Consider the following 115,343-nt stretch of genomic DNA (forward strand, 5'->3'; position numbering starts at 1 on the left):
TTAATCTTCTTTTAGAAGGTTAATTCCATAGACTTCATTAAAAGCCTCAATCACCTTTTCAGACTCTTTTCTGCGTATGGCGAGATGGAAGACGCAGTCCATTTCCATTTTTTGCTCGATAATAGTCACCTTGTAATCATTAATTAAACGCATCGCTTTATTGAGTAAGGGATATTCAAATTGTACAGAAAAAGGAATATCAATTGTTTTCTTTACAATACGAGCATTCTCAAGTGCGAGTTGTGCACCCGTTCTATAAGCATTGATTAGACCGCCTACACCTAATTTTGTTCCACCAAAATATCTTACAACCACTACAAGTACATTTGTAACATCAAAAGATTGGAGCTGTCCATAAATAGGAGCACCCGCACTGTTAGAAGGCTCGCCATCGTCATTTGCTCGGTATTGTTCGTATTCCTTACCTAACACATACGCATAGCACCAGTGTCTGGCTTGGTAGTGCTGCTTTTTTAAGGCATCTATATGTTCCTTGACTTCTTCCTCTGTGGTAACGGGGAATGCATAGCCAAAGAATTTGCTATTGCGATCCTTGAAGAGAGTCTCTTCAGAAGGTGATAAAATGGTGTTATAAGTGTCTTTTTGTTCGATATTATAATTGTTTAGATACGCTTTCGCGAAAGCGTAATCACACTACTTTTTACTCTTTTTCACATGTTTCAACACTAAGAAGTTCTGAGCATTGGGTTCAAAACCTGAAATGGTCTTCTGTGTAAATCGCACCACTTCGTCATAATAAAGCGGAATGATAGGGGATTGCTCTATAATAAGAGAGTCCATTTTTATATAGTACTGTTTGCGCTCATTAATATCTATAATACTTAAGCTTTTCTCGTAAAGACTGTCAAATGTGGCACTTTTGAAGTGTGTGTAGTTAGGTCCGTTAGGAGTGAAGTTTTTACTGTAAAATAAACTCAAGTAGTTTTCGGCATCTGGATAATCTGCAATCCAACTAGCGCGGAAAGCGTCTAGCTCACCACTACTTTTCATCTGGCGTAGGGTAGATGGAGGCATCACATCAATTTGTACATCCAGTCCTACTTTTTGTAACTCTCGCTGTATGTACTCGCATATATCAAGGTACTGACTGTTTGTACCTATCGTGAGTTGTGGTGACTGATCTCCAGTTTGTGCAGTGTACTGAGCTACAAGTTCTTTAGCAAGTGTAGGATTGTAACTATAACCATCTATGTCGTTAAAACCTGGCAACCCCTTCGGGATAAAACCGTTTACTGCAGGTTTTCCTATCCCATTACGTAAATAGGTGATCATTTTTTCACGATCAAAACCGTAGTTCACTGCCTTGCGTAATAAAGTAGATTGCACTTCTGGAGTGTTACTATCTAGATAGAAACCTATATACTCCGTGTTTAGCCAAGGCACTTTTTCAAAATTCACTTGATCTTGATATTTTTCTCGTAGTTGTCCAGAGGCAGTGAGTATCTCGTCTTTATAAGAAGGATCAAGACTATTTAAAAAATCTATATTACCTTGAGCAAACTGTAAAAATTCGCTTTGCTTGTCTGGCAAAAATGTAATGGCAACCGCCTCTAGGTAAGGAAGACTATTTCCAGCAGCATCTTTCTCATAATATAATTCGTTTTTACGAAGTACAAGTTTTACACCTTCTTCCCAACGTTTAAATTTAAACGGACCAGTACCTATAGGGTTTGACCTAAATTCGTTTCCATAAAAAGTAGTCACTTCCTTAGGTACAACAGAGCAGTATCTCATGCTAAGCAATCCTAAATATGCTGGAAAAGGCTGCTTTAATTGTACTGTAAAAGTACTGTCATTGTCTGCCTTATAATGTTCCACATTACTAAGTACCCAACTTCCAGGTGATGCGATAGCTGGATCTGTAAGTCTATCAAAGGAATATACAAAGTCACTTGCAACCACATTCCTTGTGCTATCTACAGTATTAAAAGCTTCATGTTTATGAAACTTTACATCATCACGTAGCGTGAAAGAGTAGGTGAGGGCATCTTCAGAAATAGACCAAGACTTAGCAATATCTGGCTGCACATTAAGATCATTGTCTAATTGTACAAGTCCATTAAATAATTGATTTACCGGCCAGATAATAGGCGGATTACGAGCAAAAGCAGGATCTAATGTTGAAATCTGGTATTGCTCGTTGTATCTAAACACTTCATGATCTCGCTCTGTGCTTTTACTGTTTGAGCAGCCTACTGTACACAGACTTAAAAGCACGACAGCGAGCCATATAGCTGCTGTCCATGTGCTAGATTTTCTCAAAAAGATATTGTTATGATACAATAGGGAAGTGCTTCAATGGTGATTTTAAATACTTCGTTTTATTTCTCCCATTCTGTATGGAAGATTCCCTCGCGGTCTAATCTTTCGTAAGTATGCGATCCAAAATAATCTCGTTGTGCTTGGATAAGATTAAGTGGTAATCTCGTAGAAGTATAAGCGTCAAAATAAGTTAACGAGTTTGATACTCCAGGAAGCGGGATTCCATTAATAGCTCCGTAAGCAACAAGTTCTCTAGCCGAGTCCACAGTGCTTTGTATTTTTTTAATAAATGATGGAGATAACAATAGATTAGGTAGCTCCGTATCTTCTGTAAAAGCATCTGTGATATCTGAAAGGAGCTTTGCTCTTATGATACATCCAGCTCTCCATATTTTTGCAATTACTGCAATATCGAGGTCATATCCATATTCCTTAGATGCGTCTGCTAGCTGATGCAAACCTTGAGCATAAGTAATAATGTAAGAGAAGTAAAGCGCTTCTTCTGTAAGTTTAGTCAGCTTTTCTTTATCCATTGTTGCCACTTCTGGACGATCGTACAGAGAGTCTGCAATGGTGCGCTCATCTTTAAGTGCAGAGATTTCTCTCATACTCACAGCAATATCAATAGAAGGTACGGGAATACCAAGATCCATCGCATTTTGCGAAGTCCATTTTCCTGTTCCTTTTTGCTTTGCTTTATCGAGAATTTGGTCTACAAGGTCGCTACTAGTAAGGGTATCTTTTTCGGCAAAAATTTCTGATGTAATCTCTACTAAGAAGGATTGTAAGCGCCCTTCATTCCATGATTTATAGGTTTCGTGCAGCTCTTGATTAGATAAGTTACCTGCTTTTTTAAGCACGTCGTATATCTCAGAAGTGAGTTGCATGAGTCCGTACTCAATACCGTTATGCACCATTTTCACATAGTTTCCAGCAGATTTAGGTCCTAAGTAAGCAACACAAGGTTCTCCGTTATATTTGGCAGATACTGCTTCAAAAATTGGTTGTACCGCTGCATATCCAGGTTTTGATCCTCCAGGCATGATGCTAGGTCCTATACGTGCGCCTTTTGCTCCTCCAGAAACTCCTGCTCCAAAAAAGTGAATTCCTTTTTCAGATAAGTAAGCTTCTCTTCGGTCTGTATCGGTAAAGAAAGAGTTTCCTCCGTCTATGATGATATCTCCTTTATCTAAGTGTGGTAGTAAACTTTCTATGACGATGTCTACTACTTTACCTGCGGGTACTAGTAGCATGATTTTACGTGGGGATGATAACGCTTTCGCGAAAGCGGATACATCTACCGTCGCATCTACGCGTTTTGGGTCACCGCCTTCTTCTATAAGTGCTTGCACTTTTTCTGGGTCAAGATCATTGCCCATCGCGCTAAAGCCATTATCGGCTACATTTAATATAAAGTTGCGTCCCATTACGCCCAGTCCAACCAAGCCAAAATCGTAAGAATTTTTCATAAGTAAAGTTTCATTCCCCACAAATATGCTCAGAAAAGCAGCTCAAAATTATCAGTGGGCATTGCTCTTCAAAAATAGTGGAAAAATAATTGTTTTTGTGAGTAAGTGGTAGGGAAGTCGGTTGGGAATGGACGAAAGTTTCAATACTTTTGAAGCACCTTAAATAAGTTATTCATATGCGCAAGACAGAGAATCAGTTATTAGTCATTTTTGGCGCCTCGGGTGACCTCACTGCTCGAAAATTAGTTCCTGCTCTATATAAATTATATAAAGATAAACACTTACCTAAGCATTTTGCTGTACTTGGTGTGGCGCGTAGTTTTATGACCGATGAGGAGTTTAGAAAACGCGTAGCGCTAGAAAGCAAATATCTAGACGATAGTGAGGAGTTTATAGCCGCATTTTCTGAGAAGTTATTTTATGAAGATCTTCATAAAAAATACGATGTAGATTACCGTGAGCTTAATGAGCGTATACAAGATATCAATACCACATACCAGTGTGATAATAATATCATCTTCTATTTATCTACACCGCCTAGTTTATTTGAAGCCATAGCAAAGAATCTTACAGCAAAAGGACTTAATGATGAGCGTCTAGGTTGGAAACGACTTATAGTAGAAAAACCTTTTGGCTACAGTCTTGAGACTGCAAAGTCACTTAACGAGGGATTACACAGATATTTTAAAGAATCGCAGATTTATAGAATAGATCATTACTTAGGTAAAGAGACTGTTCAAAATATACTTGTCACCCGATTTGCAAATAGCATTTTTGAACCTTTATGGAATCGTGATTACATAGACCACGTTGAGATTACAAATGCAGAGAGTGGAGGCGTAGAGTCTCGTGGTGGTTACTATGATAAATCTGGAGCATTGCGAGATATGTTTCAAAGTCACTTATTACAGCTTGTTGCATTAATAGTAATGGAACCACCATTAAGTGCAGATCCAGAGGAAATACGTAACGAAAAATTAAAAGCACTCAAGTCATTACGATTAATGACAGACCCAGAGGTGCTTGATAAAAATACGATACGCGGACAGTATTTAAGTAGTGAGATAGATGGTGAGCGTGTAAATAGCTATCGTGAGGAAGAAGATGTAGATCCAGATAGTATTACAGAAACTTATGCTGCGGTTAAGTTTTTTGTAGATAACTGGCGTTGGGCAGATGTTCCTTTTTATGTGCGTACGGCAAAACGTATGCCTACTAAGGTTACAGAAGTTGTGATACACTTCAAATCACCACACCACCAGATCTTTAAAAACTCAGACATTAATAAAGATAATAAACTCATCATACGTATTCAACCTGATGAGGGTATCTTAGTAAAGTTTGGTGTGAAAGTGCCAGGACAAGGATTTAAGGTAGAACGTGGTAATCTTGATTTTTACTACTCTAGCTTAGGTGATACAGATATTATGGAGGCTTACGAACGTCTATTGCTTGATGCAATGCAAGGTGATGCTACTTTATATTCTCGTGCAGACGAGGTAGAAGCTGCGTGGAGATTTACAGATCCTATACTAGAATATTGGACAAGTCGTGATGTAAAGATGTATGGTTATGCAGCAGGAGTCTGGGGACCAGAATTTGCAGATGATCTCATAGAAGGTCGTGGCGGCTGGCGTAATCCAGGAGCACATCTAGCAGATGATCCAGGATACTGTGTGATAGAATAACAATATTGAGTTTAAACCATATTAACTAGCTTCTGCAGTTGCAGTTATAGAATAGAAAACAATGACACTACATATATCAAAAACAAAGCAAGAAGTAGCTCAAGATTTTGCTACTTATTTAATGGAAGCTGCAAGCGGTAAAGAACGTTTTACTGTAGCGCTATCTGGAGGAAGCACTCCTAAAATTGTTTTTGACTTACTTGCAGAGAAGCATAAAGATGCAGACTGGTCTAAGTTCCAGTTTTATTGGGGTGATGAGCGTTGTGTTGCTCCTACAGATGAGCAAAGCAATTACAAAATGACTGTCGATCATTTGTTTTCAAAAATCAATATCCCTGCGGAAAATATACACCGCATCCTTGGTGAAAATAATCCAGAAGCAGAAGCTATACGCTATGCAGAGGTTTTAGAAAGTACGCTCGCTTCAGAAAATGAGGTGCCTCAATTTGATTTAGTCATATTAGGTATGGGAGACGATGGTCATACTGCATCTATATTTCCTCATGAGATAGAGTTGTGGGACTCATCAAACTGGTGCGAAGTCGCTACACATCCAGAATCTGGACAACAACGCGTGAGTATTACGGGCGATATTATCAATAATGCGCAAGCCGTAGCATTTCTAGTTACTGGAGCTTCAAAAGAAGAAAAGGTAGTCACTATCATTAATCAAGAAGAAGATTTCAGAGATTATCCAGCAAGTCTTGTTTCACCACTCTCTGGAGAACTTCATTGGTTTATGGACGAAGATGCAGCAAGTGGTTTAGATCAATAAATTTACTCTTAAAAAATAATATGTTGTCGTAATTTATATCTTATGAAAGTAGCTAGTTGTATTGTCTTTTTTCTTTTTGCGATAACAATACACGCTCAAGATGTAATTACAGGAACACTACTAGCTACACAAGACAGTCTTGCCATCGAGAATGCTTCTGTCTATTTTAATAATACCACAATTGGCGCTATATCTAATGCGCAAGGAGATTTCAAAATCACTAGAGATAATGCGATACAAACCGAACTTATTATAAGTGTTTTAGGTTTTGAGACGCTTATTATCCCTCACAATCAACTAGGCTCTTTAGGAACGCTTTACCTCAAGGAAAGTATCGATTCACTAGATGAGGTAATATTAGATGATGATACCTGGTCAAGAGAACGTAAAATGAGAGCTTTTAAAAAGCACTTTATAGGTTCTGTGTTAAATACGAAGGATGTCAAGATTCTTAATGAGAAAGATATTCGGTTGAGATATAGTGCTACTAACGGGATGCTATATGCAGACAGCAATGCGCCTATTAGGATTAGAAATAAAAACTTAGGGTATCTCGTATCTTATGATCTCATGGACTTTGAGGTTACTTATGAGAAAAGTCTCAACGGATTTAACATGGCAAGAAAGTCCTTTTTTGTGGGCACTGTGTTTTTTGAAAATATTAAAGAAAAAACGAGCCGTAAGATTTTAAAAAATAGAACTGCAGAATATAAAGGCTCACTACTTCACTTTCTAAGAGCGCTACGTGATCATAAATTGGTAGAAGAAATGTATAGAGTTTTTCTAGGCAAATATGAGACTGCTCCATATGCGCCTTTTAAAATAATTGCTACAGATAAAGGACATGAAGTAACCCTTCTTGAAGATGATATCCAGATTCTTTATAACCAAGATGAGCAATCTAAACTAGAGGCTACAGCTTCGTTTTTTATTGATTCATTCGGAAATCATAGTCCTGTTGATGTTTTGTATACAGGAGGCGCGATGGCAGCACGTAAGGTAGGAGCAATGCTACCTCTCACGTTTGAACTAGCAGAAGAATAGTATGCTAATTTTTCATCTTTTCGCTTAGATTATTTTTTTAAAATTACGCTTTCGCGAAAGCGTACTAATCTTCACACAGCACCACTTAATATAGTATTTTTGCAATCTTAAATTTATATTATGATTGCAGTAGATAACCTTGCCGTTGAGTTTAGCGGAGACACACTTTTTGCAGATGTTTCTTTCTCTATTAATGAGAATGATAAAATTGCCCTCATGGGTAAAAACGGAGCTGGTAAGTCTACCATGATGAAAATTATCGCAGGAGCGCTAAAACCTACTCGCGGTAATGTGCGAACTCCTAAGGATGCAGTCATAGCATACTTACCACAGCACTTACTCACAGATGATGATTGTACGGTAATGGAGGAGGCTTCTAAGGCTTTTTCTACTGTTTTTACAATGAAGGAGGAGATGGCTCGCCTTAACAAGGAGCTTGAAACTCGCACAGATTATGAGTCTAAGGAATATATGGACATCATCACTAAGGTGACAGATCTTGGCGAGAAGTTCTATGCGATTGAGGAGGTAAATTATGAAGAGGAAGTTGAGAAAGCGTTAAAAGGACTTGGGTTTAAACGTGAGGATTTTACAAGACCTACGAGCGAATTTTCTGGAGGATGGCGCATGCGTATTGAGCTAGCCAAAATCTTACTACAAAAACCAGATCTTATCTTACTGGATGAGCCTACAAACCACGTAGATATAGAGTCTGTGATATGGTTAGAGGATTTCTTGTTGAATAAGGCAAAGGCTGTCGTTGTGATTTCTCACGATAAGGCGTTTATTGATAATATTACAAATCGTACGATAGAGGTGACGATGGGACGCATTTACGATTATAAAGCAAATTACTCGCACTATCTTGAGCTACGTTCAGATCGTCGTACACATCAAATCAAAGCCTACCAAGAGCAGCAAAAATTTATTGCAGATAACCAAGCCTTTATAGATCGTTTTAAAGGAACCTATAGTAAGACCAACCAAGTTTCTTCTCGTGAGCGTATGCTAGAAAAGCTTACCATCATTGAGATTGATGAGGTAGATAACTCAGCACTAGCATTGAGATTTCCACCAGCGCCTAGGTCTGGAGATTTTCCTGTAAAAGTGAAAGATCTTACTAAGAAGTATGACGATCATACGGTCTTTAGTAGTGCAAATATGGATATCGCTCGAGGCGAAAAAGTGAGCTTTGTAGGTAGAAACGGCGAGGGAAAATCGACGATGATTAAAGCCATTCTTGGTGAAATCGAGGTAGAAGGTGCTTGCGAACTAGGACATAACGTAAAAGTGGGTTATTTCGCCCAAAATCAGGCTGCTTTATTAGATCCAGATCTTACCGTTTTCCAAACGGTAGATGAGGTTGCCAAAGGCGATATGCGCACGCAGATTAAAAATATATTAGGTCGCTTTATGTTTTCTGGAGATAATCTAGATAAAAAGGTAAGTGTACTTTCTGGAGGAGAAAAAACACGACTAGCAATGGTGAAGTTGCTTCTTGATCCAGTAAACTTATTAATACTGGATGAGCCTACAAACCACTTAGATATAAAGTCTAAAGATGTCTTGAAAGAAGCACTACAAACCTTTGATGGAACACTTATCCTTGTTTCTCACGATCGTGATTTCTTACAAGGACTATCTAAAAAGGTATTTGAATTTAAGGAGAAGCGAGTTATTGAACACTTTGAAAGCATAGACGATTTCTTAAAAAGAAACCGTATTGAAAATCTTAAGGAAATAGATTTAATGAAGTCTTAAGTCACTCTAGGCAACGAGCGACTTAAGACCTGATTTTAATACATCGTATTTGGGTTTGCAGATGTTTTTGGAATTTGCTGGATAGCATCCCAGTGTTCTACGATTTTTCCGTTGGTGTCGAATCTAAAAAAGTCCATCGTGATGTATTGATCATCGTCTGGCCATATTTGATGCGTGTGTAAGGAAACAAGGTCACCCTCGGCAATGGCGCGTACAAAGTTGATTGACTTTTCTGGATACTCAGCCTGCATTCTTTCAAAGTAAGAGATGAATCCTTCAGTTCCATTTTCGACGTCGGGATTGTGCTGTATATATTCATCACCTACGTATAAAGAAACCGCCTCTCGCGGATTTCCCTCATATGCCATTTTGTAAAAAGCAATGGCGTTCTCTTTCATGGTATCTGTTCTAGACATACTTTTCATTTTAATTAAACTGCTTTCCATCATTTACTTCTACCCAATATCCATCTGGATCTTGGAAGTAGAGTTGGCGTACTTTATCTGGACGTGTTGAAATTTGGTTAGCACTTCCTGGCCAGTCGTTGTAGTTGAGGTTTCGTTTTTCTATGCTTTCGCGAAAGCGGTCAAAATCACCTACGGCAAGGGCAATATGTACACCTTTAGGTATTTTCTTATCTAGGCTATCTACTTCAATGATATGTAATTCTTGTGAAGTCCCTAGTCTAAACCATCTTATATGCGGCTGCTCTGTACCATCCTTAATTTCTTTCAAACCAAAGATTTCTTGATAAAAAGCGACACTTTGATCTAAATCTGCAACGTTTATGGCATAATGATCTATCGCAACTCGAAATCCAGATACTGATTCTGAATTAGCGGGTGCTGTGCTTGTTTTTTCTACACATGAGAAAAAACATAACGCAGTAACTGTTAGAGCTACTACGTTTATAAATAATTTATTAGTCATCATTATTTCCCTTGGTTTACTGGCGGTGGACCTGCTGGTACAATCGCTTCGTATACGGCATCACCTTTACGTTCCTTATATTCTGCTTTAACTTCTTTTACTAGCGTAGGATCTTCAAAAAGATCAAGCATCGTCATGCTCATTGCTTTACTGGCATATGTCATTCCTTTGTGACCAATAGACATCCCGCCACAAGCCACGACAGCCCATGAGTGCCATGGGGTATCCTTAGGAGCAGTGGTAACACCAAGGTTAATGTTTGCTACATTCCAACTCACATCTCCCACATCTGTACTACCGCCGCCTGGATTTTCTCTAGTCGCTTCAAGTGGTTTGATAGCACTATCCATACCTACCTGAGGCTTTCCAGTTACTTCTTGAATTTTTTTACCAAAGGCAATTTCTTCTGGCGTATAATTTATAGGCCCTAGAAGCTCAAGATTGTTTTGCATTACTGCTCCACCAGTTCTATTGACGAGTACTTCATAAATCCCAGAAATAAGAGATACTTTATAATCTACATCTGCAAGGATGGCGGCGCCTTCTACCATTTCTTGTAAGCGCTCATACACAGGCATCATTCCTTTACGTTCAGTGTCGCGCACGCGCATCCAGAGACGCGAGTAATCTGGAACTACATTCACCACTTGACCACCATCTTGTATGTGGTAGTGCATTCGTACGGTAGGTTTTACGTGCTCACGATAATAGTTTACACCTGTTGTATAAAGTTCAAGCGCATCAGAGGCAGAGCGTCCATTCCATGGGTCTGCGCTGGCGTGTGCTGCTTGACCAAAAAATTCTATTTTAAAATCTACAAGCGCAAGAGAGCTTTGTACATCTGCTTTCATTTCTGCTGCTGGATGCCAAGAAATATTTACATCTACATCATCCCAGAGACCTTCACGCACCATCCATATTTTCCCAAAGAACTTTTCTTCAGATGGTGTTCCCATAAATTTTACGGTTCCTTTAATTTTTCCGGCTTCTATTTGTTCTTTTATGGCAATGGCAGCACCTAAACTCGCTGCGCCAAACATATTATGACCACAGCCATGACCAGGCTCGCCTTCATTGAGCGGATTCTTTGTTGGCTCTGTCTTTTGAGAAAGTCCTGGCAGTGCATCAAATTCTCCCAAAACACTAATTACAGGGCTTCCAGATCCATATGTAGCGACAAAAGCCGTAGGCATTCCTGCAACGCCGCGATCTACTTTAAATCCATTTTTCTCGGCATAGCTAGCAAGAATTTCAGCCGACTGGGTTTCTTCAAAAGCAGTCTCGGCGATAGACCATATTTCATCAGAAATGCGAATGAGTTCTTTTTCATGTTTTTCAACAGAGGCGATTACCGCTTGTTTGTTTTTTGATAGTTTTTGAGCAGAGACGCTTAGCGTGATCATACTCAAAACGTAGAGGAGTGTCAATTTTTTCATTAAAGTCTAACATTTTGGTTGGTAGCTTCTAAGATACACAAAATCAAAACTCCAGAAAATGATATCGTTACGATAGGTTGCTGCTTATCACTCCATACCATAATAATGCAGCCCACGCCCAGCATATAAGGGCATATATCACTCTGAGAATATGTACAGAGTTTATCGTATTGCGCAGAAAGTGCCACGCAAGCCCAGCCCAGATAAAGCCAAAAGACCAAAACATCCCAACACCTATAGTTGCTGGCCATACCCAATCGCCTGTCCAATCATTAAGGGTGGGATAGGAGGTAAATAAGAATGAAACGGGATAATACAGTAACGCACCTAAAATTCCCATACTAAAGAGTCCCATAGGAAGTATTGCGATAAAAGCAATAATAGAGAATCGAGTAGTGTATGATAAGGACTTCCAAAAGGTAATTATGGATGATAGCATGGTTGATTGTTAGCTAATAATATATGAAAAGTACGCTTTCGCGAAAGAATAATGAAAGAGGATTGTGAGTAAAACACTTTGTTGTCTTGGGGTAATTGAACTCGTGAAGTAATTCTTTGTAATCTTAAAAATATAGATTGAGATAGCTAAAACCATCTTCTTAATAAGGTTGAAGTAAATTTATTTTTCTTAATTATTTTTGCTACTAATATTTAATAGTACTGAAATTTTCTTGATCTCTTATTTTTAACTTTATTGTCAGAATACTCAATAATTTCTACCCAGTTACCAAAATCATCATATTTTAGAGTGCGTTTTCCAGTTATTATATTGTCAGAGTTTCGATATATAACCTCAATCAAATTGCCTCTAGTATCATAATTGTAGACTCGTTGTATAATTGTTTTATTATTGACATCTAGTTCGGAAAAAGTAGTTTTTTGTCTATTTGAATTGTACTCGTAAGTGTAATTATCCTTCAAGTCTCCAGTATTAGAGTAGTATTTCTTCTTTATTAAGTCACTATTATCATTGTATGTAAATAAAACTTTGTTTTTATAGTTTCCTTGGAGAAACCTCTTTTCTTCAGCAAATAAGCCATTTACATTGTAAGTTAAAAGTCGCTTTAAGATTGATTTCCCAAATTTATTATAATTGAGATGCTCAACTAATCTATTGTCTTTATCATACTTATAAACTGTTTTTCGTTCAACTTCCATCTTTTTATCATATGAAATGACTTCTATATTATTGCCAGTGTCATCGTAATTTTGCTTTATCATATTTTTTAACTCACCTTCTTTATCATATGTATGTTTTTCAGTCTGCTTATTTTGAATATTGTAGGAGTATTTAATTTCTGAATAAATAGTTGAATCATTATTGAAACTACTTTCACTTATTATATTTCCATTTTTATTATACTCAAATTTTTTAAAACCAGCTAGTTTTCCATTCTTATCAAATCTTTTCAATTCTTGAGGTTGATTATTTTGATTAAATTTTATCTCTACGGTTATATTTTGCTTAAATACATTTCCATTTGATAGTGTATTGTAATTAATATCAGAATGGTATAAAGTTTTTATACTACCATTTAGATTTTCTTCATTCAGAGTAGTAAGATTAATTGGAGTTTGAGAATAATTAATATGAATAGAAAAAAATGCAAAAAAAAGTAAGGATAAAATTGATTTCATAATTTGATTATAATATTGCGCAATAGTCGGTCACATAAAGTAAGTATTCCACCCACTAGCTACAGGGTTTACTGTTTTACTCTAATGTCTAGTCTTATTTATTCGACCTAAATATACAATGAATTTGCATAGAGAGCGTAGCGCTTAAAAAGGCGCTTGCAACAAATACGCTTTCGCGAAAGCGAAAAGAGTGCTATACGATACCGCCATTTGTGTATAGCACTTGGCTAGACACCCATTTTGAGTCATCGCTTACCATAAAGAGAACCGCTTTTGCGATATCTTCTGGTTGTGCAAGTCTATTAAACGGAGATTTGCTTTTAAGTTGCTCTATAAAGTCGGCAGATTTGCCTTCTAGAAACAAATCTGTTTCTGTAGGGCCAGGAGCAATACAGTTTACAGAAATACCGCGTCCTATTTCTTGACTTACCACGCGCGTCATTTGCTCAACAGCAGCCTTGGTTGCTGAGTAAATAGCGTAGCTAGGAAGCATCATTTTTGTAGTGCTGGATGAAAAATTAAGGATAGTTCCGTTATCTGAAAGGTCATGGTATGCGCGTTGCATGGTATTAAAAACACCTCTCACATTTACATCAAATTGTGATGTAAAATCATCTTGCTCGATGTCTTGAAACGGCTTGTTTTTCATGATACCCGCACAATTGATAAGCACATCTACTTTGCCGTAATGAGCAATCGTTTTATCAAATAATTCTTGTACATCTTCTGGCTTGCTTACGTCTGCTTTTATAGCAATCGCATCACCACCGTTTTCTGTTATGGTTTCTAATGTTTCAGAAGCCTCTTTATCGCTTGACGCATAATTAATGACCACTTTCGCACCATGTGCTGCAAGTAGTTTTGCTGTCGCACTGCCTATCCCTTTTGACGAACCTGTGATGAGTATTACTTTATCTAGTGAGTTATTCATGATCAACGGTTTTAAGTTTATAGGTATTAAGAAGTTGGTACACAGCAATTATAAGCAAAGCTATGGCAATATATACGAGCATCATTTTAGGCTCAGGGCGTATTAAATACTCTGTGAGTAGTCCACCTAGCATCGTTCCGGTTAGAAGTAAATAACCCAAAATATGTGCAACCTCTGTTTTTCTTTTAAGCGTAAGCGAGAGTATAAGGAGGATGGCTGTGATTAACTCTACAACTCCCGTCACGTATCGCGCGATGTTGTTTGGGATTCCTATGACTTCATTAAAATTAGAAAAACCTTTAACGCTTTGCTCAAGACCTATCAGTTTTGGTAATGCAAAATAACCGATGGCTAGTATGGTTATAATCGTGAGTATATTTGCTATGGTTGTTGTTTTCATAATAATTTTTAAAACAAATCTCCAGTAAGTACGAGACGTGTCAAAAGTAATTATGTGTTCTTTGTGAAAATTTTGGCAGCGTTGTTAAACCTACTTTATTTTGTAAGGTTTTTGAATTTTACTACCTGTGTAGTTACGCTTTCGCGAAAGCGTACTAAGCAACCGCCTCTTTATACGTCTTTAAACAACGCTCTCTAGCTTCTTTGTGATCTACCATTTTCTCAGGATACTTATCTGTGTCATGCTCTGGAATCCACTTTGAGATGTATTCTTTTTGCTTGTCAAATTTATCTACCTGCGTCATAGGATTAAATATGCGGAAGTAAGGTGCTGCATCCACTCCAGAACCTGCTGCCCACTGCCAGTTTCCTACGTTTGAACTCATGTCGTAATCCAATAATTTTTCGGCAAAATAGGTTTCTCCCCATCGCCAGTCTATAAGTAAGTGCTTACACAAAAAGCTCGCCACCAGCATACGCACTCTGTTGTGCATGTATCCCGTAGTGTTTAGCTCGCGCATACCAGCATCTACTAGTAGATAACCAGTCTCGCCATTCTTCCACTTCTCAAATTCTTCTTCGTTATTACGCCAGTCTATACGGTCATATTTTGATCTGAAGGCTTTATCCTTTGTATGTGGGAAGTGATACAGAATTTGCATAAAAAACTCCCTCCATATGAGTTCGCTCCAGAAAATCTCATTGGTTTCTGCGATGGCTTTTTTCATCATTTTACGGACACTTACCGTCCCAAAACGCAAGTGCGGCCCTAAATGTGAGGTGCCATCTTGTGCAGGAAAGTTGCGTGTATCTTCGTAATTCTGGATAAGAGTAGGAGTAACGTCATACTCAGGAACCTCAATAGATGATTTTTCAAACCCCATGTCTGATAAACTCAGATTAGGCAGGCGACTGTGTTCTATAAGATTGTTGAGATGTTGAGAGGTGTAATGTATGGTAAGATCTTTATCTGCATCAAAGCGTTCTTTCCACTTATTCTTAAATGGTGTGTAGACTACGTATGGATCGCCATCGCCTTTAACCACCTCGTCTTTTTCAAAAATCACTTGATCTTTGAAGGTTTTGAATTCAATATCATTTTCTTCTAGCAATGATGTAATCGCCTCATCTCTCTCTTTTGCATACGGTTCATAATCACGATTTGTAAAAACCGTAGCAATCTCATAATCTTTACTGAGCTGTGTAAATACCTTTTCTGGCGTATCGTAATACATGGCTAGCGAACTATCATGCTCATCTTGCAAGGTGCTGCGCATTTTTTGTAGCGTTTCAAAAATGAACGTAACACGAGCATCATCTTTTGGTAATTTATCGAGAATTTCTTTATCAAATATGAATATAGGAAGCACCGGGAAGTCACCTTTTAGTGCTTCAAGAAATCCTACGTTATCATCTAATCGTAAATCACGACGAAACCAAAAAATATTTACTTTATTACTGCTCATAGTTGTTGCATAAGAAAGCTCAAAGATACTAATCGCGTCTTTGAGCCTTGTGATAATGAGTTGCACGCTCCTGCGAAAGCGTACCACCCATAATTATAAATGTAGGGGTTTAATTTACGTTAAGCGTACTCATTCCTCCATCTACGCCAATCACTTGCCCAGTGATCCAAGAGCTCTCATCGCCTAATAAAAAGGCTGCAATGTTTGCAATATCTTGGCTAGTACCTACGCGTTTAAGCGGGTGACGAGCGTCCATCATTTCTTTTTTCTTGTCATTGCTCAATAGTCTTTTGGCAAGAGGAGTATCTGTAAGCGATGGAGCAATCACGTTTACTCTAAGCTTAGGAGCATACTCGGCTGCTAGTGCTTTTGCAAAACCTTCGATAGCGCCTTTTGCAGCAGCTACACTCGTGTGGAAAGGCATACCTACCTTAACTGCTACGGTACTGAAGAATACTAGACTCGCTTGCTCAGACTTCTTTAAGTGCTCCATAACTTGGTGCACCACTTTAATCATGCTCAAAAAGTTAATCTCTAGGTCTTCTCTAAAAGTATCTACACCTAGCATTTTAAAAGGCTTAAGGTTGATAGTCCCAGGACAGAATACAAAACCATCGATATGATCTGGCAGCTGGCTCAAATCTAGTTCGTCCTTTTCTGTATCATACTCGATGTAATTTACATCAAGATTTCCAAGATTTTCATTAGTACGCGATGCTACGTATACAGTGTGATCGTGGTGTAATTTGCTGGCTATTTCAAATCCAATTCCGTGACTTCCTCCTATTAAAAGTATGTTTTTTCCCATAGTGTTATATGTTATTGTGGTGATGCAGTTATGCGATTATATCTTGTTTTAAAGTTGTTGTTTCTGTAGGAGCTTTATAAACTCCAAATTTTTCTTCTAGCGCTTTCTTTCTATATTCAAAAATTTCATCAAGCTTAGGCTGTACTAGATAGGGATGTGCTAGTCTACCTAAGAATCCTGCAGGTACGGCATAGTCTACAATATCTTCCATCTCTACACCTCCCGGTATTGCTTTGATAAAGTGTTTGTGGTGCCATAATGCGTATGGACCATATTTTTGCTCATCTACAAAGTACTCTCCTTCCTTGACACTTATAATTTCTGTCACCCATTTCATTTTAATATTAGAAATAGGAGTCACTGTATATTGTATAAGCTGTCCTGCATACACAGGTCTATCTGCACCAGATAAGATATTAAAGTTCATATACGATGGCGTGATGGTACCTAGGTTACGAGCGTTTGATAAGAAATTCCAAGCTTCCTCCACCGTGATGGGAACATTTTGCTTGGTATGTATTTGATAGATTTTCATAGTCGCTTTATTGAGAGTTTAAAAATACAATCAAAATGTTTAATTACAAGTACCAAAAGGTTAAACAAAAATTAAATTAAAATAATATATCATTTTGACGCATTACTATATGAGTACCTTATTTAAAGAGTAAAGCAGACAGAAGCATCAAGAGTAGCGGCACACACTAAATACATATTATGGAAAGAAACGGTTTTAAGCCATTTAAGAGAATGCGCTTATATTAAGATTTTGTTAACACTTACCCCTTTAGAACGCCTTATTTTTGTGAGAGACTTTTTCGCGAAAGCGTAAAAAATCACATTAACTAAAAAAACAACAACAATGAAAAAATTACTTTTTGTAGCTTTCTTAGGTCTTATGACTGCGGGCGTTACTGCACAAATTGACACACCAGCACCTAGCCCAGCGGCCAAAGTGATGCAAGTAGTAGGTCTTACAGATGTTACATTAGAATACTCACGCCCAGCAATGAAAGGACGTACCATTATGGGAGATCTAGTGCCTTATGGTGCAATGTGGCGTACGGGAGCAAATGCAAATACTACGGTAAGCTTTTCTACTCCAGTAACCGTAGGAGGGAAGGAACTTAAAGCAGGTTCTTATGCTGTATTTACTAAGCCTACGCAAGATGCATGGGAAGTATATTTTTATAATGATACAAGCAACTGGGGAACTCCAGCAACTTGGGATGATAGTAAAGTAGCAGCTACGTTTACAGCAAAAGTACAAATGAGTAACATGGTTGCAGAGTCATTTACTATGGGAATCAACCATATTACTAACGAGGGTGCACACTTAACAATGCAGTGGGATAAAACATATGTTGCAGTACCTTTTAATGTACCAGCAAACGAGACGGTAATGGCGCAGATTGATAAAATCATGGCTGGACCAGGAGTAAATGATTATTATGCTGCTGCAGTATATCTTTCAAGCACTGGTCAATCTCTAGAAAAGGCAAATACGTACATGGAGAAAGCAATGTCTATGACTAAGGAGCCAAAATTCTGGCAACTACGCCAGCAGTCTTTATTACTTGCAAAAGTAGGTAACAAGAAAGGTGCTATCAAAGCTGCACAAGCATCTCTAGAAGGAGCAAAGGAAGCAAAGAATCAAGATTATGTAAAAATGAACATGGACTCTCTTAAAGAATGGGGAGCAATGTAAGTTGTACTTTTTCGCTTTCGCGAAAACAGGAAAGCCCTCACTAGAGGGCTTTTTTTATGGAAAATTAGTACTTGTCGTTATGATGAGTTTATACAAAAAAAGGAGTCTTGTTTATGTTTTAAACTACTGCTCATATTTGTATCTTTGAATAACTTTTAAAAATAAATTATGAGTTCATACGATGTAGCCATTATAGGCTCTGGTCCTGGAGGATATGTTGCAGCAATACGCTGTGCACAACTAGGAATGAAAACTGCAATTATAGAAAAATATAGTACACTAGGAGGAACTTGCTTAAACGTAGGTTGTATTCCTTCTAAGGCACTTTTAGACTCTTCTCACCACTACGAAGACGCCATAAAACATTTTGAAGATCACGGAATAGATGTAGGTGAAGTAAGCCTCAATCTTGAGAAAATGATCTCGCGTAAGCAAGGCGTTGTAGATACTACTACAAAGGGTATCGAGTTCTTGATGGGTAAAAATAACATAGACGTTTATCAAGGAGTAGGATCTTTTAAAGATGCTACGCACATCAATATTGCTGGTGAAAAGAACGAAACTATTGAGGCAAAAAACACCATTATTGCCACAGGTTCTAAGCCTAGTACATTACCTTTTATCACTCTAGATAAAGAGCGTATCATTACTTCTACAGAGGCGTTAAAACTTCCAGAAGTACCTAAGCACTTAGTTGTAATAGGTGGAGGAGTAATAGGTCTTGAGCTTGGTCAAGTATACAAGCGTCTAGGTGCAGAGGTAACCGTAGTAGAGTATATGGATCGCATCATCCCTACTATGGATGGCGCGCAAAGTAAAGAACTACTTAAGGTCTTCAAGAAGCAAAAAATGAAATTTGCACTTTCTCATGGTGTTACTGCTGTAGAGAGAAATGGAGATGAGGTAACTGTAAAAGCGACAGATAAGAAAGGTCAAGAAGTTGAGTTTAAGGCAGACTACGTGCTTGTAGCTGTAGGACGTCATGCGTATACAGATGGTCTTAATCTTGATGCTGTAGGTATCAAGACAGATGAGAGAGGGAAAGTTGAGGTAAACGAGCACTTGCAAACTAATGTGTCAAACATTTATGCAATAGGTGACGTGATTAAAGGAGCAATGCTCGCTCACAAAGCTGAGGAAGAAGGAACACTCGTTGCCGAAATCATGGCAGGTCAAAAACCTCATATTGATTATAACTTAATCCCAGGTGTTGTATACACATGGCCAGAAGTTGCCTCTGTGGGTAAAACCGAAGAACAACTTAAAGAGGCAGGTGTTGAGTACAAGTCTGGTCAGTTCCCTATGCGTGCACTAGGACGTAGCCGCGCGAGTGGTGATACCGACGGATTTGTAAAAATCCTTGCAGATAAAACTACAGATGAGGTACTAGGTGTACACATGGTAGGAGCTCGTGTAGCAGATCTTATTGCTGAAGGTGTAACCGCAATGGAATTTCGTGCAAGTGCAGAAGATATTGCACGTATGAGCCACGCACACCCTACGTATGCAGAAGCTGTAAAAGAAGCAGCACTCGCTGCTACGGCAGACAGAGCGTTACACGTGTAATCATAATAACATATTATAGAGTACTAAAAAACCTGCTAGTGATAGCAGGTTTTTTTGGTTTATAGTAATATTAGAGTTGCTCAATTAGCTTCTTAATTCGAATAAATTGTTCGTCCTTTTCTAAGGGGTTTATCTTATTAAATGAGAGTTGTGAAATATTTTCATTCAAAACTTTAATTTTTTGAAGCATAGGCTCTATATACTTCATGAAGTGATTGAAATGTTGCTCAATATCCGAATAAGTAGATGCCAATTTGTAACCAGGTTTTCCTGAATGACTGATAATAAATAGTCCTTCATATCTTAAATCTCTGATAAGTAATCTTAATTTGTCGTCATTTATTGTTCTTGAAAAATTTTTTAAGTAATTAGTTAATTCATAACTAGGTACAAGTCTTTCAGAATCTATTTTTGAATTTGTATATAGATACTCTAATAATCTTCTTTTTAAAGCATCTTCACTTTTTTCAGAAGTTTCTAAATAGTTTTTCAATGACTCTAAATTTAGTTTACTTATCTCTTTACTTAAAGTTTTGGTTTCTTTAGTTTCATTATTTGATATCTGTGGATAAGGGAAATAGCTAACAGACATTCTCGTGTGTAAAATCTCATAAATCTTATCACTTTTTGGAGAGTAATTACTTGAACAGAATAACCTTCCTAAGGAACCAGCAATTATATCTGCAAATTGGACTAAGTTTTCATCAGTTCTATCATCGGAAAGTTCAAATGTGCGATCAGGATTAAACAAATCCCTTTGAATACTTTCTTTGTCTATAAAATTTATTAATTCTTTTCTAAAGCTTTCAAATCCGAGCTTATCTAAATGTATATTGAAGGAATCATACATCAAATTATATTTTTCAATCAAGACTTTTTGAAAATACTTATAAAATGTTTTCTTGTATCGCAAACCTCCCGATTCTTTTTCTAATTTCTGTTTGTCGATTACAAGAACATCAATTGTAAAATCTAAATTCTCAATTAGATAATTGAGGATATCTAATCTCTTTTGAAAATATTTATTATCTCCTAGATTTTTAGATTTAATGTTAGGTCCTAGTCTAAACTTTTTACAAATATCAGCCCTTAGAAGTCTTGCATGGTCAATACTTGATTCAGGTATTATAACTGAGGCATAAACGAAGTGACTAAATGTACCTTTTTTAGAAAGATTTAAATGAGAATTTCCAAATTCATCAATAAAGATTTTTGCTTTTTCCAATAGTCTACTTTTATTAGTTTAATTAAAAAAACTTGTATTTTTTTCTTTAAATATACAACCAGAAACGCCTATTAAGCTTAATGTAAGTTGCTTACTTACCAAGTGTTATCAACACGCAAAACGATTTTTTGGTAAACCCCAATTTTCAAGTATTTTGAACGCCAAACGAGATTTAAAATAAGGTCGTTTTGTATTTTTGCACCTCTTAAAAATGAACACTTATGTGGTACAGACGCCTTCTTAAAATATCCATTATATTTCTATACTTAATTATCATTGCAGGAGCGGTGGTACGTATGACGGGAAGTGGTATGGGATGTCCAGACTGGCCGCAGTGTTTTGGGTATCTGGTACCACCTACAGAGGAGAGCGAGCTGCGATGGGAGCCTAACCATCTGTATGAAGATGGACAAGTAATCATACTAGAGGAATCATTGCGTATTGCTCCTACAGATTTTACTTCTGGAGATTCTTATAACGAAGCAAACTGGGAGACGTATGAGAAGCATGATTATGCTAGTTTTAATGTGTGGCATACGTGGATAGAGTATATAAACAGGCTTGTAACTGCACTTGCAGGAATCCCTATGTTACTCATGGTTATCCTGGCTTTCTGGTATTGGAAAGGTAATAAATGGCTCATTTTTGCCACGTTCATGGTGTTACCTCTCATGCTTTTTCAAGCGTGGCTTGGTAAACAAGTGGTAGATTCAAATTTACTTCCTGTTAAGATTACCATTCACATGATAGCGGCGTTATTTATTGTAGCCTTATTGTTATTCTTATGGTGGAAATCTCAGATAAAGGAAGGTGTACAGGATACGCTTTCGCGAAAGCGTATTTATGACCCACGCTTTAAAAACTTAATAGTCATAGCAAGTTTACTCACACTTGTGCAGATAGCCCTAGGAACGCAAGTGCGTCAATATGTAGATGAGCGCGTTGCTCAAGTAGGCTATGAGGCCAAAAGCTTATGGCTGGATCCTGCAACTATATGGTTTTATGTGCATAGATCTTTTTCTATCCTTGTGACGCTATTGAATCTTTATATTTTCTGGCGCAACAGAAGCTTATTTTTAGGTCATACTAAGTTGCTTAACTGGGTGCTTATTTTTATAGGTCTTGAGGTAGTAACTGGGATTGCTATGTACTACATAGATTTTCCATTTGGTACGCAACCTTTACACCTTGTAGTGTCGTCATTATTGTTTGGCGCACAATTCTACGTATTGTTAGAAAGTTTCCCAAAAAGGGAAGCCCTCTCTCCTGCGTAGTTGTTTAAAACCAATTATCTTTACCATCTTAAAATTTTTACAATGATTTACCGTTTTAGAGCAATTCTAGACACAGAAGAAGACGTTTTTCGCGATCTTGAAATTGAAGCAACAGATACTTTAGAAGATTTACATAATGCTATAAATCAGTCTTTTGGATTTGATGGAGCAGAGGTTGCCGCTTTTTACTTAAGTGATGAAACCTGGATGCAAGGCGAGGAGTTTGCACAATTTGATATGGGAGAAGGTGAGAGCCAGCTACGTATTATGAATGAGACTTCGCTAGATGGTCTTTTAGGAGAACATCAGACACGTCTTATCTATGTGTATGATTTTTTAAATATGTGGCGTTTTCTAGTAGAACTGGCTGAAATTACAGAGCCAGAAGATGGCATGACGTATCCTAACTTGATGTATGTACAAGGCCAAGTACCAGATCAAGCGCCAGAGTTTGAAATGGAAGATCAGGAGCTAGGAGCAGAGGACGACGATGAAGATGAGTTTAATGACGACTATAACATCGACGATTTTGACGATCTTAGTTTTGATGAAAACTGGAACTAGTTTGCTTTAAATTTTACGTAGTACCTTGAGCCTGCTATTGCAAGCTCATAATTAACAACCTATACCTACAAATGATAAACTTATACAGCGCCCAGATAGAATCACTTTCCATTCACCGTATTGGAAATAAAGGTAAAGCAGAAGGGCTTTTTGTATCTCAAGATCCATATCCATTAAGTGACGAACTTACACCACTTATTAAGGAGTTTTTCTTTAAGCCTTTTCGTGAGAAAGAGGAGAATTATTATAAATTCTTCCATGAGCAAGACATAGAGTTTAACACGCTTTTTAGTCTAGCCAAGAAAATCTTTGATAACCCAAGTGGTACACACTTACTTTCTGAAGATATCGCAAAGCATCTTTATGCACAAAGTGATCACCCGCATATCAAACCAGGAGAGTTATACATTGTACACTTAGATGGTGTGCAGATTGATAATATTAAAACAGATGCGATAGGAATCTTTAAGAGCGAACTTAAACAGGATTTCTTACAGTTTCGCGAAAGCGGGACAAACCTAGAGATGATTCTTGAGCAAGGGATTAATCTCAATAAACTAGATAAAGGGTGTTTGATTTTTAATCATAAAGAAGAGGAGGGGTATAAAGTACTCTCTGTAGATTCTAACCGCTATGATACGAAATACTGGCTAGAGAATTTCTTAGGAGTTGAGATTTTTGAAGATGAGACTTTCTACACTAAAAAGTACTTGAAGTTCTGTCAAGACTTTGCAAAAGACGTTGTATTACCTGCAGAGGATAAGAAGGAGGAAGTTCTTTTTATGAACCGTGCGGTAAATCACTTTGCAAAGAACGATACCTTTGACGAGTCTGCTTTTATGAATGAGGTGATTGAAAATCCAGATTTAATACCTGAGTTTAGAAACTATAAAACAGAGCAATCTCCAAAATATAAAATAGAGGATCTTACCGATTTTTCTATAAGCAACAAAGCAGTAACAGCACAGCGTAAGAAGATCAAGAGTGTTATTAATCTTGATACTAATATCCAGATAAAACTAGATTTTATCAATGGAGAAAGCGCAGAAAAGTTTGTTGAAAAAGGATGGGATGAAGAAAAACAGATGTACTATTACTTAGTGTACTTTAATAAAGAACAGAAATAGTAATAACCAGTTCTGATATAAAAAAAAGCGTAGCACACAGTGCTACGCTTTTTTTATGTCGCTAGTTTTTGAAGCGTTATATATCTTTTATAATTCTCTTTAAACTGATGTCTTCATAGTTACGTTTTACAAATTCTAAGGCTGCTCTCAGTATAGCTCCCATATTTGCTGCACGTCTAAATTTCATATCGTTTGTAAAGTCATAAATATCTGCTCTCAATTGCTTGACATGGTCGCGTGGTGAGATATTATCAGTTGCCATTACTCTCAGTAATCTTGTGAGTCGCTTTTTACCATTTATGATTCGCTTTGCTAGTAAAGCTCTTTCTTCATTGCGATATTGCTCGATGGAACGGTTGTCTAGACGCTTTGCAACAAGCCTAACAAGTTTTATATTTTCTTTAAAAATTGCTGGTTGGTAGACTTTAAAATTACCTTCATAACACTGCTGGTCAAAATCTATCGCGCGTATTTTATAACGCACTAGATCAAAATCGTGTGTAGGTATAATTACAAAATTATATGATCTCATGTCTCCTAAGAGCGTGATCATGCAACGTTCATTAAACTTTACAAACTCCTTTGCTATTTGGGCAAGCCCTAGGTCATCACACTCCTTAAGATGCTCATTTATAAATTCGTCACCAGGAATACCGGCAATATGTTCTTCAATAAGAGTGTTTTTATGAACTAAGAAATTAATCCTATTAGGAGAAAGTATGTGTTCTAGTTCTAGCCCATAAATTCTACTTGCATCTGCCTGTTTTACATAAAAGTATACATAGTTATTATTGTACACATTTAATACTTTGATGCGAAAAGGCTTAGAGTTTCCAAAGGTGCAGTAGTCTATGCCGGCTATTTTTAAATAGTCAAAAATATTCTCATTACCATCAGAGTGAAGTTGGGTATATATACTTTTGAGATTATATTCAATTTCATTTTGTTCAAACTCGGGATAGTACACGCGTATCCATAGCGTGTCATTATCTTCCTTGTCATAAACAGTTATACCACCAGAAAAGCGTAAAAGATCTTCATAAGAAATAGAAACCTTAGTAGTCCTTCCGTAATTGTCTAAATAAGCAAGGAGCTTCTCATTTACAGGGAAAGAAGGTTTCTTCTTTGACATTAACTTTTTCTCCATAGGGGTGTATGCTTTTTAGTAAAGATACTAAAGGCTTGTAACAAATACCGGAGACAGACGTCTTGTAAACACTAGCAATCAAAAAACAACCAAGATATTGGAAACTATTTTAACAATTAACAATCTCACGAAGCATTACGGCCATGTGAAGGCGGTAAATGATCTCTCGTTTACGATAGAAAAAGGAAACGTGTACGGAATTCTAGGACCTAACGGAAGTGGTAAATCTACAACCTTAGGAATGGTTCTCAATGTGGTAAATCCCACGGCAGGAACTTTTCACTGGTTTGACGGAACAGACACTACACACAATGCCTTAAAGAAAGTAGGAGCAATTATAGAGCGTCCTAATTTTTACCCATACATGACAGCGGCACAAAATCTTGCTTTAGTTTGTAAGATTAAAGATGTCTCACCAGATAAAATTCAAGAAAAACTTACTATCGTAGGTTTGCTAGATCGTATGCACAGCAAGTTCAGTACGTATTCCCTTGGGATGAAACAGCGTCTTGCTATTGCTTCTGCATTGCTTAATGATCCAGAGATTTTAATTCTTGACGAACCTACTAATGGTTTAGATCCTCAAGGAATACACCAGATAAGAGAGATTATAAAAAACATTGCAGCAGGGGGAACTACCATTCTCTTAGCTTCTCACTTACTAGACGAGGTAGAAAAAGTGTGTACGCATGTCGTGATCTTACGTAAAGGAGTAAAACTTTATGCTGGACGAGTAGATGCCATGAATGCAAGTCACGGATTTTTTGAGCTACGTTCTGACAATCTTGCGCTATTAAAAACGTATTTAGAGAGTCATTCAGACTTTGGAGAAGTAAGTATTAAAGATGATCTTCTCACGGGATTCTTAACAAATCCGCTTGACGCGAAAACGTTAAATACTCAACTACACCAGCAAGGGATTGTACTTACGCACCTAGTGAAACGTAAAGAAAGCCTTGAAGAGCAATTCCTTGAATTAACTAAAAACTAACCAACCAGATGTTACGACTACTTACCATAGAATATCATAAACTCAAGCACAGTAAAACGTCTCGAGTACTCATAATTGGCTATTTCATTTTACTCTCGGCAATAGCATTGCTCGCTTCTATAAAGTTTAATCTTTTTGGAGCCGAGTTTAGACTAGCAGATCAGGGTATTTTTAATTTTCCTTACATCTGGCATTTTAATACCTACGTTGCGGCAATACTTAAGTTCTTTCTTGCCGTGGTGATTGTCTCCATGACGGCAAATGAATATAGTAATAGAACACTCAAGCAAAACCTCATAGATGGATTAAGCAAGAAGGAGTTTATACTCTCTAAGTTTCTTACAGTTGTTGTGTTTTCGGCAGTGTCTACCATATTTGTAGCAGTAATGAGTCTTATTTTAGGCTTTGCATTTTCAGATTTTACAGAGGCATCTATCGTTTTCTCTGATATGGAGTACTTACTAGCATTTTTCATCAAGCTAGTTGCATTCTTTTCATTTTGTCTCTTTTTAGGGATACTTATAAAGCGTTCGGCTTTTGCATTAGGATTTTTATTGATGTGGTATTTCTTTGAAGGCGTAGTGCAATTAGTGTGCTTGTTCTTTCAAGAGAAGTATGACATGGAAGGTTTACGCAGTAATGTAACGCAGTTCTTACCGCTAGAGTCTATGAGTAATCTTATAGAACAACCTATTACAAGATTAAACGTAGTACAGTCTGCAGCAAATCAAATTCAGGCAGATGTGCTTTCAGATTACACGGTATATTTCCACGAGATTGCCATTGTATCTGTATGGATATTCATATTTATTTATGCGAGTCTTGCCTTACTTAAGAAGAGAGATTTATAAGATTTCGCTTTCGCGAAAGCGTACATACACCAAAGCGCTCACATCATCGTGAGTGCTTTTTTATGTGTTATAGTTTCATTATTGAGACTTAGTATAGTTCTGAAAATTCTATCCCAAAAGAAGATTGCTGATTATTTATTGTGTGACCAAATTCTAAAAAGAGGCAATACCCACAAATGATATACTTTTAAGCCGATAATACGCTCTAAAGTACTGTCAATCTTTAAAAAAGAGGTATTTTCGCGTTTATAGCTATGACTTTTAAAGACCTCAATCTCGATAAATTTTTGTGGAATGCCCTAGACGATATGGGATTCACTCAACCTACTCCTATACAGGTGGATGCACTCGCTCCAGTTATGTCTGGTGGAGATGTGGTTGGGATTGCACAAACTGGTACGGGTAAAACCTACGCGTACTTACTTCCTATACTTAGAACACTACCATATTCTCGCCAAGAGAATCCGCGTGTGCTTATCCTTGTCCCTACAAGAGAATTAGTGCTGCAAGTGGTAAGTGAGCTAGAAAAGCTTACAACGTACATTGATGTGCGCGTTGCTGGTGTATATGGAGGTGCAAATATTAATACTCAAAAAGCACTTATTGCTCAAGGGCAAGATATTGTGGTTGCTACTCCAGGAAGGCTTTATGACCTTGCGGTGAGTAGAGTATTACAACTCAAGAGTATCCAGAAAGTGGTGATTGATGAGGTAGATGTGATGCTAGATCTAGGTTTTAGACCACAGCTCATGAATATTTTTGATATTCTACCTAAGCGTCGCCAGCATATCATGTTTAGTGCAACGATGACAGAAGATGTAGATGCACTTATAAAAGATTACTTTAGCGCGCCTCAATTTATTAAGGTTGCAAAAAGTGGTACACCGCTAGAAAATATTACACAGATAGGTTATAAAATGCCTAACTTTTATACGAAAGTAAACTTCCTATTAGAAGAACTTGCTTTTTCAAATAAGTATCATAAGGTGCTGTTATTTGTACGTGATAAACGTATGGCAGACAGGCTTTATTCAAAATTAGAAGAGGCTTTTCCGGGTGATGTAGATCTTATACACTCAAATAAAACGCAAAACTACCGTATCAATAGTATTAAATCCTTTGCAAAAGGGAAGGTACGTATGATGGTAGCTACAGATGTAATGGCACGTGGTCTTGATATAGATGATATTACACATGTAATCAACATCAACACGCCACGTTTTCCAGAAAATTACCTGCACAGAATAGGTCGTACAGGTCGTGCTCAAAAAGAAGGAGTTTCTATTGTTTTTAGTACTCCAGAAGAGGATGAATACCTAGCAGAGATAGAAGCATTAATGGGAGTAAAGGTTGCTATTCAACCACTGCCAGAAGATGTTGCGATTTCTAAAGAACTAACTCCAGAGGAACGCCCAGAAGCAAAAGAAATTTTTAATCCGCATCGATGGAATAAAAATGATGACGATGCTCCAGGGCCTGCTTTTCATGATAAAAGTGAAAAGAACTCTAAGGTTAATTTAGGAGGTGCTTATAGAAGGGAAATAGCCCAAAAATATAAGAAACCTAAGACTAGGGGAGATAAGAACTACAACAAAAGAAATAAACGTAAATAAGTAAAGAAATGTGTCGACTACTACAGATGTTAGGGATCTGTCTAGCCGTACTACTATTAAACTCCTGTTTTGATAATAGTAAGTATGATCCAGAACCATATGTAAGATCTTTGGAGATCATAAAATTATCAGAGCAAGATTACATACACATATCTTATCTTAAAGATAGTTATGGTGGTTATATTCCTTGTAATGGTTACATACGTGTAGAAGGAAACGAAGCTTTTATTTTTGACACACCTCTTAATGATATGCTTTCTGAGCAGCTTATCACATTTGTACAAGAAGACTTAAAGGCAACTATAAAAGGGGTGCAAGTGAGTCACTCCCATAAAGATGGTGCTGGTGGTATTAACGCTTTCGCGAAAGCAAAAATCCCCACCTACTCTTCTGCCAAAACAGCAGTATTACTAGCCAAAGATTCTCTAGTTATAAGTAATACTTTCTCACAAAAAGACAGCATGCAAATAGCCGAAAGTTTTGTTGTAATGGAGTATCTAGGACCTGCTCACAGTGATGATAATTCTATTGCATACATACGAGCATCAGATATTTTATTAGGTGGTTGTATGATCAAGCCGCTAGATGGAACAAAAGGAAATCTTGCAGATGCAAATCTTGATGAGTGGTCAAATACAGTAACAAGGTTACAAAGCCATTATCCAAAAGTAGAGCAAGTGATTCCAGGGCATGGTGGTAGAGGAGATAAAGAGTTACTTGACTATACAATTGGAATGTTCCAGAAAAGTAGTGAAGTAATCGGCGATAACGAAGAGATAGTTGAAGTCGCTACAAATTAAAAATATAAATCATCACCAGCTTTTGAGGTGATTATCTAATAAATTATGGAAGACAATAAAAAAGTAGCAGGTATTGCACCAATAGCAGTAGAGCTAGAAGAAGGAAAGAAATATTCATGGTGTACTTGTGGTCACTCTGAGAAGCAACCTTTTTGCGACGGAGGACATAAAGGAGCAGAAAGTACGCCTAGCTTACGTTTTGAAGCAGAAAAGACAGGAACAGCATACTTATGTAACTGTAAGATGACAAAGAATCCTCCATACTGTGATGGAAGTCACAAGACGTGTGAAATAGGATAAACTTAACTCACTGTCATTAAAAAGCCCTTAGTGTATCTACGATATGCTAAGGGCTTTTTAGTTGGATGAAGACGTTCTCTATTTAATGAGTTTTATATCTTTTGCTTTTTTGATCATAAAAGCAATGGCAGCTTCCTTTTCGTTTGGGATTTCACCTTCTAAGATTGCCTCTTTAATTGCTTCCTTAAGTATCCCTATCTCACGACCTGGCTTAAGATGAAAAGCTTCCATGATTTCCTCTCCAGAAACTGGCGGCTGAAAGTTGCGCACGTGGTCACGCTCTTCAACCTCTTTCATTTTCTCACGTACTACTTTAAAATTGTTGTGGTACCTCTTAAAGCGTTTTGGGTTCTTTGTGGTGATGTCTGCTTCACATAGCGTCATGAGATCTTCAATGTGATCTCCTGCGTCAAAAATGAGCCTTCTTACAGCGCTATCTGTCACATGATCTTCTGAGATAACGATAGGTCGCGAACTCATAAGTACCATTTTTTGGACAAATTTCATTTTGTCATTTAATGGCATTTTGAGACGCTTAAATAATTTGTAGACCATTTTTGAGCCTACAAACTCGTGCCCATGAAAGGTCCAGCCTACTTTTTTTGAAAACTTCTTTGTTGGCGCTTTACCTATGTCATGTAACAATGCAGCCCAACGTAGCCAGAGATCATCGGTATGTTCTGAGATGTTATCTACTACTTCTAGGGTGTGGTAAAAGTTGTCTTTATGTTTTTGTCCCTCTATCTCATCAATACCTTTTAAAGCCATAAGCTCCGGTAAGATATATGGGAGTAGTCCTGTTTTTTCTAGCAATAAAAAACCTTTAGAAGGAGTAGGGCTCAACATTATTTTATTAAGCTCATCTACAATGCGCTCGTTTGTAATAATCTTAATGCGCTCTGCATTTCTAGTTATAGACTCTAGCGACGTGCGCTCAATCATGAAGTCTAGCTGTGAAGCAAAACGGATTGCACGCATCATACGAAGTGGGTCGTCACTGTATGTGATATCTGGATCTAAGGGTGTTCTTATAATCTTACGCTCAAGATCGCTTATTCCGTCAAAGGGATCAATCACATCGCCATAACCGTTATCATTGAGTTTAATAGCTAGTGCGTTTATAGTAAAGTCACGACGGTTTTGGTCATCTTCTAGTGTACCATCTTCTACTACGGGATTACGACTGTCTGTAGCATAAGATTCTTTACGGGCACCTACAAACTCAATATCCATATTACCAGAACGTAACATAGCAGTACCGTATGTTTTAAATACTTGTACTTTAGGTTTGTTTGGTAAAATTTGCGATACTTTACGAGCAAGTGCAATACCACTACCTACAGCTACAACGTCAATATCTTTTACTTCTTTATTACGTTTTAAAAGGTAATCACGTACAAATCCACCTATAACGTAGGTTTCTAGTTCAAGTGCATCTGCGGCATTAGAAATGGTGTTAAAGATAGGAAGGGAGAGTGCGTTCTTTAGATTCATTACTAGAATTTAAATAGAGGTAAAGGTGTGGTTTTGGCACATTTTCGCGAAGGCGAGATCATGCCAAGCATATTTTTATAAAAATAGAGATAGGCTTACTTAATTAAAAGTAGGTACTTAAATGAATTATTCTCTAATGATGGTTACTTTACCATCTTCTGTAAGTTTTATAATTGCGCTAGGTTTAGTTGATGTGCGATCACGATCTAAATTCACTACATAATCTACACCGTCTATAATTTCTTGAGAAATCTCACTAAAACTTTGAGGAGTAGGCTTTCCAGTTACATTTGCGCTTGTAGAAACGATAGGTTTTCTAAACTTTTTAAGTAAAAAGTTACAAAACTGATTACGACATACTCTAAAGGCAGTGCTGTTATCTGGTGCAATCACGTTAGTAGCCACGCGTATAGGGTCATCATAGATGATTGTGGTAGGCTTTGCGGCATATTTAAGTATGTCATATGCTACTTCAGGAATATTTTCAATATACTGGTTAAGCATTTTAAAATCACTTACAAGACAGATAAGAGATTTACTCTCTGCGCGCTTTTTAAGTGCATATACTTTATCTACGGCATCTGGGTTTGTAGCATCACAACCTATTCCCCATACAGTATCTGTAGGGTAAAGAATAAGGCCACCTCTTTTTAAAACGGCTAGTGCTGCGTCGTGTTCTTGTTTCATCAAATAAATTTAACTGCAAAAATAACCTATTCTTTTTTTATTAGTATACTCTAAGGCACTTTGTAAAGGGAAGGATAGCAATTTTATATATTTGCGGGATATAATGTATTGATGTTTTATAGTAAGCGACTGTAATCGTAAGAGCGACTTCTTATGAATTTCTAACGCAACGACATTAAATACCATCTTAACTAACTCATATCTGTGAACATAGTTTTCTCAAAAAAATTTAAGGGTGATACAGAAGCAATCAAGCAGTGTATCACAGATTTTGATACTTCGGGTAAAAAGTTTGATGAGCGCAAGCGCAATTCTTTAAAGCTTTTTGAAGTAGGAGGAAGGATGATTAATGTGAAGTCTTTTAAGGTTCCTAATCTTGTTAATAGAATAGCTTACAAATATCTACGTAGCTCAAAAGCAGCGAGATCTTTTGAGTATGCTCATAAGCTTTTAGAAAACGGAATTCTTACACCACAACCCATTGCTTATTTTGAAGAAGAAGGAGTGTTATTTGGGCAAAGTTTTTATGTGAGCAATCATCTCAACTATGATCTCACTTATAGAGAGCTATGTGAAGCATCTCCTTACTTAGGGAATAAAGATATACTAAGTGCTTTTGCAAGGTTTACGTATAGTTTACATGAAAAGGGAATACACTTTCTTGATCACTCTCTAGGTAATACGCTCATTGTTATCACAGATAAAGGCTATGATTTTTACTTGGTCGATCTTAATAGGATGAAATTTGGACCTATGGATTTTGAGACACGTATGAATAATTTTGCACGTTTATCTCCACGTCCAGAGGATATTGCAGTAATGGCTGGTGCTTATGCAGCAGAGAGTGGTGATAATGAGAAAAAAGTATTTGATGCCATGCTAGCAGCGGTACAAAACTTCCAAGAAGCATTTTATAAAAAGAAACGACTTAAAAAGCGTTTAAAATTCTGGAAACGCTAGTGACACGCAAATCCTTCTGTGTAAAGAAGGCATATAGTCACAACACTTTGCTAATAGCGGAGTAACTAATTAAATAAGCCCTACCTTCGCGCTTTAAGGAAGTGACTACATATAGGTCATTTCACAAAACCTTTATATGTCATTTAAATCTTTAGGGCTCTCTGATGCCCTGCTCAAAGCTGTGAGCGAAAAAGGCTATACAACGCCATCACCTATTCAACAAAAAGCAATTCCAGTAGTACTTCAAGGCAAAGATGTTCTTGCAAGTGCACAAACCGGAACAGGAAAAACTGCAGGATTCACATTGCCTATGATCCATAGGCTCATAAATAACCCAAGACAAGGACGCCGTAAGATAAGAGCACTTGTGCTTACGCCTACAAGAGAACTTGCTGCACAAATACAAGAGAATGTATTAGAGTACAGTAAGTACGTAGATATCAAATCTATGGTCATCTTTGGAGGAGTAAACCAAAATCCACAAGTACGCACCTTACGTCAAGGTGTAGATATTCTAGTTGCCACTCCTGGTAGACTACTAGATTTACAGAACCAAGGTTTATTAAGCCTTTCTGATGTAGAGTTTCTAGTACTTGATGAAGCAGACCGTATGCTTGATATGGGCTTTATACACGATATTAAAAAAGTATTGAAAATGGTTCCGGCGAAAAGGCAGAACCTCCTTTTTAGTGCAACCTTTAATACAGACATTAAGAAGTTTGCTAGTAGCATCCTTACTAATCCTGTATTAGTAGAAGCAACACCAGAAAACACTACTGCAGAGAAAGTAGATCAAAAATCTTATAGAGTAGATAAGTCTCGTAAAACAGAAATGCTTATCAAATTTATAAGAGAAGGAAACTGGGATCAAGTACTTGTATTTACAAGAACAAAGCACGGTGCAAATAGACTTTCTGAAAAACTTGAAAAAGACGGAATCTCATCTGCAGCAATACACGGTAATAAAACTCAAAACGCAAGAGTGAAAGCACTTGCTGGTTTTAAGAGTGGGAAAGTACGCGTACTTGTAGCAACAGATATCGCAGCTCGTGGCCTTGATATTCCATTATTACCTTATGTAATTAACTATGAGCTTCCTAATGTGCCAGAAGATTATGTACACCGTATAGGTCGTACTGGTAGGGCAGGAGCAAGTGGTCAAGCAATATCACTAGTAGGTGTAGATGAGGTAGAATACGTAAGAGGAATAGAAAAACTCTTAGGAGAAAAGCTACATAGCGAAGTGCTAGAAGGTTTTCAGCCAACTGACACCCTTGCGCAAATCAAAAAAGAAGCTGCCGAAAATAAAGCAAGACACCAGCAAGGACGTCGTAACTCACGTAATGGTGGAGCACGAGGGAAAAGTACTGGAGGAAGTAAAAGTTCTGATAGTAGAAACAAAAACTCAAGAAGACGTTAATTGTATTCTTCAATAATTATGAAACCTCTTATCTATATGGATAAGGGGTTTTTTTATGCTTTCGCGAAAGCGTATGTTAAGTAAACTTTATTATCCTTAAACTTATTTAGAATAATTAAAGATAAGGTTGTCTCTTTTTCAACTACGTATTATTTTTGCCGCATAATACAAACAACCATATTATGAAGATTCTTCGATATTTTTTGATCATTGCACTTATAGCGCTCGTAGTTATTCAATTTATTAGACCAGATAAGCAAGAAGGTAATTATCTCGCTATCGATGCATTTGAAACAGAAACTAATATGCCTGCAGAGGTAAGAGCGATATTCAGCAACAATTGTTATGATTGTCATAGTGGTGTAACCACATATCCTTGGTATGCAGATATAGCACCTTTATCTTATTGGGTTAATGATCACATTGAAGATGGTAAAAGACATTTTGATGTAGAAGAGTGGAATAACTATTCCCTTAAGAAAAAAGACCATAAACTAGATGAGCTTATAGAAGAAGTAGAAGAGGGGGAAATGCCTTTAAAATCATATACACTGCTTCATGGAGAGTTATCTGACGAAGAAAAAGAGCTTTTAGAAAATTGGGCAAAAGCAACTCGAACCCAGATACAGAGCGAGATGATGGTGCAGTAAAACTAGCAAAAATCAATTTTAACACATTCTTATTCTTATTTATTCTAAATAAGCTTGCGAGAACGAGAAATGACTATTATTTTTGCCGTCGTAAACAAATTCACTATTTATATTAAGTCTAAATAAAAATGAAAAACTTCTTACCAATAGCATTAGCAATTACGACAATCGCCTTTACATCTTGTGAAGATGACGATAGCCCAGTAATCGAACAAGAAATTGAAGTAGTTGCACCAGCAACTTATTCTTTTGAAAGAAATGGAGAAAGCTCTGTAAGCTTCTCAGGACAAACAACACGCATCGCAATGGCACAAGAAATTGTGAGCGAGATGAGTGATTTTGATAATGCATCTATAGCATCATTAACAAACATGTTTGCAAATGAGAACAACCCTTTTGAGGATGCAGATTTAAATGCGTCTGACAAGAGTGTAAAAAGTAAAGTAGCTGCATCTACAGATTACTTTTCTACAAATGCAGCAGCCTCTGCTGAAATCAAAGCATATATAGAGTCACACTTCACAACACAAATAAATGAAGTATTTCCAGCTCAAAATACACAAGCTTCTATAGGTGTTGCTGGTCAAATAGCAGATGGAGAAAGCACTCGCTACGTTGCAGCAAATGGTTTTGAATATAACCAAGTAGTTGCAAAGAGTCTTATAGGGTCACTTATGGTAGATCAAATGCTTAACAATTACTTAGGTACAAACGTACTAGACGCTGATACTAACGTAGCAGATAATGATACAGATGTACTTGTAGAAGGAGCAGTTTATACAGACATGGAGCACAAGTGGGATGAGGCTTTCGGTTACCTTTTTGGTAACAGTGCAGATCCAGCAAATGCAAATGCTACTATAGGTACAGATGATTTCTTTTTAAACAGATATTTAGGTCGTGTAGAAGGAGATGAAGATTTTGCAGGTATTGCTCAAGATGTATTTGATGCTTTTAAACTAGGTCGTGCAGCAATCGTTGCAAAGGATTACGAATTAAGAGATGAGCAAGCAGAAATCTTAAGAACAAAAATCTCTGAGGTAGTAGGGATTCGTGCAGTTTATTACCTACAACAAGGTAAAAATGCTATAGAGGCAGGTAATTTTGGAACTGCATTTCATGATCTATCAGAAGGTTTTGGATTTGTGTATAGTTTACAATTTACACGTAACCCTGATACAGATGCACCATACTTATCTAGAGAAGAAGTACAAGGAATCGTAAGCCAACTTACAGCTGGTAACGGACTTTGGGAAGTTACACCAGCAACCCTTGATTTGATATCAACTACGATAACAGATCGTTTTGACTTCACATTAGAGCAGGCAGGAAGCTAATAAGAAATAACACCTATTAACAGGGAGCCCATTGGCTCCCTTTTGGTGGTAAAAAGAAGAATTAACTATGAAAAAGATTTTTGGAATTATAGCAATTGCTTTGTTCTTTTATGCATGTGGTAGTGATGATACAACCATTACAACAGACGATAGTGGAACAGATAACACAGGTAACTTTGATCGTAGCGCGATGCTTACTAACTGGGCAGATAATATTATTGTGCCAGGTTATGTAGACTTTAGTGCAAAGGTAAATACGTTAGAAAGCGCAACAGCAGCATTTACTGCAGATGCTAGTGATCTTACCGTAGTGCGTGCCGCATGGTTAGACGCTTACAAAACATGGCAACGAGTTTCTATGTTTGAAATAGGCCCAGCCGAAACGGTGAACCTACGTCTTAATGTAAATATTTACCCAGCAAATGTTACTACCATAGAGAGTAACATTGATAACGGTTCTTATGATTTCGGACTTTCATCTAACCGCTCTGCCAAAGGTTTTCCAGCAATCGATTACTTATTATACGGTCTAGGAGCAGACGAGACTGCGATTCTTGCAGTTTATAATGGAACAGAAGGAGCTGCTTACAAGCAATATCTTAATGATGTTGTTGCAGATATGAAGCAACTTACAGCTTCAGTATTAAGTGAGTGGCAAGGTTCTTACAGAGCTGCATTTATAGAGAACGATGGAGCTTCGGCGACAGCGTCTACAGATCGTTTTGTAAATGATTACATATTCTATTACGAGAAGTTTTTACGTGCTGGTAAAATGGGAATTCCTGGAGGCGTATTTTCTGGTAATGTAGAAGTTGGCAATCTAGAAGCACTGTATGCAGGTAACCTTTCTAAAGATTTATTCTTAGTAGGTCTAGATGCAACTCAAGATTTCTTTAATGGAACAGCTTATAATACTAGCGCTCAAGGCGAAAGCTTATCATCATACCTAGATGAGCTTAACGCTATTGAAGGTGATATATTTTTAAGTTCGATTATTAATAATCAGTTTGATGTTGCACGTGCTTCTGTAACGGCTTTAGGTAGTTTTGAAAGCGAACTTTCTCAAAATCCTCCTTCTACATTCTTAGAGTCTTATAATGAAGTACAACGTCTTGTACCACTTCTTAAAGTAGATATGGTAAGCGCGATGAGCATTAGTATTGATTTTGCAGATGCAGACGGAGATTAGATCTTAGATGATACAGCAAGTCAAAAGATATTTAAATACACAAAGAGAGGCCGCACCACTAGCGGTCTTTCGTGTGTCTTTTGGGTTGCTCATGCTAGCCAGTATCATCAGATTCTGGAGTTACGGGTGGATTGAAAAATTTTACATTACGCCATCCTTCCATTTTACATTTTATGGTTTTGAGTGGGTGCGTCCTTTCGGGAATTATACCTACTTATTATTTGCGATATGTGCGTTAAGTACGATCATGATAACCATAGGTTATAAATACCGTTTGGCCATCATTGTCTTCTTTTTAAGTTTCACGTATATAGAGCTCATGGATAAAACCATGTATCTCAATCACTACTACTTCATCAGCATGCTTAGTTTCCTGATGATTTTCATACCAGCTGGCTCTTATTTTTCGATTGATGCATTACAGCTTTCGCGAAAGCGTACCATCACACCCATCCAGTTTGTGCCTCGCTGGACAATTGATAGTATCAAACTACTGCTGGGAATAGTGTACGTTTATGCTGGCCTAGCAAAACTTAATAGCGACTGGCTTGTAAAGGCTATGCCGCTCAAAATCTGGTTACCTTCTAAATTTGATATTCCGTTTATAGGCGATTTGTTGGGTCAAGAATGGGTGCATTATGCCTTTAGTTGGTTTGGAGCGGGATATGATTTATTTATTCCATTTTTTCTGCTCTGGCGCAAGTCGAGACCTTACGCATTTGTCATGGTTATTATTTTCCATGTACTAACACGAGTGCTATTTCCTATCGGGATGTTTCCGTATGTGATGATAGTGAGCGCGTTGATTTTCTTTGATGCAGGTTTTCATAAAAAGATTATTTACGCTTTCGCCAAAGCGGTAAAATACCCACAACAGTTATTAGAAACTACAGAGCGTTTTACACCTAAAAATCCTAATCTAGCAAAGACTTCTGTAGTCATTGTTGTAGTATTTTTTGTAATCCAACTACTCTTGCCATGGCGCTACCTAGCATATCCTGGGGAGTTATTCTGGACAGAAGAGGGTTACAGATTCTCATGGAGAGTGATGCTTATGGAGAAATCTGGCTATGCACAATTCAAAATAGTAGACGGTGTGAGCGGAAAGCGATTTTATGTAGATAACACAGATTTCTTAACGCCACTGCAAGAAAAGCAAATGAGTTTCCAGCCAGACTTTATTTTAGAATATGCTCACTATCTTCGCGACCATTTTGAGGGGCAAGGTCATCAAGAGGTAGAAGTCTACGTTGAGTCTTATGTTGCTCTCAATGGAAGGTTAAGTACCGCTTATGTTGATCCTAAAGTGGATCTCGCGCAAATAGAAGATTCTTTTGCTCATAAAAATTGGATTATACCATTTACAGATGAAATTAAAGGTTTATAGTACGTTATTATTGATTTTATGTGGGCTGTCTACGAGTGCACAATTTACATTTTCAGGTAAAGTAACAGACGCCACAGGTGCTGGTATTCCTGAGGTTGAGGTCTATGTGCGCCAGGCAAATATGGTAGTTACCACAAATGCTTCTGGGGCTTTTTCATTTGAGAATGTGCCATCTGGAAACTATGCTGTAGTTGTTTTTGGCTTTGCTTATGAGCTTGTAGAAGATCAAATTAATATTACAAGCAATGTCACTAAGAATTATACACTTCAAGAGCTAGGAGAATCACTTTCTGAAGTGGTGCTTACTAGTCGTCGCGAGAAGATTTTTGCTTTACGCTCACTTAAAAAAGTAGAGGGAACAGCAATTTATGCTGGTAAAAAGAGTGAAGTGGTACTTGTAGACCAACTTACGGCAAACCTAGCAGCAAATGCACCTAGACAGATTTATAGCCAAGTGGTAGGGCTCAATATTTACGAGAATGGAGATGCTGGATTGCAACTCAATATTGGAGGAAGAGGGTTAGATCCTAATCGTTCTGCCAATTTTAATATTAGACAGAATAACTATGATATAAGTGCAGACGTTCTTGGATATCCAGAGAGTTACTATACGCCACCGGCAGAGGCTCTTAAAGAAATTCAAGTAGTACGTGGTGCTGCGTCATTGCAATACGGGACACAGTTTGGCGGATTGATAAATTTTAAATTTAGAGAGCCAGTAAAAGACAAGAAAATCGAATTGATATCGAGACAGACTGCAGGTTCTTATGGGTTACTTACTTCCTTTAATAGTCTAAGTGGTACGGTGGGGAAATTCAGTTATTATACCTACTTCAATTACAAAGAAGGAGATGGATGGAGGCCAAATTCTCAGTTTAATAGCCGTAATTACTTTGCGCACGCAGCATACCAGCTTAGTGAGAATACTAAAATAACAGGAGAATTGACCCTGTTTAATTATTTAGCAAAGCAGGCTGGAGGTCTTACAGATGCTCAATTTATAGAGGATCCTAACTTTAGTAATCGTGATCGCAATTGGTTTGATGTAGACTGGAAAGTATATTCTTTACGCCTTGATCACGCCTTTAGTAATAAAACAGATTTTAGTTTAAATGTGTTTGGACTAGACGCACAACGTAGTGCAGTAGGTTTTAGAACCAATAGAGTATCACAGCCAGATGATCTAGAAGAACCTAGAGAACTTCTTGTAGATAGCTTTACAAACTGGGGTGCAGAAGCACGCTTGCTTACGAGATATAAGATAGGAGATAAGGATGCCGTTTTCTTGATAGGAAGTAAATATTATGATGCAAGTAACAGTCAGCAGCAAGGACCTGGAACTACGGCTACAGATGCAGATTTTAGTTTTGCTACAGAGCAGTTTCCTAATTATGATCGTCAATCTGAATTTGATTTTCCTAATAGAAATCTAGCTATTTTTGGAGAAAACATCTTTAATGTTACAGACAGACTTTCTATAACTCCAGGTTTTAGATACGAGCAAATCAAAACAGAGAGTGCAGGTTCTTTTAATAATGTAGTGGTTGACCTAGCGGGTAATTTACTTGTAAATGAGGATATAGCAGATAATAGAGTTTTTGACCGTGATTTTTTACTGTTAGGTGCAGGCGTAACATATGATCTATCTCCAGCAGTTGAATTGTACGGGAATTTTAGCCAGAATTATCGTTCTGTTACATTTAATGATATTAGAATTACAAATCCATCATTTGTAGTTGATGAAAATATAACTGATGAGGAGGGATTTACCGTCGACTTAGGTGCTAGAGGACGTATTGATAATAAATTTGCTTACGATTTTAGTTTATTTGGTGTGCGATATGATGATCGCTTAGGGGAAGTACTTTTTGAAGATACAGATAATAGTATAAAGAGACGTCGTGGTAACATAGGAGATGCATTTATTTACGGCTTAGAATTTTTTACCGATTGGAATATAAAAAACACATTTTTTGAAGACCAATCAGATTATAAACTTAAGCTCTTTACAAACCTAGCGCTTACAAGCTCAGAATATTTAAGCTCTGATGCAAATGGTGTAGAGGGTAATGAAGTAGAGTTTATTCCAGATGTAAACTTTAAAACTGGGGTAAATTTTGGATATAAAAACTTCACAGGAAGTGTGCAGTACACATATCTTACAGAGCAATTTACAGATGCGTCAAATGCTCCACAAGATGTAAATGACAATCAGCGTGGTATAGAGGGAACAATACCTTCATACGGAGTACTAGATATTTCGGCGGCATATACTTGGAAGCGTTTTAAATTAGAGGCTGGATTAAATAACGCACTAGATGAGTCTTACTTCACGAGACGCGCTACAGGATATCCTGGCCCTGGGATTATACCAGCAGAACCGGTTACTTTTTATACGACGTTACAGATTAAGTTGTAATTATTCGTTAAGTAGTCTTAACGGGGATTGTGAACTTTAAATAAGGGACTATTTTTTGGCTTCAGCTAGAGGGTGCTCATTGTATAATATAGGTTGCAGTTCTTAAATATGATTTTTGACTCGCAAGGTTTACATATTATCTGTATTTTTGCACGCAATTAATTGTTAGCGTGGATTTATAGTTTATTCGCTTTCGCGAAAGCGTAATAATCCACTCTCACTTCTTAAAACAATAATTGCGATGACTGCACACGAGAATAAAATCTTAGGAGAAGGACTTACGTACGATGACGTACTATTAGTACCAGCATTTTCTGAAGTACTTCCAAGAGAGGTTAGTATACAATCAAAATTTACCCGAAACATCACACTTAATGTGCCTATTGTCTCTGCGGCAATGGACACAGTGACAGAAAGCCGTATGGCAATTGCTATAGCGCAAGAGGGTGGAATAGGCGTGTTGCATAAAAATATGACTATCGAGGAGCAAGCTATTAAAGTGCGCAAAGTAAAGCGTGCCGAAAGTGGAATGATTATCGATCCAGTTACATTACCTCTTGAATCAAATGTAGGCGATGCAAAAGCAGCCATGAAGGAGCATAGCATCGGAGGTATTCCTATTGTTGACGATGCCGGGAAATTGATAGGTATCGTGACCAACAGAGATTTACGTTTTGAGAAAAACAATGATCGTCCGGTAAGCGAAGTAATGACTTCAGAAAACCTTGTTACAGCTGCCGAAGGAACGTCACTACAACAAGCGGAGGAAATTCTTCAAAATCATAAAATTGAAAAGCTACCTGTAGTAACAGATAGCAATACACTTATAGGTCTCATCACTTTTAGAGACATCACAAAACTTACCTTAAAGCCTAATGCTAATAAAGATGTCTATGGTAGACTGCGTGTTGCAGCTGCGATAGGTGTAACTGGAGATGCTGTTGAGCGTGCAGGTGCATTAGTAAAAGCGGGAGTAGATGCTATTGTTATAGATACTGCTCACGGTCATACTAAAGGCGTGGTGGAAGTGCTTAAGGCAGTCAAAAAAGAATATCCTACACTAGATTGTGTAGTAGGGAACATTGCTACTGGAGCTGCTGCAAAGTACTTAGTAGAAGCTGGAGCAGATGCAGTTAAAGTTGGTATTGGTCCAGGATCTATATGTACTACGCGTGTAGTGGCAGGTGTTGGTTTTCCACAATTTAGCGCAGTACTTGAATGTGCAGCCGCTATCAAAGGATCTGGAGTACCAGTGATTGCAGATGGTGGAATACGTTACACAGGTGATATCCCTAAAGCAATTGCTGCAGGTGCAGATTGTGTGATGCTAGGATCATTACTTGCAGGAACTAAAGAATCTCCAGGAGAGACTATCATCTATGAAGGGCGTAAGTTTAAATCATACCGTGGTATGGGTTCTGTAGAAGCAATGAAACAAGGATCTAAAGATCGTTACTTCCAGGATGTAGAAGACGATATTAAAAAACTAGTCCCAGAAGGGATTGTAGGTCGCGTACCATATAAAGGCGAACTTAATGAGAGTATCCACCAGTTTGTAGGTGGTCTTAGAGCTGGAATGGGGTATTGTGGAGCTGGAAGTGTAGATGCACTAAAGGAAAATGGACAATTTGTAAAAATCACGGCTAGTGGTATTAATGAAAGCCATCCACATGATGTAACAATCACAAAAGAAGCACCTAATTACTCTAGATAAATAGGCCGCTTTCTACAAAGCAAAACTTAAATTACAAAAGGCAATCCAGCTTAGGATTGCCTTTTGTTTTGATTAAATAAACGGGTCAAGTGTCTTAAAGTCTCCTTAAAATCTTGTACTTTTACACCCCGTAAACGAACTACAGAAAAACCTTCAATGGCATCTACAAAATACATCTTCGTAACGGGCGGAGTTTCTTCTTCTCTAGGTAAAGGTATCATCGCTGCATCGCTAGCTAAATTACTTCAAGCCAGAGGCTACAGAGTTACTATCCAAAAATTAGATCCTTATATAAATATTGATCCAGGTACTTTAAATCCTTATGAGCACGGTGAGTGTTATGTAACAGATGACGGTGCAGAGACAGATCTTGACCTAGGTCACTATGAACGTTTTCTTAACGTTCCTACATCACAAGCAAATAATGTCACTACAGGCCGTATCTACCAAAGCGTTATCGATAAAGAACGTCGAGGAGAATTCCTTGGTAAAACGGTTCAAGTAATTCCTCACATTACAAATGAAATCAAGGAGCGTATCCAGATTTTAGGTAAAAGTGGAGATTATGATATTGTTATTACAGAAATAGGTGGAACCGTAGGTGATATTGAATCACTTCCATATATAGAAAGTATAAGACAACTTAAGTGGGAGCTAGGAAAGCAAAATTCACTAGTTATTCACTTAACACTTATTCCTTTCCTTGCGGCAGCAGGAGAGCTTAAGACTAAACCTACGCAACATAGTGTAAAAACACTTATGGAAAGTGGTATCATGGCAGACATCTTAGTATGTCGTACAGAGCATGAACTAGGGTATGAGCTTAAAGCAAAACTTGCTCGTTTCTGTAATGTAGAGCAAGAAGCAGTGATAGAGTCTAGAGATGCAAGTACTATTTATGATGTACCTAATCTTATGCTAGAAGAAGGACTTGATGTTATCTCACTTAAGAAACTAGACCTTCCTGATACAACACAACCAGAGCTTACTGGATGGAATGAATTTCTTGCAAAACATAAGAACCCAAAATCTACAGTTACTATTGGATTGATAGGGAAGTATGTGGAGTTACAAGATTCTTATAAATCTATACTTGAATCGTTCATTCATGCAGGTGCAGAAAATGAGGTGAAAGTAAAGATAGAAAGTATACATAGTGAGCATATTACTCCAGACGTCATCAAAAATAAAATAGCAAAACTTGATGGTGTTCTTGTGGCACCAGGTTTTGGAGAACGTGGCATTGAGGGTAAAATCAAAGCGGTACAGTATGCTAGAGAACATAAAATTCCATTTTTAGGAATCTGTCTTGGTATGCAAATGGCAGTGATAGAATATGGTAGAAATGTTTGTGGTCTTGAAAAAGCAAACTCTACAGAGATGGATGCAAATACTCCGCATCCAGTTATTGGTTTAATGGACGAGCAAAAAAACATCACAGAGATGGGAGGTACCATGCGTTTGGGAGCTTGGGCTTGTAAACTTGAGCCTAACAGTATCGTGAGTGATGTTTACGGTGAAGAAGTTATTATGGAGCGCCACCGTCATAGATATGAATTTAACGATGTATACCGCGAGCAGCTTGAAAAAGCTGGCATGAAAATCACGGGGACAAATCCAGACACTGGACTTGTAGAAATTATAGAATTAGAAGATCACCCATGGTTTGTGGGAGTGCAATATCACCCAGAATATAAGAGTACTGTATCAAATCCACATCCGTTATTTGTGGCATTTGTAAGAGCAGCTGTAAGTTATGCTCAAGATAGTACGCGTGCCACTATGTCATAAATTATAATAATGGAGGCAGAATTGCTTTGAGAAAATCACGCTTTCGCGAAAGCGTAATAAAAACACTACCTAAATACAATTGATGAAAAAGAACTTCGACACAAATTCTCTTATCGGAATGCTCCTTATGGGAGGGATTCTAGTATGGATTATCTATTTTAATAAGCCTACTCCTGAAGAAATAGAAGCACAAAAAGCAGCACAAACAGAACAACTTCAAGAAACCGAAGAAGATGTTGCTTCACTACCAGTAATGGATGCTACGCCTGCAATTGCGACAGACTCTTTAAGTAATGTAGCATTACAAAATAGATTAGGAAGATTTGCTTACTCTGGTTCGCTACCATCTGCAAAGGAAGGAGCAACCACTACAATTGCAAATGATGTATTGGAGCTTAAAGTAAGTAATAAAGGAGGTTATATCACAGAAGTAAAGCTGCTTAAACACAGTACTTTTGACTCAATTCCGGTATACCTTATTAAGGATGGTAATAGCCAATTTAATGTAAGCTTTAGTACGGCAGATAATCGTAATCTTAATACAAAGGATTTATTTTTTGAGCCTACTTTATCAAAAAATGGTGGGAATGATGTCCTGTCTATGAAACTTAAGGTGTCTCCAAGTGAATACTTAGAGTATCGTTATGAGCTTAAAGAAGGAGATTATATGATGGATTTTGGAATGAAGTCTCAAGGACTTTCTTCTCGTTTAAATACGTCTAACCCTATGCGCATGCAGTGGGATTTTAAAGGAATGCGTCACGCACGTAGCCAGTCTTACGAAAACAGATACACACGTCTTACATACAAATATGAAGAAGATAAGACAGATAAGTTATCTCCAGCAGGAGATGACGATGAGATAGAAGAAGATCTTGTATGGATGAATTATCGCCAGCACTTCTTTAGCTCAATGCTTATTTCTGAGACTCCATTTAAAGAAGCAAGATTATCATCTACCGATTTATATAAGGAGGCAGATGACAGAGATGAGGCAACTATTTTTACAAAAGAATACAAGTCTGATGTATTGCTAGAAGCAAAAAATGGAGAGATAGACTACGCCATGCAGATGTACTATGGTCCTACAGATTATACTATTCTAAAGTCTTATGATCAAGGCCTAGATGAAGCAATGCCATTAGGATGGGGAATCTTTGGGTTCTTGAACAAATACTTAGTAATTCCGTTTTTTGCATTTTTAACTGGATTCTTACCAGCGGGAATTGCAATTATCGTAATGACTATTTCAATCAAGTTATTGTTGTCTCCAGTACAGTACAAGCAATATACTTCTCAGGCTAAGATGAAAATCTTAAAACCAGAGATTGCAGCAATTTCAGAGAAGCATAAGGACAATGCAATGAAGAAGCAGCAGGAAACAATGGCGCTTTATAGCAAAGCAGGGGCAAGTCCTGCCGCAGGTTGTTTACCGGCTTTATTACAGATTCCTGTGTTTTATGCGCTATTTACGTTCTTCCCATCTGCTTTTGATTTAAGAGGAAAGAGCTTCTTATGGGCAGATGATTTATCTAGCTATGATGAGATTGCAAAGCTTCCGTTTGAAATTCCTTTTTATGGAGATCACGTGAGTTTATTCCCAATACTTGCAGCAGTTACTATTTTCTTCTCAATGAGATTAACTACAGGTAACCAGCAAATGCAACAGCCTACGCAAGAAGGAATGCCAGATATGAGTAAAATGATGAAGTACATGATGTATTTCTCTCCACTACTTATGCTTGTTTTCTTTAACCAGTATGCAAGTGGATTGAGTTTGTATTACTTCATATCAAACCTTCTTACGATTGGTATTATTTTGGTAATCAAAAACTTCATCATCGATGAAGAGAAGATAAAAGCAAAAATCGAAGTGAAGAAAGCTAAGCCTAAAAAGCAAGGTAAATTTGCTAAGAAAATGCAACAGATGATGGAGCAGGCAGAGCAACAACAAAAAGGAAAGAAATAATACACTTTAGTATTACTACTTCATAATTACTTAGAAATCCCGTCTTTATTGAGACGGGATTTCTTGTTTTTATAGATTAGTTGTTTGTGTTTGTATCACGTTTTCGCGAAAGCATAAAGAAAATTCTTATTCTCATTGTAACAAAAGGAATGCTGCTTCGTCTTCCTTATAACTAACCAATTAATCGATGGACCAACATACGTTCATAAAACTTGTAACTCCTTTTAAGGATAAAGTGTACCGCGTTGCAAAGCGGTTACTCGTATCTGACGATGAAGCTCAAGATGCTACGCAGGAAGTACTACTGCGTTTATGGACAAAGAGGTCCGACATAAAAAAATATCGAAGTGTTGAAGCATTTGCGATGACGATGACAAAAAATTATTGCTATGATAAGCTTAAGGCAAAAGGAAGCAATAATCTTAAAATCGTTCATAACAATTATGAAGATCACTCAGGAAATACAAGTAAGCATATAGAGGTTGCAGATGAGGTAGCTTGGGTTTTTAAACTCATGGAAGATTTACCAGAGCAGCAAAGACTTATTGTACAAATGAGAGATGTAGAGCAAATGGATAACGCAGAGATTGCTGTGATACTCGAGATGAATGAAACTGCTGTAAGAGTAGCTTTATCTAGAGCTCGCAAAAAACTAAGAGAAGAATTGATTAAAAAACGAAACTATGGAATCTCATAATATAGAGAAGCTACTAGATGGTTACTTTGAAGGAGCAACTACGCTTAAGGAAGAGCAGGAGTTAAGAGCTTATTTTACAAGTGATCATGTGGCGCCACACTTGGAAGAATATACTAGCATGTTTACAGCATTTAGTGTTGCTTCTAAGGAAACATATGATGCACCAATAGTGCTACCTCAAAAACAACGGTCAACATCTCTTTACAGATTTGCAGCCAGTGCTGCTGCAGCAGTGATTGTGGGGTTAGTATTATGGACGCAAAGTACTCAAGTAGATGCTAGTATTTCTACTAACTATGAGAATGAAGAACTAGCCATCTTAAAAACAAAACAAGCACTTGGGATGATGTCCCAAATGATTAATCAAAGTACGACACAGCTGGAGGTGGTACAAGAATTTGATAAGGCATCCAGCACTTTATTTAAATAAAAATTCAAATTAAAAATATTATGAAAAAGTCAATAATGTTAGTGGCATTTGCCCTCGTAACCTTAGTAAGTTACGCACAGAGTCCTTTTGATAAATACGAGGATGTAAAAGGAGTTACTTCTATAGTAATGAATCAAAAGATGTTCAAGCTGCTTAGTAAAGTAGATCTCAACTCATCTGACCCAGAAATGCAAAAGTATATCAACCTTGTAGATAATCTTGAGAATGTAAAGATGTACACAAGTGCAAATACAGGAGTAATGGATCAGATGAGCGGTACGATGAAGAGCTACATTACAAGTAGCAATCTTCAAGAATTAATGAGAGTAAAAGACGATGGTAAAAATGTAAAATTTTACTACAAAGAAGGAAGTAGTGAAGATTATGTAAAAGAATTTGTGATGTTCTTAAGCGGAGATATGGAAGGTGAGAAACGTGCTGTATTCTTTCAAGTAACAGGAAACATTGATCTCAAGCAAATCTCAAAACTTGCACAAGATTTAGACTTTAAAGGTAGTGATGCTCTTAAAGAAGTAGGTAACGCAAAAAAATCGTAAGATGAACACATTTATAAAAGTAACCATCACTGCAGTGCTAGCTGTTGTTACACTAGCCAGTTGTAGTAATAAGCAGTCTTTGCAAGAATATTATGTAGATAATCAAGAGAATGGTGATTTCATTCTTGTAGATGTACCTACAAGCCTACTTGGTAAGAATGTAGAAGCATTAACAGAAGAGCAACAAAAGGTTTTTAAGACCGTGCGTAAGATCAATCTTATGGCATATCAAACAAAATCTGGAGACACTGCAGCCATGCAGATAGAGCGTGATAAAGTAAAAGATATCCTTACCTCAGATGATTATGAAGAGCTTATGAAAGCTTCTGGAGATATGGGCCAAATGCGCCTTTATTTCAAGGGAGAAGAAGAGGCTATCGATGAAGTAATTTTCTTTGGTGCAGATGAGAATAAAGGTTTCGTTCTAGCTCGTCTATTAGGTAATGATATGAATATAGGAGATATGATGCGTATGGCAGAATCGCTTAACAAGAGCGATATAGACGTATCTCAATTTGGCAGTATTATGGAAGTTTTTGAAAATCAGTAATGATCAAAAAATGTTGAACGCATGAGTCCTATTTGGCGATAGGCTTTCCATATATAAAGAGCATCCCTTGGGGTGCTCTTTTTTTGTTTGGAGCATATTGGTCGCTATGTAACCGCACACTATGTTTCCCGCTTTCTGTTGCAATTCCTCGCGCCGGCTGCGCCAGGCAGCTGTGGGATTTTCACGGCAATCGGGACTAGCTTGGAGGGTGTTGTGTGTCTCTACCATATTCAGCCAGATGATATTAGCTATTTTGATATTTGGATTTAATTTTTTGAGCTAAACACGTATCTTAGACAACCTTAACAGCAATCCATGAAAAAATATCTAATTCTCACCGTTACCTTGCTTGTCGCAAGCTCTGCTTTCGCACAATTTTTAGAAACAAAAAAAGACCTCGTTACAGAAAAGGGTTTCTTTACCCTTCATTATGATGAAAGCGAGGATAAGGTATATGTCGAAGTAGATAAGCTGGATGAGGAGTTTTTATATGTTCACTCTCTTCGCACAGGTTTAGGAAGTAATGATATTGGGATAGATAGAGGACAACTAGGAGGAACTGCGGTTGTAAAGTTTCAAAAGGCAGGTAATAAATTATTATTAGTCCAGCCTAATTTAAAATACCGAGCAAATACCTATAACGCCTTAGAGCGTAAATCTATAGAAGAAGCATTTGCAAAGTCGGTGCTATTTGGGTTTCCTATTAAGGAAACAAAAGGAGGGAAGTACCTCATTGATTTCACACCATTTTTACTAGAAGACACTCATGGAGTGGCTGCTAGATTAAAGCGAAGTAAAGAAGGAGCCTATAAATTAGATAAGACTAGAAGCGCTATGTATATGGAGCGCACAAAAGTATTTCCAGAAAATACAGAGTTTGAAGCGCTACTTACGTTTAAGGGAACTCCTACTGGCAGAAACATAAGAAGTGTAGCTCCAGATGCGAGTGCACTTACTGTGGTGCAACATTACTCATTTGTAAAATTACCAGATGATAATTATACACCTAGACGTTTTGATCCAAGAGCTGGAAATATCTCAACTACATATCTAGATTATGCAACACCTATACAAGAGCCTATTGTAAAGCGTTATGCAAACCGTCACCGTTTAGAAAAGAAAAACCCAACGGCAGCAGTAAGTGAGGCGGTAGAGCCTATCATATATTATCTAGACCCAGGTACTCCAGAACCTGTTCGTTCTGCATTATTAGAAGGAGCCAGCTGGTGGAATCAAGCCTATGAAGCTGCTGGTTTTAAAGATGCTTTTCAAGTAAAAATGTTACCCGAAAATGCAGATCCTATGGACGTGCGATATAACGTGATACAATGGGTACATCGCAGTACAAGAGGGTGGAGTTATGGAGCAAGCGTTACAGATCCACGTACGGGTGAGATTATCAAAGGTCATGTAAGTTTAGGGAGTCTGCGTATTCGTCAGGATTTCCTTATTGCTCAAGCCCTCATGAATAAACCTTTTGCCGAAAGAGATGATAATTATAAGCCTATGCTAGAAATGGCGCTAGCTAGAATACGCCAGCTAAGTGCTCACGAAGTAGGGCATACCATAGGTTTTGCTCATAACTTTGCTGCTAGCACAGAAAATAGAGCAAGTGTGATGGATTATCCTCATCCTACGCTTACATGGGCTGGTGATGAAGTAGACTTTTCTAATGCCTATGCCACTGGAATAGGAGCTTGGGATAAAGTAACAGTTAACTACAGCTACGGAGTGGCTCCTCAAGGAACATCAGAAGAGGTCTTTCTTGATAATATACTTACTACCGCAGAAAAGGCCGGACTGAGATACATTACAGATAGTGATGCGCGAGCTCAAGGTGGAGCACATTATAAGGCACACCTATGGGATAACGGTACAGATGCGGCAGAAGAGTTAGAAAAAATGCTCGTTCTTAGAAAAGGTGCGATTTCAAACTTTTCTATAGATAATATCCGTACAAACGAGCCATACTCAATGCTTGAAGATGTTTTTGTCCCTTTATATTTCTATCACAGATATCAAACCGAAGGGGCAGTAAAGATGATAGGAGGTCTTGATTATAATTATGCTGTAAAAGGAGATAGTAATCTCAAAGTAACGGAAACACTTGCTCCCAAAGAGCAGCAAAGAGCTTTAAAAAGTGTTTTAAAAACACTTACCGCTAGCGAACTAGCAATTCCCAAAGATAAATTGGCTTTATTTCCACCTAGAGCGCAGGGGTATTCTCGCTCTAGAGAAAGCTTTAAAAGTAATGATGGAGTAGCATTTGATGCACTAGGCGCAGCAGCAACAGCTAGTGACATGACATTGAGCTTGCTATTACATTCAGAACGTGCAAACAGGCTAGTACAACAGAAGGCTTTAGATAATAAGCAAATGGGGTTAGATGGTATGCTAGATACTTTGGTTGAGACTACACTTTTTTCAAAAGAATCAGATAGTTACCGCAAGGAGGTACAGCAAACTATAAATTACAATGTATTGAAGCACCTAATGAACCTTGCAAATCATACAAAGGCAATACCTCAAACTAAGGCTTTTGCAAAAGCACAGTTAAAAGAGGTGATGGCAAATCTTGGTTCTAAAACTTCTGATGCTAATGCAGCATTTATGGTCGATGAGATTAAAGACTTTTTGAAATCACCAGAGAAGTTTAAAGTTCTTCCATCACCTAAGATTCCTGATGGATCGCCGATAGGATGTTTTGAGTAACATTTTCGCGAAAGCTTATACATTTTTAAACCAATCATAGTGGAGATAAACCAATGGTCTCCATAATTAATACTTATATTTTTGATGAAAATAGATTTACGTTCTGATACAATTACAAAGCCTACGCCTGAAATGCTTGATTATATGATGCGTGCAGAAGTAGGTGATGATGTTTATAAGGAGGATCCTACTGTAAATGAGCTTGAACAGCGCATTGCAGAGATGTTTGGGATGGATAGTGCACTTTATTTTCCTACAGGAAGTATGACAAATCAAGCTGCCATAAAAATTCACACCCAACCTGGTGAACAACTCATCGCAGATAAGTATGCACACGTTTATAATTATGAGGGTGGAGGTGTATCTTTTAATAGTGGAGTGTCATGTAAACTTATAGATGGTAATCGTGGTTTAATAACTGCAGCGCAGGTAGAAGAATCAATAAATCCACCAGATTTTTATCATAGTCCGCTCACAACCTTGGTATGTCTAGAAAACACTACAAATAAAGGAGGAGGCGCTTGTTATGATCTAGATGAGATTGTGAAAATAAAAGAGGTTTGTGATACACATGGATTAGGGTTACACCTAGATGGTGCACGTTTATGGAATGCACTTGTAGCAACTGGTCAAACAGCTAGCTCTTATGGTGAATTGTTTGATACCATCTCTGTATGTTTATCAAAGGGACTGGGAGCTCCTATGGGTTCTGTTTTAGTAGGTAAGCAGCAGTTTATGAACAAGGCAATGCGCGTGCGTAAAGTGCTAGGGGGAGGAATGAGGCAAGTGGGCTTTATGGCAGCTGCTGGATTATATGGACTAGATCATAATATTGAAAGGATGAGTGATGATCACGCTAAGGCAAAAGAAATTGCAGGGTTACTTGAATCGCTTTCATATGTTAAATCTGTAGAGAAAACAGAGACCAATATTTTAATTTTCAATCTAAAAGAAACGACCGATGAAGCTGCTTTTGTTAGTTATCTTTTTGATAATGATGTAATTATAAGTGACATGGGGCAGGGTAAGTTGAGGATTGTAACTCATTATGACTACAGTAATGCGTCTCACAAGCTTGTTTTAGACGTTTTGAAGAAATTTGAGAGTGTCTAGTTTTTGAGGATTTATGCATTAATATCATAACAATTGCTAAGTTTCATTTTATTCATGTATTTCATCGATAAAAGATGTGATTTCGTCAGAAATAAAAATTCTTAAAAAAAAGTTAACGCATTTGTTAAGGAAAGCTCTTATTTTTGTACTTTGAAATTGAAATTCACAACAATTACTTTTAAAATCAACATTATGAAGAAAATTTTATTTTTATGTGCCTTTGTAGGTTTTGCATTTGCAAATGTGCAAGCACAAGATTTACCAACAAACCCTGAGCCAGGAAAGTGTTACGTACGTTGTACTACTCCTGATATCTATGAGACTCAAAGTGTTCAAATCCAAAAGACTCCTGCTTACAAGGTTCTTAAGGTAGTGCCTGCTCAATACGATACAGTAACTGAGCGTGTTATGGTAAAAGAAGCTTCTAAGCGTCTTCGAGTAATTCCAGCTACTTACAAAACTGAAACAGTAACTTATGTAAAAAGTACTTCAGGTTCTTCTTTAAGAATTGTTCCTGCATCTTTTTCTAACGATACTGAAACTATTGAAGTAAAATCTGCATATGCGCAGTGGGAATTAGGTGCTCCAGCTCCTGATTGTGCTTCTTCTAACCCTGACGATTGTCGTTACTGGTGTTACAAAGGATACCCGGCAGAATATACTACGGTATCTAAGCGTACTTTAGCTTCTGACGCTGCTGTTCAATCTACTCCAGGAGGTTCTGCAAACGGAACTTACACTGTAAGAGTAATTGATCAACCAGCACGTGTTGTTGACGAAGAAATCCCAGCTGAATTTGCAACTATTACTAAAACTGTAATGGTTAAAGATGCAACTACAACTGAAGATGTTGTTGCTGCTACTTTCTCTACTGTTTCTAAAGAAGTTCTTAAGCAAAAAGGTGGTCTTACTACTTGGAGAGAAGTTGAGTGTGCTCTTGTTGAGTACCAAGCACTTCCTATCAACTGGAATACTAACTCTGCTACATTAACTCCTGCTGCTAAAAGCATCATTGACACACGTCTTATGCCATTATTAGCTCAAAACCCAGGTGTAAAATTAGAGATTGCTTCACATACTGATTCTAGAGGAGCTTCTGCTTCTAACCAAGATCTTTCTGAGCGTCGTGCACAATCTGTTGCAAACTACCTTATTTCTAAAGGAGTAAACAACAGCTTACTTGTTGCAAACGGTTTCGGAGAAAACAAACTTAAGAATCGTTGTGCAGATGGTGTTTCTTGTACTGAGCGTCAGCATGCTGACAACCGTCGTACTGAATTCCGTCTTATCAATAACTAAGACTCTATAAAACATTAGCTAACCAGCCCAATGTTAAAGCGCTTTCGAAAGAAGGCGCTTTTTTTTGTTTATCATTTTTCTTTTGTGGCATTTCTATTAAGTTTACAGTTATGAATGATTACTACCTCAATTCTTTATTAATAGCGCTATTGTTTGTAATGCCGTTTAGTGCTCAGGCACAATTTTTTCAATCAACACAACAGAATGTATTTATACCGTTACAAAATTCTCAATCATCCGTAGGAGACTACGATAGGGACGGGGATATGGATATTGTAGTTATGGGAATTGATAACTCAGCTGGAAGTCAATATCGAATTATATTATATAATAATAATGGTCAAGGGATTTTTCAAGAATTTGAAATTATATTTACTGAGCAGTTTACTAATGGAGATATAGCATTTGTTAATATAGATAGAGATGATGATCTTGATATATTTATAACAGGTTTATCAAATAATGGAGAAGCTAAGACATTATTTTTCGTTAATGACGGAGCTACTTTTATCCAAGATGATTATTTATTTAATAATACAATAACTAACGGACAATTTGCTTGGGGTGATCTCAATAATGATAAATATGCAGATCTATTATTATTTGGAGAGGTAGATGCAGTAATTGAAGAAGCTTATTTATTCAAGGGTTCACGAGATGGCACCTTTGAGAGTATTACACATGATTTTTTACCATCATTTCAGGGAGTTACAGCTTTTGCTGATTTTGACCGTGATGGAGACCTTGATGTTGCTACGTCTGGAGCGTCAGTTGATGCAGCAAACTATCCATTATATGTCTACGAAAATTTAGGTGATTTTAACTTTCAAATCGCAGCGCAACTTGAAGGCTTCTCTAACGGCTCAATGAAATTAAGGGATATTAACGAAGATAGTTTTGTAGATATCATTAAGACAGGGTCCCTGAATACTAATAGTGAGTCAAGTTCTAAGGTCTATTTAAATAATGCCAATTTTGATTTTATATTAGCAGAGAATATTAATCTTACGGGAGTAGGAGATGAGTCCAACTTATTAGTAGCAGATTTCACAGGAAATGGTAGTTTAGATTTGTTAAATATAGGTAGAGTTCCTCCATTTACACAGGTTTTATTTTATAATGAATTATTAGAAAATGACGGCGACTTTACATTTGTTGAAAACACAAATACGGGATTACCATTAACATCTTATAATGATATGGAAGTTGCAGATTTTGACTTAGATGGTGATTTAGATCTATTTGTAGTTAATTCTCAAGAAAGTGATATTTACTTTAATACACAGGCAACTCCGAACGAGATGCCTAGTTCGCCACCGGTTTTAGAAAGTGCTGTAGCTGGAAGTACAGTGTTATTATCATGGGAAGCTGGAACAGATACGAAAACAGCCGTTGATAATTTAAGCTATAATCTTTATATAGGCACTGAGCCCAATACAAGTAATATACTAAGTCCTAATGCGAATATTGAAACGGGTTTAAGATATACCGTAGAATTAGGGAATAATCAGTATAACACAAGTTATAATCTAGTTGATTTTGAGATAGGAACATATTATTGGGCTGTGCAGACTATTGATAATCAATACATCGGTTCGCCATTTTCACAAGAACAATCTTTTGAGATTAAAACTCTAGGTTTAAATGACGATACAACATCGCTAGTTATGGTCGCAAATGATTCTGGTAATAGTCAATGGAAAGTAAACGCTTCATCACATATTGAGATAATCTCGCTGTATACTTTGAGTGGACAATCCATAAATCAATACAGACCTAACGCCATTGATTTTACAATAGACTATTCAGAATTATCTAGTGGTATTTACATCTTAAGCTTGAAAACCGAAAACGGTTTCCAAGCTTTTAAGGTAATAAAGAATTAATTTACTTAAACATATCCATACCAGGTATGTTAGGCATACCTTCTTTGGCAACTGCTGCCATTTCTGTATCGTGGATGTTTTGTGCTTTCTCTAGCGCCTTATTAAGCGTTAAGATTAAATAATCTTCTAGTTGCTCTTTATCTTCAAGTAGGCTATCATCAAGGGAAATTTCCTTTAAGCGCCCGCTTGCAGTTACTGTAAGTTTTAATAAATTATCAGATGACGACTCATCTACAAGTACTGTTTTAAGACGTTCTTTTGTTTCTTCTGCTTTTACTTTTGCTTCCTGGAGTTTACCCATTAAGCCCATCATATCTCCAAACATAGTTTTGTGTTTTGTATTAAGAAGACAAAGTTATTAAATGATTATGAAGCTATTTACAAGAACGGAAAATAGTTAAGCCTGTGCGTTGTATTTTTGTGAGCATTTTATAAAATAAATTACTTTGACAAAGCACATATTACCTCCAGTAGCCAAAAAGATTTCAGTACAATTAGAGAAGCATGGAGATATCCGTACTGATGACTATTTCTGGATGAAAGAGCGCGATGCTCCTGAGGTTCTTGATTATTTAAATCAAGAGAATGAATATTATCATAAACTTACAGCGCATACAAAGGATTTTCAGAAATCACTTTTCGAAGAAATGAAAGCGCGTATTAAGGAAGATGATTCCTCAGTACCTTATAAGCATAATGGTTTCTGGTACTATCGTCGTTTTGAGACTGGAAAAGACTATCCGCTGTATTGTAGAAAAGAAGCTACCTTAGATAGTGAAGAAATTATAGTCTTTGACAATAATAAAATGGCAGAGGGGCATTCTTATTTTAGTCAAGCTAGTTATGCCGTATCTGAGGATAATATGATTGCTGCTTTTGGAATTGATACCGTAAGTAGGAGGCAATATACAATAAGGTTTAAAAATCTTAAGACTGGAGAAATTTACCCAGCTGAAATCAAAAACACTACTGGTGGTGCCGTTTGGTCTAACGATAATAAAACAGTTTATTACTCGCGAAAAGACGAAGAAACCCTACGATCTAATCAAATATTTAAGCACACCCTAGGAACAGATCCAAGTCAAGACGAACTTGTTTATCAAGAAAATGATGAGACATTCTATACCTATGTTTTTAAGTCAAAGTCTAAGGACTACATCATGATAGGTTCTGACAGCACGATAACGAGCGAATTTCGTTTTGCATCTGCAGCAGAAGGTACTACAGATTTTAAGGTTTTTCAAGAACGTACAAGAGGGCTGGAGTATGCAGTGTCTCATTATGACGATTCTTTTTATATACAGACTAATAAAGATAAGGCGACCAACTTTAAACTTATGAAAACGCCAGTATCTGCTACTGGAATGGAAAATTGGGTTGACATAATCCCTCATCGAGATGATACCTTGCTAGAAGATGTAGAGATTTTTAAGGATTTTCTTGTGGTAAGTGAGCGTAGCAATGGGTTAAATAAAATACACATCAAGCGATGGGATAATTCAGAAAGCTATTATTTGCCGTTTGATAATGAAACATACGACGCTTATCCTACCACAAATATCGATTTTGATACTCAGATTTTACGATATGCCTATAATGCGCTTAATACACCTGCGTCTGTTATAGATTTTGATATGGTCACTCAAGAAAAAGTGGTCCTTAAAGAGCAAGAGGTATTAGGCGGAACCTTTGATAAAGATAATTATAACATGGAGCGCATCTGGGCAACTGCTCAAGATGGAGTTAAGGTTCCAGTATCTATAATCTACCACAAAGACACACAACTAGGTGGTACAGCTCCTTTGTTACAGTATGCCTATGGAAGTTACGGTAGTACTACAGATCCTTCTTTCTCAACAATAAGATTATCTCTTTTAGATCGTGGTTTTATTTATGCCATCGCACACGTAAGAGGAGGTGAGTATTTAGGAAGAAAGTGGTATGAGGATGGAAAGTTGCTCAAGAAAAGAAATACGTTCACAGATTTTATTGATGTTTCAAAACATTTGATAAGTAACTCTTACACTTCGGCTAGTCATTTATATGCTTACGGAGGTTCGGCAGGAGGATTATTGATGGGTGCAATTGTAAACATGGCGCCAGAGCTTTACAATGGTATTATTGCGGCCGTACCTTTTGTAGATGTAGTGACAACCATGCTTGACGATACCATTCCACTTACCACAGGTGAGTATGATGAGTGGGGCAATCCTAATGAAAAGGAGTCCTATGAGTATATGAAGAGCTACAGTCCTTATGATAACGCTTTCGCGAAAGCGTACCCAAATATATTTGTTACTACAGGATACCATGATAGTCAAGTGCAATATTGGGAACCTGCAAAGTGGGTAGCAAGACTAAGAGAAATGAATCAAGCTGATACAAAAATCATGTTTCATTGTAATATGGATGCAGGACATGGTGGTGCTTCTGGACGTTTTGAAGCATTAAAAGAAATCGCCGAAGATTATGCGTTCTTACTTGATTTAGAGTCTATTACTCAGTAAACGGGTAAAGCGCTGTTTATAACTGTATGAGATTGAACTAGGGTAGAGGAAACACGTTCCATATTTTTGTGTTACTTTTGCTCTGTTTTGCACGTATCTTTTTTAGGATTGTGCAGCGCTTTAACCAAGATATATGAATAAGGATTTAAACGTGTATGATAACGTGTTACAACTAGTAGGTAATACACCACTCATCAAGTTAAATAAAATTACAGAAGGTTTTCAAGGTCAGTTTTACGCAAAGGTAGAGGCTTTTAACCCGGGACACTCATCAAAAGATCGTATTGCTCTTCACATTATAGAAGAGGCAGAACGTACAGGAGTTCTTAAACCTGGTGATACTATTATTGAAACTACATCTGGAAACACTGGATTTAGTATCGCAATGGTAAGTATTATTAAAGGGTATGAATGTATTCTTGCAGTAAGCTCAAAATCATCACCAGACAAGATTGATGCTTTAAAAGCGATGGGAGCAAAGGTGTATGTATGTCCTGCAAATGTAAAGGCAGACGATCCTAGATCTTATTATAGTGTTGCAAAGCGTTTACATGAGGAAACTAAAGGCTCTGTATATATTAATCAGTATTTTAATGAGTTAAATATAGATGCTCATTTTAATACCACAGGACCAGAAATCTGGAATCAAACTGAGGGTAACATTACTCACTTAATTGCTTGTAGTGGAACTGGAGGTACTATATCTGGTACTGCGCGTTTTTTAAAGCAACAAAATCCCGAAATAAAAATTATAGGTATAGATGCTTATGGATCTGTGATTCAAAAGTACCATCAAACCCGTGAGTTTGATGCAGCAGAAATCTATCCATATCGTATAGAAGGACTAGGGAAAAACTTAATACCCTCTGCAACAGATTTTGATGCAATAGATAAGTTTGAAAAAGTAAGTGATCAAGAGAGTGCTCACAGTGCGAGAGAGATTGCTACTACAGAAGGTCTTTTTGTAGGATATACAAGTGGTGCTGCTATTCAAGGAGTAAAACAACTTGCTGCGCAGGGAGAGTTTGATGAGAATAGCAAGGTGGTGGTAATTTTTCCAGATCACGGAAGTCGCTATATGAGTAAAGTGTTTTCTGATAAGTGGATGAATGATCAAGGTTTTTTTGATAGTCAAAACGAAGAGACTGTAGCAACTATAGAATACATCAAATAAACGTCTAAAATATTACGTATATTTAAGCTCCTACCTATGTAGGAGCTTTTTGATTTTTGGCATCATATTACAATTGTTTTTGTATTTGTTCAAAATATCAAAAATGTGTACTTTTGCACCTGTTTTCAAAACAAGTATATGAGAGATTTATTTGATAAAATTTACAAGGATAAGGGGCCATTAGGTAAATGGGCTTCAGTGGCAGAGGGATACTTTGTTTTTCCTAAACTAGAAGGACCTATTTCTAACCGAATGAAGTTCCAAGGAAAGGAAGTAATTACATGGAGTGTAAATGATTATTTAGGTCTTGCAAATCGTCCAGAAATACGTGAGGTAGATGCGCAAGCAGCAGCAGATTATGGTGCGGCTTACCCTATGGGTGCTCGTATGATGTCTGGTCATACTTCATTGCATGAACAATTACAAAATGAGTGTGCGGAGTTTGTACAAAAAGAAGCTGCCTATCTTTTAAACTTTGGATACCAAGGTATCATGTCTACTATTGATGCACTAGTAGGTAAAGATGATATTATCGTATATGACGTAGATACTCACGCTTGTATTATAGATGGTGTTCGTTTGCATATGGGTAAACGTTTTACCTACAAGCATAACGATATGGCAAGTATCGAAAAGAATCTTGAACGTGCTACTAAAATGGCTGAGCAAACAGGAGGAGGAATCCTCGTGATTTCTGAAGGTGTTTTTGGAATGCGCGGAGAACAAGGGAAGCTTAAAGAAATAGTAGCTCTTAAGAAAAAATTTAATTTCCGTTTACTTGTTGACGATGCACATGGTTTTGGAACTTTAGGAGCAACGGGAGCAGGAGCAGGAGAAGAACAAGGAGTACAAGATGATATTGATGTGTATTTTGCAACATTTGCAAAGTCTATGGCATCTACAGGAGCTTTTATTGCTGGAGATCAAGAAATCATTGATTACTTAAAATATAACCTAAGATCACAAATGTTTGCAAAGTCTTTGCAAATGCAACTTGTGGTAGGAGCACTTAAACGTCTTGATATGTTACGCACAATGCCAGAACTTCGTGAGAAGTTATGGGAGAATGTAAATGCACTTCAAGGTGGTCTTAAAGATAGAGGTTTTGATATAGGGACTACACAGTCATGTGTAACTCCTGTATATCTCAAAGGAAGCGTACCAGAAGCAATGGCGCTTGTAAAAGATCTACGTGAGAACCACGGAGTATTTTGTTCTATCGTAGTGTATCCAGTGATTCCTAAAGGACTTATTTTGCTTAGAATGATACCTACAGCGTCACATACACTTACAGATGTAGAAGAGACTCTAAATGCCTTTGAAGCAATTCGTGAGCGATTAGATAATGGAACTTATAAAAGACTTTCTGCTAAAGTAGCAGAAGCTTTTGGAGCATAAAACTCCACTATATACTTAAAAAAATAAGCCGTTACTTTTAAAAAGTAACGGCTTATTTTTTTACACTATTTAAAATCTATTCTTGACTATCACTAGATGAGACCATTTGCAATTGATTATCAAATTGTAATGTTCTAATAGGGAATGGAATATTAACATCATTGGCATCAAAAGCTTTCTTTATAGCTAGCATTCCTTGGTGCTTGGCAGTTAGTTTTTGCTTGCCATTTACACAATCTACCCAGTATCTACATATAAAGTCGATTGAGCTTCCTCCAAAGGCAGTGTAGAAAAATTCTACCTCCTCCTTGTTACCTTCTTGAGGAAATTTACTTGAGATGGTATCCTTAGTTAGTTTTTCTACCATTTCCAAGTCAGACTCATAACCTACACCACATTCTATAATGATGCGCATACGATCTGTAACCGAATAATTTTTCATCGGGTTATCAGTAATGGTTTTATTTGGTATTACAACAATATTATTATCTGGCTCTCTTATACTAAAGTTGTTAAGCTTAATATCCTCTATAAAACCTACATATCCACTAGTTTCTATCCAGTCTCCTATATTAACTCTTTTTCTAAAAGATAATATGATACCTGCAATTCCATTTGCTAGGGCACCCTGTAAGGCCAGACCTATAACAAGACCAGAAACTCCTGCTCCAGCAATTAAGGTATTTAATGTTTTGTCTAAATTTAATACACCTAAGGCGAGAAATATACCTACAAGTACTACAAATACAGCTAGTGCTCTACCTATGAGTTTTGTGATAGATTGTTGTGGTACGTATCGCTTTACAATCTTTTGAGAGTATTTATTTACAAATCTCGATACGAAGTAAGCAATTAGTAAAACTAGAAGAGCGACTCCTAAGTTTGGTAAGTTTCTTATAAAAGCTTCAACCCATCCCCAGAGTTTTTCTGAGAGATTATTTAATGATTCAGTAATCTTATCCATGTCTTTTTTTTAGTTGGATTTCAATTTACTTCTGCTTGTTGGCGCTCACAAGGGCTTTAACCATCATTAACGCCTGTAGTAAGGTATTTTGAGTAAATATTAAGAAGTAATGTGGGAATGTTACGCTTTCGCGAAAGCGTGAAAAAATAATAATCCTCCGCTTAATGATTTTGTGAAGCTCTAGCCGAAAGAATCCCATCGCCTATTATCTCCTGAATATTTTCCTTGTCCTCTGTAGTGATTTTAGGATTTGCAACATCAATATTTACCATAGGAAATGCTATGTTATAGTACATAGCAAAATGATCTGAACCAAAATATGCCAGTCTTTTCATGTTTGTTACATGAAGATCTTTTGAATAAAATAAATGGTCAAGAGGGAATCTGAGTAACCAGTAATTTGCATGAAAGGACGGATAGAGACCACGACCTACGCGCGGATCTAGATATCCTGTGATTTTGCTAAAAAGTCTAGAAGTCTTAGACCATACCACATCATTGAGATCGCCGCAAACTACGGTTGCATCCTTAGACTCTCTGCATTGCTTACCTACGAGCATCAACTCGGCATCACGTTCTTTTGAAGTTTCGTTTTCTGATGGACTAGGAGGAGCAGGGTGTATTGCTATAAGATTAAAAGGCTGGTCTGCATAGGTTATCTCACAATGTATGGATGGAATGTCCTTTTCTACAAGATATTTAATATCTGAAGATTGAAACGGAATTTTTGAATACACATGCATTCCATAAAAATTATCCAGTGTAGCTTTTACGGTGTGAGTATACTCTGGAAAAGCTTGAGATATTTCTTTATCCCACTTTTGATCAGACTCCATGGTGATAAATATATGAGGATTGCTCTCCTTTATGATAGTTATAAATTTATCGTAGTTTGTATTAGTCTGCAATACATTTGCGGTAACGAGTGTGAGCTGTTCTTTGTGAAACTCTGCCTTAGGCTTGCGTCTGTGATAAAAAGGTGTGTAAGGTCTAATGAGCCATAATTGAAATAAAAGTACCGCTATCATCACAGCGATAAATACTATGTGTGTCACAGTGAAGACCTCCCAAGATATAAATGCAACTCCCAATAAAAGTAGCTGAATAACTACTGTTTGAATTCTCACAAAATCAAAAAAGCGTATGCTCCAGTGTGTCGCCGGAAGCAAGGGGAGTAGTGGCCCTATGATAAATATTGAGAATAGTATTAGTAACATTATAGTAAATGTAAAAAAGCATCGCGATAGGAGCGATGCTTTTTAGAATTGTTTGTGAAGAATAAACCTAAATTTCTCCTAGGAGCTCTTTCATTTTTGCTCCTAGTGCAGGACCTCTTAGATCTTTTGCTATAATAACGCCATTTTCATCTAGTAAAAATGTCGCAGGTATTGCTCGTACTCCATAACTTCTAGGGATAGGATCTTGCCAGAATTGTAAGTTTGAAACATGATACCAGTCCATTTTATCTTTTTCTATGGCCTGTAGCCATCTTTCTTTTTGATCTGGTCTATCAAGAGATACACTTATAATATTAAGACCTTTGTCATGATATTGATTATACACATTTACAACATTAGGATTTTCCATACGGCAAGGGCGACACCATGAAGCCCAAAAGTCAATGATGGTGTATTTACCTAAAGTCTCTGAGAGTGAAAGTTCTTTACCTTCTGGGGTTTTTGCGGTAAACTCAGGAGCTTTATTTCCTATACTGGCAAGTCCGCTAGCGATACGTTGTGACTTGAGTTGTGCGATATAGTTTTCTACACTTTCTCCCACAGTAGAGTTTTGAATATCCTCAGAAAGACTATTATAATATGCTTCGGACTCTTCAATTTTCAAGACTTTCTCATTTATTAAGTCAGATAGTGCAATTACGGAGACCATTTTGTCAGTATTTTTCTCAACTACTGCTTTTTTATCGGTAATAAATTGCGTGTCCATGGCTGCTATTTGGTCACGGATAATGTTTACCTTGATTCCATCTGTTTCTCTCTGTGCCTTTTGCATCTCTTGAATGAGCTGTTGTCTCTTTTTATTAGTCTGCATAGCAGTCTTACGGTAATTATTAAACAACTCATTTTCTATACTACCTGTGACTAAAGAGCTAGATAAGCTATCTTTGTACAGAGTTAGAGTAAGTGGTTGCTCATCTTTTACTAGCAAAAGTTGGCTAGTAGCTGTAGCTTCACTTAGTATTAATAAACCAGTTCCTTCTGTTATAGCTTTTGTAAAAGTAAATTTACCAGCATTTACAACGGCAGTGTCTAAAGGAATACGTTTATTATTAGGCCCTAATTCCTCTAAGATAAGTGACGTACCATCAGCCATACCAGCAGCGGTACCTTTTATAGGAGTACTATTATTATCTCCACAGGAGAATAAAGAGAATAAAATTACAAGAATTAGTAATTGTTTCATGAGATCATATTTTTATTATAACAAAAATAAGGTTTACAGTTATTAATAAAGAAGAGAAGAGGAGTTTTGAAGACCCATTTTATGAAAAGCGGAGTACATTTTAAAGATCAAGAGTTTCCACTAGAATTACATTTTAGTGTAGGGAAATTAGTGAGTCATTATAAAAACAATCTTACTTCAGATAATTTAAGATTAAAAAGACGTGCAACAGAAATAATGGAAATTATTTCTGACTATCCAGAATTAGAATCAGGAATAAATAATCTAGATACTATAGGGAGCTATAAGAATCAAATTGATGATCTTCTTAGTGAGCTATTTCCAGAAGTACTGCAGCAGAATGAAATAAAAATTGCATCTATGCCTTTTCAAGAGGCTGTGCTACAATCTACGCGGAGGTATGATAACATACTTCTCAATGCAGGCGATAATTTTATTCCAGAAATAAAGAATTTTAATGCAGACCATTACTACCTCATGGGATGTAGCATTATCCTAATGCAGTATTATGGTTTTAAAATAGACTTTAGACGTCCATTTTACTATGAAATTCCTGATGGTTTGGGAATGACACGTTTTTATAGAATGCTCTATAATGGGGATTATATAGATATAGAACGTAAGGAAGGAACACCTCAAATAACAGAAGAAGAAGTAAACGTACTGCTAGATAATTTTGATAATATAGAGATGTGGAAAGAAAAATTTCCTCCGCACAGTTATATTTTTAAAGGCTTTGTGATAGCAAATTTATATGATGCCACTACTGAAGTTTCAATATCAGATTTTAAGTCTGGCTTACTTCGTTATGAAGATGAGGACATAAACTTTACACATGACTTCCATAGAATTTTTCAAGCCATTTTTGATCTTCCAGAATTGCAAATAGGTTTTTCTAATTATAATAAGGAAGACGAGGCTTTTGAGCTTGTGCCATTTAAGGATATAAGTAGTTATCTATTATATGGAGATACAGAAGCGTCGTGTAATACGATACTTTGTAAAGGGTCTTATGATGCTGTATTTAATACTGGAGACTACTTTGCGGTTTCAGATATTGCAAAACATCATAAAAGCGATAAGAGTATAAAGATGTATCAAAATCTTTATGACCAGGGGATAAAGAGTGTTATTCTAGCCCCAATACGTCACAAAGGTGTTTTATTAGGTATTCTAGAGCTAGCCTCGCCTAATAAAGGAGCGCTTAATAGTATAAATGCAAATAAACTTGCAGACATAATGCCGTATCTTATTGATGCTGTATTACGTAACAAGGAGCAACAAGAAAATGAAATAGACCTAATTATTCAAAATGAATGTACATCTATTCATAAAAGTGTGTATTGGAAATTTGAAAAGGAAGCAAAACGATATTTAAGATTACAGATAGAAGGGGATAACAACGTTCAATATAGGGATGTTGTATTTAAAGATGTTTATCCGTTATTTGGACAGATTGATATTAAAGGATCTTCTGAGTCTCGTAATGCTGCGACTCAAAAAGATATCTTATTACAGTTACATAATGCCATTGCGATATTAGAAGCAGCCAAGACTAATGAAAGTCTACCTATCTATGAGCAACTTATTTTCAATCTTAATATATTTTTAGAAAAAACAGAAGAGAAGCTAGAGGTAGATAGTGAGCGTAAGATTTTAAATTTCTTGAGTGAGAATATCAGGCCATTATTTACGCACTTGCTTAAGAAAAGTGACGAACTTAATGAGTTGATTACAGCATACAGAAGCCAGATAGAAGATAGTCTGGGTCTCGTATACCGCCATCGTAAGTTTTATGATGAATCTGTAATGCTATTAAATAAGCGTCTAGCGTCTGTACTACAGCGCAAGCAAAAAGAGGCGCAGATGATGTATCCTCACTTTTTTGAACTTTTTAAAACAGACGGAGTAGAGCACAATATGTATGTAGGTGAGTCTATTACAAAGCATAATAGCTTTAATAAGATTTATCTCTACAACTTAAGGTTGTGGCAACTACAAGTAATGTGCGAGATGGAAAATGAGCATTTCTCGCTTGCGCAAAAAATGGATCATCCACTTGAGGTAGCCTCTATGATTCTAGTGTTTAATACATCATTATCTGTACGATACCGTATGGATGAGAAAAGATTTGATGTAGATGGAACTTATAACGCTCGCTATGAAGTTGTAAAGAAGCGTGTAGATAAGGCTTTCATAAAAGGAACTACAGAACGTATAACACAAGCTGGAAAAATCACTATAGTCTACTCACAAGAAGCAGATGAGCAAGAGTATCTCAGATATATTAACTTCTTACAGTTAAAGAATCACTTAGGTAATGAAGTAGAAATTCTTGAGCTAGAAGACTTACAAGCGGTTACTGGTTTAAAAGCTATACGTGTGAATGTATTATATAAAAAAGTAATAGGTAAAGAGACAAAAGAATTTTACACCTATGAAGATCTCATTGAGGAAATAAAAAATTAAGATAGCATAAAAAAACGGGTTCTGTAAAGAACCCGTTTTGCTTTTTATAATAGTGTTGTCACCATATTAGTGAGGCTTTCTACGTCCTCCATGACTTCTACTGCTTGATCTCTGTAAGCAAAGAACACAGCAAACGTTAGTACAGATATAATGATACCCACCATAAAAATATTATAGGTTATTCTTAAGAGCTTGTATTTTCTATCGAGTACAACTCCTAGAAAGTATAAATCTTTAGTAAGGGCAGAGTAGATATAATCTTTGTCTTGAAGCATTTCTCCTATTGCCCATTCATAATCTTCAAGTTTCATTTTATGAAAATTACCAAAAAACAATAGGTTCACCTTTTTCAATTTAACATCCTCTCTATCAAACTCACCTCTTGTTACATTAGGTCGTGTAGCAATGATTGACATAATCATCGATATCATGGCAAAAAGAACAAATACCGCCGTTGGATAGATAAGGTGCGCATTACTAGGAGACTCTAGTTTTGGAATCAGGTTTGCTAGAGCAAGAGAAATCACAATCGCATTTACAGAAAGTAATATGTTTGCTTTAGTATCTGCAATATCACTTAATTTAATGTGATTGCGTAGCGCGATGCGATACATAGACTGGATTCCTTTTTCTGGGCTAGCATCTTTAAGCTGTACTTTTAGTTTTTCCTTTTTACGTGCCTTTTTAGCTTTCTTTCTTGCTTTGGTGAGATCGTTTAGGTTATTATCTTTTTTCGGTTTCCAGTTTTCTTGGGCATAGTGCGTGTAATAGCGATGTTTTATCGTAAACATCTCAATATTTGCCTTATTCCACTCCTCTGTGGTAAACTCTTTAATACCTTTTATTTTTAATTCTTGACGTAAATACTCACTAGCCTCAGGAAAATAATCCTTGGCAAAATGTGAAGCATCTGCGTCTCTTAAAACTTGTTCTAGGTATGTTTGTGGTTCTACGCGCATGTCTGTGGCAAGAATCACTTTTTTCACCTCTTCTATAATAGAAGCCTCAACGCCCTGTTCTTTCAAGAACGTTTCAGCCATTTCGGCACTGCGTGCTTCATGATTTTCGGTTCCATCTACATATCCTATGTCATGTAGTAGTGCGCTAAGCTGTAAGATGAGCTTTTCTTCATCTTTAAGACTTTCTTCACTATTATCAATTATTTCTTGGGTACTTTTAAGTACTCGTTTGGTATGGACATAGTTATGATATATACATGTCTTAGGTAGTTCATTATCAAATAGTTCAGAAATAAATCTATCTGTCTTTTCTAGTAGTTCAGTCATAGTTACTATAAGCCTGTTAGACCTCTAATGTACATTAAAAACAAGGACATGAACAAATATTACCGTTTTCTTAACTTCTCAGTAGCCATTTTGCTTAGTAGTTGTGCGACTTATTCTCCTAAATATGCAGATGAGTCAAGCGAGCCTGCTCGTTTTGATAATAGTTCGCTTTCGCGAAAGCGTATACATAAAACCTTCTACCTCATAGGCGATGCAGGAGGAGATAAAGATGGTGGCAGCACCTATGCTCTTGACGCATTTAAGAAAGTGATAGACACGGCACAGACAGAGAATGATTATGCAATCTTTTTAGGTGACAATATTTATGATGCGGGACTTCCATCAAAAAAACACCCAGAAAGAGCCGAAGCTGAACGCAGATTAAACATACAGGTAGCGGCTGTCGAAAATTTTAAGGGTAAAACCATTTTTATTCCAGGAAACCATGATTGGTATGCAGATGGCGTAGAAGGTGTAAAGCGTCAAGAGAAGTATATAGAAGATGCGCTAGATGATAAGGAAGCATTTCAACCTGAAAATGGATGTCCTATTGAAATGAAAAGCATAAGCGACTCTGTAGAGTTGATGATCATTGACACGCAGTGGTATCTAGAAGACTGGGACAAGCATCCTACAATAAATGATAATTGCGATATTAGAAATAGAATTGATTTATTTTTAGAAATAGAAAATGAGTTCAAAAAGAATAACGAAAAGACAATACTTGTAGCAATGCACCACCCTATGTATACAAATGGGATTCATGGTGGTAAATATGGTATAAGAAAGCAGTTATATCCTACACAAAGCAATATGCCGCTTCCAGTACTTGCATCTCTAGTTACCCAAGTAAGATCACAAGGTGGAGTGTCAATTCAAGATCGCTATAACAAGCAATATAATGAGTTAATGCAACGCATCTCTGTACTTGCGAGAGATACAGATAAAGTGATTTTTGCATCAGGTCACGAGCACAGTATACAGTATATAGAGCATGATGGTATAAAGCAAATTGTGAGTGGAGCAGGAGCAAAGAACAGTGCCGCAGCTTTAGGAGACGATGGTTTGTTTTCTTACGGAGGTCAAGGATTTGCTATTCTGGACGTATATGAAGATGAGTCTTCATCTGTGAGATTTTATGCAGCAAATCAAGGAGAACCTACTTTACTTTATACAAAGGAAATTTTTGCTCCTCGCAAAGAAGTAAATTTAGATTCGCTACCAGAGATATATCCAGAGACTGTGATGGCTACAGTGTATGCACAGAATAATACAGATGTGTCAGATGTACATGAGTCACTATGGGGAGATCATTATAGAGCTGTTTACGGAACTCCAGTAACGGCTAAAGTTGCTACGCTAGACACACTCATGGGCGGATTTACAGTTGACCGTAAAGGTGGTGGTCACCAGACAAGATCATTACGATTAAAAGATAAAGACGGAAGAGCTTATAATTTAAGAGCAGTGAGAAAGAGCGCCGTGCAGTTCTTGCAAAGTGTTGCTTTTAAAGAGGTTTTTGTTCAAGAAGAATTCAGAGATACATTTACAGAGGATTTAATCTTAGATTTCTATACATCTGCACATCCATATGCTTCTCTTGCTGTGGCAGAGCTCTCTGATGCAGTGGGTATTTATCACACAAATCCTAGCTTAATTTATGTTCCAAAACATGATGCATTAGGTAAGTATAATGCAGATTACGGTAATGAATTATATATTATAGAAGAACGCCCAGACGAAGATTTTCTAGATGTTCCTTCTTTTGGAAATCCTGATAGTATTGATAGTACAGATGATCTTTATGAAAACTTACGTAAAGATGAGAAGTATCAAGTAGATGAAGACTCCTATTTACGAGCACGTATTTTTGATATGCTTATAGGTGACTGGGATCGTCATGCAGACCAGTGGAGATGGGCACGTTTTGATAGTGATGGAAAGAAAATATACAAGCCTATTCCAAGAGATAGAGATCAGGTTTTTTCAAAATTTGATGGTGCTATTCTAGGATTACTTAAAACATTAATTCCAGCGTCTAGACAGTTTCAAAATTATGATGGAGATCTAGAAAATGTAAAGTGGATTAACGAGGCAGGTATAAAAATGGATAGAGCGCTCACCAAGAATTCTGTAAAGAAGGACTGGATAGCACAAGCTCAATATATACAAGATAACCTCAGTGATGAAGATATCGCGAGAGCATTTACAAAATTGCCTCTTGAAGTTCAAGACGTAGGTGTAGATGAGATTAAGAAAAGCCTTAAAGAACGTAGAGGTAATATCGTTGACATCGCAGGTGAATATTATGATTACCTGGCTTCGCTAGTAGTACTTACAGGAACAGATAAGGATGATCATTTTGAAATTACTCGTAATGATAAGGAGACTAGAGTCCAGATATCGAGGATTAAAGATGGCGAAGTTCAAACTCCTTTTGTAGATCGCGTTATAAACTCAGATGAGACTGGCGAGATATGGATTTATGGTCTTGATGATGATGATAGCTTTAAAGTAAGTGGAGAAGGAAAGTCGCCTATAAGAATGAAAATTGTAGGCGGACAAAACAACGATATCTACGAGATAAAAGATGGTCGTCGTCTTAAAGTTTATGAGCACAAAACATTGCCTAATACAATAAAAGAAAAAGGAGGAGCAAGTTTTAAAATGTCAAATATTTATTCATTTAACACCTATGACCCTTTAAAGAAAAAGAGTTATGCAAATAATATTTTACCAGCCATAGGTTTTAATCCTGATGATGGTTTCTTGATAGGAGTAAATGATGTGTTTACTACTAACGGTTTTAAAAATGATCCATTCAGCAGCAAGCATGTTCTTAATGGTACCTACTCATTTGCAACAGAATCACTCAGCTTAAAATATGAAGGAAATTTTGCAAACGCCTTTGGACAGTGGAATTTATTGATAGGAGGGAAGTTTACAAATGAAGCATTTTCTCGTAACTTCTTTGGTTTTGGTAACGAGACTGTAAATAACGATGATGATTTAGGTCTTGACTTTAATAGAGTTCGTAATGGAGAAGTAGGCGCTCATATAGGAGTAGAGAGTGACAATACCTTTGGTAGTAGATTGCGATTTGTATTTAATTATGAGCGTATTGAAATTGAACCTACAGGTGGCCGAGTGATTGATGACGCTAGCTTATTTACACCAGATCGCAGTAATTTCTTTGGAGGGCAATCTTTTATAGGTGTAGAGGGAGCTTATACTTATGTAAGTGCAGATAACCAAGCTAACCCTACGAGAGGGATGGATTTTGCAACAGTAATAGGTGCAAAGCGCAACATAAGCGATGGTAGTAGAATGTATGCATATGTAAATCCTAAATTAGGGTTCTACAATGCATTATCTAAAAACAGAAAACTTGTCCTTAAAACACTTGTGCAAGCCCAAGTTCTTATAGGTGATGACTATGAGTTCTATCAAGCCGCATCATTAGGTGCAAATTCTGGTTTGAGGGGTTATAGATTTAATAGATTTACAGGAGAATCATCCCTAGCTGGTTCGGCAGATTTGAGATATAGTTTCAATAGATTTTCTACAGGCTTAATTCCTATTCAGATAGGTGTTTTTGGAGGAGGAGATGTAGGTCGTGTTTGGCTTGATGGAGAAGATAGTGAGAAGTGGCACAATGACTTTGGTGGAGGTTTCTGGTTAAATATGGTAGATACTGTATCTGGCCAACTAGGAGCGTTTGCTGGTGAAGATGGTATGAGAATCGATTTTAGATTTGGTGTAAGATTGTAATAATCCTTAATAGCAAGACTTTAAAATCTCGCATTAATGCATAAAAAATGCTCCCAAATAGGGAGCATTTTTTATATGTACTATTTTTGAATTTGTGTAGGTTGTAGAAGACTAAGACTTGATTCTTTTTTAGGGTGCAAATATCTTTTTCACGCTTTCGCGAAAGCGTAACTCTAAAACTAGTAGTCAATTATAATCCGAGAGATATTCCAAAGCCTAGTCTTCCACCTTCAGGACCTTCAAAATAACTTATATTTCCTTTAAGAGCGCTAGCGGTTGAAAGATTAACACCACCACCATAACTATAATGTAGTGTGCTGCTTTCCATGAGTTCGCTCCAGACTCTTCCAGTATCATAACCTGCATACATATCTATTCTCAACGGGAAAAAGGAAGTTTTAATAGGTTTTAATTGCAAAGCCAGATCTGCTGAAGCTGCAAGCGCTTGTTTGCCTATAAAACGATCTTGCCTATAAGATCTCAACCCTGTATTTGCTCCTAACGAAGCTGCTTTATAGAACGGTATATCATTTCCAAAGCGCAACTGTCCCGCTATACTAGTTTTAAGTACAAGATCACGAGATCTATCTATTGCATTCCAAAGCGTAAGACGAGGATCTAGTACTCCTACAGTATTTGTACTGGTTACTTCATCAAGAAAACTTCCTCTTATAGCCACATCCATCCCGCGAGTAGGGAATCGCTCTTCATCAATACTATGATAATTATAGAGCCCTGTTATTACAAAATAACGAGCATCTACTATGCTAGTATTATTTTGAGGTCCCACGTTTATATCTTCATAAGATATGTCAATCTCAGAAGTAGTTCCATATTCTCCATTGTAGTACATCCCTATGCCACCTGTGAGGTACTGCATATTAATGCGGTTTGCGTCAAAAGAGTTGGTGGTGTTGTACAGTGAACTATTACCTTCTCCGAAAAAGTTTTCTGTAAAATTTGCAGTAGTTGCTCGACCAAAAACTTTGAAATTCCAGTCATGAAAAAGGTGCGCTTTATGCCATGATAGTTTAATATCACCTGCTTGGGTGAGGGAAATATAGCGAGCATCTAGCTCAAATTTTGTAGTAAAAGGATTTCTTTCAAATCCTAAAGTAGATTTACCAAATTGTATTCTAGGAGAGAAACCTTCATCTGGATTATAGACCGCCTCAAGACCAAAGCTACCTCCTTTTTTAGGTGTTCTCTCTGAATCGTAAATGCGGTTTTCATAAATGTCATCTATGTGCCTTGTCGCATTCCCTTTATCTACAATCTTATTTTTAGTAGATTTTTGATCGTATATGGTAACATTATTTCCACCAATAATTTCATAAGTATCATTGTCTAATCCTCCAGATAGCACAATGTTAATCGCACTTTTATGTTCACCTTGCACATCAAATACATCTTTGTCATCAAGTCCATAAATCCAGATATCTTTAGTATCAACAGGATTAAAAGTACGATCAAATAATACGTTTCCTTTTTCACCATCTTTAATTCTATAGCCCGTTACACGTACCTCACCATTAACAAGATTCTGGATATCAAAATGGTCGTCTTTATCGGTTCCCTTGAGCACTTGAAACTCTAGAAAGTGCTTGTAGTACCTCTGTACAATGTCTTCTAGGTTGTTTTTACGTGAGAGAAGATCAGTTTGAATACCTTTCCATATCTCATCTTGAATTTCAATTGGAGCCTCACTAAAAGCCTTTTTTACCACTTCAGGTGTGATATTTTGCTGGATATACTTCATCTCTTCTAACCACACAGACTTATCTGAATGCATGACTAAGGCACGGTCGAGATTAATAGCGCTCTGGCTAAATTGTTCTATGTATGGAATATCTGGGCCGTAATTACCAAACTGTCTCAAACCACTCATCACTTTTTGCATGGAGGTAAGGAATGAACCATCAAATTTTGCAAACACTTGATCCCGATCTCTAGGGACAGCGGTGTATATGGTAGTTCCTTCTTTCTCATCTACTTGACTTTGAGCCCAGCGCCATTGATCTTCATGTCTATCCCAATCACCTATGAGCATATCAAAAATGCGAGCTCGTATATAAGTTCTTTCATCAAGTTGATTTTGATCATCTTCGCGTAGTTCTTTAAAAAGATCCTGAGTGCTTTCTACCTCCTTACTAAATTTGAACATATGTGAATCGTCAAAATCACCATCAGGTTTTTCGACTATCATATATAATTGGTCACCATGTGTTTTATTAAAATCTCCTAGTAGATTTTGCTTAGGTACATAGAATAATTTAGGATGCGTATGTGGTAATTTTATCGCACCTGCTAGCCTAGGGATAGCAAAAGCACCATAAGGATGTGCAGCCGTGTAAAAATCTTTAATAACACTCGCCGGCACTGTTCCTTTAAAATAACTCTCTCCATCGAGATCATTATATCCAGCAGATTTAAGAAAGGCGATTGGGTCTTTTGCAATGGCTCGCATGTTATACTCTTTATCGTCTTTTGTTACTAGACGCAAACCGTTAGTCTGGTTTCCGCCACCTGCTCTTTCTACAGTAAGTCCTCCATATAGGGTATCGAGTAGTACAACGGGTGCTTCTACATCAACTCCGTATACGTATCGATAATGCTTACCCCAGAATTTTTCATACTTCTCAGATTTCTTTACAGCCTCTGCAGGATACACAGAAGCCTTCACCGTTTTAGGAAAAACCGTAGGAAGTGAATCAAGATTGTAAGGTTCTGGTTGTTTAAAAGCTCTCTGGCTAAAGGCTTCTTTAAACGTGCCGTTTTGTAATGTAAAGAAGTGCACAGATGATGAGTTGTCTTCATAAATCCTTACTTCTGTATATCCAAGTTTTGTTGAGGTAAATAGTCCTCTTTTACTCAAACGGGCAGGTTTTACACTACTTCCCGTTCCCGAAATTACTTGCTTTATAGCTCCGTGATCGATATACTGTAATGAGCGTTCATGACCAGAAACTATAATTACCTTTGGAACATCAAATGCAGCCAGTTCTATGGTAGACATTAACTCGTTCATAAGAGGATTATAGCGATCTTGCTTAGATAGACCTCCTTGTGATCTTAAAAATGATAACGATGCTCCTGCGAGTGGTATGTATGCATTTTCTGAAGTAGGTTTATATACAACTGTAGACGGGATTTCTCCACCGTAAATACCATTTGAGTACAAAGGGTGGTGCATAGCAATAAGCACTGTTTTGTGACGAGCTTTACGCATCTCACTAGCGAGAAGATTATTAAACTGTACTCTTGTCTTCAACTCGCATTTATCATTAATACCGTCCGTTTTACTCCAGTCTTCTATATACCATTGTGAGTTTATGAGAATAAGCTCTATTTCATCATTTACGCTTATCACCTCTAGCGGACAACCATTTTTAGGCAGAAAGTGATCTTCTTCCTTATAAAAGTCTTCAATGTAAGTTTCAATATCTTCAAGACCTTTTACACCTCTCTCATTCCATTCTTGCTCTCCAGTGAGAAATAATGAAGTTCCTTTGAAGGAATTAGATAATGATAATTGAGCATCAAGTTGAGATGAAACTTGGCTATCCTCTAGATTGCTATTATGTAGATTATCTCCTAGAAATAGGAGGTAATCATCTTCTTTTGATAATGTGGCAAACTCTTTTTCTAATGCGACAATTAGTTGGTTATTTGGACCTTTCAAGTCTGCACCAGCATTGGCGATAGAAAATATACTCGTGTATTCTCTAGAATTGGAGTTAAAAAAAGTACTATTATCTTTATCTCTATAATTATCGCGATGCACAGCACAAGCTATAAATAGCAGAGATACAATAGATAAGCGAAGCGTTTTATTAAAAAAGTGTAGTTTTTTATTCACGGAAAATATTTTTTCCAATGTACATTTCTTTTCTCCTAAATAGTTGCCATAGTACTATTAAAGTATGTTAATAAAAAAGGGTCCTGCTTATATAAGCAAGACCCTTTAGGTAATTGTACTGTATTGAAATTTATATGCGAATGAAATCTTTATTGAGATTAGTATCTGCAATCATATCTCTTGTAAAGCTTAAATGTCCTTTGGTTGTTATGATTCTAAAGCGATAATCTTTCATTCTAGTTAAGGTGTCTAGAAGTAACCACTTAGATTTTAATAATTTTGGTTTCGAACTTTTTAAACTCACTTCAAAAAAGTATTTGATACCACGTTTTTCGGCTACGATATCTGGAGTAAGAGAATTTCCTGTTTCTTGTCTTTTAAAGGAAATAGGAGTCTCATAACCTTCGGCGTCTGCCTTGATATTTTCGAATCCCTTGTTTTCTAGATATTCGATAGTTTCTGTTAAAAAAGCGTTGTTCTTGTTTTCTGTTTTATCTGAGTATATCATAATCAGTAAGATACAAGATAGACGAGCCTTTAAGTATTAAGCTCGGGTTAAAATAGTTACAATTAATGTTAAAGCCAGTATTGAGGATAGGTACGCTTTCGCGAAAGCGTAACACCAAACAACTAATATAATCGAGAAATTATAATTTTATTGATAAGACATACCTATATAAGCCACCCAGTGCGTGCTATCTGCCTGTGCGGTGTGCCCCATGCGTAAATCGTCAACCTTAATATGAGTATTGTGTATACTAGATCGCCAGTCTATAAACGTACCAGTGAGGTGCGGAAGTTTTCCATCTTTATTAGACGCTCCCGTAAGTTGCTCTATGCGATTTGCAAGCAGTAAGCCGAAAGGAGTGGAGTATCTACCACACCAAGTCCATTTATAAGACTTATAATCGTCAGCCATAATAGTTATTTCGTTGAACTTTTGAACCCTCTTTGTGGTGAGTTCTCCCTGCAGCGTCTCCTTTACAATATCAAGATCCTTCTGCCTAGCCTGAGCTGTCCCTGAACTGTCTGTGCCAAAGGGAGCGAGATTACCGCTTCCCCAGCCCTCAGAACCGTAATGTATAGCATCATTAGAAATTACGACAGCAATATCTTTACCATATATTAGATTCTCTTCCTTCATAAGTGCAGCAATACCACTTCCTATATCATCAGAAAATAACTGCATGTTTTGGAATGTGTTGTAAGGAACGAGCATGGGTATGATTTCTAGAGCAGGGTTTTTACGTTTCAAAAAAGGGGTTATAGCTTCTAGAGAATGTTCTAACTGCATCATAGAATCATGCACGACGTATGTTTTTTTATTGAGTTTAGGGAGGAGTTTATCTCTAAGGCTGCTTACGGGAATAATGCCATCGGGAGATTGCCAACTATCATAACTCCCAAAAATGATACGATCTTGTAAATCAAAATTTCTTGCTCTGTGAGCTACGCCCACAAGGATAATTGTTTTGGCTTTTATTCCAGAGAGGGTTTTGTAATACAATCCTCCGGCATATCCATAATCATCATGTGGGCATATTACAGCTTTGTAGGTTTCAGAATTTGGCAGTTTATCCGCGTCATCCATTCTACTGATTATACTATCCATTTGCCATGAATATTGAGCAAAACCGATAGTATCCTCTTGATGCCTTATATGATTTTGATGTAGTGCAGCCTTTGCTTGAGGATTTTTATCGCAAGCAACGACACAAATACAGCATACAAATAGTAATAGAATAAAACGCATGAACAGTGAGTTAGACTATAAATATAGATAATCTTTAATCACTAGAAATTGTAGGCATTTCCATATTAAGAAGATGCTGTTCTTTTAATTGGGATTGTGCTCTATCGAGAATTTCTTTAGAAGGTTTTTCGGCCTTTTGTTCTTTTGCTTTCCCCGGCTCAAAGGTTAGTTCTGTATACATCGGGAAGTGATCAGATTTGATATCTTTTGTGCGGTTTAAAGTCTTTACACGAAACTCTTCCGAAATAAATAAATGATCAAGTGGCCAGCGCATAAGCACATTTTTTGCATTAAATGTGTTGTAAAACCCGCGACCTATTCGAGGATCAAGTAGTGTACTTGTCTTTCTAAAAAGCGAAGTAGTATTAGACCAGGCAACATCATTAAAATCTCCTAATACGATTACCGGCATTTCTCTTTTGTAAACACGAAGTGCCGTAGTCATCATCTCTGTATCTCTGTCTGAGCTCATAGGATTATGTTGTGGCATAGGTGGAGTAGGGTGGATGGCAAATAATTGAAATTGATTACCGCTCTCCAAGGTAACAATCGCCTCCATAGATGGAATCTCTTTATCTACAAGATGATTAATTTTGTTTTGAGACATAGGTAAGCGAGAGTATAGCAACATCCCGTAGGTGTTATCTAGAGGTTCTAGCATACTATAAGGGTAAGTTGCAGATAATGTTTTGTGTACGGCATTTTGCCACAGTTGGTCAGTCTCCATCAGTAGTACAATGTCAGGATTTTTTTCGGCTACTTGGTCGAGTAGAAGTTGGTACTCTTCATTCTTCTGTAAAACATTGGCTGTGTAAATTTTCAATGTATTTGAAGCGTCTGTAATCGTACTTTCTTTTGCCTCATAAGAAGAAAAAGGCGTGTAGGCATAAATCTTACCTAGTTGAAATGTAAAGCAGGCAATAAGAATAACAACAAAGAGGTAGTCTTTGTAATATTTTATGTCAAACCGTATGAAGTAGGTAAGAATAGCAATAAACGTAAGCCCCGTAAGCTGCGCATGCGGAAAATCAAAAATGCGTATCCACCAGTAATCTACGGCAATAAGAGGTAATAATGTTAAAATGACAGCAATAATGCCGAAACCTTGCAAGAAGTTTTTGAGAGTGAAATTCATTTTATTGGATTGGTTGGTTACGTAAAATTATCCTTAAAAATGCTTAACTCTCTTAAAGCCATATTAAATGGGAAAGATTTAAGATTTTAGAACGTCAAATACCGCTAAGCTGTCGATTAATAAAATCGTGAATCTCACAGTGTTCTATATGTATGATTATCTCAATACTACAGCAGTGCCCATTGAAGAGATTCCTAATTTAAAACCTTCATTTATTACCTCTACATCCATTGTAACTCCTACAATCGCGTGAGCTCCCATTTCTTTAGCTTTGGCTTCCAGTTTCTTGAGTACTTCTTGTTTTGCAGCATCTATTCCTTCCTCACTTCGCTCATAGATCTTATCTCTATTGAGTGAATCTCGAAAACTAAGCCCCTTAGTATCGTAAATCTTTGCATAGATGAAGTCTGTAATCACACCTAAGTATTGTGTGATCTCTCTGCCTTGTATACTGTTTGTAGTCGTAATAATCATTTATATAAGTTTGTATGTAAGTAGCTTTTAAGATGGTTTTGTTACGCTTTCGCGAAAGCAATAAATATAATATTGATAGTTTTATGAAGACAACCTATCTTTTCTAAATTAAACCTTATTGCATCCTCAATGCATTTTCTATTGCCTGTTCAACCGCAACGGAGGGTTCTTGAATATTGGCATTTAAAATCTTACCATCTTTCCCAATGAGTATGTATTTAGGAATAAAGTTGATATTGTATTGTTGACCGTATTCTTCACTTCTTCCATCTTCAATAAATAAATTATAACCAATTTCAGAGTTTTCTTTGTTTAGAAAGTTTAACCATTTCTCTTTAGAACTATCTACAGACATGAGCAAAATCTCTACATCGCTATTATTTTTATACATATCAGCAAGTTCTAAAACACTAGGTCTGTGATTAAGGCAAGCTCTGCACCATGTGGCCCAATTGTCTATAAAAATTACTTTTCCTAAGTGATCTTCAAGTTTGTATTGATTTCCAAATGCATCTTCTGCTGTAAATAAGTAAGCTTTTTCCCCACTTTGAGAAGCATAAAAAGAGCTAGATGATTTTTCAAATAAGTAATTGTATGGATTTTGTTTTTCTGAAACGAGGGATTGAGTAAGTACCTCAGTGTTAAATAATCTTTCATGTTTTTCCCAGTAAGTAGGTGCTTCCATCAAACCTTTGATATAGCTCGCTCTAAGGTAATCAGCAAGCTCCTTGTTATTCGTCTTTTGATCTATGAACGCTAAAAAATCAGTAATACTTTCTATAGCATTATTTTTTCTTAAATATTCAATTTCATATTTGTAGAGATAAATATCAGGAAGAGATTTTGATGATAGCGTAAGCTTCGGAATTTTATTAACGAAATCAAAATAGCTGTTATCTGGTTCCAATTCTTTCATCATTCTGCCATAATAGAATAAAAAAGAAAAGATTCTCGCATCATTCTGATAGTGCAGCAATTCCAAAATATCTGTACCTATTTCGTCCTTATATAAGTCAATGTTATTAGCTCTCTCCTGTCTAAATCTTTCAAATACAAGCGGAATTGTATCTATGTTATTGGAACCAAAAAGTATATTGCTGTTTTCACTTATAAACTTGTTGTTGCTGTGCCAGAGATTGTTGAGCAATGAATCCGCTTTGTCATGGGTGTTTATAATACCATCTTGATGGAGAAAAATGTTTAAACTTTTATTATTGGCTAGAATAGCCAGATAAGGATCATCATTATTTTTGTGATTTATAGTTACTGCAGTAGGATGTACTAAGTTTACAGCTTGTAGCCGATTACTATCTGAGATTTTTGCAACCAGTCTTTCAGTATTAAATTCTGAAATATAGATAGTGTCTAAGGCAGTCTCAGTTTGTAAACTTATTTGTGCAGGGTGGTTTTCTTTTTGGCAGCCAACTAATGAACATATAACTACAACTAGTAAAAGACTTTTTAGATTCATGCTTATGTGACTTTTATAACAACTTAGTTATTAAAGTACTAAATATACTTCTCGTCTATTTATTTCAAGAATAATTAAATGTAAAATACAGAGTAAGTATGCGTTTTCGCGAAAGCGTAATTAATAATTATCAATTTTATTAATCTCATCTTTCTCAATCTGAAGACGCTGTTTGGCTAGATATCCCCCGTTATTAAGTGAAGCTACAAACTGCACTAGTTGTTCCCTAAGTTTACAGTGTAAATCCCATGTTGTAGAAGCATCTTTTGCACTACATAGCGCTCGTATTTCAATAGACTTTTCTGTCACACCTGTAACTTGTACAGTAGGCTCATGCTCTTCATCCCAGTGCTCAGAATCTATTAGCAATTGCGCAAACTTCTCTCTTACTTTTTGCACATCAATATGATAATCTGCATAAATGGTTATCGGTCTTACTTGTTTTGGGTTTGTCATTGACCAATTTTCAAAAGGTTTTGATATGACATCTTTCAATGGAATTATAAGTCGCCTCGAGTCCCAAGTGCGTACTACCATATAAGTGAATCGAATATCTTCTACATAACCCCACTCGGATTGAATATTAATGGTATCACCTATACTTGCAGGTTGCGTAAGTGCTATTTGTATACCTGCTATGATGTTACCTAAAGTATTTTGTGCTGCCACACCTAATATTATAGTAATAAGTCCCGCAGATGCTAAGAGGGAAATCCCTAATTTTTCAAGAGATCTAAATTGTGAAAAAATCACTGTGATAGCTACTATTATTATAATGATTGTCAAGACCCTTCTTGCAACTGATATATAAGTCATCATCATACGAGCATGCTTGTTCTCCTCTAAAGAAGAATCACCCACACGATTTTCTGTAACATAAGCAAAAATGTAGTCAATAAAGCTCATTAGAAACCAAGCAATAGAGGCAATGACAATGATTAATAAAATAGCGTAAAGTGTACTTGCCATACTCCCAGAAAACGAAATAAGATATGTTAGAGTAAGATAAAAGAAAAGTACACCAATGACTATGCCTGCTGGTTTAGCCATTTTTGTTGCGATGGACTTGAGTAATGGTTTTTTTGATTTGAGGAATAGTTTCCTGGTAAAAAAAGAAAAAAATTGCCCTAGCAGATAACCAAGAAATCCTAAGAGTATAGTCCCTATAATTTTCCAGATGGGAATTCCTAAGACCCCTACCTTAGACCAGCCAGGCATTACTCTATCTAACTTTCGAGGACCATAGATTGCATATAGTGGCTCAATATTTTCAACAGTATTAGCACTTATTATCCAAAATGCACCCCATTCCTTTAGCTTGACTCTCTGTAAGCGTAAGACTGCATCTCTATTTTCCAATGCGACTTCTCCAAAAACAACACTTCGTCTTGGTTTACCGGAGATATTCTTGTTTGTAGATGTAGTGATATCAACTTGTCCATCAAGTCTATCAGAAATTCCTTCCCAATCGATGGCTATTCTTTGATTGATAACAAAGTAAAATTTTTCTGCTAGGATTGCTGCTTCTTTCCTCGTAACACTTTTTGGAAAAAGGTTAAGATTTAATGAGTATGCCGCATCTTCAAATTTACCCTCACGACAGCTTAATATAAAATGTTCAAGTGTAGCCTGGGGTGTTGTAAAATTAAATTCTTTTGGAGGTAGTCCTATATTATCATTAAGTCTTTCTAACTGGTAATATGCGTCATTATATTCTCCTATAGGATTACTATTATATATTCCTTCTGACGGTATAGTATCACTGAGTTTTGGGAATTCTTTTGAATTTGACTCACTTTGTTGAGCAACTATAGAAAAATTTAAACCTAGTAATAGGTAAATAGCAATAGTCACAATGGGTTGTCTCCTCATAAGTTTAAGCATTAGATTAATTAAAACTGCATAGGCACCTCGATAAGTAATATTTTAGAGTCAGATTGTGCGGTAATTTCTAGCTCGGCAATGTCATAAACTCCTATGGCATCACGTCTGTCTAGTAGTTCGCCAGCGGCGTGAGCACTACCCTCAAGTACAAAAACAAAAAGGCCGTTCCCTTTTTTATGTAGTTTGTGTACAAGCGTTTGCTCTTGTGTAAACTCACCCATATGAAACCAAGCGTCTTGGTAAATCCATACGCCCTCATCATCTTGATTTGGTGAGAGTATTTGTACAAATTCATTTTTGAGGTGATGCTCATTTATTTTAATCTGATCATAACGAGGCGTTACTGGGCGCTGGTTAGGCATAATCCAGATTTGTAAAAACTGCACCTCGCGATCATTATTTTTATTATACTCACTGTGATCTATTCCAGTCCCTGCACTCATTACTTGGATGTCACCTTGCTGTATCACCGTCTGATTACCCATACTATCTTTATGCTCTAGATCACCAGAAAGCGGGATGGATATAATCTCCATATTGAGATGCCTGTGCATATCAAAACCTCTACCAGCCGCTACGGTGTCATCATTGAGCACACGCATCCCCCCAAAGTTCATACGGTTGGGGTTATGGTAGCTTGCAAAGCTAAAGGTGTGAAAACTCTGTAACCACCCGTGGTTTGCGTTTCCTCGACTGTTTGCTTTATATAGAATCGTTTGCATAGGTGATAAATTAGGGATTAAGTAGCTCTATTTTTGTTTATAAAGTTACGGTATGTGAACTTGTTTTTGAACGTGTTTTTTTACGCTTTCGCGAAAGCGTAAACCTCATACTACTCTACGTAGGATATATTTTTAATAGTGAGTTTCTTCTGCTCATTACCTAGCTGAAATGTAGTTGTTTCATCCATCTTTTTGCCAATAAGTGCTTTAGCAATAGGAGCGGTGAAGGCAATTTTTTTGTCTTTCACACTAGCCTCATCTACGCCCACAATCTGGATGGTAATAGGCTTAGGCATACCAGCGATGGTATATGTGACTGTGGCGCCAAAACGTACTTCTCCCTCATCCTTAATATGATTAAGTAGTCTTGCGCTCTGTATGCGTTCCAGTAGTAAATTGCGCTTCCCATTAAGAACTGCGAGTGCGCGCCTGCGCTCGCGCTCATCTGTTTCATCTAGGGTTGAGATTTTATTATCTAATGTGCTAAGCTCTTCCTTAAGCTGCGTTAACCCGTGGCTAGTGACATAGTTTGTCACACCATCTGGCAATGCTGCCCTAGGCGGAATTATAGGAGTTTCTTCTTGGTCATCTTCTTTTACAAATCCTCTGCTCATCTTCTTTATTTTTCGTTCTTCATTAAGGCTATACTTCGCTCAGACCAGCTTATAGTGCGCGGTCCAAAACATTCTAAAATTGCATCTACACCTATCACACTTCCCTTAGATAGTCTACCTAATACCGCTAGTGGCACAAAACTTTTACCCTCAGGTACTTCTACATAACTATAATCGTCCGTGCGTATGCCTAGATCAGTATGTTTAGGCTCAATCATCTCGTTGTGTAGTAAGTTTTTTATAATTGGTGTATCTACGGTGACAAGTTGTGGTGAGTCCAGTACGGCGTTAAGCATTACGTCTACGGTAATTTTATTGCCATCAGATTCAAGTTGCCAGCCTCCGTCTACGCAAGTGATTTCTGGATTATTTACAAAGCCAAGATCTAACAATCCTGCTTTTGCAAGCGCGATAAGCTGTTGTATGCTCTCAACAGGTGGACCGTAAGAATATCGTTTTGATTCTTCGTCTAGCGCAATAACTTCTGCCACTACATCATCTGCAATTGCTGGATATGAAAACTCTCTGTAGATGGCTGGCTGGCAGTGTCGCCATACTTGACCTATAAAATAGTCGAGGCTTACCGGTGCTTCTCCTACTGCCATTTCCACTTGTTGTTGCATCATTTGCAAGACAGGTTTTTGATGGGATAGGAGTAGGGAATGCGCTAGTGATTTATTGTTGAGGTAATTTATGGCTAAGAAGTAAACTTCTTCTTCTGTAAGATCGTGTTGTATGGCTTTGTCTCCTAATTTTAAAAAGAGGGGAGCTACAAGTGCTGCCATTGCTTCTAGTAGAAAGTATTGATCTTTTGCAGGGTGATTGCCGCAGGCGCCTTTATGTATCGCTTTCGCGAAAGCGTTTATAGCATCATCACTTGGCATAAACCACTTATCTACCGCTTTATTTATAGGTTTTGGCACCATAGGAAGCCCGTCTAAGGTAAAAGGTACAAACCGCTGCGGATGGTTTTCTCCAGCGTGAAAAGCTACTTCTTTGGTATCATTATCAAGCATCTCAAAATGTGCACCGCGTTGCAAGGTGAGCGCACGTATCTGATCAATCATTGCAAGTCCAAAACCTCTAAAAGCAACTACGCTCTCTGAGTTAATGTTTGTATTTATCATTTTTTCTACAGGATAGGCTTCTGTAAATAGGAGGGCTTTATCAGTTTGTGCAATGTGATCTTTCCATTCTTGCAGCTGCTCTGAAAGCTCTGTATCCTGATGTCCTATTGTGATGACTACTTCATCTATTGCAGTGACTGATGTGTTTTCTGTAATTGCTGTGAATTCCGGTGCAATATAGGTGAGTTTAGTGACCGTTTCCTCAACAATATTTAATAAGTCAAACCCCTTAAGAGCACTTGCAATAGTCTCAAAACGGGCATTAAGGTAGGTTCCCATCTTTGCCCGTGGAGGAAACTGATCTGGATGCGTCGCTGGAGGATTTTGTTGTTCTTCTGGTAACCACTCCGTATATGAGGGAAATGTAGGGATGATATCATCACCTAGTTTTATTTCTGGTCTGCCAGGTAAGTCTTGTAAGGCACGCTCAGTAATATTAAGCCAGTTGCTCGCTACTTGCTCAGGATTCCACACCCAGCCTGAACCTGGATATTTAAAAGGTTCAAATAAAGTGACTTTTATTTGAGCTTTTGGAGCGTTATTGTAGAGGGCAGTAAAAAGGCTTTCAAGAGCAAAAAGTCCTCTGGGACCTCCTCCTATTATGGCGTAGTGTTTCATAGGTTGGTTGTTATACTCACCCTTTATAAAAGGGCAAGTGTAACAAAGCTATGGCATTACTACGCTAGGCGGTAGTTGTTTAAGATTGTGTTAGGAGTTATTTAAGACCCCATACTGATAGTGACATCATTTGCAAAGCGTTCGTTATTCACCACAAACCTTGTGTACATTTCTTTAAATAAATCCATAATTGGAAGCAGAGGACTGTTCCAATTATCAAATTCTAGATGATATTTTGCTATCAACAGATAATGATCATCCTCGTTTGTACCCGTAATTATAGGCTGGAAGCTATCTTCTTGAGCAATTTCTTTTAAGATTGCAATATGTCTGTTGTTTCTTAAAAACTCAGTCATTTGAGAGCTGTCGCTATTGATATTAAAGCGCTTTGATTTGCCTATAAAAAGTGATTTAATATGCGAGTTTGTAGTGAGTTCAAAAGTGTTACTCTCTGGCTGTTTTGGTAACTTCATAGAGATATGACCAGAAAATTCTTTTCCAGTGATATTGATGATATTCATCTCAGTATCCCCTACAGGTATTCTTAATAAATACTGAACCTTAGGAAGGCGTATGCCGCCACCTATACTAGTATCTTGATCTTGGTATAAAAAAGTACCTCCTTGCTCTGTCGCTATATTTTGAAAAAATGATTTATACATACCCTATATGTAGGAAAGTATTTCACTTTGTTACATTAACTGCGTTTTTTTAATCTGTTAAAGTCTAAAAACCAACGCATACGTAAACTCAAGGTTTCTAAACCAGTAGCATCACTAAGTGTATGTATTCCGTCTAAGTAATCTCCATCTACATTATCTGCAAAGGCAGTTTTACCTACACGATACCCTAGTGATAGCTCACTTGCGGGAGCAAACTGCCAGCGCGCGACAAAGTCGAGGTTAAAAACCCTTGGTAATAGCAAAACTTTAGAAACGATATTGCGAGTGCTCACGTTCTATAAGACCGGCTTCTTAAGGAGTTGATAGATAACAAGTTGATAAGAAATGAGGATCAAGAAGTAGTTATAGAAATAAACGGACTCTCTGTGGTTATAAATGGCAAAAAGCTAACATAAAGCGTAGTGATTCGGTGGAATGATTTTTTACATATCAACGACTTGATTCCAGTTCTAGGCAAGTTTATAGTTATAAGTAGAGATTTTACAAGTATAGGTTACTCAAAAAGAAAAAACACTTTAGAGAACTGGATGAGTAGGGAGTAAAGTAGTTTACTTCTGACTTTATAGTAAATATCCTATGGATTATGTTATTGGTCGGGCATTAAAGTGTTTTTGTCGAAAATTTTGTAATTATTCAATATTAGAGCTTTCTGTTATAAAGCGAAATTGTAAAATTGTATTCCCAAATCACAGATTATGAAGCTTTTAAAATTTTTTATTGCTGTAGTTTTTTTAACTACGACTATAAACGCCCAAGTAGGTATCAATACAACGTCTCCAGATAGTTCAAGCTCTTTAGATATAGCAGGAATAGACAAAGGACTATTAATTCCAAGAGTAGAATTACAGAGCTTAACAGATGTAGTAACTATAGCAAATCCTGCAAATAGTTTATTAGTATTTAATAAGGTTGCTGTAAACAATGTCCAAGTTGGTTTTTATTATTGGAGTGCACCTTACTCAAGATGGATAAAATTTCTTGATGAATTTGATAAGCAGGGCGTTCTTTTTGCTACTTTTTTAGATAGCAAGACTACCGTTCGCACATTGCAGTCGACTAGCGATAAATCTTTCAATTTTGGTAAGATTAGTTTTAACTCTATCATAGGAGCTTCTATTTCCGGTAGTTCACTTACCCTACCACCGGGAAGTTATATGATTGATTCTGAAGTAAACATTGGCCGTGATAATTTCGATTATTTACTTAGAATAAACGGAACTCCCGAAGGAATAATGGGTACGATGGCGACAGTAAAGACACAAGCAGAAATAGTTCCAAAAGGACAACGAGCAGTGTTTACGATAACAACTACATCAACAATTGATTTCTATCCAAATAGCACAAATGGAGGAGCAACTATTCCAGTGGATCCAACTTTATCTTATTTAAAGGTGGTCAAGTTCTAAGTATTTTGGTTACTTAAATTTTTCAGTAAACTCTTTTAGATTCTTTAAATCTGTTTCATTTTTAATATATGCCTGAGCATCTTCTAGAATAAGATGAGCCTGTGTGTCGATTACTTTCTTATAATCATCATCTATAGTTTCTACATTTTTGAGGTAATATAGGGAGGTCAACATTTTTGTCATCATTATAAAATCAGATTTACAGTACTGACGTAAGCTAGCGAAAATGAAATAGATAAGCTCTTCAAAATCAACAGTATCTAAGGAAACGACAGCTTTGTCTTCATTATTTACTACGTAGCTATTATCTTTCTTGAGCATTCTTAAAGCAAAGAGTTCTGTGAGATAGTCAATACAGGTTATAGCAGTTCCTGGGTCGTTAATTCCCGGACTCATTGCTTTTACTGCAATTTCTGTGAGCTGTTTAAAACCGAGTACATAATTGAGTTTTACTATCTCACTGCGAGAAAATCCAAAGCATGACTGTAGCATTTCTTGATTTTCTTCGTCTAGTTCTTTACTCACTTTTACAATAGGGACATCTACTAGTACAAACTCTCCTTTAGAAACCAGCATTTTTATGGAGATGTCACAGTCTTTGGCGAGTTTAGATAGGGAATCAAATGCAATATCATTGAGATATCCAGATGAGGTACTTTTATATCCATGCCACTCAGAAATATCCTCAAAAATATCTAATCCTTGAACCTCACTCTCTTTATCAATGAGGCCTTGTAACCTCTTGTGAGCTGCAACAAAAATGCGATCTGTAATATTGTTAATCTGTATTGCTTGTGAGATAGAGTGAATAAAATAGATAAAAGCCGCAAGTACATGAATACTTAAAACAATACCCACAAGTACTGCAAATCCAGGTAGCTGATTCTTATCATCTGTAGGAACAATACTTAATAATATGATGATGCAATAAATGATTACAGCAATATAAAAACCTAATACATACTGGTGTTTTTTATTTGATATAAGACCTGGAAGAATACGAGGAGAGTAATTACTCGAAGCTTGGTTGAGCAATAGCATCACCATAGAGAAGCTAAAAACCATAAGAGAGATAATCCCTCCTATAAACGTGCTCAATAAGGAGCGAGCAGTATCTGCATTATTAATAACGAGCCACGGGAAGTTGTCAATAAAGTATTTGGAAACCCCTTGTTCCTCTATGTAGAGCATTAAAAAAGCAAAAGCAAGTCCCATTAATGCTATAATGCTAGGAAAGAAGCCTATGTTTCCAGTAACTTGACTATATAGTAATCTGAGTTTTGTGTAGATTTTATTCATCACTGCAATTTCCGTAAAATAGTTTGAGTAGGTTTCTTTTTTAATATTAGTTAACAGTGATACCAGCGTGTATTGAGGTGTTACGCTTTCGCGAAAGCGTAAAAATGAAAGTTCAATACTTATAACGCTTAATTATTCTATACTGAATAATACTAATAACCGAACCTCTCAGCCGCTGTATGTAAATTAAGAATTTCAAAATTAATGGTAGAGCAAGGATAAGCAGACTAATGTTTAAGAATCTCATCTCCTACAATCTAAGCCTTGAATATATTTTAACATTTTTTAAAAGTTGGCGTTAATTGTATGGTAAAAAGAATATTTTCGCTAAAGCGTTTATAATAAAATCCAATTCTTTGCATTAAACGTATAACCATTAAAACAACTATTAAATTATGGATAACGAAAAAAGTGGAAACGGGATTAAGATTATTGCAGGAATCCTTGCAGTACTTCTTGTCGTAGCCGGTGCCTTTGCTGTAAAATTGTATAATCAAGAGAAGGATACAAAGAGCCAACTCACAAAGGAAAAGAACGTAGTACTCTCAGATCTTAAAGAAATGGTGAGTAAATACGATGTAGTCATTGAAGAGAATAATCTTAAGGATACAGAACTTAATGATGCGCGCGATAGAATCCAGAAGCTCATAGGTGATATTGAGGAAAAGGATGCAACTATTGCAAGTTTAGGAAAGTATAGAGCAGAAGTATTTAAATTACGTAATGAGCGTGATTTCTTATTTGCTCAAAACGATTCACTACGCGGTAGTAACCAGATGCTGGCTATGCGTATAGATAGCACAACTTATGAACTTGAAGTACAGCGTGGAGTAGGGGACTCCCTAACGTTAGAAAACTCTGCACTAGCAGAAAGAGTAACCTTAGGATCTGCGCTTGCAGCAAACAAGCTTAGAGCAGTAGGAGTTATAGAGCGCTCTTCTGGAAAACTCGTAGAAAACGCAAATAATAAGCGAGTAGATAAGTTAAGAGCTTGCTATACAGTACCACAAAACAGACTTGCCGAAGCTGGTGACCGTGTGTTATATGTACAAATCATTGATCCTTCTGGAGCAACACTAGGAGAAAATAAGCAAGTTGCCTTTGATGGTAAGGTTGTAAATTATAGTGCAATTTCTAAATTTTACTATGAGAACACTGCACTTGATATCTGTGAGAATATAGGTAAAACAACAAAGGATTTTCTTGAAGGAAAGTACGAAGTAAACGTTTTTGATAAAGGAGTACTTATTGCTCAAACATCATTCAGTTTAAAATAGAAGATACTTAAGTAGGTTAAGTAAGAAGCCGCAATGTGACCTAGGTCCATTGCGGCTTTCTTTTGTTATAAACGCTGCTATTAAAATGTATTTTTAGTCACGATTAGGATACCAGTCTAGCTGTACAACCTCAATAGCATCACTTCCATTATTCACAATAGATTTGAATGTAGCGACATCACTCAGACCGTCAGACCCTCTGTAATGAAATGGATATACTTGTGTAGGTTTAAAATCTAAAACTGCACTAGCAGCACTCTCTACCGTCATAGTGTAAGGTAAGTTCATACATACAAAGGCAATATCAATATCTTGTAGGCTGCGCATCTCTGGAATATCTTCTGTATCTCCAGAAAAGTAAACTCTCTTACCATCTTTCTCTAGTACATAACCATTACCCCATCCTTTTTTGTGACGGCGTTCCTCTACTGGACCTAGATTATACATGGGTACAGCATTTGTTGTGATACCTAAAATTTCTATTTTTTCTCCGTTATTTAAGATTTCTAGCTTTGAGCTAAATGCTTCTGGCATTTTTTCTGCTACAGATTGTGGCACAACGATTCTTGCGGTTGAGGTGTCTAGACCTTCGAGCGTTTTTACATTGAGGTGATCTCCATGTAGGTGTGTAATTACAATAAGATCTGGCTTTTTATAACCTTTATAAAGCTCCGGTTTTCCCACTGGATCTACATAAACGGTTCTGCCATCCCAGTTAAGAATAGTAGATGCATGCTCAATAGGGATAATTTCAAACTCTTCTACTTCTGAATCTGTTGTGGTAGTTATTTCTTCCACTTCTTCTACCGTGGTAACGGTTACTGTTTCCTTTGCAGTTTCTTTACAGCTGCTCATCGTACAAGCGATAAGAAAGAGGGTACATAAATATTTCATAACATTGTTTTAATGGATTACATTAACAAAGTTATCGTCTTGTAGGTTACATTATGACAAAAATTAGTTAAAAGCGAGTTCCATTTTAATGTTTGCGCGCTTGTAGACAACATCCTCTTCTAGTGGAATTTCCTTAAAATCCCATTTCTTATAGATATGAATGGCATTTTCTAGCTTACGGTGTGAGTATAGAATGAGTTTGTTGAGGTGTTGCGCTTTCGCGAAAGCGATACAATGTGCAATCAATTGCTGTCCAATACCCATCCCTCTAGCCGAAGGTGAAACTGCCATTTTTGTAAGTTCTAACACACCAGTATTTCCAGTAGGCATAAGCGCTACCGTACCTAGAATTTTATCATCTTTTGATACAAAGAAGATAAAACCTCCTTTGTTAATGATATATTCTTCGGGATTACTCAACACTTTGAGATCATAAGGCTCTACGTAGAAAAAGGCCTCGAGCCATTCTATATTAAGAGTTTTAAAATCTGCAGCAAATTGAGAGTTATATGGAATGATGTTCACGGTAGTTTCTTATAAAATCTGTTACTAAATAGGTGAGTGCTTTTCCTATCTGTTTTTTATTCTTTTTTGATGGTGAAGCTTCACAAATATGAAGGTAAGTAGCCTGCGATAACTGAGCAAGCTCATTTAGGTAATAGCGTGTTATTTCAAGGCTAAAACCAGTAGGAGATTGCGCACTACTTGAAAAGTTTGCAATACTATCACAATCTACTTCAATACCAAGATTATTTTCTGAAAGTGTACTTTTTGCTTTTGTAAATTGGCTTACTTGAGCAGCTTCTAAGAGCATATCTTCCATAAGGAAGAGACTTACTTTATTTTTATACGAACCTGTCTCTATAGCTTCAAGAATATATTGTGGCGTATAATTTTTATGAAGTCCAAATACGGTATAGTGATTCAAATAAGCATATTTTTCTTGCATAAAAGCGTAGGAGAAACCATTACCGCTATTTCTATAATCTGTGTTTCTTAAATCTGTGTGCGCATCAAAATTAATCACGTCAATTGGCTTCTTTAAAGCACCAACCGCACCTTTAATAATTCCGTAAGCATTATTATGACCACCACCTATGATTACAGGGATTTTGCCAGACTCAATAATGCGTTGTACTACAGCAGCTACCTTGCTATCAATTCTATTTACAATAGTTCCAAGAGAATCGGCAGGCTCCTGCGCGATGTCTTTAATATCTGGAGATACAGAGATATGACCTAAGAGAATAATATCTGCTCCTTTATTAAATGTATTTTCTTGTACGTTTACAAATGAGGTCAAAAAGCTATCCCAAGCTTTTCTTGCTCCGGCCTTACCATAATTTGCTTGAACCCCTATATCCTCACAAATACCAAAGACTACAAATGTTCCTAGAGTTGTGGCCATATCATCTAGGCTATCACATATTTGTACAGTCTCACCTAGTTTAGTCTCGCCTTCTCTTACAAAAGTGCGAGTACGTATATGGTCTCGTGTGGCTATGTGAAGTTGAATCATGGTGCTATAATATTTTTACGCTAGCTAGCTCTTCAATGCATTGCTCGCGTATGTTCCAGATGTCATCTAGTGAATATGCTAGCTCGTCTCTTTTTATCCAGTCCTCCAGAACAGATTTGTGATACTCCATCTTAAAATCTTCTATTTGATCTGTATCGATAGTAGTTTGCATGAGCACAGCCTCTCTCCAGCTCATATTATGAGTACCTGCAAAGGTGTAATCATACACCTCATCATCGTATGCTAAGACAGTGTGTGCCTCTAGCATGTACGGTAAATTATACTTTTCGAGTATATTTCCTATGCCAGGAGTATTTTTATTATCCATCGCATAAATTACTAGTTCTAGCTGTAAGCCATAGATTGCGTGCTCATCTGTTAGTGTCTTAAGCGTTGCATGCTTGGTACTGCAAGTACCTCGCCCCTCAGTAATGATGTTTCCAAAATCAAGTGGGTTATCAATACGTCCATAAGGCAATTTATGTACAGCGCGTATGGCGTCATAAAATGTGTATATTCCATTTTCTATAAAAATATCGCTTACGGTGTTTCCTGCTGTGATGTTAAAGTTAGGTATGATCATAAAATGCCTCCATTTACGATAATAGTATCTATCTGGCTTTCGCCAAAATGATAAGGTATCGCATTATAAGAAGGTAGGGGTTTTGTGATGATTAAATTAGCTTTTTTTCCTTTGGTAATACTTCCAGTTTCTGCTGCTACATCCATAGCAAAAGCGCCATTAATGGTGGCTGCTACAATAGCCTCTGCTGGTGTCATTCTTAAATTTATACAAGCTTGAGAGACTATAAAATTCATAGATGAACTAGGGGATGATCCCGGATTATAATCTGTTGCAATCGCAAGTGGTAATCCAGCATCTATAATACTACGTGCTGGAGTATATGGTATATTCAAAAAGAAAGAACAGCCAGGCAATGCAACGGGTATGGTACTTGAACCCTGTAAGACTGATATATCAGCTTTTGTTAATTCTTCTAGATGATCTACAGAAAGTGCATTTAGCGCTACTGCTTTTTGGATTCCGCCTATACTATTAAATTGATTGACGTGAACTTTAGCCTTAAGACCATGAGCAGCTCCTGCCGTTACAATAGTATCCATTTCCTCAACCGTAAAATAACCCGTCTCACAGAAAATATCTATAAAATCACATAAGTCTGCTTTCGCGAAAGCAGGAATCATTTCCTCTACAATTTCTTTAATATATCCTTCTCTATTGGTTTTATAATTTTCAGGAATAGCATGTGCAGCAAGTAATGTAGCCTTTACAGGTATATTTACTTTTTTACGCAATCGTTGTATGACCTTGAGCATTTTAAGCTCTGCATCTTTTGTAAGACCATAACCGGTTTTAATTTCAATAGCACCTGTACCGCTTGCAATAGCAGTATTAAGTCTTACTAGTGCATCTTCATAAAGATCATCTTCACTCATCTCACGTAAGGTTCTTGCGCTATTCATTATTCCGCCGCCTTTGGCAGCAATTTCTTGATAAGTAAGACCTTTAATACGATCTACAAACTCATCTTCACGAGTTGCTGCATACACAAGATGCGTGTGAGAGTCACACCACATAGGGAGCACTATTTGTCCGGTGGCATCTATTACCTCTTCTACAGCAATAGGGTGAAGGTCTTCCATAAGACCATATTCGTAAATAAGATCTTCATCAATAACGAGGTATGCATTCTCGAGATAAGGCATTGCCTCCATATTTTTTCCAGAGAGGGGAGCTGTAAAATCTCCTGTTACTAGAAGCTGGTGGATATTTGTGATTAATTTCATTGTCTTAAAGGTAGCTACTTTAACTGATAGTTTATCTAAGTTTAGACCGAGAATTTTATATTAAAATGTAAAATATTGAACGTTAGTGGTGTAAGAATTTTCTTGGTAAGTACCCTCGTAAACTATAATAAATTGGCTGATTTACTGTAACCCTTTTTTGTATTTTTAGATTTGAAAAAAAACATACACTATGAGTAAATCACATAAAGGCCTTAATACCATTTGTACGCATACAGGAGAAATTAAAGACGAGCAGTTTCAAGGAGCTGTATCTCCTATCTACTTATCATCTTCTTATGCCTTTATGGATGTAGATGTAAAGCGCTACCCTCGCTACTTTAATACTCCTAATCAAGAAGGATTAAGCAAGAAAATTGCTGCCCTTGAGAAGACAGAGGCTGGGATGATCTTTGGTAGTGGTATGGCGGCAGTAAGTACTACATTGCTGGCTTTTTTGAGAAGTGGCGACCATGTTGTGCTTCAAGAAACATTATATGGAGGTACATATAACCTCGTAGTTGAGGAATTTGAGAAGTACGGTATCACATATTCATTTACTGAGGATTTGAGTGAGGCCGCTTTCGCGAAAGCGATAACTCCACAAACTAAAGTGATTTACATTGAGACACCTTCTAATCCACTTATGAAAGTGACAGATATGAAGATGGTTGCTACACTTGCCAAAAAACACGGCATTGTGACCATGATAGATAATACATTTGCCTCTCCAGTAAATCAGAATCCAGCAGATTTTGGGATTGATATTATACTTCACTCTGCAACAAAATATATGGGAGGGCACAGTGACATCTGTGCAGGAGCAATTGCTGCGAGCCAAGAACATATGGATCGCATCTGGAATCTAGCAAAAAATCTAGGAGGAAGTCTAAGTGACCTTACCGTATGGATGCTTGAGCGTAGCATGAAAACCATGGCACTACGTGTAAAAGCACAAAATAGAAATGCAAAGAAAATAGCCAAATGGCTTGATAAGAAAGACGAGATAAGTCGGGTGTACTATCCAGGATTAAAGTCTCATCCAGATTATAAACTGGCCAAAGAGCAGATGAGCGGTTTTGGAGGGATGATGTCCTTCGAGTTAGTATCACACATTGATGCCGAAGATTTTCAGAAAGCCTTACAACTTATCAAACCTTCTATGAGTCTTGCAGGTGTAGAGAGTACGATGTTATGTCCAGCACAAACTTCGCACTCATTACTAGGAGAAGAAGAGCGAGCAAAACAGGGTATCGCAGATGGCTTAATTCGTTTTTCTGTAGGAATAGAGGAGAAGGCAGACTTGATGGAAGATATAGACCAAGCACTTAAAGCTGTTTTGAAAAAAACAGTATTAGTCGCAGATTAAAACTCGATTGCGCTTAACTTTTTATTTGTTCTTAAAAGTCGGTAATTAAATAAAGGGAAATGTCATTCACACGTAAGTTTGATGACTATATAACAATAATCCAAAAGATACTCGCACAGCGAGCATACATATGAAACTAGATATACTTGCCATAGGAGCACACCCAGATGATGTAGAATTAGGCTGTGGTGCAACCATAGCAAAGGAGATAGCAAATGGAAAGAAAGTAGGAATACTTGATCTCACAAGAGGCGAACTAGGAACTCGAGGTAGTGCAGAGATACGTGATGAGGAAGCTGCAGCTGCAGCAAAGATTCTAGGTGTAGCTGTACGTGAGAATATTGCACTTGCAGATGGTTTCTTTGTAAATGATAAAGAGAGCCAACTCAAAATCATAGAAGTAATAAGAAAGTATCAACCAGAAATGGTGCTCTGTAACGCTATAACAGATAGGCATATAGACCACGGAAAGGGAAGTAAACTTGCCAGTGATGCTTGCTTTTTGAGCGGGCTGAAAAAGATTGAAACCATTGTAGACGGAAAGTCACAAGAAAAATGGCGCCCTAAGACTGTGTATCACTATATACAATGGCAGCACATCGAGCCAGATGTAGTGGTAGATGTAAGTGGGTTTATAGATAAAAAATGTGATGCCGTCTTTGCATACAGCTCACAGTTTCACGATCCAAATAATAAAGATGGTGATACACCTATTTCTAGCGAAACCTTTAAAGAGAGTATTAATTATCGCTCTAGAGACCTAGGACGTCTCATAGGTACAGAATATGGAGAAGGTTTTACCGTAGAGCGTTATCCAGCGGTAGATAGCTTATTTGATTTAAAATAAAATGGGGATGATACAACGGATTGTAATGATTTGTTTTTTAACGTGCGGAGTGGTTGCGATAGGTCAAACGTCTTCGTTTCATTTAGATAGTATACCCACTTCGATACCTTTCAAACACACGCTAAATTTATCTAGCTTAGACAACCTTAAGAAGTTACCATCTCAACTATTTAAGAGATATGATATGTCAGGAAATCTCATTGTTGATGAAAAGTTTGCGTCTAGTAAGCAGAAAGCCTATACCATGAGGGTTTATCCTATTAAATCAAATGATGAGATGAGAGTTGTTATCCCAGATACCACCACAACGCAATACTTAAGAATATATGGAATAGATAAGACTACATTAAACAACTAGGGAATAAATATTCTGAGTTATTAAAAAGCCACCTACGGGTGGCTTTTTAATGTCTAGTATGTAAAGAATGGAATAGGCGCTACTTATTTACATAACAAAAAAAAGTCTTCAGATTTCTCTGAAGACTTGAATAAGGGTGGAAGACCGGGTTCGAACCGGCGACCTCTGGTACCACAAACCAGCGCTCTAACCAACTGAGCTACAACCACCATTTTAATTGCGAGTGCAAAGATAATTAATATTAGAAGATGTGCAACTTTTTCTAATAAAAAAAGGAGTGAAATTTTCCACTCCTTTTTCAAAGTGTTGATTATTAGGTGAATTTACTTAAATAAAACACATAATAATTTTTAAATAATTTATTCTTCTTTCTCCGCTTTGTCTACTACAGGTCTATCCTTACGATTTGCAAGTTCCCAAGCAGTTGCAAAAACTAGTTTTGTGCGCTTTTCAAGTAAAGGATAATTAATCTTATCTGGTGTATCACCTATCTTGTGATAATCTTCATGTGTTCCATTAAAGTAAAAAATGATAGGCACATTCTTCTTTGCAAAGTTGTAGTGATCTGAGCGGTAGTAAAAACGGTTAGGCTCATTTTCTACGTTATAGCGGTAATCAAGATTAATATCAAAATACTTTGCATTTACTGCAGATGATACATTATGTAAATCTGTACTTAATTTATCTGACCCTATTAAATAAACGTAGTTATTGTCTTCTAAGTGGGCATCATCATTACGACCTATCATATCGATGTTAAGGTCTGCGATTGTATTTGCTAGTGGGTATACTGGATTTTCTGAGTAGAATCTAGACCCGTATAAACCTTTCTCTTCTCCTGTAACGTGTAAAAAGAGGATAGAGCGCTTTGGTCCTTTTCCGTCTTTTACAGCTTGTTTAAAAGCTTCTGCAATCTCAAGTAAAGCTACAGTACCAGATCCATCATCATCTGCTCCGTTAAAGACATTACCTTTTGAGTCCATTCCTACGTGGTCCAGGTGTGCAGAGAGTACAAGTACTTCATTAGGCTTCTCTGATCCTTCTATAAATGCTAGTATGTTTTCTGAGTCGTTAAGATCACTTCCTTTTCTAAAAAAAGTTTTTGGTACAATCTGGTAATAATCTCCATTATTTCCTGGAGCCACTTCTAGTTGCTTGTAATAGTCTACAAGGTATGCAGCCGCTTTCTTTTGCCCTGGATCTCCAGTGTTACGACCTTCAAAATCATCACCTGCAAATACGTAAAGCATGTCTTGTAGCTCATTTGCAGTAATAGTATTAGTGTATTTACGTACATCATTCTCATTGCTTTCTAGAGCAGTGACATCTATAAGTACAGGTTCTGAAGGAGCAGCAGGTGCTACTACTTTTTTTGATTCGTTACAAGAAAGGGCAATGAGTCCCAATCCTATTAGGGCAAAATATTTTTTCATTTATAAGGAATTGTTTATTCTGATAAAAGTACTGAATTCAATTGGATAAAATATGAGATAGCGTAGTGTGTTTTTTTTGCTTTCGCGAAAGCGTAACTACCCAATATATCTTATGCAACTTTAAAAAAAAGAGCACAAAAAAAGGTCACTCTATTGCTAGAATGACCTCGTTATTATTAAGATATGAAATCTTAGTTGTTAAGCATTACTGGCATTACGAGCATTGTAACTTGCTCTCCTTCATCTAGTCCATCTACTGGAGTAAGGATGCCTGCTCTATTAGGTAGTGACATTTCTAGTGAAACATCATTTGCATTCATATTATTAAGCATCTCTGTTAAGAAACGAGAGTTGAAGCCTATTTGCATATCATCACCTTGATAATCACAAGTAAGACGCTCTTCTGCTTTGTTACTGTAATCGATGTCTTCTGCAGAAATATTAAGCTCTGCTCCAGCGATTTTTAAACGAATCTGGTGTGTAGTTTTATTTGAGAAAATAGAAACACGACGTACAGAGTTTAAAAACTGATTACGATCTATAGTAAGTCTGTTTGGATTCTCTTTTGGGATTACCGCTTCATAGTTAGGGTATTTACCATCAATAAGACGACATACAAGCTCCACATTATCAAATGTAAACTTTGCATTACTCTCATTATACTCTACAGCGATTTCATCGTCAGAAGTAGAAAGTATTCCCTTAAGCAAGTTAAGTGGTTTCTTAGGCATGATAAATTCTGCCGCTTGAGAAGCCACAACGTCTGTGCGACCATACTTTACAAGCTTGTGAGCATCTGTTGCTACAAACGTAAGTCCATCTGTACCAAACTGAAAAAATACACCACTCATTACTGGACGTAAATCATCATTTCCTGTAGCAAAAATAGTATTGCTTATTGCGGTAGCTAGTACACTTCCAGGTATTTTTACAACACTAGGATCTTCTAGTGATACTGCATTAGGAAACTCTGCTCCATCTGCATATGCGAGTGCATATTTACCATGGTTAGAGCTTATCTCTACCGTATTATTCTCGTGCTGTGTAAACGTAAGTGGTTGCTCTGGAAACGTCTTAAGCGTGTCAAGAAGTAAACGAGCTGGTAACGCAATCGCACCATTATCACTAGACTCCACATCTAATTTTGATGTCATCGTAGTTTCTAGATCTGATGCAGAAACTGTGAGTGTATTTCCATCTAGTTCAAAAAGGAAATTATCGAGTATAGGTAGGGTGTTACTATTATTTATCACACCACCCAATACTTGTAATTGTTTAAGGAGGTATGTACTAGAGACTATAAATTTCATAGAAAGTTAGGTTTTGCAATACAATAAAATGGTACTGAAAGTGACGCAATTTATGCTTCACTCACTACTTACAAATATATTTTAAATGCGACGGCTTTTATAATTAACTTATCAACATCTAGCGTGCGTAACGACGTTTCCTAATTGCGTTGTAGATGAGACCAAAGATAAGCAAAATAGCCAGCGGAAGCCCAATAGTAAAGACTTGCCACGTGGTCATACTTTGTGCTGTCTTTTTCATATCAAGAAAAGGAAGCGCAATTTCTTTACTGCGTATGTTAATAAGCCCAGTGTCATCAAGGAGATAGTTAATCGCATTGAGCAAAAACTCTTTATTCCCATAGCTGGTTCTTGTATAATAATCAAATCCTAATTCTAGTGGTTGCCCGCGTGCATCGAGACTATTTGAGATTATATCACCATCGGCTATGAGTATAAGCTTAGGATTTTTTTGTGCGCTTTCGCGAAAATTACTTTTATCACTTCCATCTGGTAATACTCTATTAGTAAAAGCCGAATTAAACGAGCCTTCTAGTAGAACGGCAAGTGGTTGCTGTCCGCTTTGAAAATCACTTTCTAAAGGTTCAATATCTACCTGGCCGAGAGAGATTTCTCGTGGCGTACTTTCTATTTTAGTATAAATACTAGACTGCAATAAGACTGTTTTATTTACGCCTCTATTGTTGTCTAATAAAGTGATAGGATTTGCATAATTGAAAAGAACAGGCTTTTCAATATTAGTATTTATGGGATGCGTATTCATACTAGGTACTTGCGGTCTATACAACCATGGTAACTGTATGTACTGAGCATCACTGCCGTCACCAGAAGCAACACTAAGTGGGGCAGAGTAGAGGTCTACTACTAAGGATGGGTCTACTCTAATACCATATTTAAATAGTTGGTCATCTAGATTAATATCTCTAGGGAAAGCAATGGTTTTACCTTGATCATTGCGAAGACTATCATCTTCCATGGCTACAGCATCTAGCATCCAAAGGCTGTTACCACCGTTCATGATATATTGATCAATCACATACTTCTGCTTATCTGTAAATGCTTTTGTGGGCTTTGCAATAACTACTAGATCAAAGGTGTTTTGTAAAGCTTTGAGCGCTTTATCTGGATCTTGATTTGCAAATTCCATCGGGAAAGGTGCAATATTGTAAGTGTAACCCAGTTTACGAAACATATCTGCAATATTTGCATCTGGTAGCTCGCCATTATCTCTCAATACAGCAATACGCTTAGACTTAGCATTAAGAGTGCTGTGTAAACTTTCGGCAAATACGTATTCAAGGTTTTGTATAGAAGCGTATACGAGTTGCTCTGGAGAAGCGCCTACTACATTCTTTACAAGTCCTACCGGTACTGCCTTGTCATTGAAGTTTATAGTAGCCCACGGAAAAATAGTTTGCGTGGTTTCTTTTCCGTTTTCTTTTACTTTGAGAGGGATGGTAGTCATCCCAAATTCATTGAATTGTCCCGCAACTTCGGCTACATTTTCTCCTTCTTCTACGGGGTTTGAAAATTCGAACCTAATGTTATCATTATAGGCTTGCATTTCTTCTAGCAGGTAACGCGTCTCGTTTTGAAGTTTTTTAAACTCCGCAGGAAAATTTCCTTCTAGAAAAACATCAATAATAAGCGGACTGTCTATTTGATCTAATAAATCAAGCGTAGGATCACTTAAACTGTAGCGTTGATCTTGTGTTAGGTCATAGCGTTTGTGAACTAGCGAACCTATAATGTTAATTATAAATAGGCCGATAATTACAAGAAGAAGTGATAGTATGTATTTTAAATTTTTCACGAAAGTGTACTCCTTTTATGCAGTTTCATCATCGTAATAATGATAAAGAATGCGGTTACACTAATAAAGTAAATGAGATCTCTAGTATCTACCACACCGCGGCTTATGCTGGTATAATGCGATTGGATACCCATTAAATTAATGAAATCTCTCACGCTGCTTGTTGTACTAAATGCTGCTATGCCTTCAAGTCCAAAATATAAAAAGAAGCTTAAGAACACGGCGATTATAAAAGCTATGATTTGATTATCTGTAAGGCTAGATGCAAATATGCCTATTGCCGTAAATGTTGCAGCTAGAAGCATTAGTCCTATATAACTGCCTATGGTTACTCCTACATCAAGGTTTCCCACGGGATTACCCAGTTGGTAAATTGCAACTACATAAATAAGTGTGGGTATGATAGCAAGTATGATAAGAGCAAATGCTCCTAAAAATTTTCCTAGTGTTAACTGGAGTTTAGAAATAGGTTTTGTGAGTAACAGTTCTAAGGTGCCTACTTTTTGTTCTTCACTAAAACTGCGCATAGTAATCGCTGGAATAAGAAATATAAATATCCAAGGTGCAATCTGGAAGAACGGTGCGAGATCTGCAAATCCAGTCTCTGTGATATTAAAAGGCCCTTGAAAAATCCATAGAAATAAACCGGTAACTACGAGAAATAACCCAATAACCAGATACCCAATTGCCGAGGAAAAAAATGAGGATATTTCTTTTTTAAGTATAGCGAACAAAGTGATTTGTTTTAAAAAGTAAATGTACTGTAGTTTTTAATTTTTTAGAAATTATTTATTGAGGATAGCTCGACTGTGGTGGTCCATTAATTGGGATTTTTGCACCTAAGTATGTAGGTTCTTTATTTATAGTCAACTCCAGAAAAGCTTTTACATTTGCTAGTAATTCTCTGCGCTTATTTGCGCTTTCTCTCTGGTAGGTACGTTTGTCACCCACAAATCCATAGTACGTAAGGCCTAATTTATTTGCGATATATAGTGCTCGTGGCAAGTGAAATTCTTGAGTAACCACAATAGCCTCTTTAACGTTGAAAACAGAACTTGCTCTATACATACTATCATAAGTGTCAAAGCCGGCATAATCTAGAAAGATATCATCCTCTGGAACGCCTTTGTCCATAAGGTATGCTTTCATTGCTTTAGGCTCATTATAAGAAGCAGTGCCGTTGTCTCCAGAAAGTAGAAAACGTTTTACTTTGCCTTCATTATATAATTTGAGAGCACTTGCCACACGGTCTTCTAGCATCGTTGATAGATTGCCATTTGCTCTCACGCTAGCACCTAATACTATTGCTGTGTAGGCTTCTGGCACTTTTGAGCTACGAGTAAAAGTTTGATTCTTTGTACTTGATTCAATATGGTGAGAAAGTCCGAGCACTCCACAAATAAGGAGGATAATCCCAATGAGAGCGACGGCAATAAATTTCTTTAGATGTTTGAGCACTAAGCGTTATCTATTATTTTAATAGGTTTCTTTTCATCATTGATAGCAACAAAGGTAAACGTTCCAGCTACTGCCAGTTCGCGGTCATAATTGTACATATCTTCTTTATAAATCTCAACGCGTACTACGCAGCTTGTATTGCCTACTTTTTCAATACGAGCAATTAATTCTACGATAGTTCCTTGCGGAATGGCTTTAGTAAAGTCTATTTGGCTAGTAGATATGGTAACTACTTTCTTTCGGCTAAAGCGTGTGGCGCATATAAAAGCTGCTTCGTCCATCATATGCATTGCAGTCCCGCCAAAAAGGGTATCGTAATGATTTGTAGTATTAGGAAACACCGCTTTAAAGATGCGAGTTACAGAGTTTTCAATACGTTCTTCAAGAGTAATCATGCTTGTTTAATCATTTTATATAATTACTAGACAAAATATGTGCAGTACGTACTTCTAAGTGTATCTTTGCAAGGTCTTAAAATAGAACAAATGCCACAAGTAATAGAAGCTTTAAAATGGAGATATGCGACTAAAAAGTTTGACAACACGCGCATACTTCCAGAATCAAAAATAGCGATTGTAAAAAACGCATTTAACCTCACTGCTACTAGCTTTGGGCTACAGCCAGTGCGATTAGTTGTAGTAAGTAATAAAGAGAAACAAGAAGCTCTCGTTCCTTTATCAATGAACCAGCGACAAGTAGCAGATGCTTTACATGTACTCATTTTCTGTATTGAAAAGCAGGTGGATGAACATTATGTAGAAAACTATTTTGATAACGTAAAAGAAATCAGAAATACGCCAGAAGAAATTATAAAGCCATTTAAGAATTATCTTCTTGATCATTTTAAAAGCGCTACAAATGCGGATAATGACTTATGGGCTTCGAAACAAGCATATCTTGCTATGGGTAATTTGCTTACCGTTTGTGCGATTGAAGAAATAGATGCGTGCCCCATGGAAGGTTTTTCTCCAGAAGGATATGATGAGTTTTTTGATCTTACAAATAAAGGATTGCAGTCTGTTTTAGTAATGCCTATAGGCTATAGAGCAGAAGATGATATGTTTTCTACTATGAAAAAAGTGCGCAAAACCTTGGACAATGCGGTCCTTGATTTGTAACTTTCCACAGAATATAGGGCTGTAACACAATATTGTGGCAGGATTCTTGTTATTTTCTAAAAGTTTATAACTTTGCAGTAGCCCTAATTTTAGTACAATGAAACATATAGCATTTTTATTATTCTTTATTTCGACAGTAACATTACAAGCTCAGGAAGCTAAATGGTATACTGATTTTGACAAAGCAAAAAAGGTAGCGCAGCGCCAGGGAAAGCCTATTATCATGTATTTTACAGGTAGTGATTGGTGTGGACCTTGCAAAATGCTTAAGAAAGATCTTTGGGAGACGGATGAGTTTATACAACAAGCAGACGATTTTGTGTTGCTTGAGGTAGATATCCCTTTTAGGGAAGATATCATTTCTCCAGAACAAAAGAAGAAGAATATGAAGCTTCAAGACAAATACAATAAGGATAAATCTTTTCCTACTGTACTCTTACTAGACTCAAATGGTAGAAGAAAGGATGAAGTTTCTGGATATAGTATGCTCAGAGATACAGCACCTTACTACGCATTTTTTAATAAAGCAAGACGTACCAGATAGTAGAAGATTTTACAATCATATATAAAACGTTCGGCATGTGCTGAGCGTTTTTTTATGCTTTCGCGAAAGCGTAACCCTCAAATCCTCCATTAAAAAGATACTGCTAACAAAATCTCTCTTGTTCTAATTAACAATAAGTGAACTTCTTATCTTTGACCACCTTTAAATAGATTTATGTCAAAAGTAGTTTTAATCACTGGGGCTTCCTCAGGAATAGGTTTAGCCATTGCTCAGTATCTTGTAAACCAGTCGTATACTGTATATGGAACGAGCCGTAACCCAAAAAATAATATAGAAAAAGGAGTACATATGGTTGCGCTAGATGTTACAAAACCAGCGACTATTGCGGCTGCTGTGACGTCTGTATTAGAAAAGGAAGGGAGATTAGACTACCTGATTAACAATGCTGGAATGGGTATTACGGGTCCTCTAGAGGAAACACCAGATGCCGAAATTAAAAGAGTCTTTGAGACTAATTATTTTGGAGCTCTAGAAGTAATAAAAGCTGTCTTGCCTACGATGCGTAAACAGCGCAGCGGTATGATAATTAATATTACCTCAATAGCAGGATATATGGGATTACCATATAGAGGTATCTACTCTGCGACCAAGGGTGCCTTGGGGATTACTACAGAGGCGTACCGTATGGAGCTTAAAGAATTTAATGTAAAGATGACTACGGTTGCGCCTGGAGATTTTGCTACTAATATTGCTGCAGGCCGTTACCACGCACCAGTACTTGAAAACTCCCCATATAAAGAGAATTATAAGAATACACTTTCATTAATGGATGCGCATGTAGATGAAGGAATGGATACGATAATCATGGCAAAAGTGGTGAAACGTGTGATGGAGTCTAAAAACCCTAAAGTACATTATCGCGTAGGATTCTTTATGCAGCGTTTTAGTATTGCGCTCAAGCGCATACTGCCAGATACATGGTATGAAAAACTACTTCTTAATCATTATAAACTTTAGTTAACAAACAATTAAACACGCTCTTAGCTTCTGCACATCACTTTTAGCTACATTTGTGTATAATCATAAAAAGAAAAGACTATGAAATTTTTTATAGATACAGCAAACCTTGACCAAATTAAAGAAGCACAAGATCTAGGAGTTCTTGATGGTGTTACTACAAATCCATCATTAATGGCCAAAGAAGGCATTACTGGACGTGAAAATATATTACAACATTACGTAGATATCTGTGAGATTGTAACAGGAGACGTAAGTGCAGAAGTAATTGCTACCACTTATGACGAGATGGTAAAAGAAGGGGAGGAGCTTGCTGCGTTACACGAGCAAATCGTAGTAAAAGTACCTATGATTAAGGATGGTATTAAGGCTATAAAATATTTTTCTGATAAAGGAATACGTACAAACTGTACACTAGTATTCTCATGTGGACAAGCTTTACTAGCGGCTAAGGCTGGTGCAACATATGTTTCTCCATTTATAGGAAGATTAGATGATATCTCAACAGATGGATTAAATCTTATTGCAGAGATTCGTCACATTTATGATAACTATATGTTTGAAACTCAAATTCTAGCAGCATCCGTACGCCACACAATGCACGTTATAGATTGTGCAAAAATAGGAGCAGATGTAATGACGGGACCTTTATCATCTATAGAAGGATTATTAAAGCACCCACTTACAGATAGCGGTCTTGCAAAATTCTTAGCAGACTACGAGAAGGGTAATAACTAATCCTTGTTTCCCACCAATAAAAAACCCCATTTACTGAAAAGTAAAAGGGGTTTTTTATTTCTATAACAGGTTGGCTATTGATTTAAATAAGCCAGTAGTTCGTTTTCAAATTTAGAGTTGTGCAAGTTTGCGTGACTATTTAAGATCTTCCCGTCTTTATCAAGCACGATGGTCTTGTTAATATCATTGAGCACAAGTTGTTTTCTAGCTTGCTCTGGTTTTGAAAGTCTATATTCTTTAGACTCATCAAAGTCATTTTTCTTTAAGTGAAGCATCCATTTATTATGCTCTGTATTCACATTAATCGCTATAAAATTAAACTCAGGATACTTTACTTGCAACTCGCGAGCTTTAGCATGAGAATTGTCCATGTGAGCCATTCTCAAATAAGACCAGAAAAATAATACCGTAGGCTTTGTGATGCGACTAGATAGAGTATTCATACCAGAATCTGCACCTACAATCATGACATCAGGAATCATATTTCCTGCTTGCATAGATTTGTTATTGTCATATAACGCATCGACTAGTGCAACCGTTTCATCAGAAGTAGAGACTTCTTTTATTTCGTCAAAAAGCTTATCTACTTCGTCTAGATTATTGCTGTTTGCTATAAAAATACGTGACATTTGAGATAAGAGTCGCTCCTTAAGGTCTTTGTTGTTGATAAGGCTATCTATAACCGCTATCTGGTGGTGATTGTGTATGTATGAAGTGCGATTATAATCGTTCTCCTTTCCATAACGAAGGTAGGTTAGGTTATTAATGTAAGAAGCAAGATATCTTCTAAAACTATATAATTCTTCAAGATTGGGATTGTTTATATCTATGCTTTCGCGAAAGCTATAAAAATCATTAGGTAAGCTATCAATGAAGGATAACTTGTCTTTCCCATAGTGAGCAAATGGATACCATTCTTTACGCTGGTAATTATCAAATTCTGTTACAGATGTTGCTATTTCAATAAATTCATCCGAATAATCCTTATCAAGCAAAAACTTATCTAATTCCTCTTTATGAGTAATCGCCATAGAATCTAGTGTCTTCTGAAAGTTCTTTGGGTTTTTTTGATATTTTTTCTTGATGCTTTCGTTTTCACTCTCCCAATGCAAATACATGTCTAGTAAAAAAGTACTCTTTTCCGCCCCATATCCAGAAAAACTAAGTGACTCATCAAAATCTTTAGTGTTTACTCTCAATAATATACTGTCTCCTTCTTCTATATGAACAAGTTGATGTTCTCCATGTTCTAGTCTGTAAAGTCCTGGTTGAAAATTGTCAAATTTATATAGAAACCTATTTCTTCTGTCTAGTGGAATACTATCAGTAACTACTTCTCCCTTACGTAGCAGCACATAACTCTGTACAGGGTTAATAATCTGCCCACCTAGATATGTCCCTTGAGATTTGTCATCTTCGTCAAAAACGCAGCTAGTAAGGGTGGTGGATAGAATAACTAATGTTAGGAGGTACTTCATAAAGGTCAATTTACACTAAAAAGGTAGCTTATATGGCTATTTCCAAAAGTAACTTTAATGACTTTTGCATGTTGTTAACATATCGTTAAAAGCATTTTGTGTTTGTTATGATTAAACTTTCTTTAATTATAGGTATTTTTGCACGCTCAAAATAGAAGTTTTTTATGTTATCAGTCTCTAATCTTTCAGTTCAATTTGGTAAGCGCGTTTTATTTGATGAAGTTAACACTTCATTTCTTAACGGTAACTGTTACGGCATCATAGGTGCAAACGGTGCAGGAAAGTCTACCTTTTTAAAAATACTTACAGGTCAACAAGATCCTACCTCTGGTCACGTGCATCTAGAGGCTGGAAAGCGTATGTCTGTACTAGAGCAAAACCACTATGCTTATGATGAGTATAATGTCCTTGAGACAGTGGTGATGGGTAACAAGCCTCTTTATGAAATTAAAGCAGAAATCGATGCACTGTATGCAGACTATACGGATGAAAATGCAGATCGTATCGGAGAGCTTCAAGTAAAATTTGAGGAAATGAATGGGTGGAATGCAGATAGTAATGCTGCAACCATGCTTTCTAACCTAGGAATCAAAGAAGAGCATCATTATACAATGATGGCAGATCTTGATGGAAAGCAACGTGTACGTGTGCTTATTGCACAAGCGCTTTTTGGAAATCCAGATGTGCTTATCATGGATGAGCCTACAAACGACCTGGATTATGAGACAATCTCTTGGTTAGAGAATTTCCTTGCAAACTATGACAACTGTGTGATTGTTGTATCGCATGACCGTCACTTCCTTGATGCTGTGTGTACACACATTTCAGATATTGATCACAATAAAATCACGCACTACAGTGGTAACTATACTTTCTGGTATGAGTCTTCTCAACTAGCAGCAAGACAACGTGCACAACAGAATAAAAAGTCTGAAGAAAAGAAAAAAGAACTTCAAGAATTTATTGCTCGTTTCTCTGCAAACGTTGCAAAATCTAAGCAGGCAACATCTCGTAAGAAGATGATTGATAAGCTAGATATAGAAGAGATTAGACCTTCTAGTCGTCGTTATCCTGGAATTATTTTCGATAGAGATCGTGAGGCTGGAGATCAGATTTTTAACTGTGCTGGTCTAACCGCTACTTTAGATGGTGAAGTCCTATTTAAGGGAGTAGATATGAACTTAAATAAAGGAGATAAGGCAGTGTTATTCTCAAGAGATAGCCGTGCAACATCTGCTTTTTATGAGATTATCAATGGTAACCAGCAAGCAGATAGTGGGACTTTTGATTTTGGAGTGACTACTACACAATCTTACTTGCCACTAGATAATGCATCTTACTTTCAAGATGGAACACTCAATCTTGTAGACTGGTTACGTCAGTATGCGCAAACAGAAGAAGAAAGAGAAGAGGTTTTCTTAAGAGGTTTTCTTGGTAAAATGATTTTCTCTGGAGAAGAGGCGCTTAAAATGTCTAATGTCCTTTCAGGAGGGGAGAAGGTACGTTGCATGATTTCAAAAATGATGATGAAGCGTGCAAATATCCTTATGGTAGATGAACCTACTAACCACTTGGATCTAGAATCAATTACAGCGTTTAACAATGCACTTAAAAACTTTAAGGGCACTGTGATGCTTACAACACATGATCATGAGTTTGCGAGCACGGTAGGTAACCGTGTGATAGAATTAACGCCTAAGGGTGTTATAGATCGCTACATGAACTTTGATGAGTACATGAGCGACAAGAGCATAAAAGAACAACGTATGGCAATGTATGAGTAAGGCTAAGCCTTACTCTTGTTCATAAAGTGTGTAATGAGCATATAGCTACAAAAAACAATGAGGCCTCCACTTAGCACAATGCGCAAAGTAGGAAGCTCTTCACCCTGAAGTAACGGTGAGAGTCTCCAGATAGAGAGTCCTAAGAAAAATACATATAAGAGAAGACGGCCAGAAGATAATTCTGGATTTTTCTTTTCTGGTGCTGGTCTTGTGATTCTATTGATTGTTACTTTCGGCGCTTCTTGTTGCGATAGATTATTTAATTCCTCGTCAGATAGTGCGTTGTTTGAAAAGTCTTCAAGAGCAATTTCTACAATATGTTTTGCCTTTACCAGATACTCTTTGTCAACAAGCAATCTAGATTGATCAGGAGAGCCTAGCGCATAGCCTGCCAGCTTTGCACTCTCGTTATCATCTCTCACTATACTAGGGATGTCTTTTTCCTCTAGAATGGCCTGTAATCTTTTTATTTCTATGATAGACCCAGTGTGGATTTTTTCATAACGAGAGTCTGGAAGTATGCTCATAAATTATATTGGTAAGTTTATCTTGTTTTGTCGTATTTACTATTCCATATCGCTTTGTTGAAGTTCTTACCTAATGCAAATGCATAAAATAGAACTACTGCTCCGATGGACTTAAACATAAAGAAAAATACCATAATATCTTGACCAAAATCTTGATTCTTTGTAAAAAGACCGTCTGGTGTTAAAAGCGTGGCGATTAAACTAATAAGTACAGTCGTGACTATTAGGTTCTCAACAGACTTAAATGACCATGCCCATTGCTTTCTAAAAGGATTGAGATCATTACCCCACTGGTGTATTAAATAGTAATAACCATTACCCATAGGAGCAAATAATAATGGGTCATCTGCTTTTTCTAGCACAAACATTTTTGAAGGTGCAATGATTTTAAAACCATCAAGCTCCGTGTGATGCGTATTTTCTAGGTACTTAATATTATCTAGTACTTCTTGAGGATATTTTCCTTTAAAGTATTTGGTATCGAGAAAACGCAGTCTATAGTCTACACATATTTTCTCTATTTGTTTAATGTGGAAGATTTTTGAGGTCTCAAGTAAGTCAAAGTCAAACTCATTATAACCTGCCTCAGAAGCTCCATTTAGGGTTTTGAGGATTCCGCTTTCGCGAAAGCGGTCTTGATCAAAAACCTGTTGTACTTGTGCTAGGATATCTTGTTCTTGCTCACTTTTACTGCGCTCACGAAGTAACTTTTCGTGAATGTTGGTTCTGGATAATAGCATCTTTTTTTCTTTTAAAGATACAATACAAATGCGATAATGTCAATGGGAATAATTGATACTAGGTGATTTATGTATTAATTAAACAAAACAGTTAAGAAAATATGAGCCAAAAAAAAGCTCTTAGATACTTGATGTATCTAAGAGCTTCAAAATAGTACAGCTACCTTACTATCGAAGTGTAGCTCCTAGCTCTTTTTCAAATCGCTGTTGCAGTTTATTCATCGTTTTGTCTATCTGCTTATCGGTAAGTGTCTTGTTTTCGTCTTGTAACAAGAAGCTTACTGCATAACTTTTCTTGCCTTCAGGAAGATTTTCACCTTCATAAACGTCAAAAAGATTTACATCTTTAAGTAGTTGCTTCTCGGTTTGCTTTGCAATGGTTGCTATATCTTCAAACTGAACATTTGCATCCAGTAAAAGAGCAAAGTCACGACGTACAGAAGGGTATTTTGGAATGTCCTTAAATTTGACATTATTACGAGCAGCAATCTCTAAAATAGCATCCCAGTTAAAATCTGCATAATACACATCTTGTGATAAGTCAAATTTCTTAAGGATACTTTTCTTAACGATACCGTAGCTTACTACTTGTTGCTTTCCTAGAGAAAGTCCTACGGCCTCAGAAAAAATATCATTCTTCACTGCAGAAGATCGAACTTTATTAATCCCTAACTTTTCTAGTACAGCGCTTACCACACCTTTTAGGTAATAGAAGTTAGTAGGAGTGGTAGGGTTAGTCCATGATTCTTCGGTGCGACTTCCAGTAACAAAGAGGGCAAGGTGCTTATCTTCCTTGCGCTCTTCTGTATAGTTATGGTACGTTTTACCAAACTCAAAGAGTTTAATGTTTCCTCTACGACGGTTTACGTTGTATGAGATAGCTTCTAGTCCAGAAAATAACATAGACTGTCTCATCACACTCAATTCTTTCCCTAGCGGATTAAGCATCTCAACTTGATGCTCCTCCTTAAGATTTTCAGAAAGTGCTGTATATGCTGGTGTAGTAAGACTATTTGCCATCATCTCATAAAAACCTTGAGCGGCAAGTTGGTTTCCTATCACGTCGCTTACTTTGTGATCGTCAAATTTTGAACTTGAAGACACCGTAGCATTAAGCTTTTTACCAAAGGTGATATTGTTATAGCCATACACTCTTAGAATTTCTTCTATAACATCTGCCTCGCGAGTTACATCGTTTCTAAAAGCAGGTATGGTCATCCCGATACCGCTTTCTGTAACGTTATTGATTTTGATATCTAGTGACATCAAAATTCCTTTAATAACTTCTTTTGGAAGTTCTTCTCCTATAAGTTTTGTAGCATTATCAAAGTTTAAGAACACCTGCTGGTCTTCTATTTTCTTTGGGTAAATATCTACAATCTCGCTAGTAATTTCTCCACCAGCAATTTCCATAATAAGAAGCGCAGCTCTAGTAAGAGCATACTCTGCGATATTAGGATCGATACCTCTTTCAAAACGGAAAGATGCATCTGTATTTAAACCATGACGTTTAGCTGTCTTACGTACAGCAACAGGATTAAAATAGGCGCTTTCTAAAAATATAGCAGAGGTGTTTTCTGTAACTCCGCTGTGGGCTCCACCAAAAACTCCTGCAATACACATAGGTTTCTCTGCGTCACAGATCATCAAGTCGTCTTCGTGTAACTCACGTTCTACACCGTCTAGTGTAGTAAACTTAGTACCTGCTTCTACAGTGCGCACTTCGATTTTATCTCCTGCAATCTTGTTTAAATCAAAAGCGTGTAGCGGTTGTCCTAGATCATGCAATACATAATTAGTCACATCTACAATATTGTTAATAGGAGAGAGGCCTATTGCTTTAAGTCTGTGCTTTAACCACTCTGGAGATTCGCTCACTTTTAAGTCGCTTATTACGACTCCCGCATAGCGAGGTGCTTTTTCTGCATCTAGTACTTGAACATCAATTTTGTGCAAGCGCTTCTCAATTTTAAAAGAAGACGTAGATGGAGTGATAAGGCCTTTATTAACCTCATGTTGTAATAAACCGGCCTTAAGATCACGGGCAACACCCCAGTGGCTCATTGCATCTGCACGGTTAGGTGTGAGTCCTATTTCAAAAACTTGATCATTTTCTATATCAAAAACTTCGGCGGCTGGTGTTCCGGGGATAAGATCCTCACTAAGAACCATAATTCCATCGTGGCTCTTTCCTAATCCTAGCTCATCTTCTGCACAGATCATTCCGTGAGATTCTTCACCGCGTATTTTGCCTTTCTTTATTTTCCAGGCTTCACCTTCTTCTGTATAAAGTGTAGTTCCTATAGTCGCTACTGGCACTTTCTGTCCTGCTGCTACATTAGGAGCCCCACATACTATTTGTACAGGTTTATCTGCACCTATATCTACGGTGGTTACTTTGAGTTTATCTGCATTTTCATGCTGGACACAAGTAAGTACGTGACCTATTACAATTCCTTCTAGACCACCTTTTACACTTTGGTAGGTGTCTATTCCTTCAATTTCTAGACCTAGGTCTGTAAGGAGGTTTCCGGTTTTTTCGGCACTCCAATCTATATCGATAAACTGCTTAAGCCAGTTGTAAGAAATCTTCATAAAACGTTGCGATTTTAAGACGTCAAAGATAGAATAACCTAGCTAGTGAGCAAAGCAGATGAGCGAGTATCTCAGTAGTTTTTTTAGGCTTCTCGAAGTGAATAAGGAACTAGTTTCGCCAAAGCGTGTTTTAGCAACACGTCATCTCGATAATTGATGACAATAAACGCTGTTTTGTAGGTGTTTGGCATTTTCTAATTACTAGGCGGTGAGACTTTATGCGTAGCTTACTATTTAAAACTTCTGTAAGGCACTTTAAAAGAATGAGACTGTGTTGGTATATCTTTGATTTATGAAACAGATACTTATTCTCATCTCATTTATTAGCATTCTTTCTTGTAAGCAAGACAATGTAGTAATCACTCCTCAAACGTTGAATTCAGGCTTTTGGAGAGCTACACTAGCTGTTCAAGATCAAGAAGAACTTCCCTTTATATTTGAGGCAAATGATGATGGAACTATTACCATTTATAACGCAGAGGAGCGCATAGAGGTGGACGAGATTGTGATTAATGGCGATAGTATACGTATCCAAACTCCTGTTTTTGAAGGGTATTTTGCGGGACGCTTTCGCGAAAGCGGAAATCAAATAACGGGCTCTTTTATAAAGCCAAGTCTTGATCGAGTGGTACCGTTTACAATGAATTACGGAGTAAAAGAACGTTTTGTTTCCTCAGCCGAAGTATTAAGCGAGAATACAGCGAATGTTAAGGTAGATGGTAGTTGGGAGACTGTTTTTAGTCCAGATAATGCCGACGATCGATACATCGCTAAAGGTACTTTTAAGTCAGATGGTGATATTGTTACGGGTACTTTTAGAACTACAACGGGTGATTATAGATATCTAGAAGGGAGAATAAACGGAGATGAACTAAGGCTTTCTACTTTTGACGGGGCTCATGCTTTTCTTTTTGTAGCAACTGTAACAGATAGTACAATGCAGGGGCATTTTTATAGTGGTGATCACTGGAAAGAGCCGTTTGTAGCAACTAAGAATGATAACTACGAACTTCCAGATGCAAACACCTTGACTTATTTAAAAGAGGGGTATGATAGACTTGCATTTTCTTTTCCGGATAGCAGTGGGGAAGTGGTGTCACTAGAAGACAAGCGATTTAAAAATAAGGTAGTACTCGTTAAACTTATGGGTACGTGGTGTCCTAATTGCTTGGAAGAATCAAAATTTATAAAACAATATTTGAAAGAATTTCCATCAGATGATCTTGAGGTAGTTTCTTTGGCTTTTGAATATGCGCCCACTAAGGAGAAGGCGTTTGCGAGCATTAAGCGTATGCAAGAACGATTAGACATTCCGTATCCGATACTTCTAGCGCAATGGGGAGATTCTGATAAGAAAAAGGCTGCCGAAAAGCTACCTATGCTTAATCATGTGCTTTCATATCCTACACTCATTTTTGTAGATAAGAAAGGAACTGTGAGACGCATCCACACTGGATATAACGGTACTGCAACAGGGGAGAAGCACCTCGAGTTTAAAAAGGAGTTTGAAGAATTTGTAGCGCAGCTGCTAGCTGAGTAATTAAGATATGTAACTCCAGATATTCTTAAACTTCATCATCTGGGCATACATGAATCGCACAATTTGATTTTCTTCCTTTTTGAACGTAGGGTCATCCTTAACCACAGCCCACGCATAGCTTCGGGCTACT

Annotated in this window: 99 protein-coding genes and 1 tRNA gene (1 of these 100 running past the window's edge); 48 read left to right on the plus strand and 52 right to left on the minus strand. The window is 37.0% G+C overall.

Annotation, left to right across the window (positions count from 1 at the left end):
* The 3 genes from ACJJVW_RS13125 to gndA are packed head-to-tail and all read right to left on the minus strand — an operon-like array spanning position 1 to position 3,752.
* The gene (locus tag ACJJVW_RS13125) at positions 1–612 is read right to left on the minus strand and encodes a YigZ family protein (protein ID WP_339845345.1); all 612 of its coding nucleotides are present in this window, start codon (positions 610–612) and stop codon (positions 1–3) included.
* A gap of 42 nt (positions 613–654) precedes the next feature.
* Positions 655–2,283 carry an ABC transporter substrate-binding protein gene (locus ACJJVW_RS13130; RefSeq protein ID WP_405252403.1) on the minus strand — a complete coding sequence of 543 codons (1,629 nt, stop codon included), beginning with the start codon at positions 2,281–2,283 and terminating at the stop codon, positions 655–657.
* Between the two features lie 59 nt (positions 2,284–2,342).
* Positions 2,343–3,752, minus strand: coding sequence for an NADP-dependent phosphogluconate dehydrogenase (gene gndA / locus ACJJVW_RS13135; protein ID WP_405252405.1), 1,410 nt, complete (start codon positions 3,750–3,752; stop codon positions 2,343–2,345).
* Positions 3,753–3,928: 176 nt separating this feature from the next.
* Between gndA and zwf the strand changes: the two genes are divergently transcribed.
* The 4 genes from zwf to ACJJVW_RS13155 all read left to right on the plus strand — a co-directional run bounded on the left by zwf (position 3,929) and on the right by ACJJVW_RS13155 (position 9,020).
* A complete protein-coding gene (gene zwf / locus ACJJVW_RS13140) occupies positions 3,929–5,440 on the plus strand; it encodes a glucose-6-phosphate dehydrogenase (RefSeq protein WP_144783694.1) in 1,512 nt (503 codons plus the stop codon).
* 61 nt (positions 5,441–5,501) lie between these two features.
* On the plus strand, positions 5,502–6,215 hold the full coding sequence (gene pgl, locus ACJJVW_RS13145) for a 6-phosphogluconolactonase (RefSeq protein ID WP_405252407.1): 714 nt from the start codon (positions 5,502–5,504) through the stop codon (positions 6,213–6,215).
* A gap of 42 nt (positions 6,216–6,257) precedes the next feature.
* Positions 6,258–7,259 carry a carboxypeptidase-like regulatory domain-containing protein gene (locus tag ACJJVW_RS13150; RefSeq protein WP_405252409.1) on the plus strand — a complete coding sequence of 334 codons (1,002 nt, stop codon included), beginning with the start codon at positions 6,258–6,260 and terminating at the stop codon, positions 7,257–7,259.
* Between the two features lie 120 nt (positions 7,260–7,379).
* Positions 7,380–9,020 (plus strand): ABC-F family ATP-binding cassette domain-containing protein, encoded by a 1,641-nt coding sequence (locus ACJJVW_RS13155; RefSeq protein WP_405252411.1) that lies wholly within the window; start codon positions 7,380–7,382, stop codon positions 9,018–9,020.
* Positions 9,021–9,055: 35 nt separating this feature from the next.
* Here ACJJVW_RS13155 and ACJJVW_RS13160 read toward each other — a convergent pair whose 3' ends face one another.
* The 10 genes from ACJJVW_RS13160 to ACJJVW_RS13205 form a co-directional block, all read right to left on the minus strand.
* Positions 9,056–9,436 carry a nuclear transport factor 2 family protein gene (locus tag ACJJVW_RS13160; protein WP_405252413.1) on the minus strand — a complete coding sequence of 127 codons (381 nt, stop codon included), beginning with the start codon at positions 9,434–9,436 and terminating at the stop codon, positions 9,056–9,058.
* A gap of 10 nt (positions 9,437–9,446) precedes the next feature.
* Positions 9,447–9,953, minus strand: coding sequence for a VOC family protein (locus ACJJVW_RS13165; protein ID WP_405252415.1), 507 nt, complete (start codon positions 9,951–9,953; stop codon positions 9,447–9,449).
* Entirely contained in the window at positions 9,953–11,386 is a 1,434-nt protein-coding gene (locus ACJJVW_RS13170; RefSeq protein WP_405252417.1) for an amidohydrolase, read from the minus strand. The genes ACJJVW_RS13165 and ACJJVW_RS13170 overlap by 1 nt, the downstream gene beginning before the upstream one ends.
* Positions 11,387–11,453: 67 nt before the next feature.
* A complete protein-coding gene (locus tag ACJJVW_RS13175; RefSeq protein WP_405252419.1) occupies positions 11,454–11,825 on the minus strand; it encodes a hypothetical protein in 372 nt (123 codons plus the stop codon).
* Between the two features lie 212 nt (positions 11,826–12,037).
* A complete protein-coding gene (locus tag ACJJVW_RS13180; protein WP_405252421.1) occupies positions 12,038–13,024 on the minus strand; it encodes a hypothetical protein in 987 nt (328 codons plus the stop codon).
* 193 nt (positions 13,025–13,217) lie between these two features.
* The gene (locus ACJJVW_RS13185) at positions 13,218–13,955 is read right to left on the minus strand and encodes an SDR family oxidoreductase (protein ID WP_405252424.1); all 738 of its coding nucleotides are present in this window, start codon (positions 13,953–13,955) and stop codon (positions 13,218–13,220) included.
* The gene (locus ACJJVW_RS13190; RefSeq protein ID WP_405252426.1) at positions 13,948–14,355 is read right to left on the minus strand and encodes a DoxX family protein; all 408 of its coding nucleotides are present in this window, start codon (positions 14,353–14,355) and stop codon (positions 13,948–13,950) included. The genes ACJJVW_RS13185 and ACJJVW_RS13190 overlap by 8 nt, the downstream gene beginning before the upstream one ends.
* Positions 14,356–14,509: 154 nt before the next feature.
* Positions 14,510–15,820, minus strand: a complete 1,311-nt coding sequence (locus ACJJVW_RS13195) for a cryptochrome/photolyase family protein (RefSeq protein WP_405252428.1) — start codon at positions 15,818–15,820, stop codon at positions 14,510–14,512.
* Between the two features lie 109 nt (positions 15,821–15,929).
* The gene (locus ACJJVW_RS13200) at positions 15,930–16,628 is read right to left on the minus strand and encodes an SDR family NAD(P)-dependent oxidoreductase (protein WP_379953067.1); all 699 of its coding nucleotides are present in this window, start codon (positions 16,626–16,628) and stop codon (positions 15,930–15,932) included.
* A 28-nt stretch (positions 16,629–16,656) separates the two neighbouring features.
* A complete protein-coding gene (locus ACJJVW_RS13205; RefSeq protein WP_405252430.1) occupies positions 16,657–17,163 on the minus strand; it encodes a cell division inhibitor in 507 nt (168 codons plus the stop codon).
* Between the two features lie 324 nt (positions 17,164–17,487).
* Here ACJJVW_RS13205 and ACJJVW_RS13210 point away from each other — a divergent pair, with 324 nt between their 5' ends.
* Together ACJJVW_RS13210 and lpdA are read left to right on the plus strand one after the other, a co-directional pair.
* Positions 17,488–18,333: a DUF2911 domain-containing protein gene (locus ACJJVW_RS13210; RefSeq protein WP_339845051.1), complete on the plus strand. Its 846-nt coding sequence runs from the start codon at positions 17,488–17,490 to the stop codon at positions 18,331–18,333.
* A gap of 168 nt (positions 18,334–18,501) precedes the next feature.
* A complete protein-coding gene (lpdA, locus tag ACJJVW_RS13215; RefSeq protein ID WP_405252432.1) occupies positions 18,502–19,899 on the plus strand; it encodes a dihydrolipoyl dehydrogenase in 1,398 nt (465 codons plus the stop codon).
* 70 nt (positions 19,900–19,969) lie between these two features.
* Here lpdA and ACJJVW_RS13220 read toward each other — a convergent pair whose 3' ends face one another.
* The gene (locus ACJJVW_RS13220; protein ID WP_405252434.1) at positions 19,970–21,124 is read right to left on the minus strand and encodes a DUF3800 domain-containing protein; all 1,155 of its coding nucleotides are present in this window, start codon (positions 21,122–21,124) and stop codon (positions 19,970–19,972) included.
* A 221-nt stretch (positions 21,125–21,345) separates the two neighbouring features.
* Between ACJJVW_RS13220 and ACJJVW_RS13225 the strand changes: the two genes are divergently transcribed.
* The 3 genes from ACJJVW_RS13225 (at position 21,346) to ACJJVW_RS13235 (ending at position 24,089) form a co-directional block, all read left to right on the plus strand.
* Positions 21,346–22,398: a COX15/CtaA family protein gene (locus ACJJVW_RS13225; protein WP_405252436.1), complete on the plus strand. Its 1,053-nt coding sequence runs from the start codon at positions 21,346–21,348 to the stop codon at positions 22,396–22,398.
* A gap of 42 nt (positions 22,399–22,440) precedes the next feature.
* A complete protein-coding gene (locus ACJJVW_RS13230; RefSeq protein WP_144783732.1) occupies positions 22,441–22,962 on the plus strand; it encodes an IS1096 element passenger TnpR family protein in 522 nt (173 codons plus the stop codon).
* A gap of 71 nt (positions 22,963–23,033) precedes the next feature.
* Positions 23,034–24,089, plus strand: a complete 1,056-nt coding sequence (locus ACJJVW_RS13235) for a nucleoid-associated protein (protein WP_298324257.1) — start codon at positions 23,034–23,036, stop codon at positions 24,087–24,089.
* A gap of 76 nt (positions 24,090–24,165) precedes the next feature.
* On the opposite strand, the gene ACJJVW_RS13240 is transcribed toward ACJJVW_RS13235, so the two are convergent.
* Positions 24,166–25,236, minus strand: coding sequence for a hypothetical protein (locus tag ACJJVW_RS13240; RefSeq protein ID WP_405252438.1), 1,071 nt, complete (start codon positions 25,234–25,236; stop codon positions 24,166–24,168).
* 97 nt (positions 25,237–25,333) lie between these two features.
* Here ACJJVW_RS13240 and ACJJVW_RS13245 point away from each other — a divergent pair, with 97 nt between their 5' ends.
* The 5 genes from ACJJVW_RS13245 (at position 25,334) to ACJJVW_RS13265 (ending at position 29,791) form a co-directional block, all read left to right on the plus strand.
* Positions 25,334–26,227: an ABC transporter ATP-binding protein gene (locus ACJJVW_RS13245; RefSeq protein WP_013752452.1), complete on the plus strand. Its 894-nt coding sequence runs from the start codon at positions 25,334–25,336 to the stop codon at positions 26,225–26,227.
* Between the two features lie 8 nt (positions 26,228–26,235).
* A complete protein-coding gene (locus tag ACJJVW_RS13250; RefSeq protein ID WP_298324263.1) occupies positions 26,236–27,078 on the plus strand; it encodes an ABC transporter permease in 843 nt (280 codons plus the stop codon).
* A 254-nt stretch (positions 27,079–27,332) separates the two neighbouring features.
* Entirely contained in the window at positions 27,333–28,691 is a 1,359-nt protein-coding gene (locus ACJJVW_RS13255) for a DEAD/DEAH box helicase (RefSeq protein WP_405252441.1), read from the plus strand.
* An 8-nt stretch (positions 28,692–28,699) separates the two neighbouring features.
* The gene (bla, locus tag ACJJVW_RS13260; protein ID WP_405252444.1) at positions 28,700–29,491 is read left to right on the plus strand and encodes a subclass B1 metallo-beta-lactamase; all 792 of its coding nucleotides are present in this window, start codon (positions 28,700–28,702) and stop codon (positions 29,489–29,491) included.
* A gap of 45 nt (positions 29,492–29,536) precedes the next feature.
* Positions 29,537–29,791: a CDGSH iron-sulfur domain-containing protein gene (locus ACJJVW_RS13265; RefSeq protein ID WP_339845033.1), complete on the plus strand. Its 255-nt coding sequence runs from the start codon at positions 29,537–29,539 to the stop codon at positions 29,789–29,791.
* A 78-nt stretch (positions 29,792–29,869) separates the two neighbouring features.
* Here ACJJVW_RS13265 and ACJJVW_RS13270 read toward each other — a convergent pair whose 3' ends face one another.
* Both ACJJVW_RS13270 and ACJJVW_RS13275 read right to left on the minus strand, forming a co-directional pair.
* Positions 29,870–31,285 carry a CCA tRNA nucleotidyltransferase gene (locus tag ACJJVW_RS13270; protein WP_405252446.1) on the minus strand — a complete coding sequence of 472 codons (1,416 nt, stop codon included), beginning with the start codon at positions 31,283–31,285 and terminating at the stop codon, positions 29,870–29,872.
* 126 nt (positions 31,286–31,411) lie between these two features.
* Positions 31,412–31,972, minus strand: coding sequence for an L-threonylcarbamoyladenylate synthase (locus ACJJVW_RS13275; RefSeq protein WP_298324276.1), 561 nt, complete (start codon positions 31,970–31,972; stop codon positions 31,412–31,414).
* A 204-nt stretch (positions 31,973–32,176) separates the two neighbouring features.
* Here ACJJVW_RS13275 and ACJJVW_RS13280 point away from each other — a divergent pair, with 204 nt between their 5' ends.
* The 18 genes from ACJJVW_RS13280 to ACJJVW_RS13365 all read left to right on the plus strand — a co-directional run bounded on the left by ACJJVW_RS13280 (position 32,177) and on the right by ACJJVW_RS13365 (position 56,052).
* Entirely contained in the window at positions 32,177–32,932 is a 756-nt protein-coding gene (locus tag ACJJVW_RS13280; protein ID WP_339845025.1) for a Kdo domain containing protein, read from the plus strand.
* Positions 32,933–33,068: 136 nt separating this feature from the next.
* Positions 33,069–34,352, plus strand: coding sequence for a DEAD/DEAH box helicase (locus ACJJVW_RS13285; protein WP_298324281.1), 1,284 nt, complete (start codon positions 33,069–33,071; stop codon positions 34,350–34,352).
* A 182-nt stretch (positions 34,353–34,534) separates the two neighbouring features.
* The gene (locus ACJJVW_RS13290; protein WP_405252448.1) at positions 34,535–35,002 is read left to right on the plus strand and encodes a heme-binding domain-containing protein; all 468 of its coding nucleotides are present in this window, start codon (positions 34,535–34,537) and stop codon (positions 35,000–35,002) included.
* Positions 35,003–35,130: 128 nt separating this feature from the next.
* Positions 35,131–36,339 (plus strand): DUF4856 domain-containing protein, encoded by a 1,209-nt coding sequence (locus ACJJVW_RS13295; RefSeq protein WP_405252451.1) that lies wholly within the window; start codon positions 35,131–35,133, stop codon positions 36,337–36,339.
* A 67-nt stretch (positions 36,340–36,406) separates the two neighbouring features.
* Entirely contained in the window at positions 36,407–37,528 is a 1,122-nt protein-coding gene (locus ACJJVW_RS13300; protein ID WP_405252454.1) for an imelysin family protein, read from the plus strand.
* Positions 37,529–37,535: 7 nt separating this feature from the next.
* Positions 37,536–38,915: an HTTM domain-containing protein gene (locus tag ACJJVW_RS13305; RefSeq protein WP_405252456.1), complete on the plus strand. Its 1,380-nt coding sequence runs from the start codon at positions 37,536–37,538 to the stop codon at positions 38,913–38,915.
* A complete protein-coding gene (locus ACJJVW_RS13310) occupies positions 38,896–41,334 on the plus strand; it encodes a TonB-dependent receptor domain-containing protein (RefSeq protein WP_405252458.1) in 2,439 nt (812 codons plus the stop codon). Before ACJJVW_RS13305 ends, ACJJVW_RS13310 begins: the two co-directional genes overlap by 20 nt.
* Positions 41,335–41,575: 241 nt before the next feature.
* Positions 41,576–43,048, plus strand: a complete 1,473-nt coding sequence (gene guaB / locus ACJJVW_RS13315) for an IMP dehydrogenase (protein ID WP_405252460.1) — start codon at positions 41,576–41,578, stop codon at positions 43,046–43,048.
* 156 nt (positions 43,049–43,204) lie between these two features.
* Positions 43,205–44,839, plus strand: coding sequence for a CTP synthase (locus ACJJVW_RS13320; protein WP_339845008.1), 1,635 nt, complete (start codon positions 43,205–43,207; stop codon positions 44,837–44,839).
* Between the two features lie 82 nt (positions 44,840–44,921).
* Positions 44,922–46,808, plus strand: a complete 1,887-nt coding sequence (gene yidC, locus ACJJVW_RS13325; RefSeq protein ID WP_405252463.1) for a membrane protein insertase YidC — start codon at positions 44,922–44,924, stop codon at positions 46,806–46,808.
* 187 nt (positions 46,809–46,995) lie between these two features.
* A complete protein-coding gene (locus ACJJVW_RS13330) occupies positions 46,996–47,505 on the plus strand; it encodes an RNA polymerase sigma factor (RefSeq protein ID WP_035337394.1) in 510 nt (169 codons plus the stop codon).
* Positions 47,492–47,935 carry a hypothetical protein gene (locus tag ACJJVW_RS13335; protein WP_405252465.1) on the plus strand — a complete coding sequence of 148 codons (444 nt, stop codon included), beginning with the start codon at positions 47,492–47,494 and terminating at the stop codon, positions 47,933–47,935. Before ACJJVW_RS13330 ends, ACJJVW_RS13335 begins: the two co-directional genes overlap by 14 nt.
* Positions 47,936–47,955: 20 nt before the next feature.
* Positions 47,956–48,492 carry a DUF4252 domain-containing protein gene (locus ACJJVW_RS13340; RefSeq protein ID WP_339845000.1) on the plus strand — a complete coding sequence of 179 codons (537 nt, stop codon included), beginning with the start codon at positions 47,956–47,958 and terminating at the stop codon, positions 48,490–48,492.
* A gap of 1 nt (position 48,493) precedes the next feature.
* Entirely contained in the window at positions 48,494–49,042 is a 549-nt protein-coding gene (locus ACJJVW_RS13345) for a DUF4252 domain-containing protein (protein WP_339844997.1), read from the plus strand.
* Positions 49,043–49,357: 315 nt separating this feature from the next.
* Positions 49,358–51,754, plus strand: a complete 2,397-nt coding sequence (locus ACJJVW_RS13350) for a zinc-dependent metalloprotease (protein ID WP_405252468.1) — start codon at positions 49,358–49,360, stop codon at positions 51,752–51,754.
* An 84-nt stretch (positions 51,755–51,838) separates the two neighbouring features.
* Positions 51,839–52,867 (plus strand): threonine aldolase family protein, encoded by a 1,029-nt coding sequence (locus ACJJVW_RS13355; protein WP_405252470.1) that lies wholly within the window; start codon positions 51,839–51,841, stop codon positions 52,865–52,867.
* A 192-nt stretch (positions 52,868–53,059) separates the two neighbouring features.
* Positions 53,060–54,166, plus strand: coding sequence for an OmpA family protein (locus ACJJVW_RS13360; protein ID WP_298324322.1), 1,107 nt, complete (start codon positions 53,060–53,062; stop codon positions 54,164–54,166).
* A gap of 110 nt (positions 54,167–54,276) precedes the next feature.
* A complete protein-coding gene (locus tag ACJJVW_RS13365) occupies positions 54,277–56,052 on the plus strand; it encodes a T9SS type A sorting domain-containing protein (protein WP_405252473.1) in 1,776 nt (591 codons plus the stop codon).
* A gap of 1 nt (position 56,053) precedes the next feature.
* Here ACJJVW_RS13365 and ACJJVW_RS13370 read toward each other — a convergent pair whose 3' ends face one another.
* Positions 56,054–56,377 carry a YbaB/EbfC family nucleoid-associated protein gene (locus ACJJVW_RS13370; RefSeq protein ID WP_108878597.1) on the minus strand — a complete coding sequence of 108 codons (324 nt, stop codon included), beginning with the start codon at positions 56,375–56,377 and terminating at the stop codon, positions 56,054–56,056.
* Between the two features lie 121 nt (positions 56,378–56,498).
* On the opposite strand from ACJJVW_RS13370, the gene ACJJVW_RS13375 reads away from it, so the two are divergent.
* The 3 genes from ACJJVW_RS13375 to ACJJVW_RS13385 all read left to right on the plus strand — a co-directional run bounded on the left by ACJJVW_RS13375 (position 56,499) and on the right by ACJJVW_RS13385 (position 61,131).
* Positions 56,499–58,559, plus strand: coding sequence for a S9 family peptidase (locus ACJJVW_RS13375; protein WP_405252476.1), 2,061 nt, complete (start codon positions 56,499–56,501; stop codon positions 58,557–58,559).
* A 133-nt stretch (positions 58,560–58,692) separates the two neighbouring features.
* Entirely contained in the window at positions 58,693–59,733 is a 1,041-nt protein-coding gene (locus tag ACJJVW_RS13380) for a PLP-dependent cysteine synthase family protein (protein ID WP_405252479.1), read from the plus strand.
* Positions 59,734–59,871: 138 nt separating this feature from the next.
* The gene (locus ACJJVW_RS13385) at positions 59,872–61,131 is read left to right on the plus strand and encodes an aminotransferase class I/II-fold pyridoxal phosphate-dependent enzyme (RefSeq protein ID WP_013752424.1); all 1,260 of its coding nucleotides are present in this window, start codon (positions 59,872–59,874) and stop codon (positions 61,129–61,131) included.
* 76 nt (positions 61,132–61,207) lie between these two features.
* On the opposite strand, the gene ACJJVW_RS13390 is transcribed toward ACJJVW_RS13385, so the two are convergent.
* The 3 genes from ACJJVW_RS13390 to ACJJVW_RS13400 form a co-directional block, all read right to left on the minus strand.
* Positions 61,208–62,095: a mechanosensitive ion channel family protein gene (locus tag ACJJVW_RS13390; RefSeq protein ID WP_405252481.1), complete on the minus strand. Its 888-nt coding sequence runs from the start codon at positions 62,093–62,095 to the stop codon at positions 61,208–61,210.
* Positions 62,096–62,256: 161 nt separating this feature from the next.
* Positions 62,257–63,312 carry an endonuclease/exonuclease/phosphatase family protein gene (locus ACJJVW_RS13395; protein ID WP_405252484.1) on the minus strand — a complete coding sequence of 352 codons (1,056 nt, stop codon included), beginning with the start codon at positions 63,310–63,312 and terminating at the stop codon, positions 62,257–62,259.
* A 67-nt stretch (positions 63,313–63,379) separates the two neighbouring features.
* A complete protein-coding gene (locus tag ACJJVW_RS13400) occupies positions 63,380–64,516 on the minus strand; it encodes a TlpA disulfide reductase family protein (protein ID WP_339844973.1) in 1,137 nt (378 codons plus the stop codon).
* 81 nt (positions 64,517–64,597) lie between these two features.
* Here ACJJVW_RS13400 and ACJJVW_RS13405 point away from each other — a divergent pair, with 81 nt between their 5' ends.
* The gene (locus ACJJVW_RS13405) at positions 64,598–66,985 is read left to right on the plus strand and encodes a GAF domain-containing protein (protein WP_405252486.1); all 2,388 of its coding nucleotides are present in this window, start codon (positions 64,598–64,600) and stop codon (positions 66,983–66,985) included.
* 44 nt (positions 66,986–67,029) lie between these two features.
* Here the strand turns inward: ACJJVW_RS13405 and ACJJVW_RS13410 are convergent, their stop codons facing one another.
* Positions 67,030–68,271, minus strand: a complete 1,242-nt coding sequence (locus ACJJVW_RS13410) for a Pycsar system effector family protein (RefSeq protein ID WP_405225300.1) — start codon at positions 68,269–68,271, stop codon at positions 67,030–67,032.
* A gap of 48 nt (positions 68,272–68,319) precedes the next feature.
* Between ACJJVW_RS13410 and ACJJVW_RS13415 the strand changes: the two genes are divergently transcribed.
* Positions 68,320–72,042 (plus strand): metallophosphoesterase, encoded by a 3,723-nt coding sequence (locus tag ACJJVW_RS13415; protein ID WP_405252488.1) that lies wholly within the window; start codon positions 68,320–68,322, stop codon positions 72,040–72,042.
* Positions 72,043–72,232: 190 nt separating this feature from the next.
* Here ACJJVW_RS13415 and ACJJVW_RS13420 read toward each other — a convergent pair whose 3' ends face one another.
* From ACJJVW_RS13420 to ACJJVW_RS13475, 12 genes are all read right to left on the minus strand, one after another.
* A complete protein-coding gene (locus tag ACJJVW_RS13420; protein WP_405252491.1) occupies positions 72,233–75,901 on the minus strand; it encodes a hypothetical protein in 3,669 nt (1,222 codons plus the stop codon).
* A gap of 130 nt (positions 75,902–76,031) precedes the next feature.
* Entirely contained in the window at positions 76,032–76,409 is a 378-nt protein-coding gene (locus tag ACJJVW_RS13425) for a hypothetical protein (protein WP_108878608.1), read from the minus strand.
* Between the two features lie 147 nt (positions 76,410–76,556).
* Positions 76,557–77,654, minus strand: coding sequence for an AmmeMemoRadiSam system protein B (gene amrB, locus ACJJVW_RS13430; protein WP_405252494.1), 1,098 nt, complete (start codon positions 77,652–77,654; stop codon positions 76,557–76,559).
* Positions 77,655–77,688: 34 nt separating this feature from the next.
* Complete coding sequence (locus tag ACJJVW_RS13435; protein WP_339844958.1) at positions 77,689–78,789, minus strand: endonuclease/exonuclease/phosphatase family protein; 1,101 nt, start codon at positions 78,787–78,789, stop codon at positions 77,689–77,691.
* A 156-nt stretch (positions 78,790–78,945) separates the two neighbouring features.
* Positions 78,946–79,263 carry a heavy metal-binding domain-containing protein gene (locus ACJJVW_RS13440; protein ID WP_339844956.1) on the minus strand — a complete coding sequence of 106 codons (318 nt, stop codon included), beginning with the start codon at positions 79,261–79,263 and terminating at the stop codon, positions 78,946–78,948.
* A 115-nt stretch (positions 79,264–79,378) separates the two neighbouring features.
* Complete coding sequence (locus tag ACJJVW_RS13445; RefSeq protein ID WP_405252497.1) at positions 79,379–80,734, minus strand: TlpA family protein disulfide reductase; 1,356 nt, start codon at positions 80,732–80,734, stop codon at positions 79,379–79,381.
* A 120-nt stretch (positions 80,735–80,854) separates the two neighbouring features.
* Positions 80,855–82,606 (minus strand): mechanosensitive ion channel family protein, encoded by a 1,752-nt coding sequence (locus ACJJVW_RS13450; protein WP_405252500.1) that lies wholly within the window; start codon positions 82,604–82,606, stop codon positions 80,855–80,857.
* A gap of 20 nt (positions 82,607–82,626) precedes the next feature.
* Positions 82,627–83,340 (minus strand): pirin family protein, encoded by a 714-nt coding sequence (locus tag ACJJVW_RS13455; protein ID WP_405252503.1) that lies wholly within the window; start codon positions 83,338–83,340, stop codon positions 82,627–82,629.
* 110 nt (positions 83,341–83,450) lie between these two features.
* Positions 83,451–83,954, minus strand: a complete 504-nt coding sequence (locus tag ACJJVW_RS13460; protein WP_405252506.1) for a GreA/GreB family elongation factor — start codon at positions 83,952–83,954, stop codon at positions 83,451–83,453.
* Positions 83,955–83,959: 5 nt separating this feature from the next.
* Positions 83,960–85,699, minus strand: coding sequence for an FAD/NAD(P)-binding protein (locus ACJJVW_RS13465; protein WP_405252509.1), 1,740 nt, complete (start codon positions 85,697–85,699; stop codon positions 83,960–83,962).
* 101 nt (positions 85,700–85,800) lie between these two features.
* A complete protein-coding gene (locus ACJJVW_RS13470) occupies positions 85,801–86,361 on the minus strand; it encodes a hypothetical protein (RefSeq protein WP_405252511.1) in 561 nt (186 codons plus the stop codon).
* A 35-nt stretch (positions 86,362–86,396) separates the two neighbouring features.
* Positions 86,397–86,624: a DUF5916 domain-containing protein gene (locus tag ACJJVW_RS13475; protein ID WP_405252514.1), complete on the minus strand. Its 228-nt coding sequence runs from the start codon at positions 86,622–86,624 to the stop codon at positions 86,397–86,399.
* 453 nt (positions 86,625–87,077) lie between these two features.
* On the opposite strand from ACJJVW_RS13475, the gene ACJJVW_RS13480 reads away from it, so the two are divergent.
* Positions 87,078–87,788 (plus strand): hypothetical protein, encoded by a 711-nt coding sequence (locus ACJJVW_RS13480; protein ID WP_379953078.1) that lies wholly within the window; start codon positions 87,078–87,080, stop codon positions 87,786–87,788.
* A 9-nt stretch (positions 87,789–87,797) separates the two neighbouring features.
* Here the strand turns inward: ACJJVW_RS13480 and ACJJVW_RS13485 are convergent, their stop codons facing one another.
* Positions 87,798–89,087, minus strand: coding sequence for a DUF2254 domain-containing protein (locus tag ACJJVW_RS13485; protein ID WP_379953079.1), 1,290 nt, complete (start codon positions 89,085–89,087; stop codon positions 87,798–87,800).
* 395 nt (positions 89,088–89,482) lie between these two features.
* On the opposite strand from ACJJVW_RS13485, the gene ACJJVW_RS13490 reads away from it, so the two are divergent.
* On the plus strand, positions 89,483–90,364 hold the full coding sequence (locus tag ACJJVW_RS13490) for a hypothetical protein (RefSeq protein WP_298324393.1): 882 nt from the start codon (positions 89,483–89,485) through the stop codon (positions 90,362–90,364).
* Between the two features lie 93 nt (positions 90,365–90,457).
* On the opposite strand, the gene ACJJVW_RS13495 is transcribed toward ACJJVW_RS13490, so the two are convergent.
* The 5 genes from ACJJVW_RS13495 to hutI form a co-directional block, all read right to left on the minus strand.
* Positions 90,458–91,258 (minus strand): MBL fold metallo-hydrolase, encoded by an 801-nt coding sequence (locus tag ACJJVW_RS13495; RefSeq protein ID WP_405252518.1) that lies wholly within the window; start codon positions 91,256–91,258, stop codon positions 90,458–90,460.
* A 63-nt stretch (positions 91,259–91,321) separates the two neighbouring features.
* Entirely contained in the window at positions 91,322–91,783 is a 462-nt protein-coding gene (locus ACJJVW_RS13500) for a GNAT family N-acetyltransferase (protein WP_405252520.1), read from the minus strand.
* A complete protein-coding gene (locus ACJJVW_RS13505; protein ID WP_405252523.1) occupies positions 91,764–92,777 on the minus strand; it encodes a formimidoylglutamase in 1,014 nt (337 codons plus the stop codon). Before ACJJVW_RS13505 ends, ACJJVW_RS13500 begins: the two co-directional genes overlap by 20 nt.
* A 4-nt stretch (positions 92,778–92,781) precedes the next feature.
* Positions 92,782–93,360: a hypothetical protein gene (locus ACJJVW_RS13510; protein ID WP_298324406.1), complete on the minus strand. Its 579-nt coding sequence runs from the start codon at positions 93,358–93,360 to the stop codon at positions 92,782–92,784.
* Entirely contained in the window at positions 93,357–94,586 is a 1,230-nt protein-coding gene (hutI, locus tag ACJJVW_RS13515; RefSeq protein ID WP_379953082.1) for an imidazolonepropionase, read from the minus strand. Before hutI ends, ACJJVW_RS13510 begins: the two co-directional genes overlap by 4 nt.
* A gap of 190 nt (positions 94,587–94,776) precedes the next feature.
* Between hutI and ACJJVW_RS13520 the strand changes: the two genes are divergently transcribed.
* From ACJJVW_RS13520 to ACJJVW_RS13530, 3 genes are all read left to right on the plus strand, one after another.
* Complete coding sequence (locus ACJJVW_RS13520) at positions 94,777–95,952, plus strand: trans-sulfuration enzyme family protein (protein ID WP_405252528.1); 1,176 nt, start codon at positions 94,777–94,779, stop codon at positions 95,950–95,952.
* 130 nt (positions 95,953–96,082) lie between these two features.
* Positions 96,083–96,799 (plus strand): bacillithiol biosynthesis deacetylase BshB1, encoded by a 717-nt coding sequence (bshB1, locus tag ACJJVW_RS13525; RefSeq protein ID WP_298324414.1) that lies wholly within the window; start codon positions 96,083–96,085, stop codon positions 96,797–96,799.
* A gap of 184 nt (positions 96,800–96,983) precedes the next feature.
* Positions 96,984–97,157 carry a hypothetical protein gene (locus ACJJVW_RS13530; RefSeq protein ID WP_405252531.1) on the plus strand — a complete coding sequence of 58 codons (174 nt, stop codon included), beginning with the start codon at positions 96,984–96,986 and terminating at the stop codon, positions 97,155–97,157.
* A gap of 134 nt (positions 97,158–97,291) precedes the next feature.
* Here the strand turns inward: ACJJVW_RS13530 and ACJJVW_RS13535 are convergent.
* The 7 genes from ACJJVW_RS13535 to ACJJVW_RS13565 all read right to left on the minus strand — a co-directional run bounded on the left by ACJJVW_RS13535 (position 97,292) and on the right by ACJJVW_RS13565 (position 103,566).
* Positions 97,292–97,367 (minus strand) — tRNA-His (locus ACJJVW_RS13535).
* 149 nt (positions 97,368–97,516) lie between these two features.
* Positions 97,517–98,590: a M28 family metallopeptidase gene (locus ACJJVW_RS13540; RefSeq protein WP_405252534.1), complete on the minus strand. Its 1,074-nt coding sequence runs from the start codon at positions 98,588–98,590 to the stop codon at positions 97,517–97,519.
* Positions 98,591–98,781: 191 nt separating this feature from the next.
* Positions 98,782–99,900, minus strand: a complete 1,119-nt coding sequence (gene dnaN, locus ACJJVW_RS13545; protein WP_108878628.1) for a DNA polymerase III subunit beta — start codon at positions 99,898–99,900, stop codon at positions 98,782–98,784.
* A 118-nt stretch (positions 99,901–100,018) separates the two neighbouring features.
* Positions 100,019–101,713 carry a gliding motility-associated ABC transporter substrate-binding protein GldG gene (gene gldG, locus ACJJVW_RS13550; protein WP_405252536.1) on the minus strand — a complete coding sequence of 565 codons (1,695 nt, stop codon included), beginning with the start codon at positions 101,711–101,713 and terminating at the stop codon, positions 100,019–100,021.
* A complete protein-coding gene (gene gldF / locus ACJJVW_RS13555; RefSeq protein ID WP_405252539.1) occupies positions 101,710–102,447 on the minus strand; it encodes a gliding motility-associated ABC transporter permease subunit GldF in 738 nt (245 codons plus the stop codon). The genes gldG and gldF overlap by 4 nt, the downstream gene beginning before the upstream one ends.
* A 55-nt stretch (positions 102,448–102,502) precedes the next feature.
* Positions 102,503–103,171: an ElyC/SanA/YdcF family protein gene (locus ACJJVW_RS13560; RefSeq protein ID WP_339844917.1), complete on the minus strand. Its 669-nt coding sequence runs from the start codon at positions 103,169–103,171 to the stop codon at positions 102,503–102,505.
* The gene (locus tag ACJJVW_RS13565) at positions 103,171–103,566 is read right to left on the minus strand and encodes an acyl-CoA thioesterase (protein ID WP_339844914.1); all 396 of its coding nucleotides are present in this window, start codon (positions 103,564–103,566) and stop codon (positions 103,171–103,173) included. The genes ACJJVW_RS13560 and ACJJVW_RS13565 overlap by 1 nt, the downstream gene beginning before the upstream one ends.
* Before the next feature lie 90 nt (positions 103,567–103,656).
* Here ACJJVW_RS13565 and ACJJVW_RS13570 point away from each other — a divergent pair, with 90 nt between their 5' ends.
* From ACJJVW_RS13570 to fsa, 4 genes are all read left to right on the plus strand, one after another.
* Positions 103,657–104,289 (plus strand): NAD(P)H-dependent oxidoreductase, encoded by a 633-nt coding sequence (locus ACJJVW_RS13570; RefSeq protein ID WP_405253108.1) that lies wholly within the window; start codon positions 103,657–103,659, stop codon positions 104,287–104,289.
* Positions 104,290–104,386: 97 nt separating this feature from the next.
* Positions 104,387–104,833 (plus strand): thioredoxin family protein, encoded by a 447-nt coding sequence (locus ACJJVW_RS13575; RefSeq protein WP_405252541.1) that lies wholly within the window; start codon positions 104,387–104,389, stop codon positions 104,831–104,833.
* A gap of 174 nt (positions 104,834–105,007) precedes the next feature.
* On the plus strand, positions 105,008–105,811 hold the full coding sequence (locus ACJJVW_RS13580; RefSeq protein ID WP_405252544.1) for an SDR family oxidoreductase: 804 nt from the start codon (positions 105,008–105,010) through the stop codon (positions 105,809–105,811).
* Positions 105,812–105,892: 81 nt separating this feature from the next.
* Entirely contained in the window at positions 105,893–106,549 is a 657-nt protein-coding gene (gene fsa / locus ACJJVW_RS13585; RefSeq protein ID WP_108878635.1) for a fructose-6-phosphate aldolase, read from the plus strand.
* A gap of 74 nt (positions 106,550–106,623) precedes the next feature.
* Here the strand turns inward: fsa and ACJJVW_RS13590 are convergent, their stop codons facing one another.
* Positions 106,624–108,027, minus strand: coding sequence for a TlpA family protein disulfide reductase (locus tag ACJJVW_RS13590; RefSeq protein ID WP_405252547.1), 1,404 nt, complete (start codon positions 108,025–108,027; stop codon positions 106,624–106,626).
* Between the two features lie 164 nt (positions 108,028–108,191).
* Here ACJJVW_RS13590 and ACJJVW_RS13595 point away from each other — a divergent pair, with 164 nt between their 5' ends.
* Positions 108,192–109,811 carry an ABC-F family ATP-binding cassette domain-containing protein gene (locus ACJJVW_RS13595; protein ID WP_108878637.1) on the plus strand — a complete coding sequence of 540 codons (1,620 nt, stop codon included), beginning with the start codon at positions 108,192–108,194 and terminating at the stop codon, positions 109,809–109,811.
* A gap of 2 nt (positions 109,812–109,813) precedes the next feature.
* Here the strand turns inward: ACJJVW_RS13595 and ACJJVW_RS13600 are convergent, their stop codons facing one another.
* The 3 genes from ACJJVW_RS13600 to pheT all read right to left on the minus strand — a co-directional run bounded on the left by ACJJVW_RS13600 (position 109,814) and on the right by pheT (position 113,673).
* On the minus strand, positions 109,814–110,338 hold the full coding sequence (locus ACJJVW_RS13600) for a putative signal transducing protein (RefSeq protein WP_405252550.1): 525 nt from the start codon (positions 110,336–110,338) through the stop codon (positions 109,814–109,816).
* A gap of 17 nt (positions 110,339–110,355) precedes the next feature.
* The gene (locus tag ACJJVW_RS13605) at positions 110,356–111,078 is read right to left on the minus strand and encodes a hypothetical protein (protein WP_339844902.1); all 723 of its coding nucleotides are present in this window, start codon (positions 111,076–111,078) and stop codon (positions 110,356–110,358) included.
* A gap of 168 nt (positions 111,079–111,246) precedes the next feature.
* Positions 111,247–113,673, minus strand: a complete 2,427-nt coding sequence (gene pheT / locus ACJJVW_RS13610) for a phenylalanine--tRNA ligase subunit beta (RefSeq protein WP_405252553.1) — start codon at positions 113,671–113,673, stop codon at positions 111,247–111,249.
* Positions 113,674–113,965: 292 nt separating this feature from the next.
* On the opposite strand from pheT, the gene ACJJVW_RS13615 reads away from it, so the two are divergent.
* Positions 113,966–115,213, plus strand: a complete 1,248-nt coding sequence (locus tag ACJJVW_RS13615) for a TlpA family protein disulfide reductase (protein ID WP_405252555.1) — start codon at positions 113,966–113,968, stop codon at positions 115,211–115,213.
* On the opposite strand, the gene recG is transcribed toward ACJJVW_RS13615, so the two are convergent.
* Positions 115,214–115,343 carry the 3' end of an ATP-dependent DNA helicase RecG gene (recG, locus tag ACJJVW_RS13620; protein ID WP_405252557.1) on the minus strand. The gene runs 1,973 nt beyond the window's last position, so only the last 130 of its 2,103 coding nucleotides appear in the window; its start codon lies beyond the right edge, outside the window; the stop codon is at positions 115,214–115,216.

Origin of the sequence: Dokdonia sp. Asnod3-C12 (genome assembly GCF_045063975.1) — a bacterium.
Lineage (GTDB): Bacteria > Bacteroidota > Bacteroidia > Flavobacteriales > Flavobacteriaceae > Dokdonia.

What these genes read in the sequence shown, in the direction of transcription:
- ACJJVW_RS13300 (WP_405252454.1), top strand. Translation starts at nt 36,407, where the DNA reads ATGAAAAAGATTTTTGGAATTATAGCAATTGCTTTGTTCTTTTATGCA.
- ACJJVW_RS13255 (WP_405252441.1), top strand. Translation starts at nt 27,333, where the DNA reads ATGACTTTTAAAGACCTCAATCTCGATAAATTTTTGTGGAATGCCCTA.
- ACJJVW_RS13355 (WP_405252470.1), top strand. Translation starts at nt 51,839, where the DNA reads ATGAAAATAGATTTACGTTCTGATACAATTACAAAGCCTACGCCTGAA.
- ACJJVW_RS13225 (WP_405252436.1), top strand. Translation starts at nt 21,346, where the DNA reads ATGTGGTACAGACGCCTTCTTAAAATATCCATTATATTTCTATACTTA.
- ACJJVW_RS13250 (WP_298324263.1), top strand. Translation starts at nt 26,236, where the DNA reads ATGTTACGACTACTTACCATAGAATATCATAAACTCAAGCACAGTAAA.
- ACJJVW_RS13185 (WP_405252424.1), bottom strand. Translation starts at nt 13,955, where the DNA reads ATGAATAACTCACTAGATAAAGTAATACTCATCACAGGTTCGTCAAAA.
- ACJJVW_RS13575 (WP_405252541.1), top strand. Translation starts at nt 104,387, where the DNA reads ATGAAACATATAGCATTTTTATTATTCTTTATTTCGACAGTAACATTA.
- ACJJVW_RS13150 (WP_405252409.1), top strand. Translation starts at nt 6,258, where the DNA reads ATGAAAGTAGCTAGTTGTATTGTCTTTTTTCTTTTTGCGATAACAATA.
- guaB (WP_405252460.1), top strand. Translation starts at nt 41,576, where the DNA reads ATGACTGCACACGAGAATAAAATCTTAGGAGAAGGACTTACGTACGAT.
- ACJJVW_RS13165 (WP_405252415.1), bottom strand. Translation starts at nt 9,953, where the DNA reads ATGATGACTAATAAATTATTTATAAACGTAGTAGCTCTAACAGTTACT.
- ACJJVW_RS13155 (WP_405252411.1), top strand. Translation starts at nt 7,380, where the DNA reads ATGATTGCAGTAGATAACCTTGCCGTTGAGTTTAGCGGAGACACACTT.
- ACJJVW_RS13335 (WP_405252465.1), top strand. Translation starts at nt 47,492, where the DNA reads ATGGAATCTCATAATATAGAGAAGCTACTAGATGGTTACTTTGAAGGA.
- ACJJVW_RS13405 (WP_405252486.1), top strand. Translation starts at nt 64,598, where the DNA reads ATGAAAAGCGGAGTACATTTTAAAGATCAAGAGTTTCCACTAGAATTA.
- ACJJVW_RS13480 (WP_379953078.1), top strand. Translation starts at nt 87,078, where the DNA reads ATGAAGCTTTTAAAATTTTTTATTGCTGTAGTTTTTTTAACTACGACT.
- ACJJVW_RS13455 (WP_405252503.1), bottom strand. Translation starts at nt 83,340, where the DNA reads ATGCAAACGATTCTATATAAAGCAAACAGTCGAGGAAACGCAAACCAC.
- ACJJVW_RS13570 (WP_405253108.1), top strand. Translation starts at nt 103,657, where the DNA reads ATGCCACAAGTAATAGAAGCTTTAAAATGGAGATATGCGACTAAAAAG.
- ACJJVW_RS13400 (WP_339844973.1), bottom strand. Translation starts at nt 64,516, where the DNA reads ATGAAACAATTACTAATTCTTGTAATTTTATTCTCTTTATTCTCCTGT.
- ACJJVW_RS13320 (WP_339845008.1), top strand. Translation starts at nt 43,205, where the DNA reads ATGGCATCTACAAAATACATCTTCGTAACGGGCGGAGTTTCTTCTTCT.
- bshB1 (WP_298324414.1), top strand. Translation starts at nt 96,083, where the DNA reads ATGAAACTAGATATACTTGCCATAGGAGCACACCCAGATGATGTAGAA.
- ACJJVW_RS13465 (WP_405252509.1), bottom strand. Translation starts at nt 85,699, where the DNA reads ATGAAACACTACGCCATAATAGGAGGAGGTCCCAGAGGACTTTTTGCT.
- ACJJVW_RS13180 (WP_405252421.1), bottom strand. Translation starts at nt 13,024, where the DNA reads ATGAAATCAATTTTATCCTTACTTTTTTTTGCATTTTTTTCTATTCAT.
- lpdA (WP_405252432.1), top strand. Translation starts at nt 18,502, where the DNA reads ATGAGTTCATACGATGTAGCCATTATAGGCTCTGGTCCTGGAGGATAT.
- ACJJVW_RS13210 (WP_339845051.1), top strand. Translation starts at nt 17,488, where the DNA reads ATGAAAAAATTACTTTTTGTAGCTTTCTTAGGTCTTATGACTGCGGGC.
- ACJJVW_RS13395 (WP_405252484.1), bottom strand. Translation starts at nt 63,312, where the DNA reads ATGTTACTAATACTATTCTCAATATTTATCATAGGGCCACTACTCCCC.
- ACJJVW_RS13295 (WP_405252451.1), top strand. Translation starts at nt 35,131, where the DNA reads ATGAAAAACTTCTTACCAATAGCATTAGCAATTACGACAATCGCCTTT.
- ACJJVW_RS13195 (WP_405252428.1), bottom strand. Translation starts at nt 15,820, where the DNA reads ATGAGCAGTAATAAAGTAAATATTTTTTGGTTTCGTCGTGATTTACGA.
- gndA (WP_405252405.1), bottom strand. Translation starts at nt 3,752, where the DNA reads ATGAAAAATTCTTACGATTTTGGCTTGGTTGGACTGGGCGTAATGGGA.
- ACJJVW_RS13425 (WP_108878608.1), bottom strand. Translation starts at nt 76,409, where the DNA reads ATGATATACTCAGATAAAACAGAAAACAAGAACAACGCTTTTTTAACA.
- ACJJVW_RS13175 (WP_405252419.1), bottom strand. Translation starts at nt 11,825, where the DNA reads ATGCTATCATCCATAATTACCTTTTGGAAGTCCTTATCATACACTACT.
- ACJJVW_RS13275 (WP_298324276.1), bottom strand. Translation starts at nt 31,972, where the DNA reads ATGAAACAAGAACACGACGCAGCACTAGCCGTTTTAAAAAGAGGTGGC.
- ACJJVW_RS13615 (WP_405252555.1), top strand. Translation starts at nt 113,966, where the DNA reads ATGAAACAGATACTTATTCTCATCTCATTTATTAGCATTCTTTCTTGT.
- ACJJVW_RS13200 (WP_379953067.1), bottom strand. Translation starts at nt 16,628, where the DNA reads ATGGGAAAAAACATACTTTTAATAGGAGGAAGTCACGGAATTGGATTT.
- ACJJVW_RS13445 (WP_405252497.1), bottom strand. Translation starts at nt 80,734, where the DNA reads ATGAATCTAAAAAGTCTTTTACTAGTTGTAGTTATATGTTCATTAGTT.
- ACJJVW_RS13330 (WP_035337394.1), top strand. Translation starts at nt 46,996, where the DNA reads ATGGACCAACATACGTTCATAAAACTTGTAACTCCTTTTAAGGATAAA.
- ACJJVW_RS13490 (WP_298324393.1), top strand. Translation starts at nt 89,483, where the DNA reads ATGGATAACGAAAAAAGTGGAAACGGGATTAAGATTATTGCAGGAATC.
- zwf (WP_144783694.1), top strand. Translation starts at nt 3,929, where the DNA reads ATGCGCAAGACAGAGAATCAGTTATTAGTCATTTTTGGCGCCTCGGGT.
- ACJJVW_RS13520 (WP_405252528.1), top strand. Translation starts at nt 94,777, where the DNA reads ATGAGTAAATCACATAAAGGCCTTAATACCATTTGTACGCATACAGGA.
- ACJJVW_RS13265 (WP_339845033.1), top strand. Translation starts at nt 29,537, where the DNA reads ATGGAAGACAATAAAAAAGTAGCAGGTATTGCACCAATAGCAGTAGAG.
- ACJJVW_RS13170 (WP_405252417.1), bottom strand. Translation starts at nt 11,386, where the DNA reads ATGAAAAAATTGACACTCCTCTACGTTTTGAGTATGATCACGCTAAGC.
- ACJJVW_RS13350 (WP_405252468.1), top strand. Translation starts at nt 49,358, where the DNA reads ATGAAAAAATATCTAATTCTCACCGTTACCTTGCTTGTCGCAAGCTCT.
- ACJJVW_RS13450 (WP_405252500.1), bottom strand. Translation starts at nt 82,606, where the DNA reads ATGAGGAGACAACCCATTGTGACTATTGCTATTTACCTATTACTAGGT.
- ACJJVW_RS13580 (WP_405252544.1), top strand. Translation starts at nt 105,008, where the DNA reads ATGTCAAAAGTAGTTTTAATCACTGGGGCTTCCTCAGGAATAGGTTTA.
- ACJJVW_RS13485 (WP_379953079.1), bottom strand. Translation starts at nt 89,087, where the DNA reads ATGAATAAAATCTACACAAAACTCAGATTACTATATAGTCAAGTTACT.
- ACJJVW_RS13230 (WP_144783732.1), top strand. Translation starts at nt 22,441, where the DNA reads ATGATTTACCGTTTTAGAGCAATTCTAGACACAGAAGAAGACGTTTTT.
- ACJJVW_RS13435 (WP_339844958.1), bottom strand. Translation starts at nt 78,789, where the DNA reads ATGAATTTCACTCTCAAAAACTTCTTGCAAGGTTTCGGCATTATTGCT.
- ACJJVW_RS13440 (WP_339844956.1), bottom strand. Translation starts at nt 79,263, where the DNA reads ATGATTATTACGACTACAAACAGTATACAAGGCAGAGAGATCACACAA.
- ACJJVW_RS13370 (WP_108878597.1), bottom strand. Translation starts at nt 56,377, where the DNA reads ATGTTTGGAGATATGATGGGCTTAATGGGTAAACTCCAGGAAGCAAAA.
- ACJJVW_RS13605 (WP_339844902.1), bottom strand. Translation starts at nt 111,078, where the DNA reads ATGCTATTATCCAGAACCAACATTCACGAAAAGTTACTTCGTGAGCGC.
- ACJJVW_RS13505 (WP_405252523.1), bottom strand. Translation starts at nt 92,777, where the DNA reads ATGATTCAACTTCACATAGCCACACGAGACCATATACGTACTCGCACT.
- pgl (WP_405252407.1), top strand. Translation starts at nt 5,502, where the DNA reads ATGACACTACATATATCAAAAACAAAGCAAGAAGTAGCTCAAGATTTT.
- ACJJVW_RS13390 (WP_405252481.1), bottom strand. Translation starts at nt 62,095, where the DNA reads ATGGATAAGATTACTGAATCATTAAATAATCTCTCAGAAAAACTCTGG.
- fsa (WP_108878635.1), top strand. Translation starts at nt 105,893, where the DNA reads ATGAAATTTTTTATAGATACAGCAAACCTTGACCAAATTAAAGAAGCA.
- ACJJVW_RS13595 (WP_108878637.1), top strand. Translation starts at nt 108,192, where the DNA reads ATGTTATCAGTCTCTAATCTTTCAGTTCAATTTGGTAAGCGCGTTTTA.
- ACJJVW_RS13510 (WP_298324406.1), bottom strand. Translation starts at nt 93,360, where the DNA reads ATGATCATACCTAACTTTAACATCACAGCAGGAAACACCGTAAGCGAT.
- ACJJVW_RS13285 (WP_298324281.1), top strand. Translation starts at nt 33,069, where the DNA reads ATGTCATTTAAATCTTTAGGGCTCTCTGATGCCCTGCTCAAAGCTGTG.
- ACJJVW_RS13495 (WP_405252518.1), bottom strand. Translation starts at nt 91,258, where the DNA reads ATGAAATATTTATGTACCCTCTTTCTTATCGCTTGTACGATGAGCAGC.
- bla (WP_405252444.1), top strand. Translation starts at nt 28,700, where the DNA reads ATGTGTCGACTACTACAGATGTTAGGGATCTGTCTAGCCGTACTACTA.
- ACJJVW_RS13305 (WP_405252456.1), top strand. Translation starts at nt 37,536, where the DNA reads ATGATACAGCAAGTCAAAAGATATTTAAATACACAAAGAGAGGCCGCA.
- ACJJVW_RS13290 (WP_405252448.1), top strand. Translation starts at nt 34,535, where the DNA reads ATGAAGATTCTTCGATATTTTTTGATCATTGCACTTATAGCGCTCGTA.
- ACJJVW_RS13590 (WP_405252547.1), bottom strand. Translation starts at nt 108,027, where the DNA reads ATGAAGTACCTCCTAACATTAGTTATTCTATCCACCACCCTTACTAGC.
- ACJJVW_RS13600 (WP_405252550.1), bottom strand. Translation starts at nt 110,338, where the DNA reads ATGAGCATACTTCCAGACTCTCGTTATGAAAAAATCCACACTGGGTCT.
- ACJJVW_RS13340 (WP_339845000.1), top strand. Translation starts at nt 47,956, where the DNA reads ATGAAAAAGTCAATAATGTTAGTGGCATTTGCCCTCGTAACCTTAGTA.
- ACJJVW_RS13565 (WP_339844914.1), bottom strand. Translation starts at nt 103,566, where the DNA reads ATGATTACTCTTGAAGAACGTATTGAAAACTCTGTAACTCGCATCTTT.
- ACJJVW_RS13160 (WP_405252413.1), bottom strand. Translation starts at nt 9,436, where the DNA reads ATGTCTAGAACAGATACCATGAAAGAGAACGCCATTGCTTTTTACAAA.
- ACJJVW_RS13240 (WP_405252438.1), bottom strand. Translation starts at nt 25,236, where the DNA reads ATGGAGAAAAAGTTAATGTCAAAGAAGAAACCTTCTTTCCCTGTAAAT.
- ACJJVW_RS13360 (WP_298324322.1), top strand. Translation starts at nt 53,060, where the DNA reads ATGAAGAAAATTTTATTTTTATGTGCCTTTGTAGGTTTTGCATTTGCA.
- hutI (WP_379953082.1), bottom strand. Translation starts at nt 94,586, where the DNA reads ATGAAATTAATCACAAATATCCACCAGCTTCTAGTAACAGGAGATTTT.
- dnaN (WP_108878628.1), bottom strand. Translation starts at nt 99,900, where the DNA reads ATGAAATTTATAGTCTCTAGTACATACCTCCTTAAACAATTACAAGTA.
- ACJJVW_RS13380 (WP_405252479.1), top strand. Translation starts at nt 58,693, where the DNA reads ATGAATAAGGATTTAAACGTGTATGATAACGTGTTACAACTAGTAGGT.
- ACJJVW_RS13270 (WP_405252446.1), bottom strand. Translation starts at nt 31,285, where the DNA reads ATGAATCTAAAGAACGCACTCTCCCTTCCTATCTTTAACACCATTTCT.
- yidC (WP_405252463.1), top strand. Translation starts at nt 44,922, where the DNA reads ATGAAAAAGAACTTCGACACAAATTCTCTTATCGGAATGCTCCTTATG.
- ACJJVW_RS13205 (WP_405252430.1), bottom strand. Translation starts at nt 17,163, where the DNA reads ATGAAAATCTATCAAATACATACCAAGCAAAATGTTCCCATCACGGTG.
- ACJJVW_RS13365 (WP_405252473.1), top strand. Translation starts at nt 54,277, where the DNA reads ATGAATGATTACTACCTCAATTCTTTATTAATAGCGCTATTGTTTGTA.
- ACJJVW_RS13530 (WP_405252531.1), top strand. Translation starts at nt 96,984, where the DNA reads ATGTCAGGAAATCTCATTGTTGATGAAAAGTTTGCGTCTAGTAAGCAG.
- ACJJVW_RS13415 (WP_405252488.1), top strand. Translation starts at nt 68,320, where the DNA reads ATGAACAAATATTACCGTTTTCTTAACTTCTCAGTAGCCATTTTGCTT.
- ACJJVW_RS13410 (WP_405225300.1), bottom strand. Translation starts at nt 68,271, where the DNA reads ATGACTGAACTACTAGAAAAGACAGATAGATTTATTTCTGAACTATTT.
- amrB (WP_405252494.1), bottom strand. Translation starts at nt 77,654, where the DNA reads ATGCGTTTTATTCTATTACTATTTGTATGCTGTATTTGTGTCGTTGCT.
- ACJJVW_RS13385 (WP_013752424.1), top strand. Translation starts at nt 59,872, where the DNA reads ATGAGAGATTTATTTGATAAAATTTACAAGGATAAGGGGCCATTAGGT.
- ACJJVW_RS13345 (WP_339844997.1), top strand. Translation starts at nt 48,494, where the DNA reads ATGAACACATTTATAAAAGTAACCATCACTGCAGTGCTAGCTGTTGTT.
- ACJJVW_RS13190 (WP_405252426.1), bottom strand. Translation starts at nt 14,355, where the DNA reads ATGAAAACAACAACCATAGCAAATATACTCACGATTATAACCATACTA.
- ACJJVW_RS13470 (WP_405252511.1), bottom strand. Translation starts at nt 86,361, where the DNA reads ATGTATAAATCATTTTTTCAAAATATAGCGACAGAGCAAGGAGGTACT.
- pheT (WP_405252553.1), bottom strand. Translation starts at nt 113,673, where the DNA reads ATGAAGATTTCTTACAACTGGCTTAAGCAGTTTATCGATATAGATTGG.
- ACJJVW_RS13460 (WP_405252506.1), bottom strand. Translation starts at nt 83,954, where the DNA reads ATGAGCAGAGGATTTGTAAAAGAAGATGACCAAGAAGAAACTCCTATA.
- ACJJVW_RS13310 (WP_405252458.1), top strand. Translation starts at nt 38,896, where the DNA reads ATGAAATTAAAGGTTTATAGTACGTTATTATTGATTTTATGTGGGCTG.
- ACJJVW_RS13540 (WP_405252534.1), bottom strand. Translation starts at nt 98,590, where the DNA reads ATGAAAAAATATTTTGCCCTAATAGGATTGGGACTCATTGCCCTTTCT.
- ACJJVW_RS13235 (WP_298324257.1), top strand. Translation starts at nt 23,034, where the DNA reads ATGATAAACTTATACAGCGCCCAGATAGAATCACTTTCCATTCACCGT.